99 protein-coding genes (1 of these 99 running past the window's edge) are annotated in these 112,228 nt (G+C 69.3%); 37 read left to right on the top strand and 62 right to left on the bottom strand.

Annotation, left to right across the window (positions count from 1 at the left end; genetic code table 11):
* Together ligD and ku are read left to right on the top strand one after the other, a co-directional pair.
* Positions 1-2,432 carry the 3' portion of a DNA ligase D gene (gene ligD / locus VHAB30_RS13150; protein ID WP_159277303.1) on the top strand. The gene continues 106 nt to the left of window position 1, outside the view, so the window shows 2,432 of its 2,538 coding nt (coding positions 107-2,538); its start codon lies off the left edge, out of view; the stop codon is at positions 2,430-2,432.
* A gap of 33 nt (positions 2,433-2,465) precedes the next feature.
* Positions 2,466-3,380: a non-homologous end joining protein Ku gene (ku, locus tag VHAB30_RS13155; RefSeq protein WP_062472415.1), complete on the top strand. Its 915-nt coding sequence runs from the start codon at positions 2,466-2,468 to the stop codon at positions 3,378-3,380.
* Here the strand turns inward: ku and VHAB30_RS13160 are convergent, their stop codons facing one another.
* A complete protein-coding gene (locus tag VHAB30_RS13160; protein WP_159277304.1) occupies positions 3,381-4,289 on the bottom strand; it encodes a LysR family transcriptional regulator in 909 nt (302 codons plus the stop codon).
* A 110-nt stretch (positions 4,290-4,399) separates the two neighbouring features.
* On the opposite strand from VHAB30_RS13160, the gene VHAB30_RS13165 reads away from it, so the two are divergent.
* The 4 genes from VHAB30_RS13165 to VHAB30_RS13180 all read left to right on the top strand — a co-directional run bounded on the left by VHAB30_RS13165 (position 4,400) and on the right by VHAB30_RS13180 (position 7,726).
* Positions 4,400-5,668: an SGNH/GDSL hydrolase family protein gene (locus tag VHAB30_RS13165; protein ID WP_159277305.1), complete on the top strand. Its 1,269-nt coding sequence runs from the start codon at positions 4,400-4,402 to the stop codon at positions 5,666-5,668.
* A 78-nt stretch (positions 5,669-5,746) separates the two neighbouring features.
* Positions 5,747-5,983 carry a hypothetical protein gene (locus tag VHAB30_RS13170; protein WP_070059288.1) on the top strand — a complete coding sequence of 79 codons (237 nt, stop codon included), beginning with the start codon at positions 5,747-5,749 and terminating at the stop codon, positions 5,981-5,983.
* A 36-nt stretch (positions 5,984-6,019) separates the two neighbouring features.
* The gene (gene thpR, locus VHAB30_RS13175) at positions 6,020-6,631 is read left to right on the top strand and encodes an RNA 2',3'-cyclic phosphodiesterase (protein WP_159277306.1); all 612 of its coding nucleotides are present in this window, start codon (positions 6,020-6,022) and stop codon (positions 6,629-6,631) included.
* 78 nt (positions 6,632-6,709) lie between these two features.
* Entirely contained in the window at positions 6,710-7,726 is a 1,017-nt protein-coding gene (locus VHAB30_RS13180; RefSeq protein ID WP_159277307.1) for an aminoglycoside phosphotransferase family protein, read from the top strand.
* Between the two features lie 19 nt (positions 7,727-7,745).
* On the opposite strand, the gene VHAB30_RS13185 is transcribed toward VHAB30_RS13180, so the two are convergent.
* From VHAB30_RS13185 to imuA, 4 genes are all read right to left on the bottom strand, one after another.
* Entirely contained in the window at positions 7,746-8,672 is a 927-nt protein-coding gene (locus tag VHAB30_RS13185; protein WP_159277308.1) for a hypothetical protein, read from the bottom strand.
* A gap of 70 nt (positions 8,673-8,742) precedes the next feature.
* Positions 8,743-12,108, bottom strand: coding sequence for an error-prone DNA polymerase (locus VHAB30_RS13190; RefSeq protein ID WP_159277309.1), 3,366 nt, complete (start codon positions 12,106-12,108; stop codon positions 8,743-8,745).
* A complete protein-coding gene (locus tag VHAB30_RS13195; RefSeq protein WP_159277310.1) occupies positions 12,101-13,444 on the bottom strand; it encodes a Y-family DNA polymerase in 1,344 nt (447 codons plus the stop codon). Before VHAB30_RS13195 ends, VHAB30_RS13190 begins: the two co-directional genes overlap by 8 nt.
* Positions 13,413-14,210: a translesion DNA synthesis-associated protein ImuA gene (gene imuA, locus VHAB30_RS13200; protein ID WP_159277311.1), complete on the bottom strand. Its 798-nt coding sequence runs from the start codon at positions 14,208-14,210 to the stop codon at positions 13,413-13,415. The genes VHAB30_RS13195 and imuA overlap by 32 nt, the downstream gene beginning before the upstream one ends.
* Before the next feature lie 111 nt (positions 14,211-14,321).
* Here imuA and VHAB30_RS13205 point away from each other — a divergent pair, with 111 nt between their 5' ends.
* On the top strand, positions 14,322-15,449 hold the full coding sequence (locus VHAB30_RS13205; protein ID WP_159277312.1) for an ABC transporter substrate-binding protein: 1,128 nt from the start codon (positions 14,322-14,324) through the stop codon (positions 15,447-15,449).
* A 77-nt stretch (positions 15,450-15,526) separates the two neighbouring features.
* Positions 15,527-16,447, top strand: coding sequence for an aldo/keto reductase (locus tag VHAB30_RS13210; RefSeq protein ID WP_390903994.1), 921 nt, complete (start codon positions 15,527-15,529; stop codon positions 16,445-16,447).
* On the opposite strand, the gene VHAB30_RS13215 is transcribed toward VHAB30_RS13210, so the two are convergent.
* The 7 genes from VHAB30_RS13215 to VHAB30_RS13245 form a co-directional block, all read right to left on the bottom strand.
* Positions 16,434-17,396 (bottom strand): Bug family tripartite tricarboxylate transporter substrate binding protein, encoded by a 963-nt coding sequence (locus tag VHAB30_RS13215; protein ID WP_159277313.1) that lies wholly within the window; start codon positions 17,394-17,396, stop codon positions 16,434-16,436. The two genes, VHAB30_RS13210 and VHAB30_RS13215, sit on opposite strands and share 14 nt — an antisense overlap.
* Positions 17,397-17,410: 14 nt before the next feature.
* Positions 17,411-18,538 (bottom strand): porin, encoded by a 1,128-nt coding sequence (locus VHAB30_RS13220; protein WP_159277314.1) that lies wholly within the window; start codon positions 18,536-18,538, stop codon positions 17,411-17,413.
* 113 nt (positions 18,539-18,651) lie between these two features.
* Positions 18,652-20,352, bottom strand: coding sequence for a dihydroxy-acid dehydratase (gene ilvD / locus VHAB30_RS13225; protein ID WP_159277315.1), 1,701 nt, complete (start codon positions 20,350-20,352; stop codon positions 18,652-18,654).
* Positions 20,349-20,810, bottom strand: a complete 462-nt coding sequence (locus VHAB30_RS13230; RefSeq protein WP_159277316.1) for an aconitase X swivel domain-containing protein — start codon at positions 20,808-20,810, stop codon at positions 20,349-20,351. The genes ilvD and VHAB30_RS13230 overlap by 4 nt, the downstream gene beginning before the upstream one ends.
* The gene (locus VHAB30_RS13235) at positions 20,807-22,102 is read right to left on the bottom strand and encodes an aconitase X (RefSeq protein ID WP_159277317.1); all 1,296 of its coding nucleotides are present in this window, start codon (positions 22,100-22,102) and stop codon (positions 20,807-20,809) included. Before VHAB30_RS13235 ends, VHAB30_RS13230 begins: the two co-directional genes overlap by 4 nt.
* 53 nt (positions 22,103-22,155) lie before the next feature.
* Positions 22,156-22,998, bottom strand: a complete 843-nt coding sequence (locus VHAB30_RS13240; protein ID WP_159277318.1) for an IclR family transcriptional regulator — start codon at positions 22,996-22,998, stop codon at positions 22,156-22,158.
* An 89-nt stretch (positions 22,999-23,087) separates the two neighbouring features.
* On the bottom strand, positions 23,088-24,542 hold the full coding sequence (locus tag VHAB30_RS13245; protein ID WP_159277319.1) for an FAD-dependent oxidoreductase: 1,455 nt from the start codon (positions 24,540-24,542) through the stop codon (positions 23,088-23,090).
* A gap of 166 nt (positions 24,543-24,708) precedes the next feature.
* Here VHAB30_RS13245 and VHAB30_RS13250 point away from each other — a divergent pair, with 166 nt between their 5' ends.
* Both VHAB30_RS13250 and VHAB30_RS13255 read left to right on the top strand, forming a co-directional pair.
* Entirely contained in the window at positions 24,709-25,704 is a 996-nt protein-coding gene (locus VHAB30_RS13250; protein ID WP_159277320.1) for a Bug family tripartite tricarboxylate transporter substrate binding protein, read from the top strand.
* Entirely contained in the window at positions 25,701-26,705 is a 1,005-nt protein-coding gene (locus VHAB30_RS13255) for a Bug family tripartite tricarboxylate transporter substrate binding protein (protein WP_159277321.1), read from the top strand. Before VHAB30_RS13250 ends, VHAB30_RS13255 begins: the two co-directional genes overlap by 4 nt.
* Before the next feature lie 16 nt (positions 26,706-26,721).
* On the opposite strand, the gene VHAB30_RS13260 is transcribed toward VHAB30_RS13255, so the two are convergent.
* Together VHAB30_RS13260 and VHAB30_RS13265 are read right to left on the bottom strand one after the other, a co-directional pair.
* Entirely contained in the window at positions 26,722-27,600 is an 879-nt protein-coding gene (locus VHAB30_RS13260; protein ID WP_159277322.1) for an alpha/beta fold hydrolase, read from the bottom strand.
* A gap of 28 nt (positions 27,601-27,628) precedes the next feature.
* Complete coding sequence (locus VHAB30_RS13265; protein WP_159277323.1) at positions 27,629-28,456, bottom strand: DODA-type extradiol aromatic ring-opening family dioxygenase; 828 nt, start codon at positions 28,454-28,456, stop codon at positions 27,629-27,631.
* Between the two features lie 100 nt (positions 28,457-28,556).
* Here VHAB30_RS13265 and VHAB30_RS13270 point away from each other — a divergent pair, with 100 nt between their 5' ends.
* Positions 28,557-29,492, top strand: a complete 936-nt coding sequence (locus tag VHAB30_RS13270; protein ID WP_159277324.1) for a LysR family transcriptional regulator — start codon at positions 28,557-28,559, stop codon at positions 29,490-29,492.
* A gap of 49 nt (positions 29,493-29,541) precedes the next feature.
* Positions 29,542-31,443 carry an ABC transporter ATP-binding protein gene (locus tag VHAB30_RS13275; protein WP_159277325.1) on the top strand — a complete coding sequence of 634 codons (1,902 nt, stop codon included), beginning with the start codon at positions 29,542-29,544 and terminating at the stop codon, positions 31,441-31,443.
* 109 nt (positions 31,444-31,552) lie between these two features.
* On the opposite strand, the gene VHAB30_RS13280 is transcribed toward VHAB30_RS13275, so the two are convergent.
* Complete coding sequence (locus VHAB30_RS13280) at positions 31,553-31,981, bottom strand: VOC family protein (RefSeq protein WP_159277326.1); 429 nt, start codon at positions 31,979-31,981, stop codon at positions 31,553-31,555.
* 85 nt (positions 31,982-32,066) lie between these two features.
* On the opposite strand from VHAB30_RS13280, the gene VHAB30_RS13285 reads away from it, so the two are divergent.
* The gene (locus VHAB30_RS13285) at positions 32,067-32,660 is read left to right on the top strand and encodes a TetR/AcrR family transcriptional regulator (protein ID WP_159277327.1); all 594 of its coding nucleotides are present in this window, start codon (positions 32,067-32,069) and stop codon (positions 32,658-32,660) included.
* On the opposite strand, the gene tssF is transcribed toward VHAB30_RS13285, so the two are convergent.
* Positions 32,657-34,537 (bottom strand): type VI secretion system baseplate subunit TssF, encoded by a 1,881-nt coding sequence (gene tssF / locus VHAB30_RS13290; protein WP_095744941.1) that lies wholly within the window; start codon positions 34,535-34,537, stop codon positions 32,657-32,659. The genes VHAB30_RS13285 and tssF overlap by 4 nt on opposite strands.
* 62 nt (positions 34,538-34,599) lie before the next feature.
* Positions 34,600-35,190, bottom strand: coding sequence for a type VI secretion system baseplate subunit TssE (tssE, locus tag VHAB30_RS13295; RefSeq protein WP_083258999.1), 591 nt, complete (start codon positions 35,188-35,190; stop codon positions 34,600-34,602).
* Between tssE and VHAB30_RS13300 the strand changes: the two genes are divergently transcribed.
* The 3 genes from VHAB30_RS13300 to VHAB30_RS13310 all read left to right on the top strand — a co-directional run bounded on the left by VHAB30_RS13300 (position 35,189) and on the right by VHAB30_RS13310 (position 38,438).
* Positions 35,189-35,494, top strand: coding sequence for a hypothetical protein (locus VHAB30_RS13300; RefSeq protein WP_159277328.1), 306 nt, complete (start codon positions 35,189-35,191; stop codon positions 35,492-35,494). The two genes, tssE and VHAB30_RS13300, sit on opposite strands and share 2 nt — an antisense overlap.
* Positions 35,495-35,634: 140 nt before the next feature.
* Complete coding sequence (locus tag VHAB30_RS13305) at positions 35,635-37,023, top strand: DUF2868 domain-containing protein (protein ID WP_235926637.1); 1,389 nt, start codon at positions 35,635-35,637, stop codon at positions 37,021-37,023.
* A complete protein-coding gene (locus tag VHAB30_RS13310; protein WP_159277329.1) occupies positions 37,020-38,438 on the top strand; it encodes a GTPase/DUF3482 domain-containing protein in 1,419 nt (472 codons plus the stop codon). Before VHAB30_RS13305 ends, VHAB30_RS13310 begins: the two co-directional genes overlap by 4 nt.
* A 9-nt stretch (positions 38,439-38,447) precedes the next feature.
* Here the strand turns inward: VHAB30_RS13310 and VHAB30_RS13315 are convergent, their stop codons facing one another.
* On the bottom strand, positions 38,448-39,239 hold the full coding sequence (locus tag VHAB30_RS13315) for a crotonase/enoyl-CoA hydratase family protein (protein ID WP_255221122.1): 792 nt from the start codon (positions 39,237-39,239) through the stop codon (positions 38,448-38,450).
* 140 nt (positions 39,240-39,379) lie between these two features.
* Between VHAB30_RS13315 and VHAB30_RS13320 the strand changes: the two genes are divergently transcribed.
* Positions 39,380-40,399, top strand: a complete 1,020-nt coding sequence (locus VHAB30_RS13320; protein WP_159277330.1) for an AraC family transcriptional regulator — start codon at positions 39,380-39,382, stop codon at positions 40,397-40,399.
* Here the strand turns inward: VHAB30_RS13320 and VHAB30_RS13325 are convergent.
* On the bottom strand, positions 40,396-41,391 hold the full coding sequence (locus tag VHAB30_RS13325) for a sialic acid TRAP transporter substrate-binding protein SiaP (RefSeq protein WP_159277331.1): 996 nt from the start codon (positions 41,389-41,391) through the stop codon (positions 40,396-40,398). The genes VHAB30_RS13320 and VHAB30_RS13325 overlap by 4 nt on opposite strands.
* A gap of 205 nt (positions 41,392-41,596) precedes the next feature.
* Between VHAB30_RS13325 and trhA the strand changes: the two genes are divergently transcribed.
* The gene (gene trhA / locus VHAB30_RS13330; protein WP_159277332.1) at positions 41,597-42,220 is read left to right on the top strand and encodes a PAQR family membrane homeostasis protein TrhA; all 624 of its coding nucleotides are present in this window, start codon (positions 41,597-41,599) and stop codon (positions 42,218-42,220) included.
* A gap of 10 nt (positions 42,221-42,230) precedes the next feature.
* On the opposite strand, the gene VHAB30_RS13335 is transcribed toward trhA, so the two are convergent.
* The 5 genes from VHAB30_RS13335 to bla all read right to left on the bottom strand — a co-directional run bounded on the left by VHAB30_RS13335 (position 42,231) and on the right by bla (position 48,166).
* Complete coding sequence (locus VHAB30_RS13335; RefSeq protein ID WP_159277333.1) at positions 42,231-43,226, bottom strand: Bug family tripartite tricarboxylate transporter substrate binding protein; 996 nt, start codon at positions 43,224-43,226, stop codon at positions 42,231-42,233.
* Positions 43,227-43,260: 34 nt separating this feature from the next.
* Positions 43,261-44,499, bottom strand: coding sequence for an acyl-CoA dehydrogenase family protein (locus tag VHAB30_RS13340; RefSeq protein WP_159277334.1), 1,239 nt, complete (start codon positions 44,497-44,499; stop codon positions 43,261-43,263).
* Positions 44,500-44,519: 20 nt separating this feature from the next.
* Positions 44,520-46,091 carry an AMP-binding protein gene (locus VHAB30_RS13345; RefSeq protein WP_159277335.1) on the bottom strand — a complete coding sequence of 524 codons (1,572 nt, stop codon included), beginning with the start codon at positions 46,089-46,091 and terminating at the stop codon, positions 44,520-44,522.
* A 141-nt stretch (positions 46,092-46,232) separates the two neighbouring features.
* Complete coding sequence (locus tag VHAB30_RS13350; RefSeq protein ID WP_159277336.1) at positions 46,233-47,228, bottom strand: LysR family transcriptional regulator; 996 nt, start codon at positions 47,226-47,228, stop codon at positions 46,233-46,235.
* Between the two features lie 50 nt (positions 47,229-47,278).
* The gene (gene bla, locus VHAB30_RS13355; protein WP_159277337.1) at positions 47,279-48,166 is read right to left on the bottom strand and encodes a class A beta-lactamase; all 888 of its coding nucleotides are present in this window, start codon (positions 48,164-48,166) and stop codon (positions 47,279-47,281) included.
* A 176-nt stretch (positions 48,167-48,342) separates the two neighbouring features.
* Here bla and VHAB30_RS13360 point away from each other — a divergent pair, with 176 nt between their 5' ends.
* Positions 48,343-48,702 (top strand): ArsR/SmtB family transcription factor, encoded by a 360-nt coding sequence (locus tag VHAB30_RS13360; protein ID WP_159277338.1) that lies wholly within the window; start codon positions 48,343-48,345, stop codon positions 48,700-48,702.
* A gap of 40 nt (positions 48,703-48,742) precedes the next feature.
* The gene (locus VHAB30_RS13365; RefSeq protein ID WP_095744932.1) at positions 48,743-49,288 is read left to right on the top strand and encodes an SRPBCC family protein; all 546 of its coding nucleotides are present in this window, start codon (positions 48,743-48,745) and stop codon (positions 49,286-49,288) included.
* Between the two features lie 16 nt (positions 49,289-49,304).
* Here VHAB30_RS13365 and VHAB30_RS13370 read toward each other — a convergent pair whose 3' ends face one another.
* The 4 genes from VHAB30_RS13370 to VHAB30_RS13385 all read right to left on the bottom strand — a co-directional run bounded on the left by VHAB30_RS13370 (position 49,305) and on the right by VHAB30_RS13385 (position 54,119).
* Positions 49,305-49,928 (bottom strand): hypothetical protein, encoded by a 624-nt coding sequence (locus VHAB30_RS13370; RefSeq protein WP_159277339.1) that lies wholly within the window; start codon positions 49,926-49,928, stop codon positions 49,305-49,307.
* Between the two features lie 198 nt (positions 49,929-50,126).
* Complete coding sequence (locus tag VHAB30_RS13375) at positions 50,127-51,935, bottom strand: acyclic terpene utilization AtuA family protein (RefSeq protein WP_159277340.1); 1,809 nt, start codon at positions 51,933-51,935, stop codon at positions 50,127-50,129.
* Positions 51,936-51,943: 8 nt separating this feature from the next.
* Positions 51,944-52,912, bottom strand: a complete 969-nt coding sequence (locus VHAB30_RS13380; RefSeq protein ID WP_159277341.1) for a Bug family tripartite tricarboxylate transporter substrate binding protein — start codon at positions 52,910-52,912, stop codon at positions 51,944-51,946.
* A gap of 52 nt (positions 52,913-52,964) precedes the next feature.
* Positions 52,965-54,119, bottom strand: coding sequence for a CaiB/BaiF CoA transferase family protein (locus VHAB30_RS13385; protein WP_159277342.1), 1,155 nt, complete (start codon positions 54,117-54,119; stop codon positions 52,965-52,967).
* 145 nt (positions 54,120-54,264) lie between these two features.
* Between VHAB30_RS13385 and VHAB30_RS13390 the strand changes: the two genes are divergently transcribed.
* The 8 genes from VHAB30_RS13390 (at position 54,265) to VHAB30_RS13425 (ending at position 61,788) form a co-directional block, all read left to right on the top strand.
* A complete protein-coding gene (locus VHAB30_RS13390) occupies positions 54,265-55,167 on the top strand; it encodes a LysR family transcriptional regulator (RefSeq protein WP_159277343.1) in 903 nt (300 codons plus the stop codon).
* Between the two features lie 34 nt (positions 55,168-55,201).
* Positions 55,202-55,948, top strand: a complete 747-nt coding sequence (locus VHAB30_RS13395) for a glutamine amidotransferase (RefSeq protein ID WP_159277344.1) — start codon at positions 55,202-55,204, stop codon at positions 55,946-55,948.
* Positions 55,949-56,036: 88 nt separating this feature from the next.
* Positions 56,037-56,675 carry a CDP-alcohol phosphatidyltransferase family protein gene (locus tag VHAB30_RS13400; RefSeq protein WP_062475593.1) on the top strand — a complete coding sequence of 213 codons (639 nt, stop codon included), beginning with the start codon at positions 56,037-56,039 and terminating at the stop codon, positions 56,673-56,675.
* A gap of 39 nt (positions 56,676-56,714) precedes the next feature.
* Positions 56,715-57,296 carry a glutathione S-transferase family protein gene (locus VHAB30_RS13405; protein WP_159277345.1) on the top strand — a complete coding sequence of 194 codons (582 nt, stop codon included), beginning with the start codon at positions 56,715-56,717 and terminating at the stop codon, positions 57,294-57,296.
* 101 nt (positions 57,297-57,397) lie between these two features.
* The gene (locus VHAB30_RS13410) at positions 57,398-59,794 is read left to right on the top strand and encodes a penicillin acylase family protein (protein WP_159277346.1); all 2,397 of its coding nucleotides are present in this window, start codon (positions 57,398-57,400) and stop codon (positions 59,792-59,794) included.
* A gap of 3 nt (positions 59,795-59,797) precedes the next feature.
* Entirely contained in the window at positions 59,798-60,451 is a 654-nt protein-coding gene (locus tag VHAB30_RS13415; RefSeq protein ID WP_159277347.1) for a histidine phosphatase family protein, read from the top strand.
* 51 nt (positions 60,452-60,502) lie between these two features.
* The gene (locus tag VHAB30_RS13420; RefSeq protein ID WP_159277348.1) at positions 60,503-61,465 is read left to right on the top strand and encodes a DnaJ C-terminal domain-containing protein; all 963 of its coding nucleotides are present in this window, start codon (positions 60,503-60,505) and stop codon (positions 61,463-61,465) included.
* 2 nt (positions 61,466-61,467) lie between these two features.
* Entirely contained in the window at positions 61,468-61,788 is a 321-nt protein-coding gene (locus VHAB30_RS13425) for a chaperone modulator CbpM (protein ID WP_159277349.1), read from the top strand.
* 419 nt (positions 61,789-62,207) lie between these two features.
* Here the strand turns inward: VHAB30_RS13425 and VHAB30_RS13430 are convergent, their stop codons facing one another.
* The 4 genes from VHAB30_RS13430 to VHAB30_RS13445 form a co-directional block, all read right to left on the bottom strand.
* Positions 62,208-64,865: a DEAD/DEAH box helicase gene (locus tag VHAB30_RS13430; protein ID WP_159277350.1), complete on the bottom strand. Its 2,658-nt coding sequence runs from the start codon at positions 64,863-64,865 to the stop codon at positions 62,208-62,210.
* On the bottom strand, positions 64,862-66,865 hold the full coding sequence (locus VHAB30_RS13435; RefSeq protein ID WP_159277351.1) for a phospholipase D-like domain-containing protein: 2,004 nt from the start codon (positions 66,863-66,865) through the stop codon (positions 64,862-64,864). The genes VHAB30_RS13430 and VHAB30_RS13435 overlap by 4 nt, the downstream gene beginning before the upstream one ends.
* The gene (locus tag VHAB30_RS13440) at positions 66,855-68,186 is read right to left on the bottom strand and encodes a hypothetical protein (protein ID WP_159277352.1); all 1,332 of its coding nucleotides are present in this window, start codon (positions 68,184-68,186) and stop codon (positions 66,855-66,857) included. Before VHAB30_RS13440 ends, VHAB30_RS13435 begins: the two co-directional genes overlap by 11 nt.
* A 98-nt stretch (positions 68,187-68,284) precedes the next feature.
* On the bottom strand, positions 68,285-70,024 hold the full coding sequence (locus VHAB30_RS13445) for a dipeptidase (protein WP_390903980.1): 1,740 nt from the start codon (positions 70,022-70,024) through the stop codon (positions 68,285-68,287).
* A 48-nt stretch (positions 70,025-70,072) separates the two neighbouring features.
* Between VHAB30_RS13445 and VHAB30_RS13450 the strand changes: the two genes are divergently transcribed.
* Positions 70,073-70,657, top strand: coding sequence for a DNA-3-methyladenine glycosylase I (locus VHAB30_RS13450; protein ID WP_159277353.1), 585 nt, complete (start codon positions 70,073-70,075; stop codon positions 70,655-70,657).
* A gap of 92 nt (positions 70,658-70,749) precedes the next feature.
* On the opposite strand, the gene VHAB30_RS13455 is transcribed toward VHAB30_RS13450, so the two are convergent.
* From VHAB30_RS13455 to metE, 3 genes are all read right to left on the bottom strand, one after another.
* Positions 70,750-71,094 (bottom strand): hypothetical protein, encoded by a 345-nt coding sequence (locus tag VHAB30_RS13455; RefSeq protein ID WP_062481853.1) that lies wholly within the window; start codon positions 71,092-71,094, stop codon positions 70,750-70,752.
* Positions 71,095-71,291: 197 nt separating this feature from the next.
* On the bottom strand, positions 71,292-72,146 hold the full coding sequence (locus tag VHAB30_RS13460) for a hypothetical protein (protein ID WP_159277354.1): 855 nt from the start codon (positions 72,144-72,146) through the stop codon (positions 71,292-71,294).
* 37 nt (positions 72,147-72,183) lie between these two features.
* On the bottom strand, positions 72,184-74,520 hold the full coding sequence (gene metE / locus VHAB30_RS13465) for a 5-methyltetrahydropteroyltriglutamate--homocysteine S-methyltransferase (protein ID WP_159277355.1): 2,337 nt from the start codon (positions 74,518-74,520) through the stop codon (positions 72,184-72,186).
* A 100-nt stretch (positions 74,521-74,620) separates the two neighbouring features.
* Between metE and VHAB30_RS13470 the strand changes: the two genes are divergently transcribed.
* Both VHAB30_RS13470 and VHAB30_RS13475 read left to right on the top strand, forming a co-directional pair.
* Positions 74,621-75,547 (top strand): LysR family transcriptional regulator, encoded by a 927-nt coding sequence (locus VHAB30_RS13470; RefSeq protein ID WP_159277356.1) that lies wholly within the window; start codon positions 74,621-74,623, stop codon positions 75,545-75,547.
* Between the two features lie 95 nt (positions 75,548-75,642).
* Positions 75,643-76,908 carry an MFS transporter gene (locus tag VHAB30_RS13475; protein ID WP_159277357.1) on the top strand — a complete coding sequence of 422 codons (1,266 nt, stop codon included), beginning with the start codon at positions 75,643-75,645 and terminating at the stop codon, positions 76,906-76,908.
* Here the strand turns inward: VHAB30_RS13475 and mmsB are convergent.
* From mmsB to VHAB30_RS13500, 5 genes are read right to left on the bottom strand one after another with little or no spacing between them, the layout of a single operon-like run.
* Complete coding sequence (gene mmsB, locus VHAB30_RS13480) at positions 76,893-77,789, bottom strand: 3-hydroxyisobutyrate dehydrogenase (RefSeq protein ID WP_062476455.1); 897 nt, start codon at positions 77,787-77,789, stop codon at positions 76,893-76,895. The genes VHAB30_RS13475 and mmsB overlap by 16 nt on opposite strands.
* A gap of 40 nt (positions 77,790-77,829) precedes the next feature.
* Positions 77,830-78,948 carry an enoyl-CoA hydratase/isomerase family protein gene (locus tag VHAB30_RS13485; RefSeq protein ID WP_159277358.1) on the bottom strand — a complete coding sequence of 373 codons (1,119 nt, stop codon included), beginning with the start codon at positions 78,946-78,948 and terminating at the stop codon, positions 77,830-77,832.
* 27 nt (positions 78,949-78,975) lie between these two features.
* A complete protein-coding gene (locus VHAB30_RS13490; protein WP_070059332.1) occupies positions 78,976-80,130 on the bottom strand; it encodes an acyl-CoA dehydrogenase family protein in 1,155 nt (384 codons plus the stop codon).
* The gene (locus VHAB30_RS13495; protein WP_070059333.1) at positions 80,127-80,525 is read right to left on the bottom strand and encodes a lysozyme inhibitor LprI family protein; all 399 of its coding nucleotides are present in this window, start codon (positions 80,523-80,525) and stop codon (positions 80,127-80,129) included. Before VHAB30_RS13495 ends, VHAB30_RS13490 begins: the two co-directional genes overlap by 4 nt.
* Positions 80,522-82,045 carry a CoA-acylating methylmalonate-semialdehyde dehydrogenase gene (locus VHAB30_RS13500; protein WP_070059334.1) on the bottom strand — a complete coding sequence of 508 codons (1,524 nt, stop codon included), beginning with the start codon at positions 82,043-82,045 and terminating at the stop codon, positions 80,522-80,524. Before VHAB30_RS13500 ends, VHAB30_RS13495 begins: the two co-directional genes overlap by 4 nt.
* A gap of 152 nt (positions 82,046-82,197) precedes the next feature.
* Between VHAB30_RS13500 and VHAB30_RS13505 the strand changes: the two genes are divergently transcribed.
* On the top strand, positions 82,198-83,106 hold the full coding sequence (locus VHAB30_RS13505; RefSeq protein ID WP_159277359.1) for a LysR family transcriptional regulator: 909 nt from the start codon (positions 82,198-82,200) through the stop codon (positions 83,104-83,106).
* A 13-nt stretch (positions 83,107-83,119) separates the two neighbouring features.
* Here VHAB30_RS13505 and VHAB30_RS13510 read toward each other — a convergent pair whose 3' ends face one another.
* The 4 genes from VHAB30_RS13510 to VHAB30_RS13525 all read right to left on the bottom strand — a co-directional run bounded on the left by VHAB30_RS13510 (position 83,120) and on the right by VHAB30_RS13525 (position 87,147).
* On the bottom strand, positions 83,120-84,187 hold the full coding sequence (locus VHAB30_RS13510; protein WP_159277360.1) for a DUF4241 domain-containing protein: 1,068 nt from the start codon (positions 84,185-84,187) through the stop codon (positions 83,120-83,122).
* Positions 84,188-84,199: 12 nt separating this feature from the next.
* The gene (locus tag VHAB30_RS13515; RefSeq protein ID WP_159277361.1) at positions 84,200-85,597 is read right to left on the bottom strand and encodes a CoA transferase; all 1,398 of its coding nucleotides are present in this window, start codon (positions 85,595-85,597) and stop codon (positions 84,200-84,202) included.
* A 106-nt stretch (positions 85,598-85,703) separates the two neighbouring features.
* The gene (locus VHAB30_RS13520) at positions 85,704-86,342 is read right to left on the bottom strand and encodes a 3-oxoacid CoA-transferase subunit B (protein ID WP_070059338.1); all 639 of its coding nucleotides are present in this window, start codon (positions 86,340-86,342) and stop codon (positions 85,704-85,706) included.
* Position 86,343: 1 nt separating this feature from the next.
* Complete coding sequence (locus VHAB30_RS13525) at positions 86,344-87,147, bottom strand: CoA transferase subunit A (protein WP_062476435.1); 804 nt, start codon at positions 87,145-87,147, stop codon at positions 86,344-86,346.
* 93 nt (positions 87,148-87,240) lie between these two features.
* Between VHAB30_RS13525 and VHAB30_RS13530 the strand changes: the two genes are divergently transcribed.
* Positions 87,241-87,807, top strand: coding sequence for a LuxR C-terminal-related transcriptional regulator (locus tag VHAB30_RS13530; protein WP_062476432.1), 567 nt, complete (start codon positions 87,241-87,243; stop codon positions 87,805-87,807).
* Between the two features lie 141 nt (positions 87,808-87,948).
* Here the strand turns inward: VHAB30_RS13530 and VHAB30_RS13535 are convergent, their stop codons facing one another.
* Complete coding sequence (locus tag VHAB30_RS13535) at positions 87,949-88,395, bottom strand: GNAT family N-acetyltransferase (RefSeq protein ID WP_159277362.1); 447 nt, start codon at positions 88,393-88,395, stop codon at positions 87,949-87,951.
* Between the two features lie 204 nt (positions 88,396-88,599).
* Between VHAB30_RS13535 and VHAB30_RS30955 the strand changes: the two genes are divergently transcribed.
* The gene (locus VHAB30_RS30955) at positions 88,600-88,746 is read left to right on the top strand and encodes a hypothetical protein (protein ID WP_167395007.1); all 147 of its coding nucleotides are present in this window, start codon (positions 88,600-88,602) and stop codon (positions 88,744-88,746) included.
* A 16-nt stretch (positions 88,747-88,762) separates the two neighbouring features.
* Here VHAB30_RS30955 and VHAB30_RS13540 read toward each other — a convergent pair whose 3' ends face one another.
* From VHAB30_RS13540 to VHAB30_RS13600, 13 genes are all read right to left on the bottom strand, one after another.
* Positions 88,763-89,728 (bottom strand): Bug family tripartite tricarboxylate transporter substrate binding protein, encoded by a 966-nt coding sequence (locus VHAB30_RS13540; RefSeq protein ID WP_159277363.1) that lies wholly within the window; start codon positions 89,726-89,728, stop codon positions 88,763-88,765.
* 48 nt (positions 89,729-89,776) lie between these two features.
* Positions 89,777-90,157: a VOC family protein gene (locus VHAB30_RS13545; protein ID WP_159277364.1), complete on the bottom strand. Its 381-nt coding sequence runs from the start codon at positions 90,155-90,157 to the stop codon at positions 89,777-89,779.
* The gene (locus VHAB30_RS13550; RefSeq protein WP_159277365.1) at positions 90,154-91,137 is read right to left on the bottom strand and encodes a hydroxymethylglutaryl-CoA lyase; all 984 of its coding nucleotides are present in this window, start codon (positions 91,135-91,137) and stop codon (positions 90,154-90,156) included. The genes VHAB30_RS13545 and VHAB30_RS13550 overlap by 4 nt, the downstream gene beginning before the upstream one ends.
* Positions 91,134-92,306 carry a CaiB/BaiF CoA transferase family protein gene (locus tag VHAB30_RS13555; protein WP_159277366.1) on the bottom strand — a complete coding sequence of 391 codons (1,173 nt, stop codon included), beginning with the start codon at positions 92,304-92,306 and terminating at the stop codon, positions 91,134-91,136. The genes VHAB30_RS13550 and VHAB30_RS13555 overlap by 4 nt, the downstream gene beginning before the upstream one ends.
* Positions 92,307-92,416: 110 nt before the next feature.
* Positions 92,417-93,190 (bottom strand): magnesium transporter CorA family protein, encoded by a 774-nt coding sequence (locus tag VHAB30_RS13560; RefSeq protein ID WP_159277367.1) that lies wholly within the window; start codon positions 93,188-93,190, stop codon positions 92,417-92,419.
* A complete protein-coding gene (locus VHAB30_RS13565; RefSeq protein WP_159277368.1) occupies positions 93,190-93,888 on the bottom strand; it encodes a phospholipase D-like domain-containing protein in 699 nt (232 codons plus the stop codon). The genes VHAB30_RS13560 and VHAB30_RS13565 overlap by 1 nt, the downstream gene beginning before the upstream one ends.
* Positions 93,888-99,155: a DNA repair ATPase gene (locus tag VHAB30_RS13570; protein ID WP_159277369.1), complete on the bottom strand. Its 5,268-nt coding sequence runs from the start codon at positions 99,153-99,155 to the stop codon at positions 93,888-93,890. The genes VHAB30_RS13565 and VHAB30_RS13570 overlap by 1 nt, the downstream gene beginning before the upstream one ends.
* A 12-nt stretch (positions 99,156-99,167) precedes the next feature.
* The gene (locus tag VHAB30_RS13575; RefSeq protein ID WP_159277370.1) at positions 99,168-99,713 is read right to left on the bottom strand and encodes a zf-TFIIB domain-containing protein; all 546 of its coding nucleotides are present in this window, start codon (positions 99,711-99,713) and stop codon (positions 99,168-99,170) included.
* A gap of 14 nt (positions 99,714-99,727) precedes the next feature.
* Positions 99,728-101,896, bottom strand: a complete 2,169-nt coding sequence (locus VHAB30_RS13580) for a flotillin family protein (RefSeq protein ID WP_159277371.1) — start codon at positions 101,894-101,896, stop codon at positions 99,728-99,730.
* Positions 101,897-102,017: 121 nt separating this feature from the next.
* Positions 102,018-102,662, bottom strand: a complete 645-nt coding sequence (locus VHAB30_RS13585; RefSeq protein WP_070059349.1) for an OB-fold-containig protein — start codon at positions 102,660-102,662, stop codon at positions 102,018-102,020.
* 42 nt (positions 102,663-102,704) lie between these two features.
* Positions 102,705-103,064: a hypothetical protein gene (locus tag VHAB30_RS13590; protein WP_062476395.1), complete on the bottom strand. Its 360-nt coding sequence runs from the start codon at positions 103,062-103,064 to the stop codon at positions 102,705-102,707.
* Between the two features lie 2 nt (positions 103,065-103,066).
* The gene (locus tag VHAB30_RS13595) at positions 103,067-103,789 is read right to left on the bottom strand and encodes a PspA/IM30 family protein (RefSeq protein WP_159277372.1); all 723 of its coding nucleotides are present in this window, start codon (positions 103,787-103,789) and stop codon (positions 103,067-103,069) included.
* Between the two features lie 12 nt (positions 103,790-103,801).
* A complete protein-coding gene (locus tag VHAB30_RS13600; protein WP_159277373.1) occupies positions 103,802-104,218 on the bottom strand; it encodes a YjfI family protein in 417 nt (138 codons plus the stop codon).
* A 141-nt stretch (positions 104,219-104,359) separates the two neighbouring features.
* Here VHAB30_RS13600 and VHAB30_RS13605 point away from each other — a divergent pair, with 141 nt between their 5' ends.
* Positions 104,360-105,277: a LysR family transcriptional regulator gene (locus tag VHAB30_RS13605; RefSeq protein ID WP_159277374.1), complete on the top strand. Its 918-nt coding sequence runs from the start codon at positions 104,360-104,362 to the stop codon at positions 105,275-105,277.
* A gap of 15 nt (positions 105,278-105,292) precedes the next feature.
* On the opposite strand, the gene VHAB30_RS13610 is transcribed toward VHAB30_RS13605, so the two are convergent.
* Both VHAB30_RS13610 and adh read right to left on the bottom strand, forming a co-directional pair.
* Entirely contained in the window at positions 105,293-105,670 is a 378-nt protein-coding gene (locus tag VHAB30_RS13610; RefSeq protein WP_159277375.1) for a DUF779 domain-containing protein, read from the bottom strand.
* Positions 105,670-107,190 carry an aldehyde dehydrogenase gene (gene adh / locus VHAB30_RS13615; RefSeq protein WP_159277376.1) on the bottom strand — a complete coding sequence of 507 codons (1,521 nt, stop codon included), beginning with the start codon at positions 107,188-107,190 and terminating at the stop codon, positions 105,670-105,672. Before adh ends, VHAB30_RS13610 begins: the two co-directional genes overlap by 1 nt.
* 234 nt (positions 107,191-107,424) lie before the next feature.
* Here adh and VHAB30_RS13620 point away from each other — a divergent pair, with 234 nt between their 5' ends.
* The gene (locus tag VHAB30_RS13620) at positions 107,425-109,317 is read left to right on the top strand and encodes a sigma-54-dependent Fis family transcriptional regulator (RefSeq protein WP_159277377.1); all 1,893 of its coding nucleotides are present in this window, start codon (positions 107,425-107,427) and stop codon (positions 109,315-109,317) included.
* Between the two features lie 56 nt (positions 109,318-109,373).
* Entirely contained in the window at positions 109,374-110,204 is an 831-nt protein-coding gene (locus tag VHAB30_RS13625) for a class I SAM-dependent methyltransferase (RefSeq protein WP_174250222.1), read from the top strand.
* A gap of 7 nt (positions 110,205-110,211) precedes the next feature.
* On the opposite strand, the gene VHAB30_RS13630 is transcribed toward VHAB30_RS13625, so the two are convergent.
* On the bottom strand, positions 110,212-111,012 hold the full coding sequence (locus VHAB30_RS13630; RefSeq protein WP_159277378.1) for a DUF1266 domain-containing protein: 801 nt from the start codon (positions 111,010-111,012) through the stop codon (positions 110,212-110,214).
* Positions 111,013-111,052: 40 nt separating this feature from the next.
* Entirely contained in the window at positions 111,053-112,054 is a 1,002-nt protein-coding gene (locus tag VHAB30_RS13635; RefSeq protein WP_159277379.1) for a hypothetical protein, read from the bottom strand.
* Positions 112,055-112,228 lie beyond the last annotated feature (174 nt).

The following is a 112,228-nucleotide window of genomic DNA, read 5'->3' on the forward strand; positions in this document are numbered from 1 at the left end:
TCGTGATCCAGAAGCACGCGGCGCGGCGGCTGCACTACGACTTCCGGCTCGAACTCGACGGCGTGCTGGTGTCGTGGGCCGTGCCCAAGGGGCCGAGCCTCGACCCCGCGCACAAGCGCATGGCCGTGCATGTGGAAGACCACCCGCTGTCGTACGCCGGCTTCGAGGGCACGATTCCCGAAGGCCACTACGGCGCGGGCGACGTCATCGTGTGGGACCACGGCAGCTGGGAGCCCGTGGGCGATCCGCGCAAGGGCCTGGCCGCGGGCAAGCTCGCGTTCCGGCTGCACGGCCAGAAGCTCGAAGGGCTGTGGGAACTCGTCAGGATCGCCAAGGGCGGCGAGCGGCAGGAGCCCTGGCTGCTGTTCAAGAAGCGCGATGCCTTCGCGCGCTCGCATGCCGAGTACGACGTGGTGTCCGCGCTGCCCGACAGCGTGGCCGGGGCACGCAAGACCGCCAAGGCCGAGGCCGCGCCCACATCGCCCGCCTTGCCCGCAGCGGGCGCGGTGAAGGCACGCCTGCCCGCCAGGCTTTCGCCGCAGCTCGCGACGCTCGCCACCGGCGTGCCCGAAGGCGCACCCGGCGACTGGATCTTCGAGATCAAGTTCGACGGCTACCGCCTCATGGCGCGCATCGGCAACGGCAAGGCACGCCTGCTCACGCGCGGCGGCCACGACTGGAGCGCGAAGCTGCCGAAGCTGGTGGCCGAGCTGGAGCGCCTGGGCATCGGCAACGCCTGGCTCGACGGCGAGATCGTCGTGCCCGACAAAGACGGCACGCCCGACTTCAACGCGCTGCAGAACGCGCTCGACCGCGAACGCGCCGACCCCATCGTGATGTTCCTGTTCGACGTGCCCTTCTTCGAGGGCTTCGACCTGCGCCACACGCCGCTCGCCGAACGCCGCCGGCTGCTCAAGCAACTGATGGACGCGCGCGCCACGCGCCGCCTGCGCTTCAGCAGCGACTTCGAGGCCGATGTCGACTCGATCCTGCAATCGGCCTGCCGCATGAACCTCGAGGGCGTGATCGCCAAGCGCGCCGACGCGCCGTATGTCTCGCGCCGCAGCGACACCTGGCTCAAGCTCAAGTGCATCCGGCGCCAGGAGTTCGTGGTGTGCGGCTACACGCTGCGCACCGACAGCCCGACGCGCATCGGCAGCCTGATGCTGGGCGTGCACGCGCAGAACGGCGAGCTCGTGTCGGTCGGCGGCGTCGGCACCGGCTGGAACGACCGCGAGGCGCGCGACATCCGCCGCCAGCTTGCCGCGCTGGACACCGACCACGCGCCGTTCACCGGCGGCGAGGCCAAGCCCGGCCGCCGCCGGCCGGGCGGCACGCGGCACTGGGTGAAGCCCAGGCTCGTGGCCGAGGTGCGCTTCGCCGCATGGACGCCGGACGGGCAGATCCGCCACGCGTCCTTCGTGGCGATGCGCGACGACAAGCCGGCCTCGGAGATCGTGCATGAAGAGCCCCGCGACATCGCACTTGTCTCCCATGAAAAGGGCACGAAGGCCATGAAGACACCGTCGAAGAAATCCGCCTCCACCGTCGGCGGCGTCGCCGTGAGCCACGGCGAGCGCGTGATCGATGCGGCTTCGGGCCGCACCAAGCTCGACCTCGTGCGCTACTACGAATCGGTGGCCGACGACATGCTGCCGCACCTGAAGGGCCGCCCCTGCGCGCTGGTGCGCGGGCCGCAGGGCGTGGGCGGCGAGATCTTCTTCCAGAAGCATGCCGAGAAGGTCCACATCGCCGGCGTGAAGCAGCTCGACCCGGCCCTGTGGCCCGGCCATCCGTCGATGCTCGAGGTCGGCACGCGCAAGGCCTTGCTGAACGCGGCGCAGTTCAACGTGATCGAGTTCCACACCTCGAACGCGACCTCGACGCACTTCGACCGGCCCAACCGCATGATCTTCGACCTCGACCCGGGCGAAGGCACGCCGTGGCCGCATGTGCAGGAAGCCGCGCTGCTGATGCGCACGCTGCTCACCGAGCTGGGCCTGGCCTCATGGCTCAAGACCAGCGGCGGCAAGGGCCTGCACGTGGTCGTTCCGCTGCGCATGCATTACGACAACGACACCGTGAAGGCCTTCTCGCGCGCCATCGTGCAGCACATGGCCCACGTGATCCCCTCGAAGTTCGTGGCCAAGAGCGGGCCGTCGAACCGCGTCGGCAAGCTCTTTGCCGACTACCTGCGCAACGGCGTGGGCGCGACCACGGTGGCGGCCTACTCGGCGCGGGCGCGGCCGGGCATGGGCGTGTCGATGCCGGTGCGCTGGGACGACCTCGCCGGCCTCAAGAGCGGCGCGCACTGGACCATTGCCACCGCGCGCGAACACCTGTCGTTCCAGTCCGAAGACCCCTGGGCCGACTACTGGACCACGCGCCAGCCGCTGGGCGAGGCGATGAAGCGGCTCGGCTTCAAGCGATAGCCACGAACCCACGAACAAGGAAAGAAGCACACCATGGCCACGAGAACCCTCTGGAAAGGCGCCATCACCTTCGGGCTGGTCCACATCCCCGTGGGCCTGCACACCGCCAGCACCGAACAGGGCATCGACTTCGACTGGCTCGACAAGCGCAGCATGGACCCGGTGGGCTACAAGCGCATCAACAAGCGCACGGGCAAGGAGATCGCGCGCGAGCAGATCGTGAAGGGCTTCGAGTACGAAGACGGCAAGTACGTCGTGATCTCGCCCAAGGAGATCGAGGCCATCTACCCGCGCACCACGCAGACCATCGAGATCCAGCGCTTTCTCGACGTCGGCGAAATTCCCTTCGTGTACCTGGAGCGCCCCTACTACCTCGCGCCGATCAACAAGGGCCAGAAGGTCTACGCACTGCTGCGCGAGGTGCTGGTGAAGACCGGCAAGGTCGGCCTGGCCAAGGTGGTGATCGCCACCAAGCAGCACCTGGCGCTGCTGATTCCCTTCGGCAAGGTGCTGGTGCTCAACCTGCTGCGCTGGGGCGACGAGATCAAGGACGCCGACGGGCTCGACCTGCCGGCCGCCGGCATCAAGGGCGCGAAGCTGTCGGCCGCCGAGATGAAGATGGCCGAGCAGCTGGTCGGCGACATGTCGGGTCCGTGGAACCCCGACGAATTCAAGGACGAGTTCAAGCACGCCGTGATGAAGATCGTCGAGAAGAAAGTCAAGGCGGGCGACACGGAGACGGTGGTGCAGCCGGAAGAAGAAGCACCTGAGGGCGGCGCCGAGGTGATCGACCTGACCGAGCTGCTCGCGCGCAGCCTGCGCAGCGGCAAGCGCACGCCGCCTGCGGCGAAGAAGCGTGCGGCGAAGTCGACGGCTTCTGCACGCAAGACCGCGCACAAGCCTGCGGCGGCCAAGCGTGCGAAGAGCGTGGCCCGCAAGGCGGCCTGACTAACGCCGCGGCGCTTTCGCAGCCCCCGGCAACGCCGCCACGCGCTGCGCCAGGAAGTCGACCAGCACCTGCACGCGCAGCGGCAGCTGCCGGCGCGGCGCATAGAGCAGGTGCAGCTCCTGCGCCGGCCCCGTGTGCCGCGCGAGCACGCGCACCAGCCGCCCCTGCGCCAGCAGGTCCGCGACCATCCACGTGGGCTGCAACGACACGCCCGCGCCCGCCAGCACGCTGTCGAGCAGCGCCACGGCGTTGTTGACGCGGTAGCGGCTGCGCAGCGGCACGGCCACCGCGCCGTCGGGGCCTGTGAGCAGCACGCCGTCGTCGCCTGCCGCATAGCGCAGGTAGTCGTGCGCCAGCAGGTCCTGCGGCGTGCGCGGCTTGCCGCGTGCGGCCACGTAGTCCGGCGAGGCGACGAGCACGCGCGGCCAGCTGCCCAGGTGGCGCGCGACGAGGTCGGGCGGTAGCGCGCCGCCGACGCGCAGCGAGACGTCGATGCGCTCCTCGCGCGGATCGACGAAGCGGTCGTCGAGCACCAGCTCCAGTTCGATGTCGGGGTACAGCCGCAGGAACTCGACCGCCATCACGTTGAGGTGCCGCTGTCCCAGCGTGACCGGCGCACTCAGGCGCAGCAGGCCGCGCGGCTGCTGCACCTGGGCGCGGGCATCGGCCACGGCGTCGCCGTAGTCCTCGAGCATGCGGCGTGCGCGTTCGTGAAAACGCTGGCCCTCTTCCGTGAGGCTCAGGCCCGTGGCCGCGCGCCGCAGCAGCCGCACGCCCAGCGATCGCTCCAGCCCCGCGACCAGCTTGCTCACGGTGGGCTGCGTGGTGTCGAGCGCGCGGGCCGCACCCGAGAGGCTGCCGAGTTCGACGCTGTTCACGAAGGCAGAGAGTGCGCGAAGGGTGTCCATGGGGTCATTCGATTCAGGAATGCGATGCATGCCATTCTGCCTTCTACCCCTCGCGATTCGAATGAAAGAAAGTTCGCCCATCGACACTTCTTTCACCTGAGGACATTCACATGACCGCTTCGCGACTCACCTCCCTCCTGCGCCAGGGCGCGCTCGCCCTTTCCCTCGCGGGCGCCGCCACCGTCTCCGTTGCAGCGCCCACGCACTGGAGCCCCAGCTGGATGGCCGCCACCCAGTCGCTGTGGGACCCAAGCTTCGTGCTGCCGGTCGGCATTCCCGCCCGCTTCGAGCGGCAGACGCTGCGCCAGGTGGCGCGCCTGAGCATCGGCGGCACGCGGCTGCGCGTGGTGATCAGCAACGAAGGCGGCACCACGCCGCTGCACATCGGCGCGGCGCGCGTGGCCCGCCATGCGAGCGGCTCGGCGGTCGTCGAAGGCACCGACCGGGTGCTGCGCTTCGGCGGCCGCAGCGACGTGACGCTGCCGCCCGGCGCGCGCCTCGTGAGCGACCCGGTCGACCTGCCGCTGCCCGCGCTGAGCGAGGTGGCCGTGTCGCTCTACCTGCCGGAACCCAGCCAGCCCGCGGGCTTTCACTTCGACGCGCGGCAGACGCTGTACATCGCCGACGGCGACCTGAGCGCCGCCGCGCGGCTGCCGGCCGCCGCCACCTCGTGGAGCACCCGCGTCTACGTGAGCGGCCTGATCGTCGAGACGCCGCAAGCGCCCGTCACCGTCGTCGCGCTGGGCGACTCGATCACGGACGGCAACGGTTCCACGCCCGGCGCCCACACGCGCTGGCCCGACGCGCTGGCCGAACGGCTCGCGCCGCGCGGCGTGGGCGTGCTCAACGCCGGCATCTCGGGCGGCCGGCTGCTGAAGGACGGCATGGGCCGCGCGGCGCTCGAACGCGCGGGCCGCGACGTGTTCGCGCAACCCGGCGTGCGCGCGATGGTCGTGCTGCTGGGCACCAACGACATCGGCTGGCCCGGCGGCCCCTTCGCACCGCAGGAGCCCGCGGTGCGCGCCGAGGCCGTGATCCAGGGCTTTCGCCAGCTGATCGAGATGGCCCACGCCCACAACGTGCGCATCGTGGGCGCCACCATTCCGCCGAACGAGCGCGCGCTCGAAGGCACGCCGCTGGCCGGCCACCACTCGCCCGAGAAAGACACCGTGCGCCAGACCATCAACCGCTGGATCCGCGAAAGCGGTGCCTTCGATGCGGTGGTCGATGTCGACGCCCTGCTGCGCGACCCGGCCCGGCCGACCCGACTGAAAGCCGCCATGGATTCGGGCGACCACCTGCATCCCGGCGACGCCGGCTACCGGGCGATGGCGGCGGCCATCGACCTCGACGCCTTGCTGGGCAACGATCTTCGATAGACTGCAAATATACTGTACATAAATACAGTCTTTTCTCTAGAATGGCTCGTCTCCAAGAACAACATTCGAGGCGACGCCATGACCACCGCCAACCCGCCTGCGCCCTCGGCGCAGGTGCTTTTTTTCTCCTCGCGACAGCATCCGTTGCAGTCGCGTTCGCGCACCACCGGCAAGACAGGCCGGATTTCGAACTGGCCCTTCCGCGTGACGCGGGAGCACGGCCACGACGACAGCAACGAACAGGATGACATCCGCGTTCAGGCGGCGCGCGTCATCCGGACGACGGCCGCGCATTGGTGGCCGCCGGAGCCCTGAACCGCCTTTTCATCCTTCTTCCCCCGGAGAACTGCAATGGACGACTTCCACCGTGGCGATGCGTTTGCGAACGAGCCCGAGCCCGAACCCGACTGGGACTCCCCCGCTTTCGAGAGGCCACGCCACCTTCTCATCGCGCTGTTTCCCGAGCCCGAGGTGCAAGCGGCGATCGAAGCGCACCGCAAGGAGTGGATCTGGCCCAAGGGCCACTACTTTCCTCGCAGCCCGCGACTGCACCTGACGCTCCACTGCTTCGGCGACCAGCCCAAAGATGTCGAGAAACGCCTGCGTGAAGCGCTCGCCCAGGTTCGGGTGCGGCCCATGAGCCTGGTGCTGGACAGTTCGCGCACATGGCGCAACGACATCGCGGTGCTGCAGCCCGCCGAGCACGGCGCTTTGCGCACCCTGCATGCGGACATCGGCCGTGCCGTCCAGAAGGCGGGCATCGTCACGGAAACGCCGACGTTCACACCGCACATCACCATCGCCCGCCGCACCGAGGGCGCGGCCTACCCGATGCGCCTGCCGCCGATCCCGTGGCACGTGAGGAAATTCCTGCTCGTGCGCTCGTTCACTTCGCATCCCGTCGAGCACAAGGTGCTGGCCACCTACGAGGCCGACGAAGAAGACAAAGAAGACGCCGTCTGACAACGGCCGGCCGGCTTTCGTGGCCTTATCGGGTGAGACAATTTTCGGCGCCCATCGAACCCACGCCACGCCCGCCGCATGCTGACACCACCCGATATCGCCCCCGACGCCGTTCAAGCGCGTCTCGCCGAAACCTACGGCCTGCAGGCGACACGCGCCGAGTTCCTGCCGCTGGGCGCCGACGTCGATTCGGCCGCGTTCCGCATCGAGGCATCGGACGGCCGCGCGTACTTCCTCAAGCTGCGCCGAGGCGGCTTCACACCCGCCGTGGTCGACGTGCCGGCCGTGCTGCATCACACCTTCGACATCGACGCCGTGATGGCCCCGCTGCTCACGCGCACGCGGCGACTCAGCGTGCAGGACCATGGCTTCGACTGGGCGCTCTATCCGTTCTTCGACGGCCTCGACGGCTTCACGCGCGCGCCGACCGACCGGCAATGGACCTTGCTCGGCACCACGCTGAACGCCATCCACCGCACCGAGCTGCCCGAATCGCTGCGGGCGGGCCTGCCGCGCGAAAGCTATTCGCACCACTGGCGCGAAGGCGTGCGCCGCTACCAGCGCCTCTTCATCAACGGCGTGGCGGGCGACGATCTGGTCAAGCGCTTCCTCGCCTGCTGGGACGCGCACGACGAAGAGATCGATTCGATCGTCTACCGCAGCGAACAGCTCGCTTCGATCCTGCTCGAGAAGTCGCTGCCGCAGGTGCTGTGCCATGCCGACCTGCATGCAGGCAACGTGCTGCTGGGCGACGACGACCGCCTGTGCATCGTCGACTGGGACACGCTGATCCTCGCGCCGAAGGAGCGCGACCTGATGTTCATCGGCGGCGGGGTCGGCGGCGTGTGGAACCAGCCGCGCGAAGAAGCGCTGTTCTTCCAGGGCTACGGCACGACCGAGGCGGTCGACACGCTCGCCCTCGCCTACTACCGCCACGAACGCATCGTGCGCGACCTGCTCGAGTTCTGCGACCAGATGTTCGACCCGCAGGCCAGCCGCGAAGACCGCGAGGAAGGCCTGCGCCAGATGGCGAGCCAGTTCGATCCGGGCAATGTGGTCGCCGTCGCGCACCGCGACTACGACGCCATCACCTGAAACACCTGAAGGGCGCCGCTCAGATCAGCAGGTCCTGCGCGTCGTCCTCGAAGCCCGCCACGGGCTGCGCCTTGGCCAGCGCCAGCCACACCGAAAAAGGAATGCGCTCGAAGGCGCGGTGCACCGCGGCGCGCGCCACCACGAGGCGTTCGCCCTCGAGCACCATCACGCCGCATTCGGCCGGAATCTCGTCGGGCGACGCGATGCAGCGGCCCTTGGCGTCGTTGCCCAGCACGTACCAGCACTCGCCGCCCAGGTCGAGATAAGCCGCGCGCTTGTCGGGCTTGCGCAGGTCGCCCAGCAGGTCGGCGCGGCTGACTTTCACCTCGTGCACGATCGGGTGCGCATAGGCCTCGACGCTGGTGTTGCGGATCGAGAACACGTCGGGCCGCGCCATGCACCAGCGCGGCTTGCCGCCCTCTTCCAGCGGCGGCAGCCGGGCGCGCAGGCCCAGGCCGCGCCAGGCGATGCGGCCGCCGTGCGTCATCTCGCGCGCCACGCGCTCCACCAGCGCCTCGTGCGGCGACAGCGCCGCGCGGTTGACCGTGAGCGTGGTGGCGATGCGCGCAATGCCCGCGTCGGTCACGCGCAGCGTCTCGTGGCCCAGCGCGCTGCGCACGCGTTCGAGAAAACCGCCCGCGAGCAGCTCGACCTCGATGGTGTCGCAGCAGGGCCAGCCGGCCGAGCGGTAGATCTCGCGCAGCCGCCGTGCGTGCGGCTTGCCGAAGGGCACGGCCGTCTGCAGGGGCGGCGGGTCGCTCACCGGCGGCGGAAAACCGGGGTCCGTCACCGGGGGCACCGTGGGCGGCGGATCGCCTTCGGGCGGCGGCACGGGCGGCGGCGGTGGCGGCATGGGCACATCGGGCGCGGGCGGCGGCGGGCCGATCGGCGTGGCGACGACCTCATCGGCAAGGGCAAATGCGGCGGTTGCGGCGAGTGCGGACATGAGAAGAACAGGTTAGCGAAAAGTGAGGGGCGGCGCGAGGCATGGAACGATCGGTTGCATTCGCAATGCCTCAGTGGAAGTCGCGGCTGGTGTTGCTCTGTGCCAGCCGGCCCAGCAGCGGCGTGAGGTCCTTGAAGCCCGTGGCGATCAGGTGCTGCACCTTGCCGCCGCTGTCATCGTCGCGCTGCCAGGTGCCCTGCACCGCGAGCAGGTGCGACTTGAGCAGCGGCTCGCGCCAGGCCTCGATGACGTGGCTCCACACGATCACGTTGACGTTGCCGGTCTCGTCCTCCAGCGTGACGAAGATGGTGCCGTTGGCGGTGCCGGGCCGCTGCCGGCCCTTGACGATGCCGCAGGCGCGCACGGTCTGGCCGCTGCGCGCGGCGCGCAGTTCCACCGCGCTCAGGAGATTCATGCGCGCCAGGCGCGGGCGCAGCAGCGCGAGCGGATGGCGGCGCAGCGTGAGGCCCAGCGCCGCGTAGTCGCCGACGATTTCCTCGCCCTCGGGCGCGGCCGGCAGGAGCAGCGCCTGTTCGTGGATCGGCACGCCCTTGAGCAGGGCCGACGAGCGGTGCTGCGCGGTGGCGTCCCACACCTGCTGGCGCCGATGGCCCGAGAGCGACATCAGCGCATCGGCCGCCGCGAGCGCGGCCATGTCCTTGCCTTCGAGCTCGGCGCGCAGGGCCAAGTCTTCGGTGCTGGTGAAAGGCGCTTGCGCGCGCGCTGCGAGCAAACGCCTGGCGCCGGCGTCGCTGAGGCCCAGGACCCGGTTCAGGCCCAGCCGCACCGCCGGCTGGTTCTCGTTGCCCAGGCGCTCGGCGTAGCGCGTGTCGGTGCCTGGCGGCATGCGCGGCGCATCGGATGCGCGGGCTTCGAGCGTGGTGTCGATCTCGCTGCACGTGACATCGACCGGCCGCACCTCAACGCCATGGCGGCGCGCGTCCTGCACCAGCTGCGAAGGGCTGTAGAAGCCCATCGGCTGCGAGTCGAGCAAGGCGGCGAGGAAGCAGGCGGGTTCGTAGTTCTTGAGCCAGCTGCTGATAGTGACCAGCAGCGCGAAGCTCGCGGCGTGGCTTTCGGGGAAGCCGTAGTCGCCGAAGCCCATGATCTGCTTGAAGATGGCTTCGGCGAAGGCCTCCTTGTAGCCGTTTCCGGTCATGCCTTTGACGAGCTTTTCGTGAAACTTCCCGAGACCGCCCTTGCGCTTCCATGCCGCCATGGCGCGGCGCAGTTGGTCGGCTTCGTCGGCCGTGAACTTCGCTGCGATCATCGCGATCTGCATCACCTGCTCCTGGAAGATCGGAATGCCCAGCGTGCGTTCCAGCGCCTCGCGCAACTCGTCTTTCTCGTAGTGGATCGGCAAGCCCTTGAGCACCCGCTCACGCTGCTTGAGGTACGGATGCACCATGCCACCTTGAATGGGCCCGGGCCGCACGATCGCGACCTCGATCACCAGGTCTTCATAAGTGCGCGGCTTCAGGCGCGGCAGCATCGACATCTGCGCCCGGCTCTCGATCTGGAACACGCCGATGGTGTCGGCGTCGCAGATCATGTCGAACACGTTCTGGTCGTCGTTGGGGATGTGATGCATCTCCACCATCGAGCCCCGCCAGCGGTTCATGTGGTCAAGCCCGCGCCGAATCGCACTGAGCATGCCCAGCGCGAGCACGTCGACCTTGAGCATGCCCATGGCCTCGAGGTCGTCCTTTTCCCACTGGATGACAGAGCGGTCTTTCATCGACGCCTTCTCGACCGGCACCAGCCGCGTGAGCTTGGTGTGCGTGAGCACGAAGCCGCCCACGTGCTGGCTCAGGTGGCGCGGAAAGCCCTTGAGCCGCTGCGTCATCTCGATCCATTGCACCAGCTTGAGCCTGTCTTCCTTCACGCCGACGCGCGCGGCGGCCTTGTCGAGCTGTTCGCCGAGCGCGGTGTCGTCGAACCAGTAGTGGTCCTTGGCGAACTCGTCGACCAATCGCTCGTCGATGCCGATGGCCTTGCCGACGTCGCGCAAGGCGCTGCGCGAGCGGTAGCAGATGACGACGGCGGCGATGGCGGCGCGCTCGCGGCCGTACTTTTCGTAGATGTACTGGATGACTTCTTCGCGCCGCTGGTGCTCGAAGTCGACGTCAATGTCGGGTGGCTCCTTGCGATGGCGGCTCAGGAAGCGCTCGAACAGCAAGTGGCCCTTTTCGGGGTTGATCGCGGTGATGCCGAGGCAATAGCAAACCGCCGAGTTGGCCGACGAGCCGCGGCCCTGGCAGAGGATGTTCTTCGACTTGGCAAATCGCACGATGTCTTCCACCGTGAGAAAGAACATCTCGTATTCGAGCTCAAGGATGAGGCTCAGCTCTTTCTGCACTTGGCGGCAGACAGCCTCGGGAATGCCCGAGGCATATCTTTCGAGCGGGTATTGCTTGAGTGCCCCCTCCCACGTCTTGCGCACCAGCGTCTGCGCCGCCGTCTCGCTTCTGCCCACGGTCTCCAGCGGGTACTTGTAGGTCTCGCGGATCACCTCAGGATCGAAGCGGCACCGCTGCGCCACCGCCAGCGTGTTCGCCAGCATCGCGGGCAGGTACAGCTCGGCCAGCCGCACCCGCTGCCGCAGGTGCCGCTCCGCATTCGACTGCAGCGCAAAGCCGCACTCGGCGACGGTCTTGCCCTCGCGCACGGCCGTCAACACGTCGTGCAGCGGCTTGCAGGCACGCACGTGCATGTGCACGTCGCCGGCCGCCACGAGCGGCACGCCCGTCTGCTCGCCCGCCTGCATCAGCGTGACGAACCACAGGTCGTCGTCGAACTCGTTGAACAGCTCCACGGCCAGCCAGAGGCTGTCGCCGTACAGCGCCTTGGCCGCTGCCAGGTCTTCCTGCAAGGAGGCTGCATCCGGCATACCACCCGGCGGACGGTGCGGCACGAAGAGCACCTGGCAGTCCTGCAGCGAAGCCACGTCGCTGCCCTCCCAGCTCACGCGGTACTCGCCCTTGGGCAGCTCGGTGTTGCGCGCGGCGGTGATGAACTCGCAGAGGTTGCCCCAGCCTTCGGTGTCGTTCGCGATCACCACGAGCTTGAAGCGCTCGAAGCGGAACTCGCTGCCGAACAGCAGGCGGAATTCGGGGTGGCGCGGGATCGGCGACTCGTCCGGGTGCTCGCGCTCGTAGGTGTCCAGCTTGGCGGGCAGGTCGCGCAACGCGACATGCGCGCGCACGATGCCGGCCACCGAGCATTCGTCGGTGATGGCCAGCGCCGCGTAGCCGAGGTGGTAGGCGCGCTCGACCACCTCTTCGGGCGTCGATGCGCCGCGCTGGAAGCTGAAGTTCGTGAGGCAGTGCAGCTCGGCATAGCCGGGCAGGCCCGGCGCCGGGCGCAGCCGCTGCGGCAGCACATGCACCTTGGCGGGCTGGCGCTTGCGCTCTTCCTTGCCGCTCAGGTCAGGCATAGAAGCCTTGCAGGTACCAGCGCACCTCGCCCGAAGAAAAGCGCGTGGCGGGCCGCTCGCGAAAGATCCACACCAGGCCGGCCTCGGGGCTTTCGGCCACGTAGTAGTCGCGCATCGCGGGCTGGCCGCCGTCTTCCTCGCCGCCCCACCAGCCGGCCTCGACGCGCTGCGGCCCGACCAGCTTGCGCAGCGGCCCGCAGTAGCACGGGCGCTCGCCGTCCATCTCGAGCCGCAAGGGCTCGGGCAGCAGCCAGGGCGGGTAGATCGCATCGGGCTGCGAGGCGGCGTTCTTGCGGGCCTTGTCGGGTACCGGCGTTTTCTCTTTCTGCAACGCGGGCCGCCACCGCTGCTGGCGCTCGGGCCGGTGGTCGGCCTGCGCGAGCGGCACCACCACCTGGTCGGCGCCGAGCCGCACGCTGAGCCGTTCGACCATCTCGTGCAGCTTGTCGCCCTTGCGGTTGTCTTCCGGCAGGAAGCTGGTGCTGGCGCCGGCCAGCGGATCGGTTTCGAGCGTGCGCAGCTTCAGCCAGCTCGCGGGCGCGGCCAGCGTGGTGAGCGCGAGTTTTTCGGACAGCAGGCGGCGCAGGTGCGCCATGTCCTGCGTGGGCTCTGCCGTGCGCACGGTGAGTTGCTGGTGCGGCGGCAGGGTCACGCCGTTGAGGCGCCGCAGGTCGAGCGTCCATTGCAGCTCGAGCGCACGCGCGCCGCGCTGGCAGGCGCGCAGCCAGATCTGCAGCGCCGACAGCAGGCGGTTGGCCGACCACATGAGTTCGGGCCCGGTCTCGGCCAGCGCGGGCAGTTCGAGCTTCTGCTCGAACACGTCGGGCAGCGTGAGCCAGGCGTGGGTTTCGGGGCGCAGGCCCCAGGCGATGTCGAGCGCCTCGCGCAGCCCGGCGCCGAAGCGCCGCGCCAGCCCGCCGCGCGGCAGCGCCGCCACCTCGCCCCAGGTGCGGCAGCCCAGGCGCGCGAGCAGATCGAGGTGGCCCTGCGCGGCCGTCAGCGTGTCCAGCGGCAGGCCGGCCGGCACCTCGGCGGGCCGGTGCTCGTTGCGCGCGAACAGGCGCAACCGCGCCAGCGCGATCAGGCTGGTGGCGCCCTGCGCGCCGCGCATGCGCGCGTCGGGCGCGGGGTTGAGGGCCAGCAGCTGGCGCATCAGCGGCGCGCGACCGCCCCACAGGCGTTCGCAGGCCGAGACCTCGAGCATCAGCGCCTCGTCCTGCCAGGCGACGTGCGGCGTGAACTGCAGCGCCCACCAGCCCAGGGCTTCGGGCGGAGGCATGTCGGGGGCGTCGGCTTCTTCGGACTCAGACGACCACTGCAAGGCGATCCAGTGCATCCGGGCCTCCTTTCCATGCGTCGATGCGCACCACCGTGGCCGACGGCGCCGCGGCCGGCGCCACGGGCGGCTGCAGGCGCAGCTGGCGCCGCACGCGGGCGGCGGCCAGCAGCGCGCTCATGCGGGCATTGCGCGCCGGCACCCGCACCGGCGCGGCCAGCGGCGGGCCCCGGCGCTTGAGCAGGTGCAGCGCGATCTGCGCCGGATCGTCCGCGCAGCGTTCGGCACGCAGGCGCAGCCGCGCGGGCGAGGCCGACAGCGCCACCGACTCGGGCCGGCACACGAACAGCAGCACCTCGTGCTGTGCGGCGGCCAGCTGCAGCCGCCGTAGCTCGCCCACGCGGGCCTGCGGCAGCCAGGCGACGACGGCGGCGATCTCGGCGCAGCGCAGCGCCTGCTCGCAGGCCCACAGGCGCGCGGCCGGGGCGTCGCTGCGCACGCACATCAGCGCCTCCACCGGCAAGCCCTGCGCCGCCAGCGCGGTGCCGCAGGGTTCGTAGGGCGCGCCGACCAGCACCACCGGCCCGCCGCGCGCTTCCACGGCCTGCGCCAGCGCGGGCAGCAGCAGGCGCCAGACATGGGCTTCGGGCGTGGCCTGCAGCAGCTCCGTCATCGCGCCCACGGGCCAGCCGCCGCCGGGCAGCTCGGCGTCGAGCGCGGCATGCCCGGTGGCCACGACCTGCGCGTCGGCCAGGCCGAGTTCGTCGGCGTGCCAGACGCCGCGGCCCGCGGCGGTGGAAAAGGAGTCGAGGAAAGGGAGGCCCATGATTGCAGTTGTTAACTGTATTTTTATACAGTATTCCCCGGGTCGCAACCAGCGATCGATTTACCTGCGAAGGCCCGCGCCTTAAGATCGGTTTATTAACAATTAGTGACCATGAGACACAAAAAGATTCACCTGCGGTTTCTGGCCCTCGCCGCCCTCGTCTTCGCAGGGGCGCCTGCCTCGGCCCAGCCCGCCAAGCCGCTCCTGATCGGCCAGACCTACGTGCAGACCGGCCCGCTCGCGTCGCTGTCGACCGAGCCGCTGGTGGGCATCCGTGCCATGTTCACCGCGCTGAACGCGAGCGGCGGCGTCAACGGCCGCCCGGTCGAGCTGCGCCAGCTCGACGACGCCTACGACCCCGCCAAGGGCGCAGAAAACGTCAAGACCTTCGCGCGCGACGGCGCCGTGGGCGTGCTGATGCCCATCGGCACCTCGTCGGCGGTCGGTGCGCTGAAGGCGGCCAACGAGCTGAAGATTCCCGTCGTCGGCCCCTACACGGGCGCGGGTCCGGTGGTGAAGTTCAGCGAGTTCGGCTTTCCGGTGCGCATCAGCTTCGACGAGGAATACAGCCGCATCGTGAACCACCTGTTCACCATCGGCCTGTCGCGCATCGCCTTCGCGCACAACGACAACCCCGGCGCGCGCTCGGCGATGGAAAGCACGCAGAAGTTCATCGCCGAACGCGGCGACAAGATGGTCGGCAGCGTGGCCATCAAGAACGACGGCTCCGACGCGGCCGAGCGCGCCGCCGAGCTGGCCAAGCTCAAGCCCAAGGCCGTGGTGCTGTCGGCCACCAACGACGTGGCGGCGAAGTTCATCGCGGCCTACCGCGCGACCGGCGGCGAGACGGCCTTCTATTCGTTCTCCTTCCTGAATGGGCAAAAGCTCTTCCAGGACATCAGGAAGGATGCGGCCGGCGTGGTCATCTCGCAGGTCGTGCCCTACCCGTGGAACAGCGCGATGCCCGTCATCGCCGAGTACCAGGCGGCGATGAAGAAGATCGGCATGACCGAGTTCAGCTACGCGAGCCTGGAGGGCTACGTCACGGCCAAGGTCATGGTCGAAGGCCTGAAGCGCGCGGGCGCCAACCCGACGCCCGAGTCGCTGCAGAAGGGCCTGGAGTCGTTCAAGACGCTGGACCTCGGCGGCATCGCCGTGTCGTACCGGCCCGGCGAGCACCGCGGGCTGACCTTCTCCGAGCTCTCGATGCTCAAGGCCGACGGGCGCTACCTGCGCTGAGCCCTTCCGCCCGCCGGCATGGCGGGCGCAGAATTTCGTTCGTGACAACGCCCCTCACGAACGCACACCCTTACGCCCTGACGCGCGCCCGGTTGCTCCGACTGGGCGCAGCCCTGTGCGCGGGTGCCGCGCTCCCCTCCTTCGCCCAGCAGCAACCCGGCAGGCCCGCGATGCAGATGACCACCCGCCCCATTCCCTCCACGAAGGAAGCCCTGCCGGTCGTCGGCTGCGGCACCTGGATCGGCTTCGACCAGCGCCCCGGCACCGACGAATACAGGCGCCTGCCCGGCGTGCTCGATGCGCTCTTCGCGGCCGGCGGCACGGTGATCGACAGCTCGCCGATGTACGGCCGCTCCGAGGAAACCACCGGCGAACTGCTGGCCGCCGCGAAGCCGGGCGCCAGGCCCTTCCTCGCGACCAAGGTCTGGACCTCGGGCCGCGAAGCCGGCATCGCGCAGATGGAACAGTCGTTCACTCGGCTTCGCACGCAGCAGATCGACCTGATGCAGGTGCACAACCTCGTCGACTGGCGCACCCACCTCGCCACGCTGCGCGGCTGGAAAGACAAAGGCCGCGTGCGCTACATCGGCATCACCCACTACACCGCCTCGGCCTACGACGAGGTCGAGGCCGTGCTGCGCGCCGAGCAGCTCGACTTTGTGCAGATCAACTACTCGCTCGATGCGCGCGATGCCGAACAGCGCCTGCTGCCGCTCGCGGCCGAGCGCGGCGTGGCGGTGATCGTCAACATGCCCTTCGGCGGCGGTGGCCTGCTGCGGCGCCTGCGCGACAAGCCGCTGCCCGCCTGGGCCGGCGATATCGGCTGCACGAGCTGGGCACAGGTGCTGCTGAAGTTCGTGCTGAGCCATCCGGCCGTGACCTGCACGATCCCGGGCACGGGCCGCGCGGAGCACATGGCCGACAACGCCGCGGCCGGCGCCGGCACCTTCCCCGACGCCGCCTTCTGGCGCCGCGAGGCCTCTTCTATTCGAACTTGACGTTGTGCTCCCGCACGGTCGCGCCGAAGGCGTCGTACTGCGTGCGGAAGAACTCGGCGAACTTCGCGGGGCTCATGCCGTAGCCCTCGAAGCCCTGCTGCACCAGCTGCGCATGCACGTCGGGCCGCTTGAGCGTGTTCTGCAACTCCTGCGAGAGCCTGTCGGTGATCTCCTTCGGCAGCCCCGGCGGCCCGAAGAAGCCGGCCCAGGGCGTGATCGTGAGCTTGCCCAGCCCCAGCTCGCCGCCCGTCGGCACATCGGGCAGCAGGCCGCTGCGCTGCGGCAGCAACGTGACCAGCGCGCGGATGCGTCCCTCCTTCACGAAGCCCGGCGCCAGCGTGCCGGTGGTGAACATCATCTGGATCTGCCCGCCCAGCAGGTCGGTCATGGCCTGCATGTCGCCCTTGTAACGCGCGTTGACCACCTTGCGCTCGCCGAGCAACTGCAGCATCGCGAGCTCCGAGGCGCTGTTGCTCGATGCCGAATTGAGCGCCCCGGGCTTCGACGCCACAAGCGCCAGCAGCTCGTTCACGCTCTTCACCGGCAAGCCCGACGGCACCACGAGGAACATCGAGAACTGCCCTGCCGAGCTGATCGGCGTGAAGGCCTTGAACGGGTCGTAGGGCGAGGTCGGCCGCAGCGTGGGCGCGGCGACCATCGCGGTGTTGGTGCCCATCAGCAGCGTGTAGCCGTCGGGCTTGGCCGACGAGGTGGCCTGCGCCGCGAGCACGCCGTCGGCACCGGGGCGGTTCTCCACGATCACCTGCTGGCCGAGCTGTTTCGACAGCCCCTCCGCGATGATGCGCGTGAGCGAATCGGCGCCGCCGCCCGCGGCGAAGCCGACGATCAGCTTCAGCGGCTTGTTCGGGTACGCGTCGGCGCTCCAGGCCGCCGCGCCGGGCAGTGCCGTGGCGGCGAGGGCCGCGAGAGTCAAGGTTCTGCGTCGCATGAAAGCCTCCTTGTTCAGAAGAGGTGCCGCACGCCGAACTCCCAGCCCGACGAGCGCATCCCGCCCGCCGGCGCGCTGCCGCCGCTCACCACGTAGCGCGCCTGCCCGCTGTTCATCAGCCGCGCGTAGGTGCCGTACAGCGCGGTGCGCCGGGAGAGGTTGTGCACGTAGCCGATGCCGAACTGGCGCGCGTCGTCGCGGTTGCGCGGCATGCCGTTGGCGTTGCGCAGGCTTTCGTCGCTGCGGTCGTCCAGGTAGGCGTAGCTCACGCGAATGCGACCGACCTCGAAGGCCGGGATGTGCGCGCCGATCTCGACGGTGTTCTTGCGCACCGTGCCGGCCGCGAGCTTCACCGTCACCTTGTTGTAGAGCGCGAAGAACTTCGCGAAGCCCGCGTCCCACGAGCCGCCGATGTTGGCGTGCGTGTAGTTGCCGATGGTGGAGGTGGCGTTGAAGTGCGAGCGCGTCACGGCCGCGGCGATGTCGAACGCGCCCGAAGCAAAACCGAAGCGCGCGCCGCCGAAGTTGCCGTCGTCGCGGTTCGGCGCGGTGGAGTTGTTCTCGCCCGTGCCGACCATCGCCATGCCGTAGAAGCCGCCCAGCTTGGCCGGCAGCCAGTAGCTCACCGTGTTGCTGCCGGTGATGGCCGTGGGCAGCGGCCCGGTGCCCGCGCCCGCGAAGGTGAGGTTGCCCGCGCGCGCCACGCCGTTGGCGTTGAAGGGGTCGAAGTAGATGCTGTTGTAGTGCGTGGGAATGAAGTCGTGGCCCAGCCGCACTTCGCCCAGCGAATCGTGCGACAGGCTCACGAAGGACATGCGGTCGAAGGTGATCGGCCCCGCCGGGCCCGCGCCGCTCGTCTGGTTGTTGGTGTTGCTCGGCCGGCCGGTGCCCAGGTCGGGGTTCAGGCTGCCTTCGAGCCAGAAGCCTGCGCGCAGGCCCCCGCCCAGGTCTTCGGTGCCGCGAAAGCCGATGCGGCTGGTCGAGAGCCCGCCGTTCGACAGCGCCTTGATCGAGCCGCCGCCCTCGCCTTTCGTGTACTGGACGCCGAGGTCCATCACGCCGAACACGGTGACGCTGGATTGCGCGTGCGCCGCACCGCTGCTGGCCAGGCCAATGGCCGACCACATCAAAAGTCTCTTCATGGTTTCTTGTCTCCTGCTCTTTTCTTGGTTGAAAACTTGGATCGCGCGCAGGGCTGCGCCACCGGGTGCGCACGGGGGTGCGCACCGGTTGGCGAAGGCCGGGGGAAAAAGGTCTAGCTGGCGGGCTGCGGGCGCTCGGTGCGTACGAGCACGGCCCCCTTGGACAGCGGGCTCACGTTGCGCCGGTACTGCTGCAGCCAGCCGGTGTCGAAGGCCGGCTGCGGTGCCTGCCAGTCGGCGCGGCGCGCGGCGAGTTCGGCGTCAGTCAATGCGATGTCGAGGCGACGTTCGTCGAGGTCGATGGTGATCACGTCGCCGTCGCGCACCAACCCGAGCGGCCCGCCCAGTGCCGCCTCGGGCGACACCTCGGCCACCACGAGCCCCTTGCAGACCAGGCCCGAGAGATGCCCGTCGGTCAGCAGCGCGACCTGGTCGCCGAGCCCCGCGCCGTCGACCGCGAAGACCACGCGCGATGCGCCACCGCCCATGGCCGGTCCACCGCACGCGCCGGCGCCGCGCATCACGACCACCTGACCCGGCACGATCTCGTGGTTCTTGATCGCGGCGATGGCGGCGTCCGAGGTCCAGAAGCACACGGCCGGCCCGGTGAAGCGCCGCACCTTGCGCTCGGCGATGCCGGTCTTGATGAGGCCCGACTCGGGCGCGAGGTTGCCGCGCAAGAGCACGATGGCCGGCAGCGGCGCGACCGGGCGGTCGATGGGGCAGATCACCTCGGCGTCCATTACTTCGGCGTGGCGCAGGTTGTCGGCGACCGTGCCGCCGGTCACCGTGAGCGCGCCCGTGTCGAGCAAGGGCGCGAGCTGCTTCATCAGCGCACGGCAGCCGCCCGCCGCCTCGAAGGCCTCGATCGAATGCTCGCCGATGGGCCGCACGCCGGCCAGCACCGGCGTCGTCGGGCCCAGGCTCTCGAAGAGGCCGTACACGTCGACGCCGCACTCGCCTTCGGTCGATATCGCCTGCAGGTGCTTGGCCGTGTTGAGCGAACCGCCGACGGAGAGCACCGCCCGCACCGCGTTGGCGAAGGCGCCGGCCGAGAGAATGTCGCGCGGCTTCAGGTCGTCCAGCACCATCTGCACGATGCGCGTGCCGGCCGCGCGCACGTCGTCCATCATCTTCGGGCTCAGCGCGGCGACCGGCGCGCTGCCGGGCAAGGCCATGCCGAGCGCTTCGCACACGATGTGCATCGAGTTCGCCGTGCCCAGGCCCGAGCACACGCCCGGCCCGCGGATCGCCTCGCGGCTCATGCCCACGAGTTCTTCCACCGGCAGGTGGCCGGTGACCGCGTGCATCGCGCCGATGAACACCTCCTCGATGTCCATGTGCTTGCCGCGGTACTCGCCGCTGGGCTGGTAGCCGCAGGGCACGAGCAGCGTCGGGATGTTGAGTCGCGCGGCCGCCATGAGCTGCCCCGGCACCGTCTTGTCGCACGAGGTGAGGCAGACCATGCCGTCGAGCTGCGCGCCTTCGACCGCGACTTCGATGTCGTTGGTCACCAGGTCGCGCGCGCCGAGCATGTAGGCGCCGCGTGCGCCCGCGCCGGTGATGAAGTCGCTGGGTGCGGCGGTGCGGATCTCGAACGGCACGCCGCCCGCCGCGCGGATCGCCGCCTTGATCTCCGCCGCCACCTTGTCGAGGTGGCTGAAGCACGCGGCCAGCTCCGAGGAGCTGTTGACGATGGCGATCTTGGGCTTCTCGCAATCCTCTTCGGGAATGCCGAGCGCGCGCCAGTGCGCATTGCGCACCGACCAGAGGTACGAGCCGCGCGGGAAGTTGCTGCGCAGGGGGCGGGTCATGAACGGTCTCCGGTCTTGTGGTTGTTCTTCTTGGTGATCTCGATCACGCCGCGGTCGGCGTCCACGCGCACCCAGTCGCCGGTCTCGATGCATGCGAGCGGGTCGCACTCGAAGTCGGTCATCGAGGGCGAGTGCGTCACCACGGCACCGAGCGCCATCTTGGTCGTCATCTCGTTGAACAGGAACGCCGCGGGCGCGGAGTTCATGAGCCGCGTCATGTGGAACATGGCCGACCAGCCCGACGAGCCCTTGGCGCCCGGGAACACCAGCACCTTGCCCGCGAAGCTCTGGCCGCGCAGTTCGTGCCGCGTCTCGATGACGGTGCCGGTGCGCGGGTCGATGCCGCCCCAGCCCGAGATGCGGTCGCGCGTGACCAGCGCCTCGCCTTCCGCAACGCCGCCGACCACCTTGCGGCCACGGATCACGAGGGTTTGTTCGGTGATGACTGCGTCGCTCATGCGTAGGCTCCGTTCCAGCGACCGGTGCAAGCGGCGTCGATGCATTCGGCCGTGCTGCCGAACCACGCCTGCACGCCGAGGATGGCGGGCAGGTAGTGCGCCTGCTTGGCGGAATCGAGCGCCACGGTCTTCGTGCCCTTGGGCACGGCACGGCTCATGGCCGAGCAGCTGTCGGTCATGAGGATGCCGCCCGCGTCTTCGATGATCTTCGTGTAGCCGTTGCGGTCGGCCAGCGACTTGATGGCGCGCGGCGTGAAGATCCACAGCTCGCAATCGGGGTGTACCTTGCGCCCTTCGATGAGCTGCGCGGCCTCCCAGATCTGCTCGATGGTGTAGTGCGGGCAGCCCAGCATCACGTACTGGACTTCGCTGTCCTTGCCCGTCACGTTGATCTTTTCGTAAGTGGCGCGGCGCTCGGCCTCGCCGTAGCGCAGCACCTCGACGGGCGCCTTGCCGCCGAGCGCCTGCTCCAGCGTCAGCGCCTCGGGCGTGACGCCGGCGATGTGGTACATCTCCACGCCGCCCGAGGACGACGCGGCCGCGCCGAAGTGCTTGAGCCGCGGCAAATTCGGCACGCGCCCGATGCCGCGCCGGCTGTGCACCACCGGCACGCGCTCCTGCACGTGCTCGCCGATGTAGTAGCCGAGCAGGCCCCAGTCCTGCACCGACTCGACCTCGATGTCCAGCTCGATCACATGCGTGGCGCGGCGGTTCTCTTCGAGGTGGTAGCCCCAGTACGGAATGCGACCGGTGAGCATCGCCGCGCCCGTGCTCTCGCGGCCCTCGGTGTTGGTGCGCGCGCCGAGCACCGAGTTGCAATACACCACCGCCGACGATTCCATCCACGCGCAGTGCTCGCCGCGCGTCGGGATGTTGCCCACCTGGTAGGGCGTGCAGGTGTTCATGATCTGCGCGCCAAGGCCGGCCGCATGGCGCTCGCTCTTGTTGTAGAACTGGACGATCTCCTCGCTCACGCCCATGCGCTCGGGCTGGCCGGGGTCGAAGCCCAGCTGCAGGTGGCTCGTGAAGACCTTGAACTTGGGAATCTCGACCGTCTCCTGGCTGTCGAGGCTGAATTCGGAGAACACCGCGTCCATGCCGCCGCCCTTGGCGAGTGCGAAGTCGCGCTGGAAAGGCGTGGTCGAGGTGATGGTGGCGCAGACGTTGCGCGTCTCGACCAGTCGCTCGGCGCCGAGGGCTTCGCCATAGCGCATCAGCAGGTCCATCGCCTTCTGCACGGCCGGTCCGTCGCGGCCGTCGTACATGGCTTTTTCTTCATCGCTCAGGTGCATGACCTGTGTCTCCGTTCTTCTATGTCGTGGGGGATCGAACCCCGGCCGGGTTGCTAGCCCGGCAAGGGCGTGGGCACATGCCCGCCGATGTCGCGCGCAATGGTGAGCGCGATGTCGTGCAGGCGCGGTGCGAGTTCGTTGCGCAATCTGTCTTCGGTGAACACGAAGGCGGCGCCGCCGCCGTTGAGCGCCATCACCTCGCCGTCGGGGCCGATGAGCGGTACCGACACCGAGTTGATCTCGCGGTGGAATTCGCCGAGCGAGAGGCAGTAGCCCAGCCGCTTGGCCTCGCCGATGGCGCGCGTCATGGGCGCGGCGATGCCGTCCCACTCGGGGCCGCGCAGGAGGCGCATCGAATCGACCAGCTGGTTGCGCTGCGCATCGGGCAGCGCCGAGAGGTACGCGCGGCCGAGCGCCGAGTTCGGCAGCGGCGCGCGCGAGCCCACGTCCAGCCGCGCCGAGAGCATCGACGAGCGCGGGCGGCAGGCTTCGATCAGCACCATCTCCATGCCGTCGCGCACGGCGAGGTAGACCGAAGCACCGACCTCCTCCGCCATCGCCTGCATGCTGGGCCGCGCGGCGGCGCGCACATCGAGGCTGCCGAGGAACACGCGCGAGAGCGACACCACGCCCGGCCCGAGCATGAAGCGGTCGGGCGCCTGCGCGGGCTTGAGCATGCCCAGCGAGAGCAGCGTCGCGACCAACCGGTTGACCGTGGGGCGCGGAATGCCGGTGATGCGCGCGACGTCGGCGTGACCGAGCACCGGGCGCTCTTCGCTGAAGCAGCGCAGCACCGAGATGCCGCGCTCCAGCGCGCTCACGGTGTCGGAACGTTCGCCGCGCGCATCGGACGCATCGGCCGCGGAAAGAGAGCTGTCGTTTTTATCGGTGGACATGAAGGGACCCTTTGAACGCTTTGCAAGACTCTGCAATGTAGAGGCTCGCGAAAGGAGGTCGGCCGGGTTCATGGCGAAGAAGGTTGGGGTCAGGCGCTGGCTTCGGCCGCGACGGATGCCGCGCCCTGCCCGGCTTCGCCTCCGGCCCGCAGGTACACGCCCTGCGCCAGCAGCGCGGACTGCAGCGCGCCGGTATCGACGAAGCGCGGTGCGATGCCGCCGCGCGACGCCAGCGCCGCCGCCACGCCCGCGGCTTGGCCCGTGATCCAGCACTGCGGAATCTCGCGCATGAAACCGTGCGAGTTGCGGTCGCACGAGATGTGGCGGCCACAGGCCACGAGGCCGTCGAGCTGCTGCGGCACCAGCGCGCCATAGGGGATGGAGATGTTCGGGAATTTCGGCGACACCGCGGGCGTCACGCCGATCTCGTCCGCCAGCGCCACGCCGTCGGGCCACTGGCTGCGCAGCACCGCACCCACGCCGGTGAGGCGCCGCGCGTGGCGCACGCCGATCTGCGGCGCGCTCAGCATCAGGTAGGCGTCTTCGAAACCGGGCGCATGCGCCTTGAAGTAGTCGAGGTGCGCGGCCATGGCGCGGTGCGAGCGCACTTCGACGGCCGTGAGGTCGTCCACGTCGAGCGCCGAGTAGCCCGACTGGCGCGGCCCCATGAAGAGCGCCACGTCGTTGCGCCACGAGACGAAGGGCCGCTCGAAGAGGCCGAGCTGCTCGCGTCCGCGCGCCATGAAGCCGGCGAAGGCCTCGGGCTGGCCGGCCTTGAAATCGATCCAGCGGTTCATGTCCACGCCGCCGAAGAGCCACGAGGTGTTCATGCAGTGATGCACGTCGGCCTCTTCGATGTCGTTCACGAAGGCGGCGCCGGCGCGGGCGAACAGGTCGCCGTCGCCGGTGGCATCGACCACCACGTCGGCCATGATGGCCATGCGGCCTTCCTTGCTCTCGAAGACCACGCCCTTGACGGCGCCGTCCTGCACGATCGGAATGGCGGCCCACGAGTGGTAGATGAGCTTGACCTTGCGCTCCAGCACGATCTCCTGCGAGAGCAGCTTCAGGCGCTCGGGGTCGATGGTGGGCGACCAGGTGACGATGCCGTGGTAGGCGGCGGTGCGCTGCGACCAGTGCGCGGCCTTGGCCACGTCCTGCGAGCCCCAGTCCGCGCGCTGCGGGCCGGCGATGGCGTCGGCGGGCAGGCGGTCGAACAGCTCTTCGGCGAAGCCGCGGATCACCAGCTTGCCTTCCCAGTCGGTCATGCGGTCGATCCAGATCACGAGGCCGCCGGTCGACAAGCCGCCCAGGTGGTTGTAGCGCTCGAGCAGCGCCACGTCGGCGCCCGCACGGGCGGCGGCAGCGGCTGCGGCGGTGCCCGACGGCCCCCCGCCGACCACCAGCACGCCGCAGCGGTGATAGACCGGAATGTTCTTGCCGGGCTCGGCCCAGCTGCCGTGGTCAGGGCGCTTGACGCGGCTGTCGCGGTCGAAGATGTCGGAGGACAGGATGCGCTCGTCGGTGCGGACGACAGTTTTCATGGGATGGGTGTCTTGGATGGGCTGTTTCGTCGTATTTTGATTTCAATGTTCATTTTGTCAAACTCAAAAGCCATGAAATGGCCATTGTTCGGGGTATTCCCTAGTCAATATGGATTTTTATGACTTTCCAAATCAATATCAGGAGAACATTCCAACGGAGACATCGATGAAGAAACTCAACGGCACCCGCCGTGCGTTCGGCTCGGCGCTCGGCGCCGCGGCCTTGCTGGGCCTGGCGCCGCACGCGTTCGCACAGGACTTTCCGGCGCGCAACAAACCGATCCGCATCGTCGTGGGCTTCACCGCCGGCGGCGGCACCGATGCGCAGGCGCGCATCGTGGCGCAGAAGCTCGGCGAGGTGCTGGGCACCAGCGTGATCGTCGACAACAAGCCCGGCGCGAGCACCATGCTCGCGGCCAACGAGGTGTCGCGCGCCTTGCCCGACGGCTACACGCTGCTGTACGCGCCCTCTTCCACGATGGCGCAGAACCCGCACACCTTCGCGCAGGTGCCCTACGACCCGTTCAAGGACTTCACCGCCATCTCGATGGGCGGGCGCGGGCCGCTGGTGCTGTCGGTCAGCACCTCGGTGCCGGCCCACAACGTGAAGGAGCTGGTGGCCTACGTGAAGGCGAACCCCGGCAAGGTGAGCTACGCCTCGTTCGGCGCGGGCACCTCGTCGCACATCTACGGCGAGGCCTTCGTGAAGAAGACCGGCGTCGACGCGGTGCACATCCCCTACAAGGGCGGCTCGGACGCGGCCAAGGACCTGATCGGCGGACGCGTGCAGTACATGTTCGACTCGGCTTCGTCGGCCATCATCACCTCGGCCACGGGCAAGGTGAAGGTGCTGGCCATCGCGGCGAACGCGCGCATTCCGGCGCTGCCCGACGTGCCCACCTTCGCCGAACAAGGCTACGCCGGGCTGGACCTGCCGAGCTGGCTCGGCTTCTACGGGCCGGCACGCATGCCGGCGCCGGTGGTGGCCAGGCTCAACGCGGCGCTCACGCAGGTGCTGGCGATGCCGCAGGTGCGCGAGTTCTATCGCACGGGCGGCTACGAAGCGGGCGCGACCACGCCGGAAGAATTCGCTGGCATCACGCGCACGACCTACGAGCGCTGGGGCGCGATGGTGCAGCAGGTAGGCTTGGCCAAGCAATGAGCCCTTCTTCTTTCATCACCCGGCGCAGCGCGGCCGCATGGCTCGCGCTGGGCGCGATCGCCTTGCCGCTGTCTTCATTCGCCGCCTCACCTACGGACTTTCCGGTCAAGGGCCGCAGCATCCGCATCGTGCTCGGCCTGGCGGCCGGCGGTGCGTCCGACGCACAGGCGCGCTTCGTCGCCAACAAGCTCGGCGAGGTGCTGCAGACGCCGGTCATCGTGGAGAACCGGCCGGGCGCGAGCTTCATCCTCGCGACCGAGGAGGTGATCCGCGCGGCGCCCGACGGCTACACCTTCATGTACGCGCCCTCTTCCGTGGTCGCGCAGAACCCGCAGACGCTGGCACAGGTGCGCTACGACCCGTTCAAGGACCTGACGCCCATCTCGCTCGGTGCGCGCGGCCCGCTGGTGCTGACGGTGCACACCAGCGTGCCGGCGCGCAACGTGCAGGAGCTGGTGGCGTACATCAAGGCCAACCCGAGGAAGATGAGCTACGCCTCGTTCGGCACCGGCACCTCGTCGCACATCTACGGCGAGGCCTTCGCGCGGCAGGCCGGGCTGGACGTGGTGCACGTGCCCTACAAGGGCGGCGCCGATGCGGCGAAGGACTTCCTCGCGGGCCGCGTGCAGTACTACTTCGACGCGGCGCCCAACGCGATCCAGAACACGGCCACCGGCAAAGTGCGCATGCTCGCGGTGGCGGCGCCCAAGCGCAGCGCGATGCTGCCCGACGTGCCGACGATGAGCGAGCAAGGCGTGAGCGGCGTCGACATGGCGAGCTGGCTCGGCTTCTACGGCCCGGCGCGCATGCCGGCGCCGGTGGTCGCCAAGCTCAATGCCGCGCTGGCGCAGGTGCTGGCGATGCCGGCCACGCGCGACTTCTTCCGCCAGGGTGCGTACGAAGCCGAATCGTCGACCCCGCAGCAACTGGCCGACCTGACGCGCACGACCTACGACCAGTGGGCCGAGACCATCCGCAAGCTCGGCCTCACGAAGCAGTAACCGGTCGCGGCGAAGTTCAGCCGAAGAACTTCAGCAGCCGCGCATTGGTCTCGTCGGCGCGTTCGTACTGCACCCAGTGCCCCGCGCCGTCGATCACCACGCCTTCGCGGCCGGGGCCTTCGCTGGCCAGTTGCGCCACCAGCGGACGCGAGTCGGCGGTGACGTCGAACTCGCCCCACAACAGCAGCGTCGGCACGCCCAGCGTGTCGATCGCGGCCTGCAACCCGCCCGAAAGCGACACCTCCTTGCTGCGAAAGCGCGTGCCGTGGCACGAGAGGTCGTGGATCTCGAAGGCCAGCGGATCGATGGCGGCCGGCGCGTGCAGCATCAGCGCGCCCAGGTTGTGCATGAGCGCGGTGCGCTCGGTCTCGCGGTCGGGGGCGGCGCGCCAGTTGATCATCTCGACCGTCATGCGGCGCAAGGTGCCATGGCCGCCGCTGCCCATCAGCGCGAGCCGGCGGATGGCGCCGCGCCGCACCGCGAAGCGCGCGGCAGTGAGCCCGCCGAACGAGAAGCCGCCCAGGTCGATGGGCGTGCCGGCGTCGATGAGCGCATCGAGCGTGCCGCCGAGCGCGGCCAGAAGCGGCACCAGCGCGTCCTCGCCGGGCGCCACGCGCGGCAGCGCGTCAGAATCGTGAAAGCCGGGCATGTCGGGCAGGAGCAGCGTGCGCTGCGCCGACAGGGCTTCGGCATTGCGCAGCCAGTGCATCCAGCTGCCGTGGCCGCCGTGCAGCAGCACGATGGGCGGCTTCGTCGTGTCGGTGCCGAAGCGGCGCCAGCGCACGCGCACGCCGTCGTGCACCGGGTCGTGCGAGGTGGACAGGGCTTCGATGCGGGCAATCTGGCGCCGGGCTTCGGCGGATTCGTCGGGGGTGGGAAGAGCGGGCGTGGGCATGGCTTCATTCTGCCGCGCGCCCACAACCTCAGGCCGCGCCGAACCGGTAGCTCGACACCACGAGCCCGCCCATGAAGGCGTCCTCATGGTAGACGCGCTCGCCGACGTCGCCCTCGGCCGCGCCCACCGCGACCATCAGCGGAATCAGGTGCTCCTCGCGCGGGTGCGCCATGCGCGCCGACGGGGCCGAGGCCCAGTCCTGCAGGCGCTGCACGCGCGCCTGCGGCGTGGCCTGCACAGCCGTCTCGTCGAGCCAATCGCCGAAGGCCTTGGACACGCCGTGCGCCTGCGGGCCGAAGTTGCGCAGGTTGTGATAGCTCAGGCCGCTGCCGACGATGAGCACGTTCTCGTCGCGCAGCGGCGCGATGGCGCAGCCCAGCGCCAGATGTTCGGCCGGGTCGAGCCCGCGCCGCAGCGACAGCTGCACCACCGGCACGTCGGCGTTCGGGTAGATCGCGGCCATCGGCGAGAACATGCCGTGGTCGTAGCCGCGCTCGGGGTCGATCTGCGCCGGCAGGCCGGCGGCGGCGATCAGCGATTGCACGCGCTGCGCGAGTTCGGGCGAACCGGGCGAGGCGTAGCGCACCTCGTAGGTGTGGGCCGGGAAGCCGCCGTAGTCGTAGATCATGGGCGGGCGCGGGTTGCCCTGCACGGTGAACACGGGCGACTCCCAGTGCGCCGAGACCATGAGGATGGCGGCCGGCGTGCGGCCGATCTGGCGCGGCATGTCGGCCAGCGAGGCGGCGAGCTGGTCGTAGGTGGCGCCCATCTCCTTCTTCATCCAGGGCCAGGGGCCGCCGCCGTGCGAGATGAAGTACGTGGGCAGGCGCGAAAGCGTGGGGGTGTCGTGGGTCAAGTCGATGCTCCTTGAAGGCGTTGGATCGACTGTAGACATTTCCTTTCAGGAAATCGACAGGCTACGATGCATCGAATCCTTTCTTCACAGGAAATCATCGATGGACCGCATGACCAGCCTGCGCGTGTTCCGCGAGGTCGTCGAGGCCGGCAGTTTCGTGGCCGCGGCCGAGCGCCTGGGCCTGTCGGCGCCGATGGCCAGCAAGCACGTGGCGCAGCTCGAGAAATCGCTGGGCGCGCGGCTGCTGCACCGCTCCAGTCGCCACCTGAGCCTGACCGAGGCCGGCACCGCCTGGTACGAGCAGAGCCGCCGCGCACTCGACCTGCTCGACGCGGCCGAGGCCGCCATCGGCCAGACCAGCGACGCGCCGCGCGGCCAGCTCAAGGTGAGCGCGCCCGTGTGGTGCGCCACGCCGCGCTTTGCGCGCGTGCTGGCCGACTACCGCGCGGCGTACCCCGAAGTGCTGGTCGACATGCACCTGGAGAACCGCAAGGTCGATCTCGCGGCCGACGGCTACGACCTGGCCTTGCGCGCCACGCAGGAGCCCTCGCCCGCGCTCATCGCGCGGCCGCTGTGCCGCGTGCCCTTTCATCTTGCGGGCACGCCGGCCTACCTGAAGCGCCACGGCGCCCTGCCCGCGGTGCCGGCCGACCTCGCGAAGCTGGGCGCGATCGTGCCCAGCTACGTGAACCTGGACAACCTCGCGCTCAAGGGGCCGGGCGGGCGCATGTTTCCGCTGCGGCTCACGCCCGCGATGCGCTCGGACGACACCACGCTCACGCTGCACGCGGTGCGCGCCGACATGGGCATCGCCTACCTGCCCGTGTGGCTCATCGACGACGACCTGGCGCAAGGCCGGCTGGTGCGGCTGCTGCCCGCGTTCGAAGCCACGCCGGTCACGCTGTTCGCCGTGTACACGAGCCGGCAGTACATGTCGCCCAAGCTGCGAACTTTCATCGACTTCCTGAGCGCGCGGCTGGGGGGCATGGAAACAAAGGCAGCACGCGCCGACGACACCAAGACACGACGCAGCTGAAGGGTTGCTGAAGGCACCGGCCACGAACGCACCTTTTCGGGGCAAGGTCATGCATGCAGGGCTACATTCGAAGGCTCTGCTGGAGACCGATTCCTTGTTCCGCTTTTTCGAAAAACTCCTTCCCCCGTACCCCGCCGCCGAACCGACGCTGCCGCCCCAGGGCTTCTTTGCCTTCCTGTGGGCCTGCACGCACGGCGTGCGCGGCAAGATCGCCGCGATGGCGGTGCTCACGGCAGTGATGTCGACCTTCGAGGCCGCGCTGTTCGCGATCCTCGGACGCATCGTCGATTGGCTCGGCGGCCAGGTGCCGTCCAAGCTGTGGGCCGAGCGCGGCGACACGCTGCTGTGGCTGGCCGCGTTCCTGGTGATCAGCATCGGCGTGGTGGCGCTGCAGACCATCGTGAAGCACCAGACGCTGGCAGTGAACCTGCCGATGCGCCTGCGCTGGAACTTCCACCGCCTGATGCTGGGCCAGAGCATGGCCTTCTACCAGGATGAGTTCGCGGGCCGCATCACGGCCAAGGTGATGCAGACCGCGCTGGCCGTGCGCGAAACCGTGTTCGTGCTGGCCGACGTGCTCGTGGCCATGGGCGTGTACGTGGCCACGATGATCATCCTGGTGGGCGTGCTCGACGCGCAGCTGGTGTGGCCCTTCGTCATCTGGCTGGCGCTGTACATCGCCTCGCTGGTGTACTTCGTGCCGCGCCTGGGCAAGGTCGGCAAGGCGCAGGCCGACGCGCGCGCGCTCATGACCGGGCGCGTGACCGACGCCTACACCAACATCGCGACCGTCAAGCTGTTCTCGCACACGCAGCGCGAAGCCGGCTTTGCGCGCGACGCGATGCGCGAGTTCATGAAGACCGGCTACGGCCAGATGCGGCTGGTGAGCGCCTTCGAGATCGTCAACCACACGCTGAGCATGGGCCTCACGGCCGGCATGGCGGGCATGGCGCTGTGGCTGTGGTCGCACGGCACGGTGGGCGTGGGCGCGGTGGCCGCCGCCACGGCGATGGCGCTGCGGCTGCAGGGCATGTCGCACTGGATCATGTGGGAGATGACCAGCCTGTTCGAGAACATCGGCACGGTGCAGGACGGCATGAAGACGCTGTCGCGCCCGCGCACGGTGCTGGACGCGGTCGATGCCACGGTGCTCGACGTGCCGCACGGCGAAGTGCGCTTCGAGCAGGCGAGCTTCCGCTATGGCGACACAGGCCGCCGCGTGATCGACGACCTGAACCTCGTGGTCAAGCCCGGCGAGAAGATCGGCCTGGTCGGCCGTTCGGGCGCCGGCAAGTCGACGCTGGTGAACCTGCTGCTGCGCTTCCATGACCTGGAAAGCGGCCGCATCCTCATCGACGGACAGGACATCTCGAAGGTCACGCAGGATTCGCTGCGCATGCACATCGGCATGGTCACGCAAGACACCTCGCTGATGCACAGATCTGTGGCCGACAACATCGCCTACGGCCGGCCCGACGCCACGCTGGCGCAGATCGAAGCCGCCGCCAGGCGTGCCGAGGCGCACGACTTCATCCAGACGCTGGGCGATGCGGGCGGACGGCGCGGCTACGAGGCGCATGTGGGCGAGCGCGGCGTGAAGCTCTCGGGCGGCCAGCGCCAGCGCGTGGCCATCGCGCGCGTGATGCTGAAGGACGCGCCGATCCTGCTGCTCGACGAAGCCACGAGCGCGCTCGACTCCGAGGTCGAAGCCGCGATCCAGCAGAGCCTGTACACGCTGATGGAAGGCAAGACCGTGATCGCGATCGCGCACCGGCTCTCGACCATCGCCGCGATGGACCGGCTCATCGTGCTCGATGAAGGCCGCGTCGTCGAGGAAGGCGACCACCGCACGCTGATGGCCCAGGGCGGCCTGTATGCGCGGCTGTGGGCGCACCAGAGCGGCGGCTTCCTGGGCGACGGGCTGGAAGAAGACGAAGCCCTGCGCGCCTGAGCGGGGCTCCCTCGTGAACACCGCGGAACCGGCTTTGCCGGGCCGCAGGTGTTGCCCCCGGAAGGGGGTTGGCGCAGCGACACGAAGTGCGCGAAGCCTGGGGGAGAGCCTAGCTTGGCGACGTGCCGGCCTCGTACAGCGCGACGTATTCACCCGACGGCGGGATCGGCTTGATGATGTCGATCAGCACGCCGTTCGGGTCGCGCGTGATGAAGTGGCGCTGGCCGAAGGCCTCGTCGCGCAGCGACAGCAGGATCGGCAAGCCGGCCGCCTTCAGGCGCTCGTGCATCGCGTCGGGATCTTCCACCTCGAAGTTCAGCAGCAACCCGCCCGCCACCTGCCCGCGCGCTTCGGCGGGAATGGTCGTGTGGCTGCCGTCGAGCACGGCGAGGTTCACCGAGGCATCGTCCGCCAGCTGCAAGTGCACGTACCAGTCGGTCGTGAACAGCGACGCGAACCCGAAATGCGCCTGGTAGAAGGCCGCGGTGCCGGCCACGTCGTTGGTCATGATCACCGGGTAATAGCTCGTCACTTTCATGGGATGGCTCCTTCGTGGATAAAACGTACAAACTGCATGTAAGTTAAATATTAATCCACAAACAGACTGCATGTAAATTAGGGTCATGGCCAAAACCCCGGCACGCACCAACCGCGAACGCACCGAAACCACCCGCCTCGCGCTGACCGAGGCGGCCCGCACGCTCTTCGTCAGCAAGGGCTACGGCGACACCTCGACCCCCGAGATCGCCATGGCCGCCGGCATCACGCGCGGGGCGCTGTACCACCACTTCAACGACAAGCGCGACCTGTTCCGCCAGGTGCTGCTGCTCGAGGCGCAGGCGGTCGCGGCCGACATCGATGCCGCCACGCCCGACGAACTCGGCCCGCGCGAGGCCCTGCTCGTGGGCAGCGAGGCCTACCTGAAGGCGATGACGGTGCCGGGGCGCACCCGGCTGCTGCTGATCGACGGGCCCGCCGTGCTGGGCCTGGCGGAAATGATGTCGATGGACGACGCCACCTCGGCGAACTCGCTGCGCCAGGGGCTGGCGCGCGCCGGCATGGGCCGCGGCGAGGTGTCGCTCGACGCCCTCGCCCGCCTGCTGTCGGCCGCTTTCGACCGCGCGGCCCTGGAGATCGATGCCGGCGCCGATGCCGCCAAGGTGCGGGCGGCCATGCTGTGGCTGCTGGAGCAGGCGCTCCCGCCCCAAAGAAGCTAGACCGCGCCTCGCCCGCCCATGCGCACGGGCCACTTGGCGACGGTGCCGCGCTGCATCGATTCGAGCGTGGTCTGCGTGAACACGTTGATGCTCACGTGCCGCGCGAGGTAGTGCTCCAGCACCAGCCCCAGCAGGTACGGGCTCGTGCCCGAAAAGCCTTCTTCATCGACGCTCAGCGTGCATTGCACGCCGCGCCCGTAGATCAGCGGCCCCGCGCCCGGCAGGCGCCGCGTCACGGGTTCGATGCGCGAGCCGACGAGGCAGTCGATCTGCCGGCGCAGCACGTCGTTGTCGGCGGTGACGAACAGCCGCAGCATGTCGCGCAGCGCCTGCGCGCCCTCGCGGTGCGGCATGTCGGCCAGCGGCAGGTGGTTGAAGCCCAGCTGGCGGATCAGCCGCCACGCGATCTCGCGCTGCGCGAACGGCGACTTGGGCGTGCTCGGCGCACGGATGAGGCCCACGGCCGACACCGGGATCGAATCGGCCACCGCGAGGTCGGCCTGCCCGTTGCGCGGCACGAGGCACGGCAGGTCGCGGTTGGTGAGCATCGCCTTCACCGACAGGTAACGCAGGCTCTCGGGGTACGGCGCCTCCTGCTGGTCGACCAGCGACAGGAACACCTCGGTGCCGATGTACGGCGTGCGCGTGCCGTACTTGCGCGCCGTTTCGGACACCAGCCGCGGCTCGCGCCGCACCGAGAAGTAGCGGCCGTGGTTGCCCTCGTCTTCGTTGAGCGTCTGGTAGAGCGGGCGGAAGTCGATCTCGGCCGTGGTGCGCGCCTGCTGGCCAGCGATGCGCTGCACCGAATACACCTCGAAGTCCATCGGCCGCGAACGGTCGGGCACGAGGTGGAACTCGGTCTGCGCGCTGTCGAGTTCGATGCGGTCGGTGCGCCGCTCGAACAGGTTGACCACCGGCGTGCTGAACAGCGCGAACTGCGCCGCATCGACCAGCGCCCCCAGCGCGCCGGGCGGCTTGCTCAGCAGCACGACAATCTCGACCTCCTTGCCGGGAATGCGCGCCAGCCCCGGCGCGAGCTGCGTGAGCGTGAAGAAGTAGAAGCGCTCGGGGCACGCGAAGTACTCGTGCAGCAGGTTGTGGCCGTGGAAGGTGTTCCACGCCAGCGGCAGCAGGCCTTCGCCCGGCCCCAGCCCTTCGTGCACCAGCGCGCCTTCGGTCACGACGTGCGGCCGGTCCATCAGCTGGCCGGGCTCGCCGACGAAGGTGGCGACCGCCGAGGTGTGCAGCAGCTCGAACAGGTGCGACGCCACCTGCTCGTTGCCGCGCAGGTAGATCGGCAACCGGTCGAGCCCCGACAGTGCCGAGAAGCCCATCTCGCCCACGATGCGCAGCCGCAGGCGCAGTGCGCCCGTCACCTGCACGTGCGGCGGCACGTAGCGCTCCAGCGCCGGGATGTCGGGCGGCGCGCCGGTGAGCCGCGCCTCGGCGATCTCGAAGGGCCACAGCGTCACGTCCTGGCTGGAGCGGAACTCGCACGGCGTCTGCTCGCCCGCGGGCACGCGCGCATGGAAGGCCGTGCCGCGCGGCACCACGAAGCCGCGCGTGAAGTCCCCCTCCTTCACGCTGGGGTGCAGCTGCGCCACGGCCATCGACGGCGTGGGGCTCAGGTAGTTGGGGTACAGCACCTCGAGCAGGCGCTGCGTGAAGCGCGGAAATTCGGCGTCGAGCTTGATCTGCATGCGCGCCGACATGAAGCTGAACGACTCGATGAGCCGCTCCACGTACGGGTCGGCCACCTCGATGCCGTGCATGCCCAGGCGGCGGGCGATCTTGGGATGCGAGGCGGCGAACTCGCTCGCCGCCTCGCGCATGTAGACGAGTTCCCGGTTGTAGTACTCGAGGAGTTGCGGGTCCATGACGGTGAGCCTTCCCTGGCGTGGTTGAAGTAAAGGAGAAATGAAAAAGAGACAGACAGGCTTCAGTCCGCCGCGCCAACGATGCGCATGCGGTTGGTCTCGAGGTCGACCGCGCTTTGCACCGTGAAGGCCAGCGGGTACGGCTTCAGGTGGATGAGCGCGCGGATCTCGAACAGCAGCACGTTGTAGGCCTCGGCCGCGCCGTCTTCCTTCATGAGCGGCACCACCTGCACGCTGTCGGGAATCAGGCGCGGCTCGTAGTCGCGGATGGCGCGGCGGATGATGCGTTCGATGTCCGCCCACTTGCGCTCCGACAGGTAACTGCCGGCCAGCGGCGGCACGCCGTAGTTGACGGTGGAAGACGCTGCGTCGGCATGGCGCGTGCGATCGATCAGGTCTTCGGCGTTGGTGGTGTTGAACAGCAGGGCCAGGTCGCGCTGGATGATCTCGCGCATCCGGGCCGGCGTGGCCGTGTACTCGGACGGCAGCTCGGCGCTGCGGCCGGGCGCCTCGTCGCGCAGGCGGTCGAACAGCGTGGGCAGCAGCTGCGCGTTGACGCGCGGCGCGGCGGGTGCATCGGGCCCGCGGGGCGCGCGGGCGCCGGGGTGCGCGGGGTGGGAACCTGTGAACGGGGATTGCTCGGTGAGCCGCATGACCTGGCCTTTTCTGGAAGGGGCAGAGTCTTGCGTGGATGCCCGCCGCTCATTGCAAACAATGGTCACACAGCAGGCCGGGCGCGCACGCCCACGTCCACGCCCATCCCGGGCATTTTTCGCCGCCTGCGCGCTTCGCGAGTCCTACAGCACGCACCGTCCCTCGCCGACACCCGCGCGCCGGCCGGCGCCCGATGCTGGGTCATCGCCAACCACAAGGAGCCTTCGCGTGAATTCCATCATCTACATCGTCGGCCTGGTCGTGGTCGTCGTCGCCGTGCTGTCGTTCTTCGGCCTGCGCTGAAACCGCAAGCGCAGCGCCACGGGGCCGTTCGCGGCCCCGTTTCTCTTGGGCAGGCCTTCTGCATGCGCCGGGCATAATTTGCGCGCCCCGCCGCCGCTTTGCCGCGCCGGGGCGTCATTGGCGAAGAAGAAGGGACCCTGTTGATCACCACCACCGCGCTGCGCGCACCTGCTTTTCCGGATGCGGTGATCACCGAGGCGGTCCGATGGACCGAACAGAACGGCCCGCTCGACGACGCGTCGGCCCTTCGCACCGCGGCCTCGCGCGCAGCCGACGGCCCCACCCGCATCGTTGAACGCGCCCGCCAGCTCGGCGAGCGCATGGGCCTGCAGGCCGAACTCGCGCGCGGCCGGCAATGGGCACCGTGGGTGCTGCTGGCGCTGGTGGCGCTGGTCGTGATCGCGGGGCTGAGCCTTGCGGGCCAGGTGGTCGGCGGCAACGACCGCCACATCAACGTGATCGTCGCGCTCGTCAGCTTGCTGGGCCTGCATGCGCTCACGCTGCTCTTGTGGCTGGCCGGCCTGTGGTTGCCGTCGGGCACCTTCGGCACGGCCTCGCTGGGCTGGCTGTGGCTGTCGCTCACGGCGCGCGTGGCGGGCGGCCAGCGCGGGCAGGCGCCGCAGCTGGTGCGCGCGGCCACCGGGCTGCTCACGCGTGCGCGCCTGCTGCCCTGGGCCTTCGGGCTCGTGAGCCACGGCATCTGGGCGCTGTCGTTCGCCGTGGTGCTGGCGGCGATGCTGTTCGCCCTCGCCTTTCGCAGCTACACGCTGAGCTGGGAAACCACCATCCTCGAACCCGCCTTCTTCGTGCGCGTGGTGCAGGCGCTGGGCTGGCTGCCGGCGCAGTTCGGCTTTCCGGTGCCCGATGCGGCCACGGTGCAATCGGCGGTGCCGGTCGCAGCGGCCCAGCGCACCTGGGCGCTGTGGCTCACCGGCTGCATCGCGGTGTACGGCCTGCTGCCGCGCCTGGCGCTGGTGCTGCTGAGCGCCGCCGTCTGCCGCCAGCGCCGCCCTGCCTTGCAACCCGACTGGCAGGCGCCCTACTACCGCAAGCTGCTGGCCCGCTTCGCCGCGCTGGCGCCGCCCGCCATCGTCGATGCCGACCCGGGCCGTGCGCACCCCGCCGCGCCCACCGGCCTGCCGGCCTCCGAGCAGCACGACGGCGTGTTCATCGTCGGCTTCGAACTGCCGCCTGACCTGCCCTGGCCGCCCGCCGACTTGCCGGCATCGGCGGTCCGCATCGACGGCAGCGCCCCGGCGCGCCGCGCACTGCTCGACCAGCTCGCGCAGGTCCACCCGCGCGCCGTGCTGCTGGTCTGCCATGCGGCCTCGAGCCCCGACCGCGGCACCGAGCGCTTCCTGCGCGAGGTGCTGACGCATTGCGGCGAATGCCGCCTCTGGCTGGCCGACGCGCCCAACACCGCCGCCACGCAGCGCTGGCGCGACTGGCTGCGCGACGCCGGGCTGGCCCACGTGGTCGCGAGCGACCGGCTCGATGCCGTCTTTCAAGAAGGCACCGCCACCGCATGACACCTCCGATCCGCATTGCCGTCGTCGGCCACACCAACGCGGGCAAGACCTCGCTGCTGCGCACGCTCACGCGGCGCGTGAACTTCGGCGAGGTGTCGCAGCGCCCGGGCACCACGCGCCATGTCGAGTCGGTCGATCTCGAGGTGAACGGCCAGCCCGCCGTGCGCTTCCTCGACACGCCGGGCCTGGAAGACGCGGTCGCGCTGCGCGAGCACCTGGCCGGCCTGGACGCCGCCCAGCAGGCCACGCCGCCCGAGCGCATCCGCCGCTTCTTGCAGGGCCCCGAGGCGCACGGCGTGTTCGAGCAGGAGGCCAAGGTGCTGCGCGCGATGCTCGACATCGACGCCGCCTTTCTCGTGATCGACGTGCGCGAGCCGGTGCTGCCCAAGTTCCGCGACGAGATCGAGCTCTTGAACTCCTGCGCGCGCCCGGTGCTGCCGGTGCTCAACTTCGTGCGCGACGCCGCCAGCCGCGAGCCGGCCTGGAAAGAACTGCTCTCGGCCTACGGCCTGCACGTGCAGGTGCGCTTCGATGCGGCGGCGCCGTTCGTGGGCGCCGAGCACGACCTCTACAACGACCTGGCCACCCTGCTGCGCGACCGCCGCGACGCGCTGCGCGGCGTGGTCGACGCACTCGACGCCGAGGCCGACGCGCGCCGCCAGTCGGCCTGCACGCGCATCGCGGACCTGCTGGTCGATGCCGCAGCCATCCGCCGCACCGTGCCCGCCGCCGAGTTCGCCGATGCCACGCGCCGCCAGGCCCTGGTCGCCGGCGTGCAGAAGGACGTGTTCGACAAGGCCCAGCGCTGCACCGACGACCTGCTCGCGCTCTACGGCTTTCGCCAGGGCGACGCCGACGAAGCGCCGCTGCCGATCATCGAAGGCCGCTGGACGCTCGACTTCTTCAACCCCGAGGCGATGAAGGACGCCGGCCTGCGCCTGGGCAAGGGCGCGGTCATCGGCGCCGCCGTGGGCGTGGTCGCCGACCTCGCGGTGGCCGGGTTGTCGCTGGGCGCGGGCGCGGCGCTGGGCGGCGCCATCGGCGGCGCGGTGTCGCAGGGCTGGGGGCCGCTCGGGCGCAAGCTGGCCAACAAGCTGCGCGACATGCACGAGCTCACGGTGGAAGACAGCGTGCTGTTCACGCTCGCGGCCTGGCAGCTGCAGCTCGCGCAGGCGCTGGAGCGGCGCGGCCATGCGGCCGTGGAACGCATCCGGGCCGAGGCTCCGTCGGCGGACGAGGACGACACGCTCATGCGTGCCGCCGCCGGCGCCGTGCGTGCGGTGCAACCGGCGCGCAGCCATCCCGAGTGGGAATCGACCGGTGCCCTCACGCGCAGCTTCTGGCGCCCCGCGCCGCAGCGCGAAGCACTGACGGGCACGCTGTCGCTCGAACTGCGGCGCGCCTTCGACGCCTGAATCCGGGCCTCAGCCCGCGACCTGTTCGGGCGTCACTTTGGCGAGCGACTTGTCGACGAACGCCCCCAGCCGCGTCTGCACTTCCCCGCCGGTCTGCACCACCGCCGCCATCAGCGACTCGGCAAACATGCCGTCGGTGGCCGACATGTCGGCGATGCGGCTGATCGACGTGACCATCGCGTAGTTCGACAGCGCCGCGTTCTTCGCCACGCGCTTGGCCAGCACCATCGCAGCGCGCAGGCTCTCGCCGGGGGCGGCGATCTCGTGCGCCAGGCCCAGCGTCTTGCCGGCGCGGGCGTCGAGCACGCGGCCGGTGAGCATCATCTCGACCATGCGGCCCGGCGTGATGATGCGTGCCACGCGCACCGTCGCACCGCCGCCCGTGAAGATGCCCTTCTGCCCCTCGGGCAGCGCGAAGTAGGTCGACGGGTCGGCCACGCGCACATGCGTGGCCGCCGCCAGCTCCAGCCCCCCGCCGACCACCGCGCCGTGCAGCGCCGCGACCACCGGGATGCCGCCGTACTGGATCTTGTCGAAGGTGCTGTGCCAGCGCTGGCACACGCGCATGAAGTCGACCGCCGTGCGCTCCTTGTCGTGGTGTTCCTTGAGGTCGAGCCCGGCACAGAAATGCGGCCCCGCGCCGGTCAGCACCACGGCCTTGGCCTCGCGCGGCAGCGCACTGAACACGGCGTCCAGCGCGGCCAGCGTGGCCTCGTCGATGGCGTTGCGCTTGGCGGGACGGTTCAGGGTCACGACGGCGACCTCTTCGTCCATGTGCAGGGTGACGTTCCGTTCGATCACGGCAGGGCTCCTTCGGTTGTTGCGGGTTCCGCCACCGGAATGGGGCGCTTCAGGGCTACGATAGCCCTGCGCGCCGCGCCATTGCTTGCAGATCGCGCCCATTTATTTGCAGATTCCGCCAACCGTCTTTTGAACCCGTCATGCCGCCAGAGCGCGCCACCGTCGCCGTCAGCTTCCTGCAGCACCTGCTGAGCGGCGCGCGCCGCCAGCTGAGCCCGCGCGACATCGACCTGCTGGCCGCGCAGGCCGGCCTCTCGCCGCAGCTGCTGCGCCAGGACGGCGCGCGCGTCACGCGCGAGCAGTTCGTTCGCATGTACGAGTGCGTGTCGCTCTTCATGGGCGACGAGATGCTGGGCCTGTGGTCGCGCCCGATCCGCGCGGGCGCGCTCAAGTACCTCGGGCTCAGCCTGCTCGACGCGCCCTCGCTCATGGTCGCCATGTACCGCTTCACGCGCTTCTGGAACCTGCTGCTGGACGATCACCGCCTGCGCATGACGCGCGCCCACGGCGTGGCCACGATCACCATCGCGCCGCACCCGGAAGCCGCCGCGCGGCCCACCACGCCCTTCGGCCATGCACTGATGGTCAAGCTGATCCACGGCGTGGCCTCGTGGCTCATGGGCCGGCAGCTGCCGGTGCTGGGCGTCGGCTTTGCGTTCCCGCGCCCGGCGCGCTTCGACGAGTACGCCAACCTGTTCCCGGGCCCGCTGCAGTTCGAGCAGGACACGTCTTCGGTGCGCTTTGCCGAACCCGTGCTGCGCCAGACCTTCCAGCGCACGCGCGCCGAGCTGCTCGACTTCGTGCGCCGCGCGCCCGACGACTGGATCTTCGTCACCTTCGACCACGACACCACCAGCGCCACCGTGCGCGAGTTCGTCGCCGCGCACCTCGCCTCGGACGCCACGCTGGGCGCGGCGGCGCGCGCGGTGCACATGTCGGAGCGCGCGCTGTCGCGCCAGCTTGCGGCCGAGGGCACCAGCTTTCGCGCGCTGAAGGAAGAGGTGCGACGCGACCTCGCGATCCAGCGCCTCGTGAAGACGCGCGAGCCCATCGACCGCATCGCCGCCTCGGTGGGCTTCGACAACACGCCGGCCTTCCACCGTGCGTTTCGCACGTGGACCGGCAGCACGCCGCGTGGCTACCGCCAGCGCGCGGGTTAGTTCGCCGCGCCTGCCAGCGCCTGCAGCTTGGCGAAGTCGCCCGGCCGCGCCCCCATCTGCTCGGGCGTGGAGCGCTTCGTCACGCGCTCCAGCAGCGGCAGGCGGTTGACCGGCTGCACCGTCATGCCCTTGCCGCGCAGGAACTGCTCGTCTTCGAGCTCGCTGGCAATCACGCCGACATTCGTCCACTTGGCCGTGTCGGCCAGCGTCTTCTCCACCATCGCCTGCTGCGCCGGCGTGAGGCGGGCCCAGGCGGCCTTGCCGATGACGATGCCCAGCGTGTCGTAGATGTGGCCCGTGAGCTGCACGTACTTCTGCACCTCGTACAGCTGCTTGGCGCGCACCGTGCCCAGCGGATGCTCCTGCGCCTCGACCTCGTTCTTCTTGAGTGCGCCGTACAGGCTGTTGAACGGCAGCGACACGGGCTTGGCGTCGAGCGCGGTGGCGAAGAGCTGGTAGGCCGCGGCGTCGGGCACGTACAGGCGCAGGTCGCGAAAGTCCTCGGGGCGCTGCAGCGGCTTGCCCGAGGTCACCTGCCGCGCGCCGTAGTAGACCGACGCGACCATGCGGTTGCCACTGCGTTCGTTGTAGCCCTTCATCAGGTCCGCGAGCAGCGGGCTCGCGAGGTACTTGCGCACGTGGTCCAGGTCCTTGAAGGCGAAGGGGTAGCTGCCCAGGCCCAGCGGCGGATAGCCCTCGGCCAGCGTGGCCTGGCCGACGTAGGCGATCTGCATGGAATCGTTGGCGAGCATCAGCGCGTAGTCGCGCTCCTGCCCCAGCTTCGAGGCGGGCACCACCTCGATCTTGATCTTGCCCTCGGACTGCTCGGCGATCTTGCGCGCCGCCAGTTCGGCCTGCTGGTGAAAGATGCTCGCGGGCTCGTAGATGTGGCCCCACTTGAACTGCTGCACCTGCGCACAAGCGACAGCGGCGCTCCCCATGGCAACGCACAGGACAGCAGCCCGGCGCCACGACATCAAACGTTTTTTCATCGGCAGTCCCTCACGGTGAGAAGGCCCGCCGGCGCGGGTGCGCCAAAGCACGCGGCGGGTGTCGGGAACGCATCCCGGCCGCTGAATGTAAACATTTGCAACCAAAATCCAGACAGGGTTTGCCCGGTCACGGGGCAGTCATGGCCCTTACCTAGCATCCGCGTGCGCCCGACGCGCCCACTTCCTCACCGCACCTCAGCACCTCATGTACCCCGGCGAACGACTCAACGGCTACAGCCACCTGTTCGGCCTGCTGCTCGCGCTGCCGGCGGCCGCGCTGCTGCTCGCCAAGACGCTGCCCACGGGCGATCCGGCGCGCATCGCGGGCGGGCTGGTGTTCTCGCTCTCGGCCGTGGCGCTGTACGCGGCCTCCACGCTCTTTCACAGCACGCGCGGCCGCAACAAGCGCCTGTGGGAGCGCGCCGACCACTGCGCGATCTTCCTGCTCATCGCGGGCACGTACACGCCCTTCGCGCTCGTCACGCTGCAGGGCCCCTGGGGCTGGCTGCTGCTCGCGGCGATCTGGAGCGCGGCGTGCTTCGGCATCTGGCGCGAGTTGAAACCCGCCGAGACCGGCACGGCGAAGAAGCCTTCGCTGCCGCTGTACATCGGCATGGGCTGGCTCGGCGTGCTGGCCGCCGCGCCGCTGGCGGCCAAGCTGCACGCGACCGGACTGGCCTGGCTGGTCGCGGGCGGCGTGCTCTACACGGTGGGCACGGTGTTCTATCGCAACCGGCGGGGGCTGCGCCACGCGCACGGCGCCTGGCACCTGTTCGTGCTGGCCGGCACCACGAGCCACTACGTGGCCGTGGGCTGGTTCGTGCTCTGAAGCCTGCTTCTTACAGCGGCTGCAGCTTCGCGGTCTTCATCATCCGCTCGGTCAGTTCCATCTCGCTCGCGAAGCCCTGCACATAGGCCTCGGTCGTCGACGGGCTCACCTCGCTGCCCAGCTCGGTCAGCGCGGCGATCACCGACGGCTGCTTCAGCGCCTGACCGAACACCTCGTAGATGCGCGCAGCGATCGCGTCAGGCGTGCCCGCCGGCACCGAGACACCGCCCCACGACGTGAGCTCGACGCCGCGCAGCCCCAGCTCGGCCAGCGTCGGCACCTGCGGCAAGGCCGCGTTGCGCTTGGCGCCGGCCACGCCCAGGGCGCGCAGCTTGCCGCCCTGCACGTGCGGCAGCGCCACCGAGAAGATCGGCATGCCGAAGTTCACCTGGTTGCCCAGCACCGCGTTGACGATTTCCGACGCTCCCTTGTACGGCACGTGCGTGGCCTGCACGCCCGCCGCCTGCAGGAACAGCTCCACGCCCAGGTGCGAGGGCGTTCCGACGCCGCCCGAGGCGTAGTCGAGCTTGCCGGGGTTGGCGCGCGCACGCGCCACGAGTTCCTGCAGGGTCTGGATGCCCGAGCCCGCATTCACCACCAGCAGCACGTCGGAGGTGGTGAGCCGCATGATGTGGCGGAAGTCCTTGAGCGCGTCGTAGCCGGGGTTCTGCTGCATGCGCATGTTGGCGGCCATGGGCGCGCTGGAGTAGATCCAGGTGTAGCCGTCGGGCGCGGCCCGTGCGACCTGTCGCGCGCCGATGTTGCCGGCCGCGCCGCCCCGGTTCTCGATGACGACCGGCTGCCCCAGCAAGGGGCCGAGCGCTTCCGCGAGGATGCGCGCGGCGTTGTCCGGGCCGGTGCCGGCCAGGTACGGCACGACCCACTTGACCGGGCGGGTCGGCCGCCAGGCGGAAGCGTTCGAGCCCGCTGCGCGCGCGATGGCCGGCAGCAGCGCCGAGGCCGCGATCGCACCGCAGAGCGCGCGGCGATTGGCATTGATAGTCATGGTTTGTCTTGTCTCCTGATTGTCTGGTTCGGCCTCAGGCCGCGTCGCCGATCAGCTCGCGCGCGATGATGTTTTTCTGGATCTCGCTCGTGCCCGTGAGCACGCGGTACATGCGCAGCATGCGGAACAAAAACTCCACGCGCCGCCCCTGCACGATGCCTTCGCCGCCGTGGATCTGCACCGCCGCGTCGGCCACGCGGAACGCGGCCTCCGAGCAGAACAGCTTGGCCATCGAGGCCTCGGCGCGCGGGTCGCCGCCGGCGTCGATCTGCCGCGCGGTCGACAGCATCAGCGCGCGCGCCGCGCACAGCTGCGTCGCCATGTCGGCCAGCGAATGCTGGATCGCCTGGAACTGCGCGATGGCGCGGCCGAACTGGCGGCGCGTGCGCGCGTAGTCGCGCGCGTCCTTCAGCGCCACGGTCGCCAGTCCCACCATGCCCGGGCAGTGCAGCAGCCGGTTGACCGTGATGCGCCCCAGCGCCAGCGCCAGCCCCTTGCCGGGCTCGCCGATGAGGTTCACGGCCGGCACGCGGCAATCGGTGAGCACGATGTCGCCCGTGGTCGACTGGCCCGCCATGGTCTTGTAGCCCGCCTGCACCTGGACGCCCGGCTGCGTCAGGTCGACGAAGAACGCCGTCACCTCGCGGCGCGCCGGATCGTCCGAGGTGGACGCCATGAGCACCGCGAGATCGGCAAAAGGCGAGCCCGAGATGAAGCGCTTGCGCCCATTGAGCACATACACGTCGCCCTCGCGCCGCGCCTGCGTCTGCACCGCGCCGGCATCGGAGCCGGCCTCGGCCTCGGTGAGCGCGAAGCAGATCGCCTTCTCGGCCTGCGCCACGGGACGGATGAACTGCGCCATCTGCTCCGGTGTCGCGAACTTGGCCAGTGCGCCGACACGCGGCGGTCCGCTGAGTTCGCCGAACACATGCGGCGCGAGCGGCGAGCCGCTGGCGTAGATCGATTCCTTCACCAGCACATGATCGAGCAGCGACAGGCCCAGGCCGCCCATCGCCGGTGGCAGCGTCATGCCGTAGAAGCCCATCGCGTGCGAGCGACGCCAGACGTGGCGCAGCGTCTCCCTGTCGGAGCCGTGCTCGTGGTCGATGCCCTTCTCCCGCACCAGCTCGGCCAGTTCGCCGTTCAGGAAGTCGCCGATGCGGGCGATCAGCTCGGCCGCGCGCGGCGAGCCCTCGAAGGGGCCGTCGAAGAGCGGCGCGCGGATGGCCGAAGCCTCGGTGGGTGCGGCGGAAGGGGTCAGCGTGGTGTCCATGTCGTTCTCTTCGCTCTTGTTCAATTGACGCGGCGCGCGTGGCCGGCCCAGTACGGCGTCTGGATCGCCTTGCGCGCGACCTTGCCGTTGGCGTTCTTCAGCAGCGACTCGACGAACTCGATGCGGCGCGGCCGCTTGAAGCCCGCGAGTCGCGCGGCGCAGAAGTCGTCGAGCCCGGCCGTGTCGGGCGAGGCGCCCGGCTTCAGCACGATGTGCGCGGCCACCGCCTCGCCCCACTTGTCGTCGGGCACGCTGAACACGCAGGCCTCGGCCACCGCCGCGTGCTGGTACAGCACGGCCTCGACCTCCGAGGGGTACACGTTGAAGCCGCCGCTGATGACCATGTCCTTCTTGCGATCGACGATGTAGATGTAGCCCTCGTCGTCGGCGCGCGCGAGGTCGCCCGTGTGGTAGCGGCCCTCTTTGAGCACCTCGGCCGTGAGCTCGGGCGCGCGCCAGTAGCCGGCGAAGATGTCCTCGCCGCTCACCACGATCTCACCCACCTCGCCGGGCGCGACCGGTCGGCCTTCGTCGTCGACGATCTCCACCAGCGACTCGAGGAACGGCCGCCCGCACGAGGCCAGCCGCTCGGGCATGGCGGCGCGCGCGAACAGGTGGTCTTCCACCGAGAGGCCGCACACGCCCGAGGTGGTCTCGCCCGCGCCGTAGCCCTGCGACAGCACGGGGCCGAACACGTCCATCGCCTGCATGATCCGCGCGGGCGCCATCGGCGCGGCGCCGTAGCCCAGGCGCTGCAGGTCGGGCAGCGGCCGGTAGCGGCCCTGCAGCTCGGCCAGCAGCATGTTGATCATGGTGGGCACCATGAAGGTGTGGGTCACGCGCTCCTTCTTCATGTCGTCCAGGAAGCGCGCGGGCTCGAAACCGGTGAACAGGCGGATGGTCGCGCCGCTGCACAGCGCCGGCACGATCTGCATGCCCGAGGCGTGCGTGATCGGCCCCACCAACCCGAGCAGGTCGCCGGGGCGCAGGCCTTCGCTGCGCGAGAGGAACTTGCGCAGCTGGGCCAGCCGGTTGCCGAAGGTCTGCATCGCAGCCTTGAGCACGCCGCTGGAGCCCGAGGTGTAGTGCAGCACCGCCAGTTCGTCGGCGCGCACGCGCTCGCAGGTGAAGACGTCGCTCGCGCGTGCCAGCTGGCTTTCGTAGGAAGCGGGCGTGCCCTCGGCCGCGTCGAGCAGCAGCAGCTTCGGGGCCGCGCCCTTCAGGAGCGGCAGGAAGGTCTCGGCGCGCGCGGCGGTGGTGACGATCAGCGCGGCGTCGCTGTTCTCGATGACCTCGGCCACCTCGACCGGCGCGAGCCGCGCGTTCATCGGCGCCTTCACCAGCGCGGCCTTGTAGCAGGCCAGCTCCAGCTCGACGATCTCGACGCAGTTGGGCAGGTACACGCCCACGCGGTCGCCGCGCTGCAGGCCGAGCCCGTGCAGGGCATTGGCCAGGCGGTTGGCGCGCCGGTCGAGCTGTTCGTAGGTGCAGGCGCGCTGCGGGCTGGTCACGGCGATCTGCCGGGCATGCAGGCGGGCGGCGCGGGATGCGAGTTCGCCGACGTTGGCGACCTCGGGCGAAAGTGAGGGCAAGTTGTCTCCTTGAGGCCGGTGCCTGTGCACCGTGGGGAGAACTTTCGCAAACAACGCCGCCGCACAACAAATACCGATTGCTGATGCGCGGCCATCACAAAAGATGATGGCCCCGGCGCACGGCACCGCCGTGCGCGATGGCTACGCCTTGCCGTCGCCCAGGAACTGCGCGTCCCAACGCCCCGAGGCGATCATCGAGCGCGCTTCGTCAGCCAGCGCCTGCCTCACGACCTGCGTGGCCGCGTCGGGCGCCTTGCCGGCCGGCGTGGCCAGGTGGTAGGTGCGCGCCAGCTCGGGCTCGACGATGCGTGCGATCAACCAGTTCGGCTGATCGCCCGGCCCGTCCGCGAGCGCGCAGGCGGGCGTGACCGTGAAGCCCGCACCCGCCAGGTAGAGCGAGCGCAGCACGCGCGCCGAGTCGTGCTCGTGCACCACGTTGAGTTCCACACCCACCGCCTCGGCCGCCGCCTCGACGCGCTGGCGGATGCTGAAGCGGCGCGACTGCAGCACCAGCGGCAGGTTCGCGGCGCGCGCGAAAGGCACCGTAGGACGCGCGGGCGCACCCTTCTTCGCGCGCCCACCCTTCGCACTTTTTCCGAGCAACGCCGCCACCTCGCCCTTCGCATCGAAGCCGCAGAGGAACATGCCTTCGCGCACGAAGGGGCGCACGTCCAGCCCCTCGACGCTCGGGGTGTCGACGAGCAGGCCGATGTCGGCGCGGCGATCGACCATCGCCTTGCGCACCATCAGGCTCAGGTCGTCGATCACGAACACGCGGATGCGCGGGTGCGACTGCTTCAGCCGCGCCAGCACCGGCCCGAGCAGCAGCGAGGCCAGCAGGAACGGCACGGCCACCGTGACCGAGCCCTCGGGCCCGTCGGGTGCGCGCTGCAGCCGCTCGCGCATCGCCGCGGCATCCGACAGCAGGCGCCGCGCGTCCTGGTACAGCTGCAGCCCGGCGGCCGTGGGCGTGACGCCGACGTGCGAGCGGTCGAACAGCTGCGTGCCGAGTTCGGCCTCGAGCTTCTTGATCTGCGCGGTCAGCGCGGGCTGCGCCACGTACAGCGATGCCGCCGCGCGCGACAGGCTGCCGGCTTCGAGCACCGCGATGAAATAGCGAAGAGACCTCAGGTCCATGGGGCGGGCGGGAGAAAGATGGGGCCGCCCATTGTGGCCCCGTCGCTGACTCAGCCTGCCAGGGCCTTGACGGCGATGCGCGTGGCCGAGGCGACCACATCGTTGCGGCCCTTCGCGTCCTTGTCGGGGAAGGTCAGGTAGACCGACAGCACCAGCGGCGCGCCCGACGGCGGCCACAGCACGCCGACGTCGTTGGTGCTGCCGTACGAGCCCGCGCCGGTCTTGTCGCCCACACGCCAGCCTTTGGGCACGCCGGCCAGGAAGCGCTCGGTGCTGGTGGTGTTGCCGAGCAGCCATTCGCGCATCTGCTCGCGCTGCGGCGCGCCGAGCGCATCGCCCAGCGCGAGCCGCTGCACGGTGTCGGACATGGCCGCAGGCGTGGTCGTGTCGCGCGGGTCGCCGGGGATGGCGGTGTTCAGCTCGGGCTCGGTGCGGTCGAGGCGGAAGGTGGTGTCGCCGATGCGCCGCGCGAACGCGGTGACGGCGGCCGGCCCGCCCAGCACCTTCAGCAGCAGGTTGGCGGCGGCGTTGTCGCTGTACTGCATGGTGGCGGCGCACATCTCGTTCACGGTCATGCCGGTGGCGAGGTGCTTCTCGGCGACCGGCGAGTGCGACACCAGGTCGCCCTTGCCGACACTGATGCGGCGCCCGAGCAGGCTGGCGTCGGTCGCGCTGCGTTCGAGCACGGCCGCGGCGAGCACCAGCTTGAAGGTGCTGCACAGCGGAAAGCGCTCGTGCGCACGGTGCTGCAGGCGCGCGCCGCTGCCGGTGTGGAAGCCCGACACGCCCAGGCGTCCGCCGCAGGCGCGCTCGAGTTCGGCGAGCTTCGTTTCGGCGTCCGACTGCGCGCCCTTCTTCGGCCATGCGCTGCAGGCGCCGGCGAGCGGGGTCACGGCGGCGGCGAGCAACAGGGTGCGGCGCTGGATCAGAGGGTTCATGTGCGTGTGTCTTTCTTTTCGCGAGTGGATGGAATGAAAGGCATCGTAGGAGCGCAACCCCCGCGCTTCCAGCGCCCGGGTCGCGCACGGCGTCCCGGGTGTATCAGGTGTAACGCCATTCACCTCATTCAACCTTCGGGTTGAATTTTCTTCGGGACCGATTTATATTCAACTTCATGGTTGAACTTGAAATCGAAGACGAACGGCTCGACGCCGTGTTCCACGCCCTGGCCGACAGCACGCGGCGCACCATGCTGCAGCTGCTTGCGCAGGGCGAATGCAGCGTGGGCGAGCTGGGCGCGCCGTTTCGCATGTCCTTCGCGGGCGCCTCCAAGCACGTCAAGACGCTGGAGCGCGCGGGGCTGGTGTCGCGCACCGTGCAGGGCCGCGCGCACGTGTGCCGGCTGGAACCGGCGGCGCTCGCCACGGCCGATGCGTGGCTGCGCGCGTACGAAGTCTTCTGGAACCACCGCCTGGACGTCCTGGCGGATGCGCTGCGGCGCGATGCCCACGACGACGGCAGCAGCCGCGCGTGAGCGCCTTCTCTCCCCTCATTCACCCAAGGAGCACCGACCCATGACCACGACCCTGAAGCACAGCCTGGGCACGCAGACCGAGCCCGGCACCCTGCGCATCGAGCGCACCCTGCCCGGCCCCATCGACCGCGTGTGGACCTACCTCGTCGACCCGGAAAAGCGCCGCAGCTGGCTGGCCGGCGGCACCATGGCGCAGGCGCCGGGCGCGGTGTTCGAGCTGCGCTTCCAGCACACCGAGCTGTCGGGCGAGGTCGCGCCCGAGCGCTTCGCGGCCTACCGCGAGACCCACGTGCAGCACTCGCGCGTGCTGCGCATCGAGCCGCCGACCCTGCTGGTCATCAGCTGGGGCAGCGAGCGCGAGGACGCGTCCGAGGTCAGCTTCGAACTGTCGCCGCAGGGCGCGCAAGCGACGCACCTGGTGCTCACGCACCGCCGCCTGCCCGACCGCAAGGAAACGCTGAGCGTGGCCAGCGGCTGGCACGCGCACCTGGGCGTGCTCGACGAGGTGCTGCACGGGCGCGCGCCACAAGGCTTCTGGACGCAGCTGGAGGCCGCCGAGGCGGCCTACGCGACGCACATCCGCTGAAGGACGTCGGATCGCGTCAGGCCCGGCGGGCGGGCTGCGAAGGCTCGCGGCAGGGCTGCACGCGGACGGCGCGGCTGATCACCTGCCGTTGCTCGCGCGCCCCCTTGAGCAGGCGCTCGGCCGCGACCCTGCCGTGGGGCACCGGCGCGCCCTCGCCCATTTCCGACACGGCCACGAACACCGTCTGCCCGCCTTCGAGCACCGCCTGCGTCTTCGGCTGCGACTTGCCCGCGTACAGCGGCGCGTCGTCGATGTAGGCCTCCAGCGAGTGCGCGCCCGGCGCCACGCACAGGCGCGTGAAGCCGTTGGGCATCAGCGCGGCATGGAACTCGCCGTCGACATACACATGCGCCGCGCCCGTGCTGGGCGTGGACGTGGCGCGGCGGAAGAACACGACCTGCGCCAGCTCGGGCGCCACCGCGGGCGCGGGCCGGTACACAGCCCCCTTGCGCGAGCTCGTGGCCGACACCGCGACGGGCACGGCCATGTTCATCGGTTCGGAAGGCGGCGGCATCGGCGGCAGGGGCACGTACGACGTGACCGCGACGGGGCCGCAGCCCGCGACCAGCGTGGAGGCGGCAAGCACCCAGCGGCCCGCGCGCAGGCGGGGATGGAAGGAAAGGAATCTGGACAAGGACATGGCGTGCTTCGAGCGCCTTCACAAAAAAGGCAGCCATCTGACGAAGAGAAGGAAGAGCGGGCCGGCCGGAAAACGGCCAGCGCTCAGGGAACGAAGCACTCTAGGAAAAACCACCGAGGCAGGCCATCGGACGAATCCGAAAGCGATGCGCGATGGTGTGGGCCCGCGCTGAAAACGCGGGCCCGGCGGCGCGTCGGCTCAGGCCGCGCGCAGCCGGCGGGCTGCGATGCGCACCGGCATCGACAACAGGATCTGCGCCATGCTCTTGCCCAGCGGGTCGGTGCGCAGCGAGGCCATGCCGCCGCCGCCCAGCGCTGCTTCGCAGACGAAGTTGAAGGCGCCGATGCCGGGCAGCTCGTAGCGCGTCACCTCGCCTTCGACCAGGTGCGCCATGTAGGCGCGCACGGCCTGCGCGGTGAGCTGCTCGCGCAGCACGGGCAGGTAGCGCGGCTCGCGCGCGAGGATGCCGATGTTCGAGACGTCGCCCTTGTCGCCGCTGCGGCCATAGGCCAGGCGGATCAGCGGCACCTCGAGCCATTCGTCGTCCGTGTCCGGGTCGGTGGCGTCTGCCTGCGGCGCCACCTCATCGGCCATGGCGACCTGCGCCGCCTGCGCCCTCACGGCCACGGGCCACGACTCGCCGGCCATCTCGACCACGGGCTTGAACAGCGCCTTGTCCACGAGCAGCGGAAACTGCCGGATCGACAACGCCACCGACGGCCGCCCGCCGCCCAGGCCGGTGGTGCCGGGCGCCCACGAGGTGCCGGCCGCCGAGATCTCGCGCGCGAAGAGTTCGAGCGGCGCCTTGTCCGCGTGCGTCACGGCCACGCGCAGCACCGCCTGGCGCGGCGGCTGGGCGGTGGCGTGCGGGCCGTAGCACTGCTCGGCGCCCAGCACGTCGATGTGGGTGGCCGAGAAGTCGGCCCAGCCGCGCTGCGCGAACAGGTCGCGCGTGCGGCGCAACATGGCTTCGCCGCTGCGCTGCGCCTTGGCGGCGGCGTCGAAGCCGACGATCAGCTGCTCGGCGTTGCAGCGGTAGCCCGCGGCGTAGGTGGCCGTGACCTTGTAGCGACCCGAGGGCGCACGTCCTCTCGCGCCCGAGACGCGCACCCGGTCCGCGCCCATGGCCTCGATCTGCACGGTGCGAAAGTCGCAGGTCACGTCGGGCAGCAGGTAGGCCGCGGGGTCGCCGATCTCGTACAGCAGCTGTTCGCCCACGGTGGCGCGGCTCACCAGCCCGCCGGTGCCGGGCGGCTTGCCGACGACGAAGCTGCCGTCGGCCGCGCATTCGACCACCGGGTAGCCGATGTGGGCCCAGTCGGGCACCTGCTCCCAGTCGGTGTGCAGGCCGCCGGTGGCCTGCGCGCCGCATTCGATGACGTGGCCGGCCAGGCTGCCGCCCGCGAGGCGGTCCCAGTCGTCGTCGGCCCAGCCGAATTCGTGCATCAGCGCGCCGAGCGTGACGGCGCTGTCAACGCAGCGGCCCGTGATGACGATCTGCGCGCCGGCATCGAGCGCCCGGGCGATCGGCACGGCGCCCAGGTAGGCGTTAGCGCTCACGAGGCGTTCGGGCAGCGGTGCGCCCGTGCTCATGTGGCCGATGCCCTGCGCGCGCAGCGCTTCGGCGTGCGGCAGCGCGTCGTCGCCGGTGACCACGGCGATGCGCGGCGCGAGCCCCATGCCGGCCGCCAGTTGCGTGAGCGCGGCGGCGCAAGCGCGCGGGTTCACGCCGCCGGCGTTGGCGATCACGCGGATACCCTGGCGCATCACGTCGGGCAGCACGGCGGCCATGGCGGTGGTGACGAAGTCGGTGGCGTAGCCGGCGTCGGGGTTCTTCAGCTTCGCGCCGGCCAGCAGCGACATCGTGAGTTCGGCGAGGTAGTCGAACACGAGGTAGTCGATGCCGCCGTGCGCCACCAGCTGCGGCGCGCCGGTGCTGCTGTCGCCCCAGAAGCCCGAGGCGCCGCCGATGCGCACGGTCTTCTTGTGCGTGTGGGGGCTGTTCATCGCGCGGCTCATTCGGGTTCGATGCCGGCGGCGCGGATCACGCGGCCCCACTTCTGCGACTCGGCGGCCTGGAACTTCGCGAGCGCCTCGGGCGTGCCGGTGGCGGCCTCGCCGCTGGAGATGGCCTGGTAGGCGACGATGGCCGGCGAGGCCGACACCTTCACCAGCATCTCGTTGAGCTTGCGCGTGACGGCCGCGGGTGCGCCCGGCGGCAGGTAGACGGCGGTCCAGTACGACATGTCGTAGCCCTTCACGCCCGCCTCGGCCACGGTCGGCAGCGCGGGCACGGCGGCCAGGCGCTTGTCGCCGCTCACGGCCAGCGCGCGCAGCTTGCCGCTCTTGACGTGCGGCAGCGCGGTGGGCGCGTCGGCGAACATGAAGTCGACCTGCCCGCCCAGCAGGTCGGTGATGGCCATCGGGTTGCTCTTGTAGGGCACGTTCACCATGTCGATGCCCGCCATCTGCTTGAGCAGCTCGCTCGCCACGCGGCTGGACGAGCTGCCGCTGCCGAAGTTGAGCTTGCCCGGCGACTTCTTCGCCGCCGCCACGAGGTCGGCCACCGACTTGATCGGCGAATCGGCCCCCACCAGCAGCAGCATGTGGCCCTTGGACAGCAGCCCGACCGGCGTGAAGTCTTTCACCGGGTCGTAGGGCAGCTTCTTGTACAGGTGCTCGTTGGCGGCGTGCGTGGTGTTGGTGGTCATCAGCAACGTGTAGCCGTCGGGCGCGGCCTTGGCGACGTACTGCGCAGCCAGGAAGCCGCTGGCGCCCGCGCGGTTCTCCACGATCACCGGCACCTTGTACTCGGTGGTCAGGGCCTGCGCGAAGCTGCGCGCCTGCTGGTCGGTGCCGCTGCCGGCCGCGAAGGGCACGACGACGGTGAGCGGCTTGGCGGGGTAGTCCTGCGCGTGGGCAGATGCTGCCGCCGTGACCGCGAAGGCCAGGACCGCGCCGAGGCGGAAGATGGAAGTGCGCATGGGTGATGTCTCCGGTGGGATGTAGTTTTGAGAAGGGAAAAGGTGCGGCCGCTCAGGCGCCGTCGCGCGGCGGCACCGGCGGCGCACCGAGCGCAGCGTTGTGCTCGCCCAGCCGGGGCGCGACCGCGCGGTGCGCGGGCCGCACGCCGTCGATGGACATCGGCAGCGCCGTGAGGCGGAAGTCCTCGCCCGGCACGGGCTGCAGCATGCCCAGCGCCTCGACCTGCGGATGCGCGACGGCCTCGGGCACGGTGTGCACCGGCGCGCAGGGCACGCCGGCCGCGGTGAAGCGCGCCATCCAGTCGGCGCGGGTGCGTGCGCGCAGCAGCGGGCCGATCTCCTCGAACAACGCCGCCTTGTGCTGCAGCCGCTGGCGGTTGCCGGCATAGCGCGCGTCGGTGGTCCAGTCGTCGCGCCCGAGCTCGTGCGCGAACTTGGCGAAGAGCCGGTCGTTGCCGCAGCAGATCAGAAGCGGCGCATCGGCGGTATCGAAAGATTCGTAGGGCACGAAACCCGGATGGCCCGAGCGGTGGCGCTCGGGCAGCCGGCCTTCGTTGACGTAGGCGTCGGCCTTCTGGCCCGTCCAGACCAGCGCGGTCTCCAGCAGCGAGGTGCTCACCACGCCGCCCCGCCCCGTGAGCTGGCGCCGCTGCAGCAGCGCCAGCGCGCCGATCACGGCCCACATGCCGGTGCCCTGGTCGCAGACCGAGGCGCCGGTGCGCATCGGCGGATCGTCGGGCCCGCCGTTGATGCTCGACAGCCCGCTGAAGGCCTGGATCAGCGGCTCGTAGCCCGGCTGCATGCGCAGCGGGCCGGTGTGGCCGAAGGCCGAGATTTCGCAGTAGATGAGCCGCGGATGGCGCGCGCACAGCGAGGGGCCGTCGATGCCCATCGACTGCGTGACGCCCGGGCGCAGGTTGTGGATGAGGATGTCGGCGCCGGCCGCCAGGGTCTCGAAGGCGGCCATGCCCTCTTCGCTCTTCAGGTCGATGGCGACCGAGCGCTTGCCGCGGTTGAAGACGTGAAAGTTGAGCGCGTCGCCGTGGCGAAACGCCGGGCCCATGTGGCGCGCGTCGTCGCCGCCCTCGACGCGCTCGAGCTTCACGACGTCGGCGCCGAGGTCCGCCAGGATCGCGCCCGCGAAGGGCCCCGCCAGCACCTGTCCGAGCTCGAGCACCCGGATGCCTTCCAGAATTTTGGTGTCCATGTCACGGGGGCGCGGGGGCCCCTTGTCTCCGTGGTATCGAATGCGCCAGTCTCGGCGTCGCGCATTGATCTGTGAAGAACAATATTCCTATATCTGTGATAACTTGGATGGATCAATCCACAGCCACCCCGAGGGAGCCGCATCCGTGCGAGTCGACATCACGCTGCAGCAGCTCGAAGCCTTCGTCGAAGTCGCGAAGACCACCAACTTCCGCGCCGCCGCGCAGGCCCTGCATGTGTCGCAGCCGGCGCTGAGCCGCACGGTGCGCATCGTCGAAGACCTGGTGGGCGCGCGCCTGTTCGACCGCGACACGCGGCACGTCGAGCTCACGCCGGCCGGGCGCGAGCTGCTGCCGATCGCGCTGCGCATCCTGGAGAACTTCAACAGCTCGTTCAGCGAGCTGTCGCAGTTCCTCGAAGGCCGCAGCGGCCACCTGACCATCGCGGCGCTGCCCTCGACCGGCGTGGCGCTGCTGCCCGGCGCCATCGCCGAGTTCCGCCAGCAGCATCCGCAGGTGCAGTTCTCGTTGATCGAAGGACCGGCCGAGGCGGTGCGCGCCGCGGTGGACGAAGGCCGCGCCGACTTCGGCCTCAGCGTGCGCCCCGGCACACACGAACCCCTGCTGTACCGCCACCTGCGCGACGACCCCTTCGTGCTGCTGTGCCGGCGCGACGACCCGCTGGCCGCGCGCGCCTCGGTGTCGTGGTCGGTGTTCGCGACGCGGCCCTTCATCGCGAGCAGCTTCCAGAGCAGCATCCGGCCGATCACCGACGCCGCCTTCCTGCAGCGCGGCCTGCAGGTGCAGCCCGCGCTCGAATACCCGAGCGTGGCCGTGGCGGGCGCGCTGGCGGCGGCCGGGCTGGGGCTCACCGCCCTGCCCCGGCTCGCGCTGCAGCTGTCGCAGAACGACGAGCTGGCCACCGTGCCGCTGCAGCGTCCGCTGATGTCGCGGCCCATCGGGCTGGTCACGCGCGCGGGACGCTCGCCCTCGCCCGTGGGCCGCGCCTTCATGGACCTGCTGCACCGTCGGGAATCGTCCCGCAGCTGACCGGCGCACGGTGCGCTGCGGCATGATCGACGCCATGCACAGCACGCCCCCGTATCCCCTGGTCATCGTCAAGGTCGGTGACACCCATGACGCGCTGCGCGAAGGCCGCGGCGACTTCGAGCACTGGATCGCCGACGGCCTCGGCACGCAGACCCTGCCCCTGGTGGTGGTCGACCCGCGTCGCGGCGACACGCTGCCCGCGCCCGGCCAGGTCGCGGGCGTGGTCGTCACCGGCTCGCACGCGATGGTGTCGCACCGCGAACCCTGGAGCGAAACCACCGCCGCCTGGCTCGCCGAGCTGGTCGCGCGCGACACGCCCGTGCTCGGCATCTGCTACGGCCACCAGCTGCTGGCGCACGCGCTCGGCGGCGAGGCCGGGCACCACCCGGGCGGCCCCGAAGTTGGCACGGTCACCGTCACGCTCGACGCAGCCGCCGCCGGCGACGCGCTGCTGGGCGACCTGCCCGCGCAGTTCCCGGCACAGGCGATCCACTGGCAGAGCGCGCTGCGCCTGCCCGAGGGCGCGGTGAAGCTGGCCCACAGCGCGCACGAACCCGTGCACGCCTTCCGCGTGGGCGCGCAGGCCTGGGGCCTGCAGTTCCATCCCGAGTTCGACGCAACGACCATGGGCGGCTACATCGAACTGCTGGCCCGCGACCTCGCCGCCGACGGGCTCGATGCCGCGGCGCTGCGCGAAGGCGTGCGCCCCACCGACGAGGCGGCGGGCCTGCTCGGGCGCTTCGCACGGATCGTCGAGGCCAGGGCGCAGCCAACCGTCTGAGGGCGCCGACGGGGCGTCGGCGCGCGACTACAAAAAGCGGGCCCCGCTTGGGTTAAGGTGCGGTTCCTTTCGCAGCTTTCCCCGCCTCATGACCACGCCTTCGTCCCCGCCGGCCCGCAAGCACTTCTCGATGATCCGCGGCTTTCACCTGGCCGATGTGTTCACGCTCGGCAACGCGGCCTGCGGCGTCGGGGCGGTGTTCTTCGCGATGGCCTTCATGCGCAGCCAGTCGCTCGCCCACTTCTACTGGGCCGCGGCGCTCGCCCCGGCGGCCTTCATCTTCGACGTGCTCGACGGCCGCATCGCGCGCTGGCGCCAGACCCAGTCGGCGCTCGGGCGCGAACTCGACTCGCTGGCCGACGTGATCTCCTTCGGCGTGCTGCCCGCCGCGCTCGGCTTCGCCGCCGGCCTGGACGGCGGCTGGGACTGCGCCGTGCTCATCTATTTCGTCGGCTGCGGCGTGAGCCGGCTCGCGCGCTACAACGTGACGGCCGAGGCGCTCTCGGCCGGCGCCGACAAGGTGAAGTACTTCGAAGGCACGCCGATCCCGACCAGCGTGGTGCTGGTGGGCGTGCTGGCCTACGCGGCCTCGAAGGGCGCCCTCGGCGCCAACGTGTGGGGCGGCGCCTGGACGCTCGGCCCCTGGCAGCTGCACCCGCTGGTGCTGCTGTTCGCGCTCTCGGGCACGCTGATGATCAGCAAGACCCTGCGCATCCCCAAGTTCTGACACCCGCCCATCTCACCCACCTGACAAAGGGGACCCCGCATGGCGATGAAGCTGTATTTCGACCCGCGCAGCCGTGCGCAGGTCGCCAAGTGGATGCTCGACGAGGCCGAGGTCGACTACGAGATCGTGCCCACCCTCATCCGGGAGGGCGCCCACAAGCGCCCCGAGTTCCTGAAGATCAACCCCGCCGGCAAGCTGCCCGCGCTGGTCGACGGCCGCACCCGCATCTTCGAGAACGCGGCCATCTGCATGTACATCGCCGAGAAGTACCCCGGCAAGCGCCTGGCACCGGCCGTGGGCACGCCCGAGCGCGGGCGCTACCTGTCGCTCATGGTCTATTCGACCGCGCAGCTCGAGCCCTCGATGGGCGACAGCCTGCTGAAGATCAAGAGCAACAACAGCGCGCGCGGCTGGACCGATTTCGAGCACGCCAAGGACGCCGTCGAACGCGAACTCGGCGACGGTCCCTACCTGTTCGGCGCCCAGTTCACGGCCGCCGACGTGATGATCGGCTCGATGCTCATCTGGCACCGCGCCTTCGGCGGGCGCACCAACCGCCCGAAGCTCGACGCCTACATCCACAGGCTGCAGGCACGGCCCAAAGGCATGAAGTTCGGTTGAGGTAAGTGGCAAGGCGTGCCGCGCTGGCGACAGTGCGCGGCAGAGGTTCATCCTCTAATCGGTCCCTCTTTTTCGACCCTTTTCCCCACCACGCCCGCCCCATGACTTCGAACACCTCGCGCTCCCGGTTCTCGTTGACGGCCCTCTCCCTGGGCCTGGTCGCCCTGCTCGGGGCCTGTGCCAGCACGCCGCCGCCCGGCAGCCGCAGCGTGAGCATCGAGCGCACCACCTTCGGCATCGCGCACATCACGGCGCCCGACTACGAAGGCCTGGCCTACGGTACCGCCTACGCGCATGCGCAGGACAACGTCTGCCAGACCGCCGAGCACCTGCTGACGCTGCGCGGCGACCGCGCGCAGTTCCTCGGGGCGCAGAACACCGGCGACTTCGGCCTGGGCCGCATGCCCAACGCGCAGATCGACCTGTTCGTGCGCTACCACATGGACGACGCGGCGCTGGCCCGCGCGGCAGCCACCACCAACGATGAGGTGAAGGCCGCGCTGCGCGGCTACGTGGCGGGCTACAACCGCTACCTGCAGGACGCGGGCCCCAATGGCCTGCCCGAGGCCTGCCGCGGCAAGCCCTGGGTGCGCCCGATGACGGCCGCCGACCTGGCGCGCGCCACCGAGCAATCGATGATCCAGGGCGGCCTGGGCGCACTGGCCGGCGCGGTGCTGGCCGCCGTGCCGCCGGCCCCGGGCGCCAAGACCGGCGCGGCGCCGGTCGCGCTCGAGCAGGCGGTGGCCGAGATCGGCCGCCACAGCTTCAACGCCAACCCCGAAGGCGGCGAGCTGGGCTCCAACGGCTGGGCCTTCGGGCGCAAGGCCACGCCCGACGGCAAGGGCCTGCTGCTGGGCAACCCGCATTTCCCCTGGAACGGCACCAACCGCTTCTGGCAGATGCACCTGACCATCCCCGGCCAGCTCGACGTGATGGGCGCCACCGGCGGCCTGAGCCCGGTGGTGTCGATCGGCTTCAACAAGGACGTGGCCTGGACCCACACCGTGTCGACCGGCAAGCGCTTCACGCTGTACGAACTCAAGCTCGACCCCAACGACCCGACCGTGTACTGGGTCGACGGCCAGCCGAAGAAGATGGTCGCGCGCACCGTCGCACTGCCGGCCGCCGCCACGGCGGGCGGCGCGCCCGTGCAGCACACCTTCTATGCCACCGACTGGGGCCCCGTGGTCTCGCTGCCGCGCGCCGGCCTGGGTTGGACCGCCCAGAAGGCCTATGCGATCCGCGACGCCAACACGCTCAACGTGCGCTCCGCCGAAAGCTGGATGAAGATGGGCCGGGCCCGCAACGTCGCCGAGCTGCGCGCCGCCATGGGCAACCAGGGCATCCCGTGGATCAACACCCTGGCGGCCGACCGCGAAGGCAACGCGATGTACGCCGACCTGTCGGTGGTGCCCGACGTGTCGGCCGAGATGCTCAAGGCCTGCGCGCCCTCGCCGGCCGCCGCCGCGCTGCTCAACGCCGCCGGACTGCCCGTGCTGGACGGCTCGCGCAGCGCCTGCGCCTGGCACCGCGACCCGGCCGCCGCATCGCCCGGCATCATCGCGCCGGCCCGCATGCCCGTCGTCGTCACGCCGGACTGGGTGCAGAACAGCAACGACAGCTTCTGGCTCAGCAACCCGCGCGTGCCGCCGATGGCCGGCGTGTCGCCGCTGGTCGGCCCCGTCGGCGTGCCGCAGCGGCTGCGCACGCGCAGCGGCATCATGGAAATCGAAGGCCGCCTGGCCGGCACCGACGGCCTGCCGGGCAACCGCATGGGCGCGGCCGAGCTGCGCAGCGTGATCTTCCGCGACAGGAACCTCGCCGGCATGCTGGTGATGGACGACCTGAAGGCCGCGTGCACCGCCACCGGCGCCGCGCTGAGCGCCGACCAGGCCCTGGGCTGCCGCGTGCTTTCCGCCTGGGACCGCACCAGCAACGCCGAGTCGAAGGGCGCGGCGCTGTTCCGCGAGTTCTGGCGCAAGGCCAAGGACCTGCCGAAGGTCTGGCGCGTGCCCTTCGACCCGGCGCAGCCCGTGACCACGCCCACCGGCCTGGACATGGCCACGCCCGCCACGCGCGAGGCGGTGTTCAAGGCGCTGGGCGACGCGGTCGGCACCGTGCGCACCGCCGGCTTCGCGCCCGACGTGGCGCTGGGCGTGCCGCAGTCGCGCACCGTGCGCGGCCAGAAGATCGCGCTGCCCGGCGGCGACGAGTTCGAAGGCGTGCTCAACAAGCTCGAATCGCAGGGCCAGCCGCTGATCGACCCGAAGGGCTACGCCATCAACTACGGCAGCAGCTACATGCAGGTCGTGACCTTCGACGCGCGCGGCCCCGTGGCGCAAGGCCTGCTCACCTACGGCCAGAGCAGCGACCCGGCCTCGCCGCGCGCCTACGACCAATTGCCGCTGTTCGCGGCCAAGCAGTGGCATCCGCTGCCCTTCCACCCGGCCGATGTGCAGGCGCAGCGCGAAGGCAAGCCGCTGCAGCTGGCGTACTGAACCATGTCCTCGAGCCCCGTTCCTTTTCCCGCCCACGCCGCCACGGGCATCGACCTGCTGAACCGCCTGGCCGCCGAGCAGCCGCTCGCCCCGGCCTGCGATCACTTCTACTTCCTGCGCCACGGCCAGACCGGGCGCAACGCGCTGCGCGTCTTCCAGGCGCCCGACGAGCCCCTGAGCGCGCTCGGCGAGCAGCAGGCGGTGCAGGCGGCCGAGCTGCTGGCCGGCGAGCCGATCGGCGCCATCGTGTGCAGCGACGCGCGCCGTGCCTTCGACACCGCCCACACCGTGGCGCGCGCCCTGGGCCTCGTGCCCAGCGCGCACGAAAACCTGCGCGAGCGCAACTTCGGCGCGCTCATCGGCACCTCGTCGGCGAACATCGACTGGGCTTGCGAGCCCGAGGGCGGCGAGACGCTGGCGCAGTTCGTCGACCGCAAGCGCCAGGCGCTGGCCGCCGCCCTCGCCGCGCAGCCCGCGCCGGTGCTGGTGGTGGCGCACGGCGGCACCCTCTATGCGCTGGCCGCGCTGCTGGGCGTGGCGGTCGATGCGAGCATCTTCGGCAACGCGCAACCCTTGCGCTTCACACGTGCCGGCCCCACATGGGCCGTGACGCCGCTGCAACAGCGGCAAGCCGACGGCGGAGCAGCCCTGGCCTGACCTGGCTCCCGGTTGATCTGTACGCCGTCCTGAAAGGAATCACCACCTACCATGGAATTCAAGGACTACTACAGCGCACTGGGCGTCGAACGTACCGCGTCCGACGACGAGGTGCGCAAGGCCTACCGCAAGCTCGCCCGCAAGTACCACCCCGACGTCAGCAAGGAGCCTGACGCCGAGCAGCGCATGCGCGACATCAACGAGGCCAAGGACGTGCTCGGCGACAAGGACAAGCGCGCCGCCTACGACGCGCTGGCCGACCGTGTCGCGCGCGGCGGCCGCCCCGACGGCAGCTTCGAGCCGCCGCCCGGCTGGGACACCGGCTACGAGTTTCACCGCGGCCCGCGCCAGGGCCCGGCCGACCACGCCGACTTCAGCGAGTTCTTCTCCTCGATGTTCGGCGACGCCGAGCGGCGCGGCGCCACGCGCCAGAACTACCGCGCGCGCGGCGAAGACCACCATGCGGCCATCGAGATCACGCTCGAAGACGCGCTGAACGGCGCCGAGCGCGAGCTCACGCTGCGCGCCCAGTCGCTCGACGCGCAGGGCCACCCGCAGTGGGAGAACCGCACGCTCGCCGTGAAGATCCCGCCCGGTGTGCACCCCGGCCAGTTCATCCGCCTCGCGGGGCAAGGCATGCCCGGCCACGGCGGCGAGCCGGCCGGCGACCTGTACCTCGAGGTGCGCATCGCGCCGCACAAGCTGTACCGCGTGGAAGAGCGCGACCTGTACATGACGCTGCCCGTCACCCCCGCCGAAGCCGCGCTGGGCGCGCAGGTGCAGGTGCCCACGCCCACCGGCGGCGTGGTCGAGGTCACCGTGCCGCCCAACGCACGCGGCGGCATGAAGCTGCGGCTCAAGGGTCGCGGCTTCGCGGGCAAGACGCCCGGCGACCTGTACCTGCTGCTCGAGATCGCACTGCCGCCCGCCGACAGCGAGGCCGCACGCAACGCCTACGCACAACTCGCGCAGGCGACCTCCTCGTTCAACCCCCGCCAGCACCTGGGAGTCTGAGCATGGCGAACTTTTCTTCCGTGACCACCACCACGGCCATCGGCGTCTCGCACCCGCTGGCCGCGAACGAACTGGCGCACGCCTGCGGCGCCGACACCGCCTGGGTCGTGCAGCTGGTCGAGGTGGGCATCGTGCAGGTCACCACGACCGACGCACCGCCCGAGCGCTGGGAGTTCTCCAGCACCGACCTGCAACATGCGCTCGAAGCGCGCCGGCTCGAACGCGACTTCGGCGTGAACCTGGACGCCGCCGCGCTGATCCTCGACCTGCAGAACGAGGTGCGGCGGCTGAAGGCGGTGCTGCAGGCGCACGGCGTGCGATAGGCCCACGCGCCGCAAGATCAAGCCGCGCTGCGGCTTGATCTTGGCACCGTGCGAGACCGAAGACTTCGGGCCTCTTTCACAGGAGGCCGCATGGGCCCTCGCCCCCCTTCCATCGTCCTTCTACCCCGACACCGATCCGTTGTTCGACCTTGAGGTCGCGCTCGCGCGCCAACGTCTCGCAGCGGCTGGTGGCGCTATCGCGCGACGAAGAACGCGCGTGCGCCGAGGTCACGCAGCTCACACTGAGCCGCAGCGAAGCGCTCAACTCGCGCATCCAGGAACTGCAGGCGACAAAGCGCGTGCTTGAGTGGCTCGCGGACCTGGGTCTGGACGACCATCTGGCGGCCTGCCCGATCCTCGACGGCGGGTCGAGGATCGGGGCTTCGCCGTGCGGTGGCAGGGCGACTCGGTCGCTTCGATCAACGAGCGGCCTGGACCGGCGCAGGGGAGAAATCCGGCGCCAAGGCATTGATCTCTCGCGCCAGCTGTCGCATGAGTTCGTCGCTCGCGTGCTCGTTGACCACGACGCCGTGAAGCTGTGCCCTCAGCTCCTCCCAACGCTCGCGCAATACCCGCCAGTTCTCCTCGTCGTAGCTTCCCTTGAAAACCACGGGCCGGATCTCGATGCGAGGCGGTCCGTCGCCGGCCAGATCGGGGCCGGCCTTTTCCCATGCCTGGAACTTCGACTGCCATAGGCTCCCGATGCGGTCCACGCGGCCGATCTGTTGCTCCACGACACCTGGATTCCACTCCGGATGAAGCAGGACGACCGTCCGGCACGCGGTGTGAAGGTTCAGCCCCTCGCGACCCACGACCGACTGGACCACGAGCACCTTCGGGTGGCTGTGCTCGCGATTGAATGCGAGCTGGAGCATCCGGCGCGTATGGGGTCGGGTGTCTCCGTGCATCAGGCGTGCGAAAGCACCCTCCGCCAAATTGAACTCGCCTCTCAGCCGCTCTTCGAGCGCTTCCCATCGTTGCACTGCCTGCGCCTGCCCGCCCTGGCCTTCCGCATCGGAGCGGTCTTCCTGGTCGCTGGCAGCGTCGACCAGCTCAACGAAGGCTGCCGCGATACGCCCCGCATCCACGGCGGCATCGCCGTGCCCCATGAGGTCCTGGATCGCGCGCGCCACCAGCGCCAGCACACCCGCATGAAGGGGGGCCTCGCGTCCGGCCTCGTGTTCCACGCGTTCTGCAAATGCCTCGTAGATCGACCGGATCCGATGTCCGACCTCCATCGATCCGAACCCCTGCGCGATCGACGCCACCAGATGGGTCCTGAATTTTTCCCGCTGCTGCTCCAGCGCCGCGTATTGGGTTTTCAGTCGACTGTCGATGTCATCCAGCGAATCGCGCCGACCCGATTGGCGCAGCGCAGCGAGCACCGCGGCCCGCTCGGTATCGGCCAGCTTCTCCTGCGGCCAGAGCACGCCGCTGTCGAGGCTGCGCAGCAACGCGCGGGCATTGAGCAGCCGGACCAGCGAACGCATCGGCCGCGTGAATCGACCGAAGACCAGCACCTTCTCGTTGGCAGCAGGTCCGCAGGTGGCTTCGATCGCCTCGATGGCCGCCGCGATGGCCGGATGCTCGTAGAGGGCCGCATCGCTCGACGGCGTCGCCCCCTCCCGGAACGCCTCGGCCATCCTTTGCTTCCACCAGTCGGCACGCTGCTCCCGTTTGTTCCTGGGTGCTGCAATCACGGGATCCGCGGTTTCGACCGAGCCGGCACCATCCGCCTCGGCCTGGGCCTTGTCTTCCTCGGCATCCTGCAGCAGTTGATCGATCAGTGCGGCGATTCCATGTCCATTGCCCAGCGTCAGTCGCAAGCGCTTGGCGACCGCGTCGTCGCTGCCCCGCGTCGCGAACGACAGGGCTTCGGCGGCACAGACCGCCTGCCGCCACGCCGGCGGCAGGCTTGCCGCGTCGATCGCGATGGCTCGCTCGCGCCTGTAGGCATGATGGCTCTCGCCCGACAGCTCGGCGAAGCGCCTGACCCAGGGGTCGTCTCGCTTGTCTCGACGCACCAGGACCGCACCGAAGGTGTTCTTGAAGCTCTGGGCCGCCTTGCCGAAGGCAGCACGCGTTTCCGGATCGGTGGGGCTGGCGCGCACCTGCTTGACCGCGGCCGCATAGGCTCCGATCACCCGCGGGGCATCGGGCAGATCCGTGCCCAGGCGCTGGAGCGTGGAGGTCCATTGCTGCGCGTCCAGTTCGATCGGCGTTGCCGTCATGGCAAGCCGCCGCGCGTCGGCGGCGGGCTGCACGACGAAGTCCAGCAAGCGGTTGAGATTGCTTTCCTCGCCCCGGCTCTTGTGCGCCTCGTCGACGATCACGAGATCGAAGCGCCCGAGCCCGAGGCCCACCACCTGTTCGAGCGCGCTCCTGAATACCGTGCGCTTGAGGTAGTTGCCGGGGTCGAACAACGGCGACTCGCTGCCCCAGCGGTTCAACTCGGGGCTGGAGGCCAATGCATCCAGCAAGGCCTCGTCCGCATTCCGAAAAATCCACTGCGCCGCGGCGGCGATGCGGTCGTCGTCCATCTTCCCGCCGGCCCAGTAGCCACGCGGAAGGCGGCCGCTTCCCGCGCTGCGCGCGCGGGCCAGGGCCAGCGTGGCCGGCAGCAGTGCCCACTTCCAGTTGGTCTTGGTATTACTCTTGATCGACCAGTTGCAAAAGGCATGCGAGATCAGCAACGCCGGGTGATCTCCCCAGGGTTCCTCTGCGCCGGCCCCTTGCTTCCATGCATCCAGGTACGCGTCCAGGCTTCGAATGATCAGGGGCGTGTTCTCGATGTGCGCCTTGCGCTGCAGTTCCTCGCGCCACTGGTAGCCCAGCACCGGCGGAACGATGATTGCGACGCGTCCTCCAGCGTCGATCACGCCACGCGCGACGGCCGCGGCGATGCGCGTCTTGCCCAGTCCGACCTCGTCCGCGATGAGCACACCGTTGCCGGGCAGGCGTTCGGCGATTGCAACGAGGCTGTCGCGCTGCCCCGCGTTGAGTTCGATGGCGTGGCCGCCGGCGATCTCCTGCAGGTTGCGCCCGACTGCCTGCCAGCCTGCAAACGAACGGTTCATTGCAGCGCTCCCATGAGTTCCATGTCTTCGACGCCCCAGATGGCCTCGATACGCTTGAGCACCTCCTCGTAGAGCCGCCCTTCAGGCGTGTCGGCGGTTTCGGCAAAAGCCGGGCGAAAGGGAGCGACCCTCAGAGGACTCAAGGGATTCAATCTCGGCGCCTGCTGCATCTGGAAGTAGGCCACCGGTCCGCTGTCCTTCATGCGAATCAGCGTCTGTTCGAGCCGTCGGCACCACGGCTCCCAATCGCGCCTGTCGATGGCCGTCTGTTTTTCGGCGATGTTCTCGATCAGCTCCATCATCTGGCAGATCGAGTAGCTCGACACCAACGTGCGGCCGCTTTCCCCGCCCGGCTCGGCCGGGTGGTCGTCCCGCGAATCGGGGTCATCACTGGAGGCCTCCTCGCTCGGTACCACCGGAAAGTCCTCCAATTGCCACCAGCCCTCATCGATCCCCAGAGGCGCCAGCTTGGCCGCCGCGATACGTCCGAACTCGTCGATCACGGGGATGTCCGCCTCTTTCTGCGTGCCATCGGCATTCCACCGGCAACGCACGACCCGAGGGCGGCGCCCCATCCACGAAATGGCGTCCCCGCTCACGACGCTTGGGATGCCTTCGGGTGTCAGCACCTGGAAGGCCAGTGCGTGGTCCAGCACTTCGGTGGGCAGCGAAAGAGATCCGCCATTGCCCGTCTCGCACCACGCGAGCCAGGCCACCGGCGGCGCCGTATGCAAGGTCTCGGGTCGTTCGAAGGGATCGCCGGCAGACAGGACCGTGGAGCCATCGAAGGTCTCGGTCCATTGGATCGGCAGCAGATTGCCGACGACCTGATGGGCTTCGATGCCCCGGTCCGCTTTCCAATACAGAGGACCAGGCGCGAAGACGACGCCGGCCTCGAGATTTCCCGATGAAGGGTTCATCGCGTTCGCGAACCCGGGCCCCGTGAGATTGCCCGAGCCCAGGTAGATCCAGGCGCCATTGCATCGGGGCGCGTTGCTAGCGTACTTCGCACTGAACAGGAACTTGGCGTGCAGCGTACGCCCGCTGTTGTCGCCGAACAGCGGCTCCGGTGCCACGGCCGGCCTCACGTTCACGCCTTGGTTGTTCAGGGCCTGTACCGAGGACGCCACCGCCTGGCACGCCAGCCGATTGACGAAGAGATCCACCTCCGCCGTCCGGGTAAGCAGCGAGGCCTCCTTCAGTGCACGGATCGCCGCGATGGGCACCGAAGGCGCTTCCGATGGGCGCGTCCCCGATTCGTAGAAGCCGGAGCCCATCGCCAGATAGTTCCGGGCGCCGAATTCGCTTTCGGCCCTCACCTTGGTCGGCAGTTGGCTCAACAAGGAGGCACGCCTGTTGTCGAAGAACCTCGGTTCGCCGGCAGCCGCCGTCGCGCACTGCGCCATCCAGGCATCGAGCAGTTGCACATGCGCGGAACCCGATGGCGATGCATCGAGCAGCCGGGTGTCGAACCACGCCCGGATTGCATCCAGCAGCCCTTGGCCGGCAGCGATGTCCGCGCACGCCCGACGATCGTCGGCCGTGGGACCCGCCAACGCATCGCTGTCGACCTCGACGCGCCACGCCAGATCGAGGCTTTCCTCGAGGGTCTGGCGTGTCCAATTTCCCGTCGCGACGACCAGTCGCAGACGCCAGCGATCACGCTGCTCCAGGTGACGATAGCCCAGCAGCGCGACCTTGGCATGCAGCAGCCGAAAGGGCTTGTTCCGCGCCTCCAGGATCGCCAGATGAGCGATGCCTGGCGCGTCGATGAAGGTGATCGGCGTATTGCCGGGGTCGACGATCAGCGCCAGCGCGATATGCCCCTGGCTGGCGCGCTGGTCCTTGGAGAGCGTCGTGAACCGTTCGGCTGCGTCGTTCAGGAACGGGGCGTCGGCCGAATACCCGCAGATCCAGCCAAAGTGGCCGACGTAGCCTTCGGGCGCATCGAAATGCCGAGCCAGCGAAGGAAGGCTCAAGCGGCCCCGATCACTGCTCATGTGCCGCCTCCGATCGGTTCCTTTGAAGCCACTCGCCGAGACGACCTTGCATGTCGAGGTTCAGCAGGTACAGGTTGCGCACGCGGTAAGAGATGCCGGAGGGAACGCGCACGTCGCCCGTCGGGCCATCGTCGTCTTCGTCCGCCTGCGAGGACTCTTCGACGGTCGTTCCGCGAAATGCCGCGCCTGCCGCTTGGATCTCGCTGCCGGCCAGGCGAAGTACCCTGCCGTCGCGTTCAACCAGGCCCCGGAGAACCTGCGCCGGACTGTCGGCCGCGCACAAACGAGAGAAGTCGAGGGCTTCCGCGTCTCGATGCCCGAGCTCGAGGAACCGGTCCGTTGCCCGCCGCAGCGCATCGATGGAATGCTCCGTGCGTCGCGCCGCGTCATCGACGGAGGTCGGCCGTCCTTCGGCGCCCATAGCCCCCTCCACGGCATTGAGCGTCGAGATGGCGGCATCCCGAACGGCAAAGAACGCGGCGCCTGCCCGCAGGTCGTGCCAATGCCTGTCGTCCGAAATCTCAGCCGGCCTGCCCCAATCCGTCGCCGGGTCGGCGTCGAGGCTGGCGACCCAGTTCAATGCGCTGCGCCGGCGCAGGCGACTGTCGAGCTCCTCGTTCTTTCCACCCAGTTCGAGCCGTGCCCGGATCTGCGTGCAGGCGGAGCCCGACAACGCCAGCAAGGGCGACAACGCCTCGCTCAAAGAGGCCGTATCGGTGCGGTTTTCCTCTCCACGCACCCACTTCACGAGATGATCGACAACGGACCGGTTGTAAGGCGAGTAAGGCCGGCACGCATCTTCGACGAACGCCTCTCCTTCCTCCGAAGCGCGAAAGGCGTTGAACCGTGTCGTGCCGTTCTCGGCGAATCCCAGCGCGGGCAATGCCCGCACCGCCGCCATGCGCATGGGCTGGCTCACGTAGAAGCCACGCCGCCCGACTTTCTTGAAAGAGAGATCGGTGGTCTGCCCCTGCAGCTTGGTGCGGCCTCGCAGCCGGGCATCGGACTGCCACCCCTGGCCCTTGAAAGCTAGGCAGCACGCCAACGCCTCGACGGCATTGGCGACCTCGATGTTCTGCACCTTGTCCCCGCGTTGCCGCAGGCGTTCCGCCACCACGATGCCCAGGGTCGCGAGCAAGAAGCGCTTGCCGTACCAGACACCGCCCATGCCGGGAACGGCAAGTTCATTGAACCGTCGAATGGTCGCAGCGAGCCCCAGGCTTCGGGTGCGACGAGAAATCGGAAGCTGCTCAGGCCCCAATAGTCCCCAGACTCCTCCCATTCCTACCCCCCCCTTTTTTTTGCACTCGCTGCGTTTCATTCGATGGTCTGCTTGCGTAGGAGCAAATTTCAGCCTAGCCGTCCGGCTCATGCATGGCGCAGGCCGCGGCGAACTCGGTGCCCCACGCCCGCCGGCCGCTACTGCATCTGCTGCAGGTTGCCGATGCGCACCAGCATCTCGGTGAACATCTGCATGTCGGCGTCGAGGTCGGGCACTTCCTTGTATTCCTTGGCGTTGTGGGCCGTGTACTTCTTGCCGGGCATCGCGGGGCCGAAGTTGATGGCGTTGGGCATCAGCTTGGCCGTGGTGCTGCCGGCGGTGGGCACAGGCTTGGCCTCCAGGCCGGTGGTGTCGCCGAAGATGTTGAGCAGGGTCGAGAGCCACGCGCCCTTCGGGTCGCGCGCCATCCAGTTGCCCTGGTCGTAGGCCAGCTCGAGCTTCACCTGGCTGGCCGTGGCCCAGCCGTTGACCTTGGCCGCCACCTGCGCCTTCAATTCGTCGGGCGTGCGGCCGCGCGGCATGCGCACGTTAGCCGTCACCTCGAGGCGGCCGTCGGCGCCCATGCGCACCAGCGTGGGCGACATCGTGAGCGGACCCATGAAGTCGTCCTGGTAGCCCAGCCCCATCTTCTCGCCGAGGTAGCCGGTGCCGTAGAGCGCGTCGATGTACTGAACGGCGCGCAGGTAGGGGTTGGCGGCCAGCGGCACGCCGGACTCCTTCAGGAACAGCGCCAGGCGCGGCACGGGGTTCACGCCCTCTTCGGGTCGCGAGCCGTGGGCCGAGGTGCCCGTGACCTTCAGCTCGACGGTCTCGGCGCCGCGCACGATGTCGATGGCGAACTTGCCGCCCTGGCCTTCGTACTTGCGCACGAAGGCGGCCTTGGCGGCCTCGAGCTTCGCGGCCACGGCCGCGAGGTCGCCGCCCTTGAGCGTGGCGGTCGCGGTCTGCGGAATGGCATTGGCCGAGGCGGCGCCGCTCATCGCGGTGATGGCGGTCGCGGCGGGGTCGGCCGCTTCCGCGGGGAAGAACACCTTGAGCGCGCCCGAGCCCTTCTCGGCCACGACCGCGGGGTACTTGCTGTCGAGCACGATGTTGTAGGCCGGCAGCGGCGTCTTGTCGCGGTAGTACTGCATCGCGTCGCCGCCGGTTTCCTCGGTGGTCTCGATCATCAGGCGCACGCCGCGCTCCACCGGCAGGTCGCTGTCCTTCACGGCCTTCATGGCGTAGAGCACGGCGGCGATGGAGCCCTTGTCGTCGATGGTGCCGCGCCCGTAGAGGAAGTCGCCCACGCGCGTCATCGCGAAAGGATCGAGGCGCGTGCCGTCGTCGAGCACCCATTCGGACAGCACGGCCGGCACCACGTCGGCGTGCGTGAGGATGCCGAACTCCTCGCTGCCGCGGCCCTTGAGGCTCACTTCGAAGATGCGGCCGTCGACGTTGCGGTAGCCCAGCCCGAAATCTTTCGCCATCTTCTCGACCAGCTGGCCGAACGCGACCATCGGCGGGCTCTCGTGCGGCGGCACCTGCACGTTGCGCACGGTGGGCAAGGCCACCATGGTGCCGATGCTGGCGATCACGGCCTGCTGGTTCTGCAGCCGGTTGTACAGGCCGAGCAGGCGCGCGATGTTGACGAGGTCGTCGCCCGCCAGTGCCTTGCCGCCGGTATAGGCCGCCACACTGGGCTGCAGCGCGGGCTGGGCCTGCGCGGCCTGGGCCAGGAAGGCCTTGAAATCGGGCGCCGTGCGTCCGCCCTTCCAGGCGGCGGCGAGCTGGTCGAGCGCGGGCTTCTTGAGGGTCTCGGCACCGGCCGGGACAGCGACGGCGAGCGCCATGAGAGCCAGCGAAAGCGCCGACAATGAAAAACGAGACTGCTGCATCAGGGTCACCCCCTCATTCCGAAAACATTCCCCGACGATAGCCGAGCCATGCCTCACGACGACAGCCTTTCCTCACCCCAGCGATGCGCCTGGGCCCGCACCGATCCGCTGCTGGCCAGCTACCACGACGCCGAATGGGGCGTGCCCGAACGCGACAGCCGCGCGCTGTGGGAAAAGCTGATGCTCGACGGTTTCCAGGCCGGCCTGTCGTGGCTCACCATCCTGCGCAAGCGCGATGCCTTTCGCGCGGCCTTCGAGGGTTTCGTGCCCGAGACCGTGGCGCGCTTCACGCCGGCCGACGTCGAGCGCCTGATGCAAAACGCGGGCATCGTGCGCTCGCGCGCCAAGATCGAGGCCGCCATCGGCAACGCCAAGGCCTACCTGGCCATGCAGGCGGCGGGCGAAGATTTCTCTGATTTCGTCTGGTGCCTGGCGGGCGGCCAGCCGGTCGTCAACACCACGGGCACGGTGCCCACGCAGACGCCGCTGTCCGAAACGATGTCCAAGGCGCTGAAGCAGCGCGGCTTCAAGTTCGTCGGGCCGGTGATCGTCTATGCCTGGATGCAGGCCACGGGCATCGTCGACGACCACGCGCCCGACTGCCACTGCCACCGCGACCATCGCCGCGCCTGAACAGGCATAAAAAAAACCGGACGGTGCTGTTGCACGGTCCGGTCTTTTCGGGTGGTGGTCTTGCTAACCGAGGCGGCTTGCGCCGCCGTCGATCACAGGCCAGCCTGGCGCGTGAAGCTGCGTGCCTGCGAGGGGATCACGCTGCCGGCGAAGGATTCGCGGCGCAGGTTCTGGCCGGGAGCGTGGGCAGCTGCCACGGCTTCGGCGCGGACCGAAGCGCGGTCCACCGACGAGGCCAGCACGGGGGCCACGCTGGCCGACACGGCGTCGCTGTATTCGTTGCCGGCACGGGCAGCGGCCACGGCTTGCGGTGCCACGTCGGCACGGCTGTAGCCGGAGGTCACGGCGTGAACGCCTTCGTAGGTCTCTGCGTGGGCGGCGCCAGCGGCGGCGAGCAGGGAGAGAGCGGCGGCGGCGAGGATGTTCGAGGTCTTCATTTCAATTCCTTCTTGATCGGGCTTTGGATGCCCTGAAGTGTGCGCCAAATTCCTAGGGTAAACCCCAGTCATTCTGAATCGCAGTGTTCACGGAATTGAAACAATCACGGGGAACTTTCCGACATGCGGGGTTCGCGTGAAACTTTTTCGTACAAACGCCCCCGAGTTTGCAAACTTTGGCGCGCTTTCGTCAAGTCTCAGGGCCGCCCCCAGCTGCGCACCAGCGTGCGGATCGCGACCGAGCCGCTGCCCTTGACCTCGGCGCGGTAGCTGCCGAGCAGCGCCTCGCGCTCGGCACCAGCCTGCGGTTCGTTGCGCCAGGCGAGCAAGGCGGCCACGTCGGCGTCGGGCAACGCCAGCAGCAGCGCCTGCGTGACCAGCTTTTCGAACTCGCGCGCCACGGTCATCAGGTTGCGCGGTCGCGGCGACGTCACGCCGCGCGACCAGAGCGAGTCGAGCGCGGTGTCGAGCGTGCGGTCGGGCAGCGAACTGAACTGCCCGGCATTCCCGCGCGCCAGCTGCTTGACCACCGCGCTCATGAGCAGCTGGCTCGAGAAATCGATCTCGCGCGCCTCGGCCACCGTCATGCGCGACAGCAGTTCGACGCGCGCCGGGTCGGCCGGCCGCGCGTGCTGTTGATGGAAGAAGGTCACCTTGGCGGGCTCGTCCATCGCGGCGTAGTCGGCGCGCAGCTTCGCCAGGTGCGCCACGGCCTCCAACACCTGCGGGCCCGGCGCCGCGGCGCCCTGCCCGGCCGCCGCCACGTCCTGCCGGATCGCTGCCACCGAGGCGTTCACGTCGAAAGCGCGGCCGGCCGCCACGTCGAGCGACTGCAGCGCCTTGTCGGCGATGGCCAGGTCGGGCGGTTCCAGCAGCTCGCGCGCGCCGCGCGACACGGCGCCGGGGCCATAGGCGTTCTGGTAGCGCGCCTGCACGCCCTCGAACTGGAGCAAGGCCTGCGCGCGGTCCTGCGTCCACCCCGTCAAGGGGGCGAGAAGCAACGACAGCAACAAGAGGCAACGGGGCGACGACAGGCGGGACAGCAAGGACATCCCGCATTATTGGCACGCCGCGATCCCGCGCCCTTCATCAGGCCTGCGCCAGCTCCCCGCGCAGCAGCTTCGCGGCCGCCACCATGTTCGACAGCGCCGCCTCGGTCTCGGGCCAGCCGCGGGTCTTGAGGCCGCAGTCGGGGTTGATCCAGAGGTTCTCGCCCGGCACCACCTGCGCGGCCTTGCGCATGAGGCGCACGATCTCGTCGACCGAGGGCACGCGCGGCGAATGGATGTCGTACACGCCCGGGCCGATCTCGTTCGGATAGCGAAAGCCGCCCTCGCCGCCAAAGCCGCGCAGCAGTTCCATGTCCGAGCGGCTGGTCTCGATGGTGATCACGTCGGCGTCCATCGCCGCGATCTCCGGCAGGATGTCGTTGAACTCCGAATAGCACATGTGGGTGTGGATCTGCGTCTGGTCGCGCACGCCCGAGGCGCTGATGCGGAAGGCGCGCGTGGCCGCCTTCAGGTACGCCGGCCAGCCCGCGCGGCGCAATGGCAGGCCTTCGCGGATGGCGGGCTCGTCGATCTGGATGATGCCGATGCCCGCGCCCTCGAGGTCGTTCACCTCGTCGCGGATCGCCCAGGCGATCTGCTCGCAGGTGGTGGCGCGCGGCTGGTCGTCGCGCACGAAGGACCACTGCAGGATGGTCACGGGGCCGGTCAGCATGCCCTTCATCGGCAGCGTCGTGAGGCTCTGCGCGTAGGCGGTCCATTCGACCGTCATCGGCGCCGGGCGTGCCACGTCGCCGAAGATCACCGGCGGCTTCACGCAGCGCGAGCCGTACGACTGCACCCAGCCGTTGGCCGTGAAGGCAAAGCCGTCGAGCTGCTCGCCGAAGTACTCGACCATGTCGTTGCGCTCGGCCTCGCCATGCACCAGCACGTCGATGCCGAGTTCTTCCTGCTTGCGCACGGCCAGTGCGATCTCGGCGCGCATCTTCTCGCGATAGCCGGGGGCATCGAGCTCGCCGCGCTTGAAGGCGGCGCGGGCCGCGCGGATCTCGGCGGTCTGCGGGAACGAGCCGATGGTGGTGGTCGGCAGCGCAGGCAGTGCAAAGCGCGTGCGCTGCAGCTGCTGGCGCTGCGGGAAAGCGGACACGCGACGGTCGTCGCCGGCCACGCTGCGCGCCAGGCGCAGCGCCACGTCGGCGCGGTGCACGCGCGGGCTGGCGCGGCGCGCGGCCACGGCGACACGGGCGGCCGTGAGATCTGCGGCCACCGAGGCTTCGTCGCCATCGACAGCCGCACGCAGCACGCGCAACTCATCGAGCTTCTCGATCGCGAAGGCGAGCCATGATTTCAGTTCGGTGTCGAGCTTCGTCTCAGCCGCGAGGCTGAACGGCACGTGCAGCAGCGAGCACGACGGCGCGATCCACAGCTCGCCCTGGTGCTTCTCCGCCACGGGCCTGAGCTTGCCCAGCGCCACATCGACATCGGTGCGCCAGATGTTGCGGCCGTCGACCACGCCGACCGACAGCACCTTGTGCGCCGGCAGCCAGTCGGCCACGCCGGTCAGCTCCTGCGGCGCGCGCACGGCGTCGACGTGCAGGCCGGCCACGGGCAGTTGGCAGGCCAGGCGCAGGTTCTCAGACAGCGGCGAGAAGTAGCTCGCCAGCAGCAGCTTCGGCGCATTGCGCGCGATCTGCCAGTACACGCGCTCGAAGGCGTTGCGCCAGGCCTCGGGCAGGTCGAGGCCCAGGATCGGCTCGTCGATCTGCACCCACTCCACGCCCTGCTGCTTGAGCCGCCCGAGCACCTGCTCGTACACGGGCAGCAGCGATTCGAGCAGCGAGAAGCGGTCGAAGCCGGCCGCCTTCTCCTTGCCCAGGTACAGGAAGCTCAGCGGCCCCAGCAGCACGGCCTTGACCGCGTGGCCGGCCTGCTGCGCCTGCGCGACCTCGTCGAACAGGCGCGTCGATGCCAGCCTGAACTGCGTGGCCGCATCGAACTCGGGCACGAGGTAGTGGTAGTTGGTGTCGAACCACTTGGTCATCTCGAGCGCGAAGGTGCCTTCGGCGCCGTGGGCGCAGCTTTCGTCGTGCACGTGGCCCGCTTCGTCTTCCACGCCGCGCGCCATCTTGAAGTAGCGCGACAGCTCGGGCTCGTCGCCGCTGAAGCCGAAGCGCGCCGGCTCGCAGCCCAGCAGCTGGATGTGGTTGGCCACGTGGTCGTAGAAGGCGAAGTCGCCCACGGTCACGAAGTCGAGCCCCGCATCGCGCTGCGCCTGCCAGTGGCGCGCGCGCAGCGCCTCGCCGACGGCTTCGAGCGCCGCATGGTCGCTCTCGCCGCGCCAGTGCTTCTCGAGGGCGAACTTGAGTTCCCGGTGGGCGCCCATGCGCGGAAAGCCGAGGATGTGGGTACGGGTGGTCATTGCAGGTAATCCGGTCGCTGGTCTTGGAAACCGGTGATGGTCGGCGTTTGGCGCATATGATTCAAACGAAACCTTTTGCCCGTTCGCTTGAATCATTTTCATGATGCAGTCCATCCTCGAGATCCGTCACCTGCGCACGCTGGCCGCGTTGCGCGACACCGGCAGCCTGGTGCGCGCGGCGCAGCTGCTCAACCTCACGCAGTCGGCGCTGTCGCACCAGATCAAGCTGCTCGAAGAGCGCTACGGCGCCCAGCTCTTCGAGCGCAAGTCGGTGCCGCCGCAGTTCAGCACCACGGGGCTGCGGCTGCTCCAGCTGGCCGACACCACGCTGCCGCTCGTCGAAGAGGCCGAGCGCGACGTGGCGCGGCTCGCGCTGGGGCGCAGCGGGCAACTGCGCATCGTGGTCGAGTGCCACACCTGCTTCGACTGGCTGATGCCCGCGATGGACGCCTTTCGCCAGCGCTGGCCCGAGATCGAGCTGGACATCGTCTCGGGCTTCCACCCCGACCCGATCGCGCTGGTGATGCAGAACCGCGCCGAGGTGGCGATCCTCTCCGAGGAAGACCCCGATGAAACGGTCGACTACCACGCGCTGTTCCGCTTCGAGATCGTCGCGCTGCTGGCCAACGACCATGCGCTGACGGCCAAGCCCCACCTCACGGCCCGGCACTTCGCCGACCAGACGCTCATCACCTACCCCGTGCCCGACGAGATGCTCGACATCGTGCGCCAGGTGCTGGCGCCCGCCGGCGTCGAGCCCGCGCACCGGCGCACGACCGAGCTCACGGTGGCGATGCTGCAGCTGGTGGCCAGCGGGCGCGGCGTGGCCACGCTGCCGCTGTGGGCGGTGCAGAATTACCTCGACCGCGGCTACGTCACGGCGCGCCGCGTGGGCGCCCGGGGCCTGACGGGGCGGCTGTACATGGCCTGCACGCAGGCGACGTCGGCGCGGCCCTGGCTGGACGACTTCGTGCGCGTCACGCGCGAGAGCTGCTTCAAGAGCCTGCCGGGGATCGAATTGCTGTGAGCCCTGCGAGTCCGATGGCGGGAGGATCACGTCCGAATCCGGCCAGTGCAGGGTGGTGCACGGCCTGAAGATCGACCACCACCACGGACCGCCCCATGACCCCTCCGAAGACACTCGACACCCCTGCCATTCCACGCCCCCGCTTCTTCCACGGCTGGCTCGTGGTCGCCGGCGCCTTCGCCGTGATGTTCGTGGGCTTCGGCTGCGCCTACACCTTCAGCGCGTTCCTCGATGCGCTGCAGCGCGACTTCGGCGCCTCGCGCGGCGAGGTGTCGCTGGTGTTCTCGCTCGCGGGCTTCCTGTACTTCGGGCTCGGCGTGTTCAGCGGCCCGCTCGCCGACCGCTGGGGCGCGCGGCGGCTCGCCGTCGCAGGCATGGTGCTGGTCGGCCTCGGGCTGGTGCTCGCGGGGCAGGCGCGCAGCCTGACGCAGATCTTCTGGGCCTACGGGCTCGGTGTCGGCCTCGGCGTGGGGGCCTCGTACGTGCCGGTGCTGGGTGCGGTGCAGCGCTGGTTCGTGCGCCAGCGCGGCTTCGCTTCGGGGCTCGCCGTGAGCGGCATCGGCGTGGGCACGCTGGCGATGCCGCCGCTGGCCTCGTGGCTCATCGACACGCTGGGCTGGCGCGACGCCTACCTGGCGCTCGGCGTGCTCGCGGCCGTGGTGGGCGTGGGCATGGCGCTCCTGGTCGAAAACGACCCGCGCGCACGCGGCCTCGGGCCGGATGGCGATCCGCCGCAGGCACAAGCGCCCACCGCGTTGCCGCCCGGTGCCTCGGTGCGCGAGGCCGTGGGCTCGGGCCGTTTCGCGGGGCTGTACGCGGCCTGCCTCATCAGCTCGTTCGGCCTGTTCGCGCCCTTCGTGCACCTGGTGCCCTACGCGCTCGACCACGGCGTGGCCGCGTCGTCGGCGGTGCTGCTGCTCGGCGCGATCGGCGTGGGCAGCACGGCGGGCCGCTTCTTCCTGGGCGGGCTGGCCGACCGCATGGGCCGGGACCATGCGCTGCCGCTGATGTCGGCGGGCATGGCGTTGTCGCTGGTGGTTTGGGCCGTGTCGGGCGGGTTCTGGGGGCTGGCCCTGTTCGCCTTTGCGTACGGCGTGTTCTACGGCGGCTTCGTGGCGTTGCTGCCCGCGCTGGTGATGGACTGGTTCGGCGGACGCCACATCGGCGCGATCATCGGCATCCTGTACACCAGCGTGGCCATCGGCACGCTGATCGGACCGAGCGCCGCGGGCTTCGCCTTCGACCTCACGCGCAGCTACCTGCTGCCGATCCTCGTGGCGATCGGCGCCAACCTCGTGGCGGCCGGCCTGCTGCTCGCGATGGCGCGGCGCGGCCGGCGCGCCGTTCAGCCGGCCTTCTGAACCAGCTTCAGCACGCTCGAGAAATCGAGCGCGCCGTGGCCCGCGAGGCTGTGCGCCGCGTACAGGCTGCGCGCCAGGCCGCCCAGCGGCGTGGCCGCGCGCACGGCGGTGGCGTTTTCCTGCGCCAGGCCCAGGTCCTTGAGCATCAGGTCGGTGCCGAAGCCGCCGGCGTAGTTCTTCGAGGCAGGGGCGGCTTCCATCACGCCGGGCACGGGGTTGTACTTCTCGAGCGCCCAGTTGCCACCCGAGCTGCGGCGCATGATTTCGGACAGCACCTTCGGGTCGAGCCCGTTGGCCACGCCCAGCGCGAGCGCTTCCGAGGTACCGATCATCAGGATGCCGAGCAGCATGTTGTTGCAGATCTTGGCGGTCTGGCCCGCACCGGCCGCGCCGGCGTGGAAGATGTTGGCGCCCATCTTCTCGAGCACCGGGCGCGCGCGCTCCAGGTCTTGGGTGTCGCCGCCGACCATGAAGGTCAGCGTGCCGGCAATCGCGCCGCCGGTGCCGCCCGACACGGGCGCATCGATCATCGCGACGCCCTTGGCGGCGGCGGCCTCGGCCACCTTGCGCGAGGTGGCGGCGGCGATGGTGCTGCTGTCGATCACGAGCGTGCCGGCCTGGATGCTGTCGAGCAGGCCGGGCTTGCCGGCGCCGCCGAGGAACAGGCCCTCGACGTGCGCGCTGGCGGGCAGCATGCTGATCACCACCTCGGCGCCGGCCACGGTCTCGGCCGCCGACTTGGCGATCGGCAGGCCTTCGGCGGCGAACTTCTTGCAGGCTTCGGCCGAGAGGTCGAAGGCGCTGAGCGTGTGGCCTGCCTTGTGCAGGTTCAGGGCCATCGGGCCGCCCATGTTGCCCAGGCCGATGAATGCGATCTTCATGTGTCTTGTCTCCGTTGTTCTGTGCAGGGAATGGGGCCGGTCAGGTCAGCGAGGCCAGCTCCGCCGGCATCTCGCCGCGCGGACGCAGGTGGTCTTCGACGAAGGCCGGCGTGATCTCTTCGAGCGTGGCGGGGTTCCAGCGCGGGTTGCGGTCCTTGTCGACCAGCACGGCGCGGATGCCTTCGGCGAAATCCTTGTTCGCGCAGAAGCCCAGCGAGGCCCAGTACTCGAAGCGGAACACCTCGGCCAGCGACATGCGCGGCACGCGCTGCCAGAGCTCGAAGCTCAGCGCGATGGAGCTCGGCGCGCCCTTGGTGAAGGTCTTCGAAGCGGTCTGCAGCCAGGCGTCGTCGCTTTGCACGTCACGCAGGCGCTTGGCGATGTCGAGCAGGTCGTCGCCGGCCATCAGCGCGTTGATGGTGTCGTAGTGCTCGCGCACCTTCGAGGCGGGCATTTCGGCGCCCTCGCCCGCCTGGGCCAGGATGCGCGACAGCGTGGCGCGGTCGGCCTTGGCGTCGCCGCCGGCCCACTGCGTGGACGCGATGGCCTCGATCACCGCACCCTTGCGCTCGTGCGGCACCAGCACGTCGGCCAGGCCGCAGAAGATGGTGTCGTGCGCGTTGATGTTGGCGGCCGTGAGCGCCAGGAACAGGCCCGTGCGGCCCGGCGTGCGGCGCAGGAACCAGCTGCCGCCCACGTCGGGGTACAGGCCGATGTTGATCTCGGGCATGGCGATGCGGCTTTGCAGCGTCATCACGCGGTGCGAGGCGCCCGCCAGCAGGCCCACGCCGCCGCCCATCACGATGCCGTGGCCCCAGCACAGGAAGGGCTTGGGGAAGGTGTGGATCAGGTGGTCGAGCTCGTACTCCTCGCGGAAGAAGTCTTCGGCGTAGGTGTTGCGCGCGGGGCCGCAGTCGAGCAGCGTCTGGTACAGCTGGCGCAGGTCGCCGCCGGCGCAGAAGGCCTTCTCGCCCGCCGCGTCGAGCAGCACGCCGACGATGCCGGCGTCGGCCGCCCACTCGCGCAGCTTGGGCGTGAGCAGGCGCACCATGTCCACGGACAGCGCGTTGAGCGAAGCCGGCGCATTGAGCGTGGCTACGGCAAAACGCTGGCCGCCGGCGGTCTTGATTTCGTTGAAGAGAACTACGTTGTCGGTCATTGTTTTCAGGTCCTGGGTGCGGCGGGGTCAGCGGATGTCGCTGTCGCCTTCCAGCAATTTTCGCGCAACGATGACGCGCATGATTTCGTTGGTGCCTTCGAGGATCTGGTGCACGCGCGTGTCGCGCACCAGGCGCTCGAGCGGGAACTCGCTGAGGTAGCCGTAGCCGCCATGCAGTTGCAGCGCGTCGTTGCAGACATTGAAGCCCGCATCGGTCGCGAAGCGCTTGGCCATCGCGCAATAGGTGCTCGCGTCCGCATGGCCCGCGTCGAGCTTGCTGGCGGCCAGCCGCACCATCTGCCGCGCGGCGACCAGCTCGGTCGCCATGTCGGCCAGCTTGAACTGCAGTGCCTGGAAGCTCGCGATCGGCTTGCCGAACTGCTGGCGCTCGTGCAGGTAGCGGCGCGCTGCGTCGAGCGCGCCCTGCGCCGCGCCCACCGAGCAGGTCGCGATGTTGATGCGTCCGCCGTCCAGGCCCTTCATGGCGATGCGAAAGCCCTCGCCCTCCTTGCCCAGCAGGTTCTGCGCGGGCACACGCACGTTGTCGAAGTTGATGGTGCGCGTGGGCTGGCTGTTCCAGCCCATCTTGTGCTCCTTCTTGCCGTAGCTCACGCCCGGCGCGTCGGCCGGCACCGCGAAGGCCGAGATGCCGCTGGCGCCCGCGCCGCCCGTGCGCGCCATGAGCACCAGCACGTCGGTCGAGCCGGCGCCGGAGATGAAGGCCTTGTTGCCATTGATGACGTATTCGGCGCCCTGCAGCTCGGCGCGCGTCTTCAGCGACCCCGCGTCGGAGCCCGCGCCCGGTTCGGTCAGGCAGTACGACGCCAGCTTGCGCCCGCTCGTGAGGTCTTCGCCCCACTGCTGGGCCACCGCATCGGTGGCCCAGGTGCCGAGCATCCACGTCGCCATGTTGTGGATCGTGATGAAGGCGGTGGTCGAGGGGTCGACCGCGGCCATTTCCTCGAACACCAGCGCCGAGTCGAGCCGCGGCAGGCCCAGGCCGCCGATGCGCTCGGGCGCGTACAGGCCGCAAAAGCCCAGCTCGCCGGCCTTGGCGATGGCTTCGCGCGGAAAGACCGCCTCGGCATCCCACTGCGCGGCGTGCGGTGCGAACTCGGCTTGCGCGAAATCGCGCGCGGTCTGCGCAAAGGCGTTCTGTTCTTCGGACAGTTCGAAATTCATGGTTGACGACCCTTCCAGAGGTCCAGTTCGGCGGTGCGTTTGCGGGTCGATTTTTCCAGGCACGCGTTGAACACCAGCGGCCAGATCGAGCCGCCTTCGTTCGCCTTCGCGGCCCGCTTGCACCCGGGGTCGCGGCCCTTGAGCCAGGTCCGCTGCTCGGTGCGCAGCGCGACGCGCATCTGCGGCGAGAGCGTCTTCATCACCTCGCCGTAGCGGATGTTGAGCTCGGCGTCGGCCGCGCGGAAATCGCGCAGCGCGCAGTCGTTCATCTGCTGCTGGTTGCCGTTGGGGTTGCAGTCGACCGGCTCGTCGGAGCCGGCCGCCTGCGCCCCGCCGGCCAGCAGGGCAAGCGCCGCCGCGGCGGCCCAGGCTGCGACGCGAAGCCCCTGCCTCACTTGAGGCTGATGGTGGTGTTGACGCCCTGGCTCACGGTGCTGTCGTCGAACCAGCGTGCCGTCACGGTCTTGGTCTGCGTGTAGAACATGATGACCTGCTTGCCGTACGGGCCCAGGTCGCCGAGCTTGGAAGCGCGCGAACCGGTGAACGAGAACATCGGGACCGGCACCGGAATCGGCACGTTGATGCCGACCTGGCCCACGTCGATGTCTTCCTGGAAGCGGCGCGCCGCGGCGCCCGACTGCGTGAAGATCGCCGTGCCGTTGCCGTTCGGGTTGCTGTTGATCAGGTCGATGGCTTCGTCGATGGTCTCGGCGTCGGCAATGCACAGCACGGGGCCGAACACTTCCTGTTCGTAGATCGTCATGCCGGGCTTCACGCCGGTGAAGATCGTCGGGCCGACGAAGTTGCCCTTCTCGTAGCCGGGCACAGTGGGCTTGCGGCCGTCGAGCACGAGCTTGGCGCCGTCGGCTTCGCCGCGTTCGATGAGGCTGTTCACGCGGTCGTACGCTGCGCACGAGACCAGCGGGCCCACGTCCACGCCCTTTTCAGTGCCCGCGCCGATCTTCAGCGTCTTGGCCTTCTCGATGAGCTCGGGCACCCAGTTGCGCGCCTCACCCACCAGCACCGCGACCGACACGGCCATGCAGCGCTGGCCCGCCGCGCCGAAGCTCGCGCCGGCCAGCGCGTTGAGCGTCTGCTCCTTGTTGGCGTCGGGCATCACGATGGCGTGGTTCTTCGCGCCCATCATGCATTGCGCGCGCTTGCCGGCCAGCGTGGCGCGGTTGTAGACGTGCGTGCCGACCTTGGTCGAGCCGACGAAGCTGATCGCCTTGATGTCCTTGTGGTCGCAGATGCCGTTGACGACGGCTTCGCCGCCGTGCACCACGTTCAGCACGCCGGGCGGCACGCCGGCTTCGAGCGCCAGTTCGCACAGGCGCATCGTGACCATCGGGTCTTGTTCGGAGGGCTTGAGCACGAAGGTGTTGCCGGTGACGATGGCCATCGGGAACATCCACAGCGGGATCATGGCCGGGAAGTTGAACGGCGTGATGCCGGCGCACACGCCCAGCGGCTGCAGCAGCGTGTAGGTGTCGACGCCGTTGGCCACGTTGTTGGCCAGCTCGCCCAGTTGCAGGTTGCCGATGTTCGAGGCGTGCTCGACCACTTCGAGGCCGCGGAACACGTCGCCTTCGGCGTCGGGCAGCGTCTTGCCCTGCTCGGCCGTGAGGATCGCAGCCAGCTCGCCCATGTTCTCGCGGATGAGCTGCTGCAGCTTCAGGAAGATGCGCGCGCGCGCGCCCAGGGGCGTCTTGCGCCAGGTCTTGAAGGCTTCCTTGGCAGAGGCCACGGCAGCGTCGAGCTCGGCTTGCGTGGCGAAGGGCACGCGGGCCAGCACCTGCTGCGTGGCCGGGTTGACGACGTCGCGCCATTCGGTGGTCTTCGATTCGACGAACTTGCCGCCGATGAGCAGCTTGACGGTGGCAACCTGCGTCGAGGGGGTGGTGGTGGCGTCCATGGGGGTTTGTCTCCTGTGAATACGGGACCGGTTCGAACCGGTGCAGCCTGCATCCTAGCTTTGCAGATTTGCCATGACAATAGACAAATATGCGTCATCGCTTTGCAAAAATGCAAAGCACCGCACGCCACCCCGCACGAGGCCGCACGCACATGGACTGGGACAACCTGCGCTACTTTCTCGAACTCGCCCGCTCGGGCACGCTGATGAGCGCCGCGCGCCGGCTGGAGGTCGACCACACCACCGTCGCGCGGCGCATCCAGGCGCTCGAAAAGGAGGTGGGCGCGCCCCTCTTTTCGCGCGAGGCCGGCGGCCACCGGCTCACCGAGGCGGGCCGCCGGCTGCAGCCCCAGGTCGAGGCGATGGAAAGCGCCTTCCAGGCCGTGGAGAGTACTGCGCCGGCCTCGCAGGAAGGCCTGTCGGGGCTGGTGCGCATCGGTGCCACCGAGGGCTTCGGCACCGTGGTGCTGGCGCCGCAGCTGGCGCTGTTCGCGCTGCAACACCCGAAGCTCACCATCGACCTGCTCGCGATGCCGCGGCTGGTGCACCTGTCGCGGCGCGAGGCCGACATCGTGATCTCGCTCGAACGGCCCGCGCGCGGGCCGGTGGTGGTCACCAAGCTCACCGACTACACGCTGCGCCTGTACGCTTCGAAGCAGTACCTGGCCGCGCACAAGCCCATCAAGACGCGCGAAGACCTGCGCGGCCACACCTTCATCAGCTACGTGGACGACCTGCTGTTCAGCAAGGAGCTGCAGTACCTGGACGAACTGCACCGCCCCGACAGCTTCGCGCTGCGCAGCACCAGCGTGCTGGCGCAGCACCGGGCGGTGGCGGCGGGCGCGGGGATTGCGGTGCTGCCGGCGTTCATCGCGCAGGACGACCGCGCGCTCAAGCCGGTGCTGCCGGACGCGGCGAACTTCACGCGGACCTTCTGGATGTCGATGCCGGCGGAAACGAAGCACCTGGCGCGCATGCAGACGGTGTGGGAATTCCTGCGCGCGACGGCCACGGCCCAACAGCAGGTGCTGTTGCCCGACAGCGCGGCGAACGCCAGGTGACCGGCTCGCGCGCTCAGGAAAACAGGCGCTTCAGGAACCCAGGCTTGGCCGCCGGCGCCGGTGCAGCAGCCTTTTCCAGCAGTTCGATCAACCCGTCCACGCGCGGCTTCTTGAGCCGGCGCGCGTAGTCGATGTAGCTCTCTTCCTCGTCCATGCGATAGAACTGAGGCGGCATCGGCAGTTGGCCCTGCACCGCCGCCAGCAGCACGCGCAGCGCGTCCAGCTGGTTCATGCGGATGGCGCTCATGATCGCGGTCTCGCCGAGCGAGGGGACGATCTCGTTGGGCTGCGCGAGCCCGCTGGCGAGCAGGGGCTGGATCGCCGCCGCATCGCCTGCGACCGCCGCCGCGCCCAGCGCCTCGAGCGCCGCCAGCTTCTCGGGCGAGAGACTGGCCACATAGGCGTCGCTGCGCTTGTCGTCCTCGTCGCGCGCGTCACCGCCCTGCATGACCATGAAGTCGGTCACGAGCGCCACGGGCTCGCCCGCGGCATCAAGCGCCCAGAAGCTCGGGTAGCTGCCGTCGCCCCAGCCGGCGCTGAAGATCAGCACGTTGTTCGCGCTGCCAGCGCCCAGCGGGTAGTGGTCGGCGATGTCGGCCGAGGCGAGGTCGGCGCCGAGCACGTCGTCGTAGTAGCTGACGTACTCGGGGTTGGTGGCGGACTCGCGCGCCTCGCGCTCGGCCATGGCCTTGGCGCCGTCGGCATCCATGAAGCAACCGACGCCGGCATCGACCGGGTAGCCATAGAACTCGTCGCTGCCGAGTTCATCCTGCGATTGCCCTTCGAGCAGCGCGGCTTCCCAGCGCAGCTCGCCCGCCTGCAGGCCGGCGCGTTCACGCAGCCACAGCACGGCCAGTGCATGGCGGCCGCCGCCTTGCAACACCTCGACGGGAAACGCGCCCCGCCCGCTCACGCTGCGAGCGAAAGGCTCGCGCTCAGGCTGCACCAGCGGGTCGCAGGCCACGATGCGGCCGCTCGTGAGGTTCAGGGCGCCGCAATGCTGGCGCTGCAGATGCCGTGCGCGCAGCGCCTCGTCGTCAAGAAAAATGCTCTGGAGGTTGTCGATGTCTAGGTAAGCCATTCGCCCAGTTTCTCATCCCCTGGCAGCCGCGGGCCATACGGGCGGATGGCTGCCCGGTGGCATCGACGGCCGCGGCCAGGCGGCCGGTGTATGTGACAGCTGCGCGCTGTGGCGCACCGCAGCCAGTTCGCCGAAGCCCGAGGCGGAGGTCTCGACGTACGGCGCGACATCGGCCCGCGCGATCGACAGCCCGCCGTCCACGCGCCCCAGCCCGCGCAGCCACTGCCCCGTCTGCGCCAGCGAGACCTGCACATGCCAGCTGCCGCCCTCCTGCAGCTGGCGCCACAGCGCCGCGGCGGCGCCCAGGGCGATCAGGTAGCCGCTGGCTTCGTCGAGGATCTGCATCGGCATCGGGCGCGGCTTGCCGTCGCCCGCGGCCTCGCCCTCCGCATGGTTGAAGCCCATGGCGGTCTGCACCAGCGAATCGAAGCCGCGCCGATCGGCCCACGGCCCCTGCGTGCCATAGGCCGTGAGCGACACGCAGACGATGCCCGGCCGCTCGCGCGCCAGCGCCTCGGGGCCGAAGCCCAGCGCCGCGATGCCGCCGGGGCGGTAGCCCTGCACGAAGACATGCGCATCGGCGACGAGGCCGTGCAGCACGGCGCGACCTTCATCCGTGCACAGGTCCACGTGCGTCGAGAGCTTGCCGCGGCTGGTGTCGGCGATGGATTCGATGTTCGGCAGGTTCGGCGAATTGACCAGCATCACGTCGGCGCCATAGGCCGCCAGCGCCCGGCCGCCGACCGGCCCCGCGAGGATGCGTGTGAGGTCGAGCACGCGCAGGCCTTCGAGCGGGCGCTGGTCGTCGCGCAAGGGCGGCAGCGTGCGCGGCGGTGCATCGCCGATGCGCTCGATGGTGAAGAGCGGCTGCGCCGCCACCGCCTGCCCGTGGGGCGAGGCGTCCCATTCGTCGAAGCGGCGCAGTGCGGTCGCCACCAGGCCTTGCGCGGCGGCGGCCGATTCGAAATCGACCGCGCGCCAGCCGGCCATCGCGGCCTCGGCGTCGGCGCGCGTGGCGTTGGCCGGGTCCAGCTTCATCAGGCGCAGCGCGCCTTCGCGGTGGTGCTTGAAGTTGGCGTGGATGCGCACCCAGCCGTCGGCGCAGCGGTACATGCCGGAGAAGGTGTCCCACAGATCGGGCACGCGGCCGTCGAGGCTGAACCAGCCCGTGCAGTCGAGCGCGGCGTGCAGCATGTCGACCGCGACCTCTTGCCGCGCCACGCCGCGCCGGTGCCCCAGCTCGCAGGCCGCGAGCGCGGCGGCCGCGATGCTGGCCTGCGCCGCGAGGCCGACCGCGAAGGACGACGGCAGCACCGGGTCGGCGCCCGTGAGCCGCGCGAAGGCCAGCGCTTCGGCGGGCAGCCCCGCCAGTTGCCAGAGACCGGCCAGGACTTCTTCACTCGTTGCCATGCGTCGCCCCTTCAGGGAAGGAAAAAAAGAAATGAAAAAGGCAGGGTCCGCTTGCGCGGCCCTGCCCTTGTTGTTGTCGTTGCGTTCGCGACCTTGTGCCGATGGCTTACTGGATCAGCTTCGCACCGGTCTTGGCCTGCAGCGCGTCGAAGCTCACGCCCGGCGCCAGCTCGATCACCTTGAGGCCTTCAGGCACGACGTCCATCACGGCCAGGTCGGTGATGATGCGATCGACCACACCCACGCCGGTCAGCGGCAGCGTGCATTGCTCGAGGATCTTCAGGTCTTCGGTGCCGTCCTTCTTCTTGGCCACGTGTTCCATCAGCACGATCACGCGCTTCACGCCGGCCACGAGGTCCATGGCGCCGCCCATGCCCTTGACCATCTTGCCGGGGATCATCCAGTTGGCGAGATCGCCCTTGGCGCTGACCTGCATCGCACCGAGGATCGACAGGTTGATCTTGCCGCCGCGAATCATCGCGAAGCTGTCATGGCTGCCGAAGATGGCCGAGCCGGGCAGCGTCGTGACGGTCTGCTTGCCGGCGTTGATGAGGTCGGCGTCGACGTTGTCCTCGGTCGGGAATGGGCCGATGCCGAGCATGCCGTTTTCGCTCTGCAGCCAGACTTCCTTGGTGCCGGTGTGGTTGGCCACCAGGGTCGGGATGCCGATGCCGAGGTTGACGTAGAAGCCGTCTTCGAGTTCTTGCGCGGCGCGGGCCGCCATCTGGTCTTGGGTCCAGGGCATCTCAGGCTCCTTCTTTCTTGTTGACGGCCTTCACGGCCGATTCGCTGCCGGCGGCGGCGGCCTGGGCGATGGCGGTCTGGGCCTCGACCTTGGCGGCGGCGGCATCGACCGAGGCGCTCACGGTGCGTTTCTCGATGCGCTTCTCGGGCGTGGCGTTGAGCACCAGGCGGTGCACGTAGATGCCCGGCAGGTGGATGTCGTCGGGGGCCAGCTCGCCCACTTCGACGATCTTCTCGACCTCGACGATGCAGACCTTGCCGGCCATGGCGGCGGCGGGGTTGAAGTTGCGCGCCGTGAGACGGAAGCGCAGGTTGCCGGCCTTGTCGGCCACGTCGGCCTTGACCAGCGCCACGTCGGGCACCAGCGAATGCTCCATGACGTAGGTCTCGCCGCCGAACTCGCGCAGCTCCTTGCCTTCGGCCACTTGCGTGCCCACGCCGGTCTTCGTGAAGAAGGCCGGAATGCCGGCGCCGCCGGCGCGCAGCTTCTCGGCCAGCGTGCCCTGGGGCGTGAATTCGAGGGCCAGTTCACCGGCCAAGTACTGGCGCTCGAACTCCTTGTTCTCGCCCACGTACGACGCGATCATCTTCTTGATCTGGCGCGTCTCGAGCAGCTTGCCGAGGCCGAAGCCGTCGACGCCCGCGTTGTTCGAGATGACGGTGAGGTTCTGCACGCCGGAATCCTTCAGCGCGTCGATCAGCGCTTCGGGAATGCCGCACAGGCCGAAGCCGCCGACCGCGAGCGTCTGCCCGTCGGCCACGACCCCCTTGAGTGCCGCGTCTGCGGAGGGATAAATCTTGTTCACTCGGGCTCCTTGATGGGTGGTGGAGAGTGGGTGGGAAAGGCTTCAACGATACTACCTACTCGTATACGTAGTATTTCGTAATGGTGACACCCGATGCCCGAGATCGATTACCGGCTGGCTTTTGAACATGCACCCGTCGGCATGGTGGTCTCGAGCAACCGCACCATCGTCGCCTGCAACCAGCGCGTGTGCGAAATTTTCGGCGCAGAGCCCTCCGCGCTGGTCGGGCATTCGTTCAGCATCCTGTACCCCAGCGTGGCGGAGTTCGAGCGCATCGGCAAGCGCATGGAGCCCTTTCTGAACGCCAGCGGCCACTATGCAGACAACCGCATGATGAAGCGGCTGGGCGGCCTGCACGGTGCGCTGGCCGGCGAGACCTTCTGGTGCCACGTCACCGGCCACGCGATGAACCGCGCGGCGCCGCACGAGGCTGGCATCTGGACCTTCGAGGACCTGGGCTCGCGCCGCGCGGTGAAGGCGGAGCTCACGCCGCGCGAGCGGGAGGTGGCGGCGCAGGTGATGCGCGGGCTGACGTCGAAGGAGATCGGGAAGGCGCTGGGCATCAGCCATCGCACCGTTGAATTGCATCGGGCGCGGTTGATGCGCAAGTACGCGGCGGCTACGACTGCGGAATTGGTGCAGAAGCTCATCGCGGGGTGATTCTTTTCAGGGCGCGTGCACAGGCCACTGGGTACTTCCCTCCGCGAATGTCCCCCGGGGCTGCGCCCCTCCTCCTTGATTTCGCTGCGGGAAGCACCCAGTGTCCTGCGCACACTGAGTGCGGTCGTGGTGCGGGGCGCGCTAGAGCACCATCTCCATGCGCACCAGGTCCCGCAGCGGAATGCCGTTCTGCTTCGTCGCCTTGCCCCAGCGGCGCACGAAGTAGTCGACGTCGACGCCGACGATCCGAAAGCCGAAGCGTTGGTAGAAGGCCAGCTCGCGCAGGCTGCTGTTGCCCGTGCCGACTTCGAGCCGGTGCGCGCCGCGCTGCCTGGCAAGCGCTTTCGCCTTCTTGAGCATCGCGGTGCCGATGCCCTGGCCCTTGTGGGCTTCGGCCACGGCGATGTTCATGACCTCCCAGGTGTCGACGCGCGTGGCCATGAGCACCATCTGGCCGACGACCACGCCGGCCTGTTCGGCCAGCCATTGCTCACCGCGCAGCAGGTACTTTTCGATCTCGGGGCGCGGGCCGTCCGCGTCGAACAGGAGCGGCCAGGGCACGGCGTCCGCCGGGGTGGCCGTGCGCATCGTCAAACCCTTCATGTGCGTGTTTCGTTCTTTCCGTTGCATGACTCCATTCTGAGTTCTGAGCAGAAGTTCCCTGCCAGAGCCCCCGGATCGTTGCGAAAACGGAAACGCCGTGTCGACAAAACCCATGCGCCATCGCCGGTTGAGAGGCCTATCGTAGAACCCACGCGAACACATCGTTCGCCCCTCACAGGAGCAGACACCATGTCCACACCCCTTCATTCGGAAAAGAACCTCCTTCAGCAAACCAGGCTGTCCGTGGCCCAGGCCCGCGCGCTGGCCGGGCACCAGGTGCCCGTGGCGCTCGGCCTCGCGGCGGTGATCCTGTCGGTGCTGGGCGTCAAGCCCTGAACCTGGCGGAGGGCCTTCACTCCGGCTTGATGTCGGCGCCCTTGATCACCTTCGACCAGGCCGCGAGTTCCTGGTCGACGAACCGGCCCAGCGTCGCCGGGTCCATGTAGGTCGCGAAGGCGCCCTGCTCGTCCACCTTCTTGCGGAAGGCCTCGCTCTCGACGATCTTCCGGATCTCGGCGCTGAGCTTGTTCACCACCTCGGGCGGCGTCTTCGCCGGGGCGAACACCGCGAACCACGACTCGACCTCGTAGCCCGGCAACCCGGCCTCGGCCGAGGTCGGCACGTTCGGCATCGACGCGTGCCGCTTGCTGCCGGTGTACGCCAGCGGCTTGATGCGGCCGCCCGCGAAGTGGCCGATGACCGAGGGCGGCGTGGTGATGAAGATGTCGACATTGCCCGCCACCAGGTCGTTGATGGCCGGCCCCGAGCCCTTGTAGGGCACGTGCGTGGCCGGCTGCTTGGTCTGGCGCGACAGCAGCTCGCCGGCGATGTGCTGGATCGAGCCATTGCCCGACGAGGCGTAGAACAGGCCGCCCTCCTTCTTCCTGCCGTACTCGATGAGTTCCTTCATCGTGGTCACCGGCAGCTTGCCGCTCACCGCGACCACGTGCGGCGCGCGCATCACCATCGCCACCGGCACGAAGTCCTTGCTCGGGCTCCAGCGCAGGTTCGGGTACAGCGACGGGTTGCCGACGTGGTAGCCCGAGTACTGCAGCAGCAGCGTGTAGCCGTCGGGCGCGGCGCGAGCCACGAACTCGGTGCCGATGTTGCCGCTGGCGCCGGGCTTGTTGTCGACCACGACCGGCTGGCCCAGCGCGCGCTGCAGCGGGTCGGCGATCAGCCGCGCCATGATGTCGGTGGAGCCCGCGGGTGCCGTGGGCACCACGAAGGTCAGGGGTTTGGAAGGCCAGGTGTCGGCTTGCGAGGCGGCGGCGGCCAGCGCGAGGCCGACCGCCAGCAGGCGGTGAGCGGGTTTCATGGGTTTGTCTCCAGTGGTTTTTTGTGGACTGTCTTCGGGCGGCGGGCTTTAGGGCGCCAGCTCTGAAATCTCGATGAGATTCAGGTCGGGGTCGCGCACGTAGACCGAGCGGATGCGCGCAGTGGCGCCCGTGCGCATCACGGGGCCCTCGAGGATCGGCACGCTCTGCTCGTGCAGCCGCGCGACGACTTCTTCGAGCGGCACGCTGGCGATGAAGCACAGGTCGAGCGAACCGGGCGTGGGCAACTCGGCCTTCGGTTCGAACTCGTGGCCCTTCACGTGCAGGTTGATCTTCTGGTTGCCGAAGCGGAAGGCCTTGCGGCCGGCGCCGAAGACCTCCAGCGTCATGCCCAGCACCTCGACGTAGAAGCGCACACAGGCTTCTTCGTTGGCGGTCGTGAGCACCAGGTGATCCAGGTGGTCGATCATGCGTTCTCCTTCTTGATGGGACGCGCCTTTGCGCGCTCGACGATGGCGTTGAAATCGGCCGGCGGCGCATGGCGCGTCAGCCGGTGTCGGGCACGCGAGACCTGACCGGGCAGTACGTGCTGCACGAGCGATTCGAGTTCAGCCGCTGCGCCGACCAAGCCATCGAGGTCCATGCCGGTGTCGTAGCCCATGCACTGCAGCATGTGGACCACGTCCTCGGTCGCAACATTGCCCGTCGCGCCCGGCGCGTAGGGGCAGCCGCCGATGCCGCCGAGCGACATGTCGAGTCGGCGAATGCCCGCCTCGACCGCGGCGATGGTGTTCACCAGGCCCATGCCGCGCGTGTTGTGGAAGTGCGCCGTCCATTCCAGTGCCGGGTGCCGTGCGCGCACGGCCTCGCACACGGCCTGCACCTGCGTGGGATAGGCCATGCCGGTGGTGTCGCACAGCGTGAGGCCCTGCACGCCCAGCGCCGCGAAGCGGTCGGTCCAGCCGAGCACCGTTGCCAGCGGCACCTCGCCTTCCATCGGGCAGCCGAACACGCACGAGAGCGACACGTTCACCGGCACCGTCGCCCGTTTCGCCAGCGCGATCACCTCGGCCAGTTGCGCGAACGACTGCTCGCGCGTCATCCGCAGGTTGCTGAGGTTGTGCGTCTCGCTGACCGACATGACGACGTTGAATTCGTCGATGCGGCTTTCGAGCGCGCGCTCGGCGCCGCGCACATTCGGCACGAGCGCGGTGTAGACCACGCCGGGCCGACGGGCGATGCGCTGCATCACTGCTTCGCCGTCGCGCAGCGCGGGAATCGCCTGGGCCGAAGTGAACGAGGTCACCTCGATCTTGGCGTAGCCGAGCGTGCTCAGCCGGTCGATCAGCGCGACCTTGTCGTCGGTGGGAATGAAGCGGCTTTCCATCTGGAAGCCGTCGCGTGTGGCGACCTCGTTGATGAACAACCGCGTGCCGTTGCCGGTTTTCATACGGCCTCGCTTTCCACGCCACGCGCTGGCCAGCCCGCACCCCGCAGGTCCGCCGTGTGTTCACCCAGGCGCGGCGCCGCGTGCGCGATGCGCCCCGGCGTGGCACTGAGCTTGGGCACCACGCCCGGCACCTTGAGCAGCGCGCCGTCGGAGCCGCGCGCTTGCACGATCATCTCGCGCGCCAGGTACTGCGGATCGGTCGCGATGTCGGCCACCGTGTAGATGCGCCCGACCGGCACGCCCGCCGCATCGAGCACGGCCAGCACCTCGTCGCGGCTGTGCTGCAGGGTCCAGGCTTCGATGGCGGCGTCGATCTCTTCCACGCGCAGCACGCGGCCGTCGTTGTGCACGAGGCCCGGGTCGTTCTCCAGGTCCGCGCGGTCGATGGCGCGCATCAGCCGGCGGAAGATGCTGTCGCCGTTGCCCGCCACCAGCACGTAGTGGCCGTCGCTGCAGCGGTAGGCGTTGGTCGGCGCGATGCCCGGCAAGGCGCTGCCGGCCCGCTCGCGCACGGCACCGAAGGTGTCGTACTCGGGCAGCAGGCTTTCCATCACGTTGAAGACCGATTCGTACAGCGCCACGTCGATGAACTGGCCCTCGCCGCCGTGGGCCGTGCGGTGGTGCAGCGCCGTGAGCACGCCGATCACGCCATGCAGCGCAGCCAGCGTGTCGCCCAGCGAGACGCCCACACGCACCGGCACCCGGCCGGGCTCGCCGCTGAGGTAGCGCAGCCCGCCCATCGATTCGCCGAGCACGCCGAAGCCCGGCTTGTCGCGGTAGGGGCCGGTCTGCCCGTAGCCCGAGATGCGCAGCATGATGAGCCGCGGGTTCAGCGCATGCAGCTGCTCCCAGCCCAGGCCCCAGCCTTCGAGCGTGCCGGGCTTGAAGTTCTCGATGAGCACGTCGGCCTCGAGCGCCAGCGCGCGCACGGCCTCCTGCCCTTCGGCGCTGCGCAGATCGAGGCACACCGAGCGCTTGTTGCGCGACTGCACCTCCCACCACACCGAGGTGCCGTCACGCAGCAGCCGCCACTTGCGCAGCGGGTCGCCGACGCCGGCAGGCTCGACCTTGATCACGTCGGCGCCGAACTCGGCGAGCGTCTTGCCAGCGAACGGGCCGGCGATGAGCTGGCCGAGCTCCAGCACCTTCAGGCCTTCGAGTGCGTTCATCTTTCTCTGTCTCCAGGTGGGTTGCCCCGACTCTAGGAACAGATGGCGACGAGCGGAATTGCTCGGATGGCAGCAGGCCTTCGCGAAACGCGAAGACCCTGCGGTGCGCCCTACTTTTTCTTCAGCGTGGACGCAGGCCTGGCAGCCACCGGTGGCTCGGCTGGTGTCTTGACCCAGCCGCGCAGCATCACGCCCAGGCAGATGCCGGCCGCAAAGATCAGCCAGTACACCCACGACGGCAGGTTCTCCACCCCGCTGTGCAGGTTCATGCCGAAGGCCGCGCCGACGGCCATGAGCGGAAAGGTCAGCGCGGCGATGGTGTTGAGCTTGTGCTGCGCACGGCTCATCTCGAGGGCCGAGTGCGCCTGCGCCTCGGCGGCGCGTGCGAGCCGGTAGTCGAGCGACATGCGCGTGTCGGCCAGCAGCAGCTCGAAGCCGCGTGCGATCTCCACCGCGAGGTCGCGCTGGTCGATGAGCATCAGGTCGCCCTTCACCGCATCGCGCGCGGCCTGCAGGGTGTCCTGCATGTTCCGCGCGGCGCGGGTGAGCGGGATCAGCGGGCCGAGGATCTGGAACAGGTCTTCCGAGGTCTCGGCGGCCTGGTGGCGGATCTCGAAGGTGCTGAACGCGGCGCGGTAGCTTTCGAGCAGCTTGGCGAGCGCGCGCTCGCCGGGGTTGTTGCCCTTGTGCAGCCACGCGCCGTCGGGCTTGCGCAGGAACACGATGGGCTTGCGCTCGGCGCCGGTGCCCGAGGGCGGCTCGTGCAGGATCACCATCAGGTGCTCCTGCTCGTGGATGATGCGCTGCGCACCATAGGTGCTGCCGCCCAGCCGCTGCTGCATGGCGGCGGGCAGTTCCCAGTCGTAGTCGATTCGTCTTGGCATCAGGGGGCCTGCAGTTCTTTCCACAAGGTGTCGAATTCGTCCGCGAAGCGGCGCACCAGCGGCGGGTCGTTGCTCAGCACCAGGTTCTCCTCGTTGTACTCGCAGGCGCTGCGGGTCCAGTTGTAGCTGCCGTTGAGCAGCCGCGCGCCGTCGAAGATCGCGAACTTGTGGTGCATGTGGGCCTCCGTGCGGTCCACCGCCACCGGAATGCCGGCCGCGCGCAGCTGGCCGACGTCGCTGCCGCGGTCGTACTCCTTGTCGTTGTCGGTGATGAAGCGCACCGTCACGCCGCGCCGGTGCGCCGCCAACACCTCGGCGGTGATGCGGTCGTCCGAGAGCGTGAACACGCACAGGTCGACCGCGCGCTTCGCCGTTCGCAGCTGCTGGTTGATCGCCTGCAGGCAGGCCGTGCCGGGGCTGAAGTAGGCCTGCGAGCGCACCGTGACGCTGTCGGGTGAACGGCCGGTATCGATCGCGCGCACCACGCCTTCGAGCCACTTGAGCAGCGACAGCTGCTCGGGGTCGGCGGTGCGCGAACGCACGAGGTCGAAGGCGCGGTTGCGCAGCTGGCGCAGGCCGTCTTCGGGGGGCGAGGCTTCGCGCAGGGTGTGGACCAGCACGCGGCGCTCGTCGTCGCTCAGGCGCGCGTCGGCCAGGGTGGCGTCGAGCTGGGCCAGCAGTTCGGGCAATGCGGACATCAATGATCCTTGTCGGCTTTGGGCGGGGATGGTGGCGGTGGCACGCGCTTGGGCGCGGCCCGCGTGGCCTGCACCTCGGCGGCGAGGCGCTCCATGTCCTGCTTGATCGAACGGTCGAGTTCCAGCCGGCGTTCGGTGGCGGTCACCAGCGGCAGGATCAGCTCGCGGTAGGTCACGGCGATCTGCAGCATGGCGTCGGCCAGGCGCTGGCTCTCGTTCGGACCCTCGGCCGGTGGCTTGGGCTCGGGCTTGAGTGCATCGACCGCGCGCGCCACGTCGAGCATGCTGCTCGCGATGCGCTGGCTGCCGTCCACGTCGGCGCCGCCGAGCTTGCGCTGGCGCACGAACTCGTCGCAGATGGCCGTCCAGCGCGCGCTCTCCTCGGCCGTCGGGCTGCCGAGCAGTTGCGCGAGGCGCAGCAGGTTTTCTTCCGCGCCGGTGGTCAGCGTCTGGGCCTCGCCGCGGTAGTGGTCGCGCAGCAGTGCGTCGAGCTCGTCGTCGCGCATCAGCGGCGTGATCTTGCCCGCGAGCTTGGTCATGTTGCGGTAGCTGCCCTGCAGCTTGAACGGCGGCGCGGTGCGGTAGCTCTCCTGCTGCGCAGCCGAGGCGATGTACGCCAGGTTGACCTTCAGCAGCAGGTCTCGCGCGCGGAACAGGCGCTGCAGCAGCGCCTTGATCTCTTCCAGCTCGACCGAACTGTAGGCGTGCGAGAGCGCGCTGCTCGGCACGTCGTGGCCCTGCGCCATCTTCACCAGCAGCTGCACGTCCTTCGGATCCCGCGAGGCCAGCGGCATCAGCGTGGGGTTGGAGGTCAGGCTGTTCTCGATGTACGAGAGCGCGAACGCCGCCTCGCGGCCCGAGAGCACGTCGCCCAGGTTGTAGATGTCGGCGCGGTTGGCCAGCATGTCCGGGATCTTGAACACGTCGCCCGACTCGGTATACGGGTTGCCCGCCATCACGATCGCGAAGCGCTTGCCGCGCATGTCGTAGCTGCGCGGCTCGCCGTTCCACACGCCCTCGATGCGGCGCGTGCCGTCGGCCAGCGCGATGAACTTCTGCAGGAACTCGGGGCTGGTGTGCTGGATGTCGTCCAGGTACAGCATCACGTTGCTGCCCATCGCCAGGCCCAGGTTGAGCTTTTCCAGCTCCTGGCGCGCCGCGCTGTTGGGCGCGTTCGCCGGGTCGATGGCCGTCACGCCATGGCCCAGCGCCGGGCAGTTGATGCGCACGAAGATCAGGCCGAGGCGGTCGGCCACGTACTCCATGAGCGTGGTCTTGCCGTAGCCGGGCGGCGAGATCAGCAGCAGCAGGCCCATGCGGTCGGTGCGGCTGCCCTCGCCCGCCGAACCGATCTGCTTGGCCAGGTTGTCGCCGATGAGGGGCAGGTACAGCTCGTCGATCAGCTGGTTGCGCACGAAGGTCGACAGGGGCTTGGCCTGGAACTGGCTCAGCTTGAGCCGCGCCTTCTCGCGTTCGAGCAGCTCGTGGCGCAGGCTGTGCAGCGCCTCGTAGCCCGGCACCGCGTGCATCGTGTGGAACAAGAAGCGGCGCCAGAAGTCGTTGAGGTTCAGCGTGAGGCGCCCTTCGGCGACGCGCGGGTGCTCGCCACGCAGGCCCTCGACGGTGCGGTCGAGCGCCGCGTTGACGCGGGTGCGCTGCAACGGCATGGCCAGCACGCTGGCCGCGTCGTCGGTCCAGTCGACCGATTGCGGGGCCTGGTGCGTCGCGTAGGCGCGCACCCAGTCGCGCGCCAGGCGCCAGCGTTCGGCCGGCGGTGCGGCGTCGAGGTCGTGCTGCCACGCGTCGCGCCGGCCGCCGCGCTCCAGCTCGCGCAGCAACGCCGCCGCGAGGTCTTCGCCGGCGCCCGACACGGCCCAGGTCTCGCCGCCATGCGGGCCGGCGAGTTCGCGCACGAGGTATGCGGCTGCCTGGTCGCACAGGGTGGTCACGCGGCCGTCGTGCGCGCCGCGTTCCTCGTCGTTCTCGAGGTCGGCCAGCGGCAGCAGGTCGGGCACCACGTCGCGCGCGAAGTGGTTCAGTGCGCGCGCGACGTCGGCTTCGAGCTGCTCCAGCGCATCGCGCCGGCCGAACAGCGCCAGCATCTGCATCGCGGCACGCGCGCGGCGCAGCATCGATTCGCGGTGCGCGATCAGGTGGCCGTGCTGCCAGTAGAGCAAGGCCAGCGCGCGTTCGGTCGGGCCCCAGGCGAGCAGGCCCGCCTGGTCCTGCATGCCGACGAGCGCGCCCAGCAGGCGCATCGCATCGTCGTCGTGGATGCCCTTCTGATAGCCCTCCTGGTAGCGCGCCGCAGCGAAGCGGCGAACCATGTCGAGCAGCTGCGGATGCAGCGGGTCTTCGGCCAGCAGCGTGAGCACCTCGGCCCACGTGCGCTCGGCCTTGCCGTCGAGCAGCGCCTCCAGCAGGCGGCCGGCAAGGTATTCGGCGCGCGACAGTTCAGGTGTTTCCGACACCAGCGACTGGTCCCAGTAGCGATGCAGCGGCAGCAGCCGGGGCTCATCGACCGGGCTCTGGTAGTCCGTGCCCGTCACCTGGTAGGCCATGCCCTCGTCGCGGGCCACGAGCGTCAGGTCGACCGGCTGGCGGTGCACGGTGAAGGCGTGGCGGCCCAGGCGCAGCGTGTCGCCGCCCTCGCTCACCAGCTCGCGCTTGTCGCGGATGGAGCGCAGCGCCTGGTCGCGCGCGGTCTTCAGGCGCGTGTCGAGCTCGTCGGCCGGCACCGCGGCGCCCAGCGTGCGCAGGTCGGCGATCAGCGTGTGCAGCTTGCCGATCATCGGGTCGGCCGCGAAATAGCTGTGCACCTGCGTCAGGTCGCCGAACTGCGCGATGCGGCGCGGAATGCCGTCGAGGATGCGCCCTGCCGCGTCGACCACGCCCTGCGCGCGGCGCTGGCGCGCGTCGACCAGGCTCTGGCGGCGCGCGGACAGCGCTTCGTACACGGTCTCGCGCTTCTCGGCGATGTCGGCCAGGAAGTCTTCCTGCTCGGCGAAGCGGCCTTCGATCTCTTCGAGCTGGGCCAAGAGGCGCGTGAGCGCGTCGTCGCATTTCTCGGGCGTGTCGGCGAACTCCAGCGCGTTCTCGACCGCCTGGCTGAAGAGCTTGAACTGCGCGCCGAACTCGGCACGCGCCTCGGTCGCGCCCAGCGACTTGCGCCGCGCGCGCGCATCGGCGCGCATGCGGTTGATGTCGGCGTAGATCAGCGAGATGCGGTCCAGGATCGACGTGCGAATGACCGCATCGCCACCCGGCAGGCTGCCCAGCTGCTCGGTCAGCAGGTCGAGGCCGGCGGCCTGCTCGTCGAGCGTGGCGAGCATCTGCCCGAGCGCGGGCGACGTGGCCAGGTTGGGGAGTTCGAGCGCGAGCTTGTCCAGCGCCTGCCGCTGGCCGTGGAAGGCCGTGTCGGCCGCCAGGAACTGCATCGCGCGCTCGCCGATGCGCTGCTGCTCGACCTCGAGCGCGGCGTCCATCGCAGCGATGCGCGGCAGGTCGGCATAGCGCAGCTCCTTGAGCATCTGCAGCGCGCCGCGCCGTTCGCGCAGCCGGCCCAGCGCCTTCACGAAATCGTCGGGCGCGCGCCAGAGGGTGCTGGCAATGTCGACCAGCAGCGCGTGCTGCTCGTCTTCCGCGCGGGCCAATGCGCGCGCGGTTTCGCGGCGGATGGTGTCGACTTTTTCGAACTCGGCCAGCGTGCTGCGCGCCACCTCGGCGATGCTGCGCAGCTCGCCCATGAGGCCGGTGGCCTCGGGCGCGTCAAGCCAGAAGTAGGCGTCGCTCACGCGGGTGCACTGGCGGATCAGGTCTTCGTAGGCGGCGCGCGTGGGCGCCTGTTCGCGCACCGCGCGGGCGATGCCCATGAGATCGCTCACGCCGCGCACCAGCTCGGCGTTGCCGATCTTGCCGAAGAAGCCGGTGGCGGACGGCTGCGCGCTCACGTGCTCTTCGCTGGCGAAGGGCGTCTGCCACAGCTGCATCGGGTGCACGCGCGTGGGCTCGACGTCGTCGCCGTTGAACACCAGGATGCGGCCGTCGGCAAAGCGTGCGTAGCCGTTGGCGATGATCGGCGTGGCGAGCTTCTTGTCGATCAGGTTGTAGTTGAAGAGCGCATAGCGCCCGGGCTTCGGGTCGTAGAACACATAGGCCACGTCTTCGCCATTGGGCGAACGCAGCATGCGCTTGAAGCGCAGGTTTTCCACCACCTCGGCCGGCAGGTCGAAGCGCTTGTACTCGCCCGACTGCAGGTAGTAGCCGCCTGGGAAAATGATGCCGTGGTCTTCGGGCAGCTGCACGCAGGAACCGCCGATGGCGTCAATGCGCTCGACCTGCTGCGTGCGGATGTTGAACACCAGGTAGCGCGTGACCTGCTCGCGGTAGGGCTTCACGCGCAGCAGGATCAGCATGCCCAGCTTGGCCCAGGCAATCTCCGCGTCGGTGAGCGACTGGCTCTTGTCCTCCACCGGCTCGCTGTAGATGCCCAGGCCGGTCTCGGTGTTGTTCTCGATCTTGACCGTGAGGTCGCCGCCCAGCGTCTCGACGAACACCGTGTCGAGCACGTTCACGTGCGGGTGCTTGCCGCCCACGTGGTCTTCACGCGTGGCCACGGTCCACTCGAAATCGTGGCTCGCGGGCAAGGCAATGTCGCGCTCGCCTCGGTTGTCGATGTAGTGAATGCCGCCGTTGCGCTCGATGGCCCAGCGGAACACGCGCACGTCGTGCAGCTGCTGGCCGATCTGGAACGAGGCGAGGAGCTTGTCCTGCGTGACGCGCAGCTGCAGCAGCGTGGCCTGCTTGTAGTAGGCGTAGAGCTCGCGGAAGTCGGAGGCGAAGCGCGCGTCTTCCAGGAAGGTGCCGGCCAGCGGCACGGGCTGCAGCTCGTCGTTCTCGGTGGCGGCCTCGCCCGGCGATGCGAGCCGGTACAGGCCGAACACGTCGCCCACGGCCGTTTCCTTGCGCAGGCCGATGAAGACGTTGTAGCCGAACAGCAGCAGGTCGCCGATGCGCACGATGTCGCGCGCCACCGCGTTGTTCTCGGTGCGCGCGCGGGTGCGCAAAATCAGCGCCTGGTCGGAGCGGCCGAACTCGGCCAGCCGCTGCTCGTTGAGCGCCTGCGTCTTCTTGAGCAGGCCCTCGCCCTGGGTTTCGAGCCGCTTCTTCAGCAGGTCGTAGCTGCCGCTGCCGGAGACCAGCGCTTCGGTGGGGTCGATGGGGGCCTGGGCGCCGGGCGGCGCTGCGGTGTCGTCGGTGGGTTGCATGGATCGGCGCGGTCAGTCCGCGCGCAGCAGTGCGAGCAATTCGTCGCGGTGAGGCTGGGTGTCGAGCCAGGCGCGGATGCGGTCCAGCTCGTCGATGCAGTCGTCGCCGTAGCGGCGGCGCAGTGCGGCCAGGCGCGCCTCGCGCACCTCCTCGGTCTGCAGCCGGCGCTGCCAGCCGTCGGACAACAGCTCGTCGAGCCGGCCGGCCAGGCCACGGCTCACGAGGGCGCGCCATTCGCCCTGGTCGAACCAGAGGTTCTGGCAGGCCACGCAGCGGTCGATGCGGAAGTCAGGCCCGGCGCTCACGCGCAGCCGCTGCATCAGGCGCTCGCATTCCGGGCAGTGGCGCACGGCAGCGATGTCGAACACCTCGATCACCGCGTCGTCGACCTCATGCGGCACGCGCTTCGGGTCGGCGGCCTTCCAGCTGCGCCAGTCGTCCATGTCCATCACCATGCCGTGGCAGTCGCCGCACTGCACGCCGAGCAAGGCTTCGGCGAGTGCGACGGGCTGCATCACGGCATGGGCGGCGCAACTGCACTTCAGGTTCGGGTTCATCGCGCGCCCCCGGCTCAGTTGCGGAAGGAGGAGATCAGGTTCTGCAGCGCCGACTTCTGGCTCTCGGTGCCGTCGCTGGCGATCTTGCTCATCAGCGAGGCGACGCTGAGGTTCTGGATTTCGCCCGACGAGTTGCCCAGTGCGCCGACGATGTCGCGCAGGTCCTTCACCACGTCGCGCTCGCCCGAGAGCTGCTCCTTGAAGGCCACCTGCACGGCCTGGCTCTTGGAGATGACGCCGTCGATGCCCTTGCCCACGGAGAGCGAGCGCACGAAGCTGTCGAAGTAGTCGCCCGAGCCGCCCACGATGTCGATCTTGGCGTTGGCGAGCGCGGTGCCCAGCACGTCGGCCTGTTCCTTGGCGATGGACGTCTGCGCGTCGATGCCCTTCATGGTTTCGATGTGCGACTTTTCCAGGCGCATGCGGAACTCTTCGTGGTCGCGGGTTTCGGGGCTCATGGACTTCATGGCCTCGAACTTCTCATGCAGGCCCTTGGCCTCGGCGTTGAAGCGCGCCTCGATCACCTGCGCATCGGCCTGGCCCGACTTGAGCGTGGCTTCGGCGTCGGCCGTGCGCACGTTGACTTCCGCGAGGCCCAGCTTTTCCTTGCCCGAGGCCTCGGCCTCGAACTTGGCCCGCATGCCGGCGGCTTCGGCCTGCGAGCGGGCTTCGATGACCTGTGCATCGGCCTGACCGGCCTTGAGGATCGCGTCGGCATCGGCCTGGCGCACATGCACGTCGGCCAGGCCCAGCTTTTCCTTGCCCGACGCCTCGGCTTCGAAGCTTGCCAGCTTGGCCTGGGCCGTGGCGATTTCGACCTTGGCGGCGGCCAGGCCCGGTGCGGCGGAAATGGCTTCCACGCCCTCGGCTTCGCGCTTCTTCGATTCGGCGTCGCGCTCGGCCACCTTGAGCTTGGCGTCGGCCAGCGTGAGTTCTTCGGCGGCCTTGTGGCGGGCGCGCTTTTCTTGCGTTTCGGCGGCCTTCACATCGAGCACCATCTTCTCTTCGGCCTGGCCCTCGGCCATGATCACGACCGACTTCTTGGTGCGCTCGGCCTCGGCGACCACGCGCAGTTCCTTGATGGCCTCTTCCTGCTCGGCCACGGTGCGCTCGACCACGATGCGCTCGCGGATCACATCGGCAATGGCCTTCTTCTGCACTTCGACGGCCTTGTCCTTCTCGATGCGCTGCAGGGTCACTTCCTTCTCGCGATCGACAATTTCGAGGTCGCGGGCGCGCGTGACCTTTTCTTCCTCGATGGCCACCGCGCGCTTGCGGTTGTTCTCGGCCACTTCCTTCTCACGCTGCACGTTCTCCTGCTGCACCGAGACCGACTGCTCGGCCATGAGGCGCGCGGTTTCGGACTTGGTGCGCTCTTCGGACTGGATCTTGGAAGTCTCGGCTTCTTCGCGGGCACGCACGCTGGCGATTTCGCGCTGCTGGCGCGCGGTGGCATCGGCCTGCTGGCGTTCGAGCTCGAGCAATGCCTCTTGCGTCTCGACGTTCTTCTTCTTGATCTGCATTTCCTCGTTGCGGCGCAGCTCGTTGGTGCGCACGTGCTCGACCGCCGTCAGCTCGGTGATCTTCTTGATGCCCTGCGCATCGAGGATGTTGTTGGCGTCCAGCTCTGACAGCGGGGTCTGCTCGAGGTAGTCGATGGCGGCGTCTTCGAGCACGTAGCCCGAGAGGTCGTTGCCGATCTGGCTGATGATCTCGTCGCGGAAGCCGTCGCGCGCCTGGTACAGGTCGACGAAGTCCATCGACTTGCCCACCGTCTTGAGCGCTTCGGAGAACTTGGCCGAGAACAGCTCTTCGAGCGTCTCGTGGTTGGAGGCCCGCGCGCAGCCGATGCCCTGCGCCACCTTCAGCACGTCGTCGGCGGTCTTGTTGACGCGCACGAAGAACTTCACCTTGATGTCCGCGCGGATGTTGTCGCGGCAGATGAGGCCTTCGTTGCCCGAGCGGTCGATCTCGATGGTCTTGACCGAGATGTCCATCAGCTCGGCCTTGTGGATGATCGGGTAGACCATGCGGCCGGTGAAGGTCACCTCGGGCTCGGCGCGCAGCGTGTTCACGATGAGTGCGTGGCCCTGTTCGATCTTGCGATAGAACTTGGCGAACATCGCGAACAGGCCGAGGATGACGACGGCCAGTATGACCACGGCGAAGATGATGGGCTCCATTTTTTCTCCAGATGCTTTAAGAGCGAGCGAACGAACTTGGGTGAGGGATGCGCGCAGTCAGAAGGTGTGAATGAATCCGGCGTGGCCGATGAACGGACATGGCGGGTTCGTTCACGCCTTCTCAGACGATGTCTTCGTGCGCCGCGATGAGGTAGCGCGCGGCCACCTCGTCGTATTCGAGGATGAGCGCGTGCGAGCCGCGCTTGAGGGCATTGGGCGTGGGCGCCCAGACGCGGATGTTGAGGCTGGCGCCGCGGCGCGCCACTTCGGCGCGGCCGTCCTTCTCGTTCACCACGCCGGTGACGACGCGGCAGACCTGGCCCACCAGCGCCGCATTGCTCACGGCCGTGTGGCTCACGAAGAGGCCCTTGAGCGGACGGATGGCCACCGCCGTCACCGGGATGGCAAGGGCCGCGCTGACCACCAGCAGCACCGTGCCGGCCACCAGCTTGAGCACCATCGTCGGCACCAGTGGCAGCAGCCACTCGCCGCCCAGGCACGAGAGCGTCCAGGCCACGAGCACCAGCAGGCTCACGGCCACCGAGAACGGCACGCCGTTCAGGCCGAAGGCGACCACGTAGCTCGCGATCTGGCCCATGTCGCTGGTGTCGCCATCGGCATGCGTCTGCAGGTCGACGTCGATCCCGCTGCTCTCGAAGTCGACCATGCCGACCACCGCGAGCACCCAATAGATCACCACGACGCCGAGCAGCACCGTGTAGATCGCGGTGGGGTACCCCGTCACCGCTCCCATGAAATCGCCCATTGATCCTCCCGCGTGCGGGTTGGTTGTTGTTCTCTTTTCTTCTTACCTGCCGCCCGGCTTCTTCGTGCCGGTGTTCTTCTTGTTCGCCTTGCCTGCAAAGGCAATCAGTTCGCGCGTGGCCCTCTCCTTGATGGCCAGGCGGTCGTCGGGTGACAGACCATACCGCGCCGCCAGGAATTCGTAGTCGGCCGTGTTCAACGACACCGTCAGGCGCGGCCGCTTCGGCTTCGAGGTGGTCGCCAGGCCCAGCACCTGCCGGATCTGGTCGGGCGTGGACACATGCTGCTCGAACGCCGCGGTGCGCACGGCCTCGAGCACGGCCTCTTCCACGTCGAAGGCCACCTGGACCGCGCGGATCGCCTCGTCCGAGCCCTGCCAGCGTACCGGCTTGACCCGCACCATCGTCACTCCTGAACCGGCTTGGACGGTTCGGACGGCTTGGCCTGCCGGGCGCGGATGCGCTCCATCACCTTGCCGGTGCGGTCGGCGTCATTGCCGATGCCCGCCGCGGCCAGCTTCTTCTCGAGCGCGCTGTGGCCGAATTCGTCTTCGAGCTGCTGGCCCGCCGCCATGCGGTCGGACAGGTCTTCGTGGCGCGAGCGGATGCGCTCCAGCGACTCGCGCGCACTGGCCAAACGCGAGCCGCCGCTGCCGATGTTCTCGGAGATCGACTGCGTGGCGCGGTAGACGCTCTCGGTGGTCTTGGCGATGCCGATCTCGCGCTCGTGCTCGCGGATGCGCACCTCGGCCGACTTGATCAGGTCCTTGAGCCGCGACACCTGCAGCGCATACGAGGCGTGGGCCTTGGCCTGCTCCTCGAGCTCCTGCTCGAGCGTGCCGACCTTGGCCGCCACGTCGAGCGCCAGGCCTTCCTGGGTCTTGTTGAGCGCTTCGAGCGCCAGGCCTTCGTAGCGCGCGACCTCGCCCTTCAGGCGTTCGATTTCGCGGGCCGACTGCATCTCCTTGGCCATGACGCCCGTGAGGTCGCCCTTGGCCTTTTCGATGCTGTGCTTGGCGTCGATGATTTCCTGTTCGTAGATGCGCGTGGCATTGCTGTCGATCACGCTCTCGCCGATTTCGCGGGCGCTGCCGCGCAGCAAGGTGACCAGCTTCTTGATGACTGTCATGATGATCTCCGCTTAATTCAGGAATTCGGACAAGGCGTCGAGCGCATCGAGCGCGTTGTCGCTGAGCACGGCCACTTCCCGTGCGATGTCTTCGACGCTCGCGTTGCGCCCCAGCGCCCCCGTGAGCACGTAGCGCCCGCCCACGCGCCCGAAGGACGACAGCGGGACCGACGGATTGAGGTCGAGCAGCGATTCGAGCAGCTCGGTGCGCCGCGCGGGTTTCACTTCTTCCTCGGTCCAGAGGTAGCAGATGCAGATGATCTGCATGTCGGAACTCGTGACGAAGATCGGCAGCTCATCGCGCCCCTCGATGCTCACCTGGACCACCGGCGTGCTGCCCGGAATCGGCTGCAGCTGTACGGGCAGCCCGCCCATCGCGGCACCGGCCAGCACATCGAGGCCTTCGAGTTGATCCAGCAGTGATTGCATACCTCTCCTTTGGGTTGTCTACCGTGGGAAGCGCGCGATGCTTCGATGGATTCACTATAGGTGTAGCGACATAACATGTCAAAAATTCTTTTAACCCACGCGCATGACTTTCGGCACTGGCGCGCTCTCTAGAATCCGCCGATGGCCAGCACCATCAACCCCGCGCGTGTCGATTTCGTGACGCTGCGCCTGTTCTGCGCCGTGGCGCAGTCGGGCAGCATCACCAAGGGCGCGGAAGCGTGTCACCTCGCGCTCTCGGCGGCGAGCCGACGCCTGTCCGACTTCGAAGCCACCACAGGCTCCAAGCTGCTCGAACGCAGCGCCCAGGGCATCGCGCTCACGCCCGCCGGGCATGTGGCGATGCAGCATGCGATGCGCCTGTTCCAGGGCTTCGAGCAGTTCAGCAACGAGCTGGGTGACTACGCCAGCGGCGTGCGCGGCCACGTGCGTCTGTGGGCCAATATGTCGGCGCTGACGGAGTTCCTGCCGACCACGCTGGCGGCCTTCCTCGGACAGCATCCCGATATTCGCGTCGAGGTCGAGGAACAGCTGAGCGGCGACATCGTGCGCGCGCTGGTCGACGGCCTTGCCGACGTCGGCGTGTTCGCCGAGAACACGCCCGCCTACGGCCTGGACGTCGCACCCTTCCAGACCGACGAGCTCGTGGTGCTGTGCGCCAGGCCGCATCCGCTGGCGCGCCTGCGTGCGAAGCAGGTCGATTTCAAGACCTGCCTGGCACACGAATTCGTGGGGCTGAACCGCAGCAGCTCGCTGCTCGAGCTGACCTCGCGCGCGGCCGAACAGGCCGGCATTCCGATGCGGCTGCGCGTGCAGGTGCGCAGCTTCGATGCGATGTGCCACATGATCGCGGCCAACCTCGGCATCGGCGTGGTGCCGCTGGCCGCCTGCAAGGCGCAGGTGGCCGCGCTCGACCTGAAAGTGGTGCACCTGAAGGACGCGTGGGCCACACGTCGCTTGTTGATGGCGACGAAGACGGGCGCGGCGCTGACGCCGGCGACGCAGCTGCTGGTGCGGCAGCTGCTCGCTTCGTCGAACTGACGACCGGCTCGGACCCTACTCCGCCCCCTCGGCCTCGAGCACCGCCCACTCCGCATCGGTGAACAGCCGCGAGCGCGTCAGAAATCGCACCCCCAGCGGCCCTTCGAGCGAGAACATGCCGCCGCGCCCCGGCACCACGTCGATGATCAGCTGCGTGTGCTGCCAGTACTCGAACTGCGGCCCGCTGGTGTAGAACGGCATGCCGCCGATGCGGCCCAGCAGCCGGTCGTAGTCGCCCACGATGAACTCGCCCTGCGCGTAGCACATGGGTGCGCTGCCGTCGCAGCAGCCGCCCGACTGATGGAACATCAGCGGGCCATGCCGGGCGGCGAGGTCGTCGATGAGCGCGAGCGCCGCGTCGGTCGCGGTGACGCGCAGGACCTCGCCGGTCATCAGAAGAAGCCCAGCTTGTTCTCGCTGTAGCTCACGAGCAGGTTCTTGGTCTGCTGGTAGTGGTCGAGCATCATCTTGTGGTTCTCGCGCCCGATGCCCGATTGTTTGTAGCCACCGAAGGCCGCATGCGCCGGGTACTGGTGGTAGCAGTTGGTCCACACGCGCCCCGCCTGGATGCCGCGGCCCATGCGGAAGGCGCGGTTCATGTCGCGGCTCCACACGCCGGCGCCCAGGCCGTAAAGCGTGTCGTTGGCAATCGCCAGCGCCTCTTCCTCGTCCTTGAAGGTGGTGACCGACACGACCGGGCCGAAGATTTCCTCCTGGAAGATGCGCATCTTGTTGTGGCCGCGGAACACGGTCGGCTTCACGTAGTAGCCATCGGCCAAGTCGCCGTCGAGCTGCTGGCGCTCGCCACCGATGAGCACCTGCGCGCCCTCCTGCCGGCCGATGTCCAGGTACGACAGGATCTTTTCCAGCTGTTCGCTCGAGGCCTGCGCGCCGATCATGGTGGCCGCGTCGAGCGGGCTGCCCTGCTTGATCGCGGCCACGCGCTTCAGTGCGCGCTCCATGAAGCGGTCGTAGATCGATTCCTGGATCAGCGCGCGGCTCGGGCAGGTGCAGACCTCGCCCTGGTTCAGCGCGAACATCGTGAAGCCTTCGAGCGCCTTGTCGAAGAAGGCGTCGTCGCGTTCCATCACGTCGGCAAAGAAGATGTTGGGCGACTTGCCGCCCAGCTCCAGCGTGACCGGAATGAGGTTCTGGCTCGCATACTGCGAGATCAGCCGGCCCGTGGTGGTCTCGCCGGTGAAGGCGATCTTGCCGATGCGGTTGCTCGACGCCAGCGGCTTGCCCGCCTCCACGCCGAAGCCGTTGACCACGTTCAGCACGCCCGGCGGCAGCAGGTCGCCAATGACCTCCATCAGCACCAGGATCGACACCGGCGTCTGCTCGGCGGGCTTGAGCACCACGCAGTTGCCGGCCGCCAGCGCGGGCGCGAGCTTCCACACGGCCATGAGGATCGGGAAGTTCCACGGAATGATCTGGCCGACCACGCCGATGGGCTCATGAAAGTGGTACGCGAAGGTCTCGTGGTCGATCTCGCTGATGCCGCCTTCCTGCGAGCGGATGCACGAGGCAAAGTAGCGGAAGTGGTCGATGGCCAGCGGCAGGTCGGCGGCCATGGTCTCGCGGATCGGCTTGCCGTTGTCCCAGGTCTCGGCGGCGGCTAGCATGGCCAGGTTTTCCTGCATGCGGTCGGCGATGCGGTTCAGGATGTTCGCGCGCTCGGTGGTCGAAGTGCGGCCCCAGGCGGCCTTGGCCTTGTGGGCGGCGTCGAGCGCGCGCTCGATGTCGGCGGCGCTGGAGCGCGGCACTTCGCAGAAGACCTTGCCGGTGACGGGCGTGATGTTGCCGAAATACTGGCTCTCCACCGGCGCGACCCATTCGCCGCCGATGTAGTTGCCGTAGCGCTTCTTGAAAGGCACCGCGGTACCGAATTTGCCCGGTTCGAGCATGTCCATGGGTTGTCTCCGTTGGGTAAGGTGTGAACGGGCGCCGCGACATGCGGCGGCCCGCACAGGCACCGCAAGCGGCATACCCGCGCGGATCGGGACAATCCCCAAGCCCCGCGCCACAGGGGCGCGGCCCGCGCAGAGGGTTTCCATTCGCAATCTGCGACAGATGGGCGCGACGGCGGCGACTACGATGTCGCACAAGGCGAATCGCCGGCAATCCCGCCCACGGAGTTCCGCAAGATGAGTGAAGCTTCCGCACCCTCGGTCAGCGTCGCGCAGGCCCGCGAGCTGTTCTTCGCGCAGGGCCGCGACCCGGCGCCGTGGATCGCGCCGCACATCTCACGCTCGTGGCAGCGCAGCCGGCCGGTCGATCCGCATTGCATCGACCCGACGCCCATGGCGCCTTCGCTGCTCAACGAACGTCGCGAGCAGGCGATGCGCCTGCTCAGCTGCGCGCAGCCCGAACTCGACGGGCTCGCCGAGCACGCGGTGGGCAACGGCTGCATCGTCGCGCTATCGGACGCCAGTGGCCTGATCCTCGAGGAGATCGGCAGCCCCGACTTCCTGCCCAAGGCCCAGCGCGTGGCGCTGCAGCCCGGCGTGGAATGGTCGGAGAGCCACCGCGGCACCAACGCCATCGGCACCGCGCTGGCCGAGCGCGAGGCGCTGATGGTGCTGGGCGGCGAGCACTACCTGGCGCAGAACGGCCGGCTGGGCTGCGCGGCGGCGCCCATCTTCAGCGGGCGCGGCGAGCTGGCCGGCGCGCTCGACATCTCGGGCGAGACCGCGCGCGTGAACCACCACGCCCTGGGCCTGGTGCGCATGGCGGCGCAGCAGGTCGAGCACCGCATGCTGCTGGCCGAGGCCTCGGGCCACGTGCTGCGCTTCCATGCGCGGCCGGCGTTGATCGGCACCGCGCGCGAAGGGCTGATGGTGATCGAGGGCGGGCGCATCGTGGCGGCCAACCGCGTGGCGCTCGACCTCTTCGGGCGCACGTGGGAGGGCCTGCTCGACCTCGATGCCGAAGAATTCCTGGGCGCGCAGTGGCCGCGCATGGAGCACCGGCGCAGCCTGCTCACGCTGCCGGGTGGGCGCCAGATCGCGACCGTCATGGAACGCACCGGCACGGCGAACAGCGGCACGGGCCGCTCCGGCGCGCGGCAGGTGATGGCCGCGAACGCCGCCCCCCTCGACAACGACGACGTCGTGCGCCCATTGCTGGCGCGCGCCGTGCGCGTGCTCAACGAAGGCGTGCCGGTGCTCGTGAACGGCGAAACCGGCAGCGGCAAGGAGGTGTTCTCGCGCCGCCTGCACGCCGCCAGCCGCCGCAGCGCCGGCCCGTTCGTGGCGGTCGATTGCGCCTCGCTGCCCGAGACGCTGATCGAGGCCGAGTTGTTCGGCTACGAAGAAGGCGCCTTCACCGGCGCGCGCCGCAAGGGCATGCCGGGGCGCATCCGCGAAGCGCACGGCGGCGTGCTCTTTCTCGACGAGATCGCCGAGATCCCGCTCGCGCTGCAGACGCGCCTGCTGCGCGTGCTCGAAGGCCGCGTGGTCACGCCGCTGGGCGGCGGCCAGGGCGTGGCGGTCGATTTCGACCTGGTGTGCGCTACGCACGCCGGCCTGCCCGCGCTGGTCGAGGCCGGGCGCTTTCGCGCCGACCTGATGTACCGCGTGGCCGGCTTCACCGTCGCCCTGCCCGCGCTGCACGAGCGTGCCGACCGGCGCGCACTGATCGCGCGGCTGTTCCTCGAATCGGGTGGCGCCGCCAAGCACCTGTGCCTGGAGAACGACGCGCTCGAACGCCTGGCCGCCTACCGCTGGCCCGGCAACGTGCGCGAGCTGCGCAGCGTGCTGCGCGCGCTCGTGGCGCTGGCCGACCCGGGCGATGCGGTGACGGCCGATGCGCTGCCCGCGCACCTGCACGACGCCGCCCCCGTTGCCGACTTCAACGAAGCCACACTGTCGCAACCCAACGCGCCGCTGCAGACCATCACGCGCCACGCCATCGACGAAGCCCTGCGCGCCTGCGACCACGACGTGGCGCGCGCGGCCCGCCGGCTCGGCGTTCACCGCAGCACCGTGTACCGCCATCTCGCGCGCCAGCGCCCGCCCGCGGGCAACACCAAAGACTGACTTGCCCGCACGCGCGGGACCGGCCAGACTTTGCGCATGGCCCTGCCCCCGCATTCATGACCACCGGCAAATCCGCGCGCAAGCTCTCGGCCGTGCCGTCCACCTTGCGGATTCCGCTGGCCGCGCGGGCCTCCGGCGATGCGCTCTTTCCGCAGATGGCCGTGCGCGACGCCTACGCCGCCGGCATCCTCGAGCAGATCCGCGACGACGACCATGCCCTGCCCGACGACCGCACGACCATCTACGGCATCCTGGCGCGCACGCGGCGCTTTCGCAGCCTGGCGCAGGACTTCCTCAAGCTGCACCCAGGCGCGCGCGTCGTGAACCTGGGCTGCGGCCTGAGCCACTACTTCCAATGGCTGGACGACGGCAAGTCGCGCATGACCGATGCCGACCTGCCCGAGGTGCTGGCCCTGCGCCGCGAGCTGCTGCCCGAAACGCATCCGCGCCACGACCTGCGCGAACTCGACCTCACGGCGCCCGGCTGGTGGGAGCAGCTCGGCCTGCCGCGCAAGCGCCAGGCGCAGCCGGTCTTCCTGTTCACCGAGGGCGTGCTGATGTACCTCACGCCCGAGCAGGTGAACGCCGTGTTCACCACCTTCGGCGAACGCGCGCCTGCGGGTTCGGTGCTGGCCTTCGACGCGATGTGCTGGCTGGCCGTGGGCCGCGCGCGCCAGCACCCTTCGGTGCGCGCGACCGGCGCGGAGTTCCAATGGGGCCTGCGCCGGTACGAAGATCTCACGCAACCCCATCCGCGCCTGCACCTGGACGGCACCTACCGCGTGATGGAAGGCATCGGCTGGCCCTACACGCTGTTCGCGCCGATGGTGCTGTTCTTCCTGGGCGTGCCGATCTATGCGGTGTACGCGCTGAAGGCGAAGGACTAGGACCTCTTCAGGCGAAAGGCACGCTGCGCCACGGGCTGCGCGTATCGCTCAGCAGCAGGCGGTTGGCGCGCAGCAGATGCTCTTCGCGCGCATCGGAGTACTGCCAGATCAGGCCCGCCGCGATGTAGGCGGCGCTCACCTGCGACCAGCCGGCATAGGCCGCGCGCACCTGCGATGCCAGGCCGCCCGCAAAGTCCGCGAACTCCGCGCGGTCGATGAAGCCCAGCTGCACGGCCCAGCGCGACAGGTTGACCAGGCGCACCGCGTCCCAGGCCACCAGGTTCGTCAGCTGATCAGGCGCCACGCCGAAGTGCTTGCGCAGGGCCTGGACCCAGCTCTGGCTGCCCGTCATCAACTGACTCAGCTCGGCGCTCGAATGTCCGGTCTGCGCAGACAGCGCCCGCATGTCCAGGTGCTCGCGCGCCTTGATCTGGAAGAACGCGGGAAACCATGCGTCCATGACCAGGCGCAGCACGCCGGGCGTGGACTGCACCGCCGCATCGATCGCGCCGATGGCCTTCCAGGCCGGCAGGTACTTCGCGCGCTGCCCTTCCTCGGTCAGCCAGCGCGCGGTCTGCTCGAAGCTCGCGCGGTCGCTCACGTTCCACACCTGCGCGATGCCTTCGCGCAGGGTGTCGTTGTCCTTGCCGGTGAGCACCGCGTTCACGCAGTCGCCGTTGAAGGCCGACAGCGGCGTGCTCAGCGTGACCAACCATTGCTCCTGCGCGGAAAGCGCGGGCGCTGCGGCGTCGAACTTGAGCTTGTCGTTGTCGAGCATCGCGTGCGCAAGCGTGTCCTTGAACCCCATGAAAACTCCTCCGAATCTTGTTGAATGGCGCGCGGGCGGATCAGGCCTTCGATTGCAGGCGCACAACCTCCTGCTGCAGAAACGCAAGGAAAGGTGCGCGCAGCGATTCCTTCATGTGCGCGGGCAGCGCCATCGGCGGGGTCGAGCCCGTCAGCAGCTGGTCGCCCTTCTCTCCGATCTGCAGCGCACGCACCTCCACCCGCTCCAGCGCGATGCGCAGCGGCGACTCCATCAGGTCCTTGCCGTACAGCGCCTGCGCGGTGAGCGCCACGCCGTAGGGGCCGCCGAAGAGCGGAAAGTCGGCCAGCGCGAACTGCAGCGTCTCGCCCGCGGGAATCTGGAACTTGTCCGTCACCTTGCCCAGCTTCTTGGCCAGCTTCGGGTTGGCGGGGTCGAGCAAGGTGTCGACTGCGCCGTGGTCGGCCACCAGCTCGGCCAGCGTCCAGACGCGCTGCTGCGCCTGCCGCTGGCTGCCGTTTTCCGCGTGGTACGCGACCACCGCCGCGACCGTCGGCGCCAGCAACTCGCCGCAGCGTTTGAGCAGCACCGGCTCGGGCGCGTCGGCCACGCCGGACCAGTCTTTCCACGCCTTGAAGCGCGCGAGCAGCGTCGAGACGAACGAAGGTGCGTCGTCCGTGCGCGCCGGCAAGGCATGGCCCTGCGCCGGTGGCGGTGCGGCCGACAGCACGGTGAAGTCGTCCTGCACGTACACCGCCTGGTCGGTCAGCAGCAGGCCCTGAGAGGTGCGCTTGCCGCTGAGCCGGTTCATGGCGTGGTAGCCGAGGAAGAAGAGCGGGATCTCGTCGCCCAGCCACGGCCTGGGCAGGTACATCTGCTCGACCGCCTGCGCGAACACCTGCGGCGCATCTTCGTGGTCGGGGTGGTCCGCCTGGTCGGGCAGGAAGGAAAAGGCCGACAGGTCGGCATGCAACGGTGCCTGCACCTGTTGCTGCACGCGTGCGCGCAAGGCATCGCCGTGGCGCGCGCGTTCGGGCGGCAACGCGCCCAGGTGATCGGTGAACGACGAAAAAACGAATGACATGCTGAATCTCTCCCTGAAACCGTGGTTGTGAATGGGTAAGCGGCCCGGCATCTGCTTCCGTGGGCCATGCACGGCAGATCGGCCGTGACCGCGGCGTGTCCTGGAAGGACACCGCCGCAACGCCGACCCAAGGGAAGTGTTCCCCGGCGGCTCACGGACTGGATGATCACGCGC

It is taken from the genome of Variovorax boronicumulans, assembly GCF_009811375.1.
In the GTDB taxonomy this organism is placed as follows: domain Bacteria; phylum Pseudomonadota; class Gammaproteobacteria; order Burkholderiales; family Burkholderiaceae_C; genus Variovorax; species Variovorax boronicumulans.

Excerpts from the sequence above, each read along its gene's own strand:
- VHAB30_RS13220 (WP_159277314.1), bottom strand. The coding sequence starts at position 18,538 with ATGAAGAGACTTTTGATGTGGTCGGCCATTGGCCTGGCCAGCAGCGGT.
- VHAB30_RS13515 (WP_159277361.1), bottom strand. The coding sequence starts at position 85,597 with ATGGCAACGAGTGAAGAAGTCCTGGCCGGTCTCTGGCAACTGGCGGGG.
- VHAB30_RS13540 (WP_159277363.1), bottom strand. The coding sequence starts at position 89,728 with ATGAAACCCGCTCACCGCCTGCTGGCGGTCGGCCTCGCGCTGGCCGCC.
- VHAB30_RS13240 (WP_159277318.1), bottom strand. The coding sequence starts at position 22,998 with ATGTCCACCGATAAAAACGACAGCTCTCTTTCCGCGGCCGATGCGTCC.
- bla (WP_159277337.1), bottom strand. The coding sequence starts at position 48,166 with ATGAACCCTCTGATCCAGCGCCGCACCCTGTTGCTCGCCGCCGCCGTG.
- VHAB30_RS13580 (WP_159277371.1), bottom strand. The coding sequence starts at position 101,896 with ATGGAGCCCATCATCTTCGCCGTGGTCATACTGGCCGTCGTCATCCTC.
- VHAB30_RS13455 (WP_062481853.1), bottom strand. The coding sequence starts at position 71,094 with ATGAAGACCTCGAACATCCTCGCCGCCGCCGCTCTCTCCCTGCTCGCC.
- VHAB30_RS13400 (WP_062475593.1), top strand. The coding sequence starts at position 56,037 with ATGACCACGCCTTCGTCCCCGCCGGCCCGCAAGCACTTCTCGATGATC.
- VHAB30_RS13625 (WP_174250222.1), top strand. The coding sequence starts at position 109,374 with ATGACCACCGGCAAATCCGCGCGCAAGCTCTCGGCCGTGCCGTCCACC.
- VHAB30_RS13535 (WP_159277362.1), bottom strand. The coding sequence starts at position 88,395 with ATGCGCACGGCCACCCCGGCGGACGCCGTGCCCTGGCCGCTCCTGTTC.
- VHAB30_RS13245 (WP_159277319.1), bottom strand. The coding sequence starts at position 24,542 with ATGAAAACTGTCGTCCGCACCGACGAGCGCATCCTGTCCTCCGACATC.
- VHAB30_RS13395 (WP_159277344.1), top strand. The coding sequence starts at position 55,202 with ATGCACAGCACGCCCCCGTATCCCCTGGTCATCGTCAAGGTCGGTGAC.
- VHAB30_RS13170 (WP_070059288.1), top strand. The coding sequence starts at position 5,747 with ATGACCACCGCCAACCCGCCTGCGCCCTCGGCGCAGGTGCTTTTTTTC.
- VHAB30_RS13510 (WP_159277360.1), bottom strand. The coding sequence starts at position 84,187 with ATGGCTTACCTAGACATCGACAACCTCCAGAGCATTTTTCTTGACGAC.
- VHAB30_RS13230 (WP_159277316.1), bottom strand. The coding sequence starts at position 20,810 with ATGAGCGACGCAGTCATCACCGAACAAACCCTCGTGATCCGTGGCCGC.
- VHAB30_RS13260 (WP_159277322.1), bottom strand. The coding sequence starts at position 27,600 with ATGCCCACGCCCGCTCTTCCCACCCCCGACGAATCCGCCGAAGCCCGG.
- ku (WP_062472415.1), top strand. The coding sequence starts at position 2,466 with ATGGCCACGAGAACCCTCTGGAAAGGCGCCATCACCTTCGGGCTGGTC.
- VHAB30_RS13270 (WP_159277324.1), top strand. The coding sequence starts at position 28,557 with ATGGACCGCATGACCAGCCTGCGCGTGTTCCGCGAGGTCGTCGAGGCC.
- VHAB30_RS13300 (WP_159277328.1), top strand. The coding sequence starts at position 35,189 with ATGACCTGGCCTTTTCTGGAAGGGGCAGAGTCTTGCGTGGATGCCCGC.
- VHAB30_RS13435 (WP_159277351.1), bottom strand. The coding sequence starts at position 66,865 with ATGAGCAGTGATCGGGGCCGCTTGAGCCTTCCTTCGCTGGCTCGGCAT.
- VHAB30_RS13545 (WP_159277364.1), bottom strand. The coding sequence starts at position 90,157 with ATGATCGACCACCTGGATCACCTGGTGCTCACGACCGCCAACGAAGAA.
- VHAB30_RS13185 (WP_159277308.1), bottom strand. The coding sequence starts at position 8,672 with ATGTCCGCACTCGCCGCAACCGCCGCATTTGCCCTTGCCGATGAGGTC.
- VHAB30_RS13375 (WP_159277340.1), bottom strand. The coding sequence starts at position 51,935 with ATGAACAGCCCCCACACGCACAAGAAGACCGTGCGCATCGGCGGCGCC.
- VHAB30_RS13605 (WP_159277374.1), top strand. The coding sequence starts at position 104,360 with ATGGCCAGCACCATCAACCCCGCGCGTGTCGATTTCGTGACGCTGCGC.
- VHAB30_RS13485 (WP_159277358.1), bottom strand. The coding sequence starts at position 78,948 with ATGACCGACAACGTAGTTCTCTTCAACGAAATCAAGACCGCCGGCGGC.
- VHAB30_RS13195 (WP_159277310.1), bottom strand. The coding sequence starts at position 13,444 with ATGCACTGGATCGCCTTGCAGTGGTCGTCTGAGTCCGAAGAAGCCGAC.
- VHAB30_RS30955 (WP_167395007.1), top strand. The coding sequence starts at position 88,600 with ATGTCCACACCCCTTCATTCGGAAAAGAACCTCCTTCAGCAAACCAGG.
- VHAB30_RS13320 (WP_159277330.1), top strand. The coding sequence starts at position 39,380 with ATGCCGCCAGAGCGCGCCACCGTCGCCGTCAGCTTCCTGCAGCACCTG.
- VHAB30_RS13555 (WP_159277366.1), bottom strand. The coding sequence starts at position 92,306 with ATGAACGCACTCGAAGGCCTGAAGGTGCTGGAGCTCGGCCAGCTCATC.
- VHAB30_RS13215 (WP_159277313.1), bottom strand. The coding sequence starts at position 17,396 with ATGCGACGCAGAACCTTGACTCTCGCGGCCCTCGCCGCCACGGCACTG.
- VHAB30_RS13370 (WP_159277339.1), bottom strand. The coding sequence starts at position 49,928 with ATGTCCTTGTCCAGATTCCTTTCCTTCCATCCCCGCCTGCGCGCGGGC.
- VHAB30_RS13500 (WP_070059334.1), bottom strand. The coding sequence starts at position 82,045 with ATGGACGCCACCACCACCCCCTCGACGCAGGTTGCCACCGTCAAGCTG.
- adh (WP_159277376.1), bottom strand. The coding sequence starts at position 107,190 with ATGGACATGCTCGAACCGGGCAAATTCGGTACCGCGGTGCCTTTCAAG.
- VHAB30_RS13445 (WP_390903980.1), bottom strand. The coding sequence starts at position 70,024 with ATGCAGCAGTCTCGTTTTTCATTGTCGGCGCTTTCGCTGGCTCTCATG.
- VHAB30_RS13590 (WP_062476395.1), bottom strand. The coding sequence starts at position 103,064 with ATGGTGCGGGTCAAGCCGGTACGCTGGCAGGGCTCGGACGAGGCGATC.
- VHAB30_RS13505 (WP_159277359.1), top strand. The coding sequence starts at position 82,198 with ATGGACTGGGACAACCTGCGCTACTTTCTCGAACTCGCCCGCTCGGGC.
- VHAB30_RS13635 (WP_159277379.1), bottom strand. The coding sequence starts at position 112,054 with ATGTCATTCGTTTTTTCGTCGTTCACCGATCACCTGGGCGCGTTGCCG.
- VHAB30_RS13610 (WP_159277375.1), bottom strand. The coding sequence starts at position 105,670 with ATGACCGGCGAGGTCCTGCGCGTCACCGCGACCGACGCGGCGCTCGCG.
- metE (WP_159277355.1), bottom strand. The coding sequence starts at position 74,520 with ATGACCACCCGTACCCACATCCTCGGCTTTCCGCGCATGGGCGCCCAC.
- VHAB30_RS13420 (WP_159277348.1), top strand. The coding sequence starts at position 60,503 with ATGGAATTCAAGGACTACTACAGCGCACTGGGCGTCGAACGTACCGCG.
- VHAB30_RS13575 (WP_159277370.1), bottom strand. The coding sequence starts at position 99,713 with ATGAACCCGAACCTGAAGTGCAGTTGCGCCGCCCATGCCGTGATGCAG.
- VHAB30_RS13470 (WP_159277356.1), top strand. The coding sequence starts at position 74,621 with ATGATGCAGTCCATCCTCGAGATCCGTCACCTGCGCACGCTGGCCGCG.
- VHAB30_RS13630 (WP_159277378.1), bottom strand. The coding sequence starts at position 111,012 with ATGGGGTTCAAGGACACGCTTGCGCACGCGATGCTCGACAACGACAAG.
- VHAB30_RS13415 (WP_159277347.1), top strand. The coding sequence starts at position 59,798 with ATGTCCTCGAGCCCCGTTCCTTTTCCCGCCCACGCCGCCACGGGCATC.
- VHAB30_RS13235 (WP_159277317.1), bottom strand. The coding sequence starts at position 22,102 with ATGCACCTGAGCGATGAAGAAAAAGCCATGTACGACGGCCGCGACGGA.
- mmsB (WP_062476455.1), bottom strand. The coding sequence starts at position 77,789 with ATGAAGATCGCATTCATCGGCCTGGGCAACATGGGCGGCCCGATGGCC.
- VHAB30_RS13165 (WP_159277305.1), top strand. The coding sequence starts at position 4,400 with ATGACCGCTTCGCGACTCACCTCCCTCCTGCGCCAGGGCGCGCTCGCC.
- VHAB30_RS13160 (WP_159277304.1), bottom strand. The coding sequence starts at position 4,289 with ATGGACACCCTTCGCGCACTCTCTGCCTTCGTGAACAGCGTCGAACTC.
- VHAB30_RS13450 (WP_159277353.1), top strand. The coding sequence starts at position 70,073 with ATGCCTCACGACGACAGCCTTTCCTCACCCCAGCGATGCGCCTGGGCC.
- thpR (WP_159277306.1), top strand. The coding sequence starts at position 6,020 with ATGGACGACTTCCACCGTGGCGATGCGTTTGCGAACGAGCCCGAGCCC.
- VHAB30_RS13255 (WP_159277321.1), top strand. The coding sequence starts at position 25,701 with ATGAGCCCTTCTTCTTTCATCACCCGGCGCAGCGCGGCCGCATGGCTC.
- VHAB30_RS13350 (WP_159277336.1), bottom strand. The coding sequence starts at position 47,228 with ATGGACCTGAGGTCTCTTCGCTATTTCATCGCGGTGCTCGAAGCCGGC.
- VHAB30_RS13460 (WP_159277354.1), bottom strand. The coding sequence starts at position 72,146 with ATGTCCTTGCTGTCCCGCCTGTCGTCGCCCCGTTGCCTCTTGTTGCTG.
- VHAB30_RS13360 (WP_159277338.1), top strand. The coding sequence starts at position 48,343 with ATGGTTGAACTTGAAATCGAAGACGAACGGCTCGACGCCGTGTTCCAC.
- trhA (WP_159277332.1), top strand. The coding sequence starts at position 41,597 with ATGTACCCCGGCGAACGACTCAACGGCTACAGCCACCTGTTCGGCCTG.
- VHAB30_RS13250 (WP_159277320.1), top strand. The coding sequence starts at position 24,709 with ATGAAGAAACTCAACGGCACCCGCCGTGCGTTCGGCTCGGCGCTCGGC.
- VHAB30_RS13560 (WP_159277367.1), bottom strand. The coding sequence starts at position 93,190 with ATGCCAAGACGAATCGACTACGACTGGGAACTGCCCGCCGCCATGCAG.
- VHAB30_RS13425 (WP_159277349.1), top strand. The coding sequence starts at position 61,468 with ATGGCGAACTTTTCTTCCGTGACCACCACCACGGCCATCGGCGTCTCG.
- VHAB30_RS13410 (WP_159277346.1), top strand. The coding sequence starts at position 57,398 with ATGACTTCGAACACCTCGCGCTCCCGGTTCTCGTTGACGGCCCTCTCC.
- VHAB30_RS13385 (WP_159277342.1), bottom strand. The coding sequence starts at position 54,119 with ATGGACACCAAAATTCTGGAAGGCATCCGGGTGCTCGAGCTCGGACAG.
- VHAB30_RS13280 (WP_159277326.1), bottom strand. The coding sequence starts at position 31,981 with ATGAAAGTGACGAGCTATTACCCGGTGATCATGACCAACGACGTGGCC.
- tssF (WP_095744941.1), bottom strand. The coding sequence starts at position 34,537 with ATGGACCCGCAACTCCTCGAGTACTACAACCGGGAACTCGTCTACATG.
- VHAB30_RS13380 (WP_159277341.1), bottom strand. The coding sequence starts at position 52,912 with ATGCGCACTTCCATCTTCCGCCTCGGCGCGGTCCTGGCCTTCGCGGTC.
- VHAB30_RS13340 (WP_159277334.1), bottom strand. The coding sequence starts at position 44,499 with ATGGACACCACGCTGACCCCTTCCGCCGCACCCACCGAGGCTTCGGCC.
- VHAB30_RS13600 (WP_159277373.1), bottom strand. The coding sequence starts at position 104,218 with ATGCAATCACTGCTGGATCAACTCGAAGGCCTCGATGTGCTGGCCGGT.
- VHAB30_RS13190 (WP_159277309.1), bottom strand. The coding sequence starts at position 12,108 with ATGCCTGACCTGAGCGGCAAGGAAGAGCGCAAGCGCCAGCCCGCCAAG.
- VHAB30_RS13180 (WP_159277307.1), top strand. The coding sequence starts at position 6,710 with ATGCTGACACCACCCGATATCGCCCCCGACGCCGTTCAAGCGCGTCTC.
- VHAB30_RS13490 (WP_070059332.1), bottom strand. The coding sequence starts at position 80,130 with ATGAATTTCGAACTGTCCGAAGAACAGAACGCCTTTGCGCAGACCGCG.
- VHAB30_RS13405 (WP_159277345.1), top strand. The coding sequence starts at position 56,715 with ATGGCGATGAAGCTGTATTTCGACCCGCGCAGCCGTGCGCAGGTCGCC.
- VHAB30_RS13285 (WP_159277327.1), top strand. The coding sequence starts at position 32,067 with ATGGCCAAAACCCCGGCACGCACCAACCGCGAACGCACCGAAACCACC.
- VHAB30_RS13205 (WP_159277312.1), top strand. The coding sequence starts at position 14,322 with ATGAGACACAAAAAGATTCACCTGCGGTTTCTGGCCCTCGCCGCCCTC.
- VHAB30_RS13570 (WP_159277369.1), bottom strand. The coding sequence starts at position 99,155 with ATGCAACCCACCGACGACACCGCAGCGCCGCCCGGCGCCCAGGCCCCC.
- tssE (WP_083258999.1), bottom strand. The coding sequence starts at position 35,190 with ATGCGGCTCACCGAGCAATCCCCGTTCACAGGTTCCCACCCCGCGCAC.
- VHAB30_RS13530 (WP_062476432.1), top strand. The coding sequence starts at position 87,241 with ATGCCCGAGATCGATTACCGGCTGGCTTTTGAACATGCACCCGTCGGC.
- VHAB30_RS13475 (WP_159277357.1), top strand. The coding sequence starts at position 75,643 with ATGACCCCTCCGAAGACACTCGACACCCCTGCCATTCCACGCCCCCGC.
- VHAB30_RS13430 (WP_159277350.1), bottom strand. The coding sequence starts at position 64,865 with ATGAACCGTTCGTTTGCAGGCTGGCAGGCAGTCGGGCGCAACCTGCAG.
- VHAB30_RS13365 (WP_095744932.1), top strand. The coding sequence starts at position 48,743 with ATGACCACGACCCTGAAGCACAGCCTGGGCACGCAGACCGAGCCCGGC.
- VHAB30_RS13440 (WP_159277352.1), bottom strand. The coding sequence starts at position 68,186 with ATGAAACGCAGCGAGTGCAAAAAAAAGGGGGGGGTAGGAATGGGAGGA.
- VHAB30_RS13550 (WP_159277365.1), bottom strand. The coding sequence starts at position 91,137 with ATGAAAACCGGCAACGGCACGCGGTTGTTCATCAACGAGGTCGCCACA.
- VHAB30_RS13335 (WP_159277333.1), bottom strand. The coding sequence starts at position 43,226 with ATGACTATCAATGCCAATCGCCGCGCGCTCTGCGGTGCGATCGCGGCC.
- VHAB30_RS13565 (WP_159277368.1), bottom strand. The coding sequence starts at position 93,888 with ATGTCCGCATTGCCCGAACTGCTGGCCCAGCTCGACGCCACCCTGGCC.
- imuA (WP_159277311.1), bottom strand. The coding sequence starts at position 14,210 with ATGGGCCTCCCTTTCCTCGACTCCTTTTCCACCGCCGCGGGCCGCGGC.
- VHAB30_RS13585 (WP_070059349.1), bottom strand. The coding sequence starts at position 102,662 with ATGGGCGATTTCATGGGAGCGGTGACGGGGTACCCCACCGCGATCTAC.
- VHAB30_RS13520 (WP_070059338.1), bottom strand. The coding sequence starts at position 86,342 with ATGCCCTGGACCCAAGACCAGATGGCGGCCCGCGCCGCGCAAGAACTC.
- ilvD (WP_159277315.1), bottom strand. The coding sequence starts at position 20,352 with ATGACCCGCCCCCTGCGCAGCAACTTCCCGCGCGGCTCGTACCTCTGG.
- VHAB30_RS13595 (WP_159277372.1), bottom strand. The coding sequence starts at position 103,789 with ATGACAGTCATCAAGAAGCTGGTCACCTTGCTGCGCGGCAGCGCCCGC.
- VHAB30_RS13620 (WP_159277377.1), top strand. The coding sequence starts at position 107,425 with ATGAGTGAAGCTTCCGCACCCTCGGTCAGCGTCGCGCAGGCCCGCGAG.
- VHAB30_RS13325 (WP_159277331.1), bottom strand. The coding sequence starts at position 41,391 with ATGAAAAAACGTTTGATGTCGTGGCGCCGGGCTGCTGTCCTGTGCGTT.
- VHAB30_RS13310 (WP_159277329.1), top strand. The coding sequence starts at position 37,020 with ATGACACCTCCGATCCGCATTGCCGTCGTCGGCCACACCAACGCGGGC.
- VHAB30_RS13275 (WP_159277325.1), top strand. The coding sequence starts at position 29,542 with ATGCATGCAGGGCTACATTCGAAGGCTCTGCTGGAGACCGATTCCTTG.